This window comes from Bradyrhizobium sp. IC3195 (assembly GCF_020193585.1).
Lineage (GTDB): Bacteria > Pseudomonadota > Alphaproteobacteria > Rhizobiales > Xanthobacteraceae > Bradyrhizobium > Bradyrhizobium yuanmingense.
Genome location: NZ_JADYVG010000002.1, coordinates 561510 through 671925, shown reverse-complemented (window position 1 = coordinate 671925; position 110416 = coordinate 561510). Strand labels below are relative to the sequence as shown.

Below are 110416 nucleotides of genomic sequence, written 5' to 3'. Positions count from 1 at the left end.
CTCGCGCACCACGCGCTTGACGTCGGGCGGCGCTTCCGGCGGCTGCTCGGGCTCCTTCATGCGCATGAATTCCGGCACCGGTGCGCGGCTGTCGGCAAAGCCGCAGGCACCGAGCGCAAGCGCGCCAATGAGCAGCGCCGCATGAGCAATGATCCGCAACATCCGTGAAAGGTCCCCTGCGGGCCGACAGATAGGCACGAATGCGATCGGACGAAGTCCAGGCCGATCAAGATTTGCTGAGGTCCCGGAACCCGGACATCGCTATTCCGCGATTGGGGGCTGGCTTGTACCCCAGAGGTGGGGGATTGCGGTAATGCGGATTCTGGTCATCACGCCGCCGTGCTGGCGCTGAGGGCCGCCTCAGCGCAGGCGCAGTGCCCGCCCAATGACCGCGTCGAGTCGATCGACGTTGCGGGGCTCATCATCGCTCGCGGGTGTTACGCGCGTGATTGCGAGCCAGTCATGATGGTGGTGTGCACGCGATGCGAACCTTCGTTCACATCGCGCCCGCTATTGCACGAAAGCGAGGCCGACGCGCTTGTCGCTGCGCCAAACTGTGCGACAATGCCGTACGAAATGGTCACAGGCGATCGAGAGCGTGACCGATTGCGGCAACATGACGGGAGTGTCGAGGTCGATCGCCGCGCCGCCCGCCGACATGTTTCGCACCGTGCAAGGAATGCCGCTGTTTTCGAACGTGATCTTTCCGCCCTTGAAAACACGGTGACGTTGCGATGTGCGCTTCTCAATCATCTGCATCAGTCCTGCCGATGAGTATGAAGTAGTGCATAGAAATTACGTTGAACTAAACTCAATACTGGCGCTACTTGCACGGCGTTTCAGACTTTGTTTACGACGTTGGAGCGGCGAGCCGCTCGTGCGAACCTGCCCAAAGAGCCTACCCAAAGAGCCTACCCAAGTGCCTTTCCTTTATGGCGTGACACGCCGATGGAGATATTGATGAAGACTTCGCTTTCGATTTTGTTCGCCGCAGCGCTCTCGCTGGCCTCGATACCCGCCCACGCCGTCAAGTGGGACCTCTCGACCATGACCTGCAAGCAGTTCCTCGAGAGCGGCGAGGACAACATCGGCGTCGTGCTGACCTGGATGGACGGCTGGTACAAGGGCGACGAGGACAACGCGATCATCGACACCGACATCTTCATCGAGAATGCCAAGAAGTTCGGCGCCTATTGCGGAAAGAATCCGACCGTCAGCGTCGTCACCGCGGCCGACGAGATCCTCGGCAAGTGACATTGCCGGCGCAATGACGGCAAGCGCGATCGCGCTTGCTGTCCCGACACGATTTCCATCGAGAGCCGCCTCGAGCCTTGCGCTTCGCGCGGCTCTCTTGTTTTCAGGGCGCGTTCACCCCGGCAGCATCGCGAACGCGCTCGACACCATCGCGGCCGGCTTGCCGTCGGCGGCCGAGAGCAGCGTGACGCGGCCAAAGCTCATGGTGCGCCCGAGCCGCACCACGCGCGCATCCGCCAGCACGTCGGACGCGGCGATCGCGCGCATGAAATGCGTGGTCTGATCGACCGTGGTCATGGGACGGTAGCCGCGATTGGCCGCGAGGATCGCGATCACCATCGCGGTATCGGCGAGCGCCATCAGGGCCTGGCCGCAGACCACGCCGCCGTTGCGGCACAGCCGCTCCGAAAACGGCATGCGCAGCAGCGCGCCGGGCTGCCAGTCCGGGTCGTCCGCGCGCGGCACATGCTCGATGCGCTCGACCGCGAGGTTGAGATCCTGGACCCAGGGCGCAAAGACCTCGCCGAGGATGCGACTGGCGTCGGCGGGGCCGAACTCGGCTTCTGGCTGCGTTTGCATTGCTGTCGCGCTCTCCTGTGTTGCCGGATGTTTCACCGCATTGTGCGCGCATCCGCGAGGCAAAGTCACCCGGTCTGGCGCCGGCCGCCTCGGCTTGAAAATGCCTGACTTGGCCCGATATGATGCCTGGCTTGGGTAGGGGTGGATGATGTTGCGTCGCTGTATCCTCGTCTTTGGCATGGGCCTGCTCGGTCTCGCGCTGAGCGGGTGCACCAAATGCGGTCCGATCTGGGACGATTGGCTGCAGGCGCCCAAATCATGCCGATCGGATCGGCACTAGCTGCCAACGGGTCGTGACCGGGCTGACGAGATGACACGGCGCGGGGCGATCCGCGCCTCATGGAAGACTTAAGGAGTGGATGATGAAGCTTTTCCGTTTGGCCGCGGTGCTGGCCGTGCTGGCGGGACCTGCCTACGCACAAATGCCCAACATCAATTTGATGCAGGATGCTCCGAGCAAGTCCCCGGAGGAGAAGGCCATCGAGGCCGAGCGCGAGAAGGCCTACAAGGAAACGCTGAAGAAGATTCCGGATTCCAAGCCGTCCAGCGATCCCTGGGGCGGCATGCGCGCCGAACAGCCGAAGCAGCCGGCGGCGCCGAAGGCGTCGGCCGCAACCAGTGCGCCGAAGAAGACCAAGAGCGGGACGGCCGCCAACTGACCCGTTCCGGGGACGCACAATGCTCCTCGGAAGGACTCCTCTTGATCCGGCCGGCGCCCTACATTGTCAGTGGCGTAGTGCGTCAAGGAAGGCAGGACATGGCCGATCGTCCGCGGGATCTCGCCGAGCGGATGGCGCGCCGGCGCAAGGCGGCCGGCAAGCCCGGCCAGTCCGCCGGCGACGGCTATCTGCGCGAGACCTTCACGCTGCCGCGCGCGGCGGCGCGGGAGCGGGCGCAGGCCTTCTTTGCCCGCTATCCCAAGGCCGGCTATATGAGCGAGGTCGAGACTTGGCGCGAATTGCCCGGCGGCGATATCGAGTTCACCATGCGTCGGCTGCCCAGCGCGGACTGACGCTGGCTATGGCGCGCTTTGGCGCATGAGGTCGAAACGGTTCAGGCCGTCTTTCGCCCGATCGCCTTCAGCTCCCGGTCGATGCGCAGCTGCACGCGCCGGATCGCCAGCAGGTCGATCCTGGTCTCGGTCTTGCCGGTCTTGATTCGGTCGCCAATGCGGAACTGCCACTGCCAGATACCGGGAATCGCCGTCTTGGCGATGGTGAACTCGACGCCCCTGTGATTCATGGTCGCCTCCCACGATTCACTCTTGTGCCTGCAAACATGTTGGTCGTCGCAATATTCCGCAGGCAAGAAAAATGTCGCCCGCGCCTCCGTGGTTCTCCGACCATGAACAAAGTTCCTGGAGCCCGGCCGGGGTGCATCCGGCGGTCCCGCATCGCGGTTCCAATCGAAGCGCCGGATCCGCTCGACGGCATGTGCCTTGCTTGCCGATCACGGGCAAGCAACCATGGGCGCCTCATGCTCGGCATTCCCCGCCGCTACTCGCATTTCGTCTTCGGCATCATCCAGTCCGGGCTGACCTCGCTGATCGCGGCGGGGATCGCCAGCTTTCCCGCCGGCAGCCCGATGCTCTTCGTGCGGCACTGGATGGTGTCCTGGCTGATAGCATGGGCCGCGATGCTGCCGGTCGTGCTGCTGGCGGCGCCCGCGATCCGCGCCTTCTCGCTGCGCCTGACGCAGGAGGAGCAGGAGCCCCGCGCCGGCCGGTAGCCGGGCGAGCTAGCCGGCTGGCTGACGAAAGCAGGCGCGCGAGGCCGCAGACTGGCCCCGTACCGGTCCCAATTTCGACATCCGTCCGCACCACTGCGGACACACCCGTCGGCAAGATTTATCCGTTCGGCGCAGCCATGGGGGAAACGTGGCGCGCCGGAAACGGGGTGGCATCATATGGATAACGTAGAGCGGTCATTCGCCGCCGCGACGGCGGCTGGCTTCGTCGTGCTGGTGATAGGTCTGGTTTTGCTGGCGGTGCTCTAGCAGGCGCTGCTGCAGACGGAACTGACGTGCTGGGCCGTCCTATCGAAGGCGCCGGCGCGCCTTGCCTCTCAAAAGTGGCAAAACAACCCCATGCACAGTACGGGTCCTGGCGATTTCATCGCTTCGCCAAGGGGTTGCTGGTAGTATTTAGCTACCTGGTGCATCCGCGGTCGCGGCGCCCCGACCGGCGATGCCGATCGGAGGTTCCGGGCAAGGAACAGAGCGGAGTGCCGCATCGCGGGCGGGCCTGGCCCGCTCCGGACGGCGGTCCTGGCAGTGCCTAATGAACCTTGATCTCGTTCAGCGGCAGACGGAGCTCGGCGGCGCGCTCTTCGCGGTCCTTCTTGCGGAACTCGTTTTCCTTGCGCTCGAACTTCACCATCTCCTCGTGGGCGGCGTCCAGCAGCGGCTTTCGCCTCAGCGTGTCGTGGTGCGTGTCGTTGTTCGTCATGACCAGAGATCCCCAAAAGTTGCGGTCCCATCCCCACAGAAGGCCCGAGACCGCGAAAGGTTCGGTGCCGTAGGATTACGGAAACATGACGGCGCCCCGGTCGCGCGTCGTTGATCCCGGTCATGTTCGCTTCGAGGAACCCGGCGCAGGCCCGGCTATTTCGGCGGCTGCAGCCCTGGCGATTTGACCCAATCGTTCAGATGATTGGCAACGTCGGCCTGGCGCGCCTTCTTGAGCAGCGCGTCCCGCTCCGGCCCGGGAGGTAGCTTGGACGCCTGCTCGCGGACCTGCTTCACCCATGCCGACAGCCGGTCCTGAAGGGTCAGTTGCTGCTTGAAACGTCGTCGCTTCAACATGGCGCGCTCTTTCCTTGCGAGGAGGCGGGAGCGCGAGGTCAGCGTTCTCATCACCGATAGTGGCCAGGGTCCGCGCGGTGATGATGCATTAGGATCCAGAAATGGATCCGCGTCTGTTCAGTTGTGCACGCAGTGCGGACGGCGTGACGATCCAGCATGGCCGGTTCGACCAGCTCCGTTGTCTCCTGGTCTAGTCAAAATCGGGCAAAAGAACATATTGCGAACCTAGAACAAATGGGGTACATTGCTTTTATCGCCGAGCTGCCTCGCAACCGTTTGTCCCTCACGCGAATCCTCGCCATAAGGAGCACGACCCAATGTCCGCAACTGCCCTGCGTATCGTCGAAGGATCCTCCATGGACAAGAGTAAAGCTCTGGCCGCCGCGCTCTCCCAGATCGAGCGGCAGTTCGGCAAGGGCTCGGTGATGAAGCTCGGCAAGAACGACCGCTCCATGGACATCGAGGCGGTGTCCTCCGGCTCGCTCGGGCTCGATATCGCGCTCGGCATCGGCGGCCTGCCCAAGGGGCGCATCGTCGAGATCTACGGGCCGGAATCGTCCGGCAAGACCACGCTGGCGCTGCATACGGTGGCGGAAGCGCAGAAGAAGGGTGGCATCTGCGCCTTCATCGATGCCGAGCACGCGCTCGATCCGGTCTATGCCCGCAAGCTCGGCGTCAACATCGACGAGCTCCTGATCTCGCAGCCCGACACCGGCGAGCAGGCGCTGGAGATCTGCGACACCCTGGTGCGCTCGGGCGCGGTCGATGTTCTCGTGGTCGATTCGGTGGCGGCGCTGGTGCCGAAGGCCGAGCTCGAGGGCGAGATGGGCGATGCGCTGCCGGGACTTCAAGCACGGTTGATGAGCCAGGCGCTGCGCAAGCTCACGGCCTCCATCAACAAATCCAACACGATGGTGATCTTCATCAACCAGATCCGCATGAAGATCGGTGTGATGTACGGCTCGCCGGAAACCACCACCGGCGGCAATGCGCTGAAATTCTACGCCTCCGTCCGCCTCGACATCCGCCGCATCGGCGCGATCAAGGAGCGCGACGAGGTGGTCGGCAACACCACGCGCGTCAAGGTGGTCAAGAACAAGCTGGCCCCGCCGTTCAAGCAGGTCGAGTTCGACATCATGTACGGCGAGGGCGTCTCCAAGATGGGCGAGATCCTCGATCTCGGCGTCAAGGCCGGCATCGTCGAGAAGTCCGGCGCCTGGTTCTCCTATGACAGCCAGCGCCTCGGCCAGGGCCGCGAGAACGCCAAGGCGTTTCTGAAGGGCAACCCCGACATCACCGCCAAGATCGAGACCGCGATCCGCCAGAATTCCGGCCTGATCGCCGAGCAGATTCTCGCCGGCACGCCGGAGCGCGACGCCGACGGCGAGGAGCCGGCGGACGAGTAAGACCTAACGCGAAAATTTTTCGCGAGGAGCGGGCACTGAGGACGTTGAGTTGCCGACGTCTTCGGTGCCCGTTTCGTGTTGCGTGAGGGCGCGTCGACGATGAAGCGTGTGATTCTGACTAGTTCGTCCGGCGTTGGTCTCACCTATGCCGGTCGTGCTGACATGGTCGTCCCGTTGATCTTTCGGTTCGTTTGGGGGCCGTTGCCTACGTCGCACCACCTCGAGGACTATCTTACGGGAGGCTATTACAGGGGCGATCCGGAGGTGCGGTGGTCCGATCTTGTTGGCCGGTTGCCTCAGACCGGTCTCGCACACAAGGAGACTGGCCTGGTTTGGTTTTGCGAGACCTATGGCGTCGAGTTCATCGAGCTGTGGTTCGACCCTGAGCCTAACAGTCAATTGCAACTGATCTGGATCCTGGACTATTTGCGGTCCCATCCATCGATCACCCATTGTCTGAGACTGCGACGGGTCAATTTCGATCTGCGCGAAGCGGACGGCCCGCAACTTCGCGATCGTACGGTGCGGGAATCGGAGATCGCAGAGTGCGACTTCGAGATAGCCAACATGGCCTGGGAGGCGTATCGGGCGCCGACGCCTGAACTTTGCTTCGGGTTGCTGACAAGGGATTTACCCAGGCTACCTTTCCTGAAGCCGGCTCTGGAAGCGCTGCTAGCTGAACTGCCGTCACCAATCACCGGATTGGGCGCGACGGAGTCGCGGCTTGTCGAGCTGATTGCAAGGGGGCACAACCGTACAAAAGAACTGTTTCAGCCGGGCGGGCTGCTCGAAACGCGCGTGTTCGACCAGTGGGAGCTGGGTCCGTTGCTCGAAGGGCTTGCGTCGGGCCCGATGCCGGCGGTCGCAGGTCTCGATCCGAAACTCGCGACGCTCGCCCCGCACGATGCGCGAGGTCGCAACGCCGCCTATCGTCGGAGCCGGTTGTCGCTGACTGAATTTGGCAAAGCGGTTCTGGAAGGCCGCGAAGATTTCCGTCGCCACAATCCGATTCGACGTTGGTGGGGCGGCACGCTTCTCACCAATGAACGGTTGTGGCGGTGGGATCGCGAAAGCCCGCTGTTGGTTCCGCCGTAGGTTGGATTCGTAGCGTGGATTAGCCGAAGGCATAATCCACCGCTGTTCGTATCTGTGGAGAGAGAAGAGGTGGGTTACGCCTCGCGGACTGCACTTTGCGCAGCCGCGAGGCTAACCCGCCCTACAAATCCTACTCCGCAGCTTCTGCGTAATCGCTCACCGGCGGGCAGGAGCACACGAGGTTGCGATCGCCGTAGACGTTGTCGACGCGGCCCACGGGGCACCAATATTTGTCGGTGCGCGAGACGCCGTCGGGGAAGCAACCCTCCGTGCGGGTGTAAGCGCGCTTCCAATCGTCATCGGCGATGTCGTGCACGGTGTGCGGAGCGTGGCGCAGGGGCGAGGCTGCGATCTCAAAGCGGCCGGCCTCGACCTCGGCGATCTCCTTGCGGATCGCGATCATGGCGTCGCAAAAGCGATCCAGCTCCGCCTTGGATTCCGATTCGGTCGGCTCGATCATCAGCGTGCCCGGTACCGGGAAGCTCATGGTCGGGGCGTGGAAGCCGTAATCGATCAGGCGCTTTGCGATGTCGTCGACGGTGACGCCACTCGTCGTCTTCAGCGGACGCGGATCAACGATGCACTCATGCGCGACGCGTCCCTTCTCGTTCTTGTAGAGCACCGGGAAATGCGGATCGAGGCGCGCTGCGATGTAATTGGCGTTGAGGATCGCGATCTCGGTGGCGCGCTTCAGGCCTTCACCGCCCATCATCAGGATGTAGATGTAGGAGATGGTAAGGATCGACGCCGAACCGAACGGCGCGGCCGAGACCGGACCGACCGGCGCGTCTGCCTTCGTCGCGGGGTGGCCGGGGAGGAACGGGGCGAGATGCGCCTTGACGCCGATCGGGCCCATGCCGGGGCCGCCGCCGCCATGCGGGATGCAGAAGGTCTTGTGCAGGTTGAGATGGCTGACGTCGGCGCCGTAATCGCCGGGCCTGGAAAGGCCGACCTGCGCATTGAGGTTGGCGCCGTCGAGATACACCTGGCCGCCATGGCCGTGCACGATGTCGCAGATCTCGCGGATGTGCTCCTCGAACACGCCGTGGGTCGAGGGATAGGTGATCATGACAGCTGCGAGGTCGTTCGCGTGCTTCTCCGCCTTGGCGCGGAGATCATTGACGTCGACGTCGCCGTTCTTCTCGCAAGACACCACCACCACGTCCATGCCGACCATCGCGGCCGAGGCCGGATTGGTGCCGTGGGCGGAGGAGGGGATCAGGCAGATCTTGCGATGGCCCTGTCCGCGCGCGGCATGATAGCCGCGGATCGCGAGCAGCCCGGCATATTCGCCCTGCGCGCCCGAGTTCGGCTGCAGCGAGATCGCGTCATAGCCGGTGATGTCGCAGAGCCATTTCTCCAGGCGTGCGAACAGCGCGTGATAGCCTTGAGCTTGCTCGCGCGGGGCGAACGGATGCAGCGAGCCGAATTCCGGCCAGGTCAGCGGCATCATCTCGGTGGTCGCGTTCAGCTTCATGGTGCAGGATCCCAGCGGGATCATGGCGCGGTCGAGCGCGAGGTCGCGATCACTGAGCTTGCGCATGTAGCGCAGCATCTCGGTTTCCGAGCGATGCGCATGGAAGACGGGATGGGTCAGGAACGCGGTGCCGCGCTTCAAGTCGTCCGGCAGCGCCTCGCGCGTCTCGGCGTCGATCTCGGCATAGGCAAGCTTGCCGCCGAAGGCGCGCCAGACCGCTTCAATCGTCGCAGGCGTCGTGGTCTCGTCGAGCGCGATGCGAAGAGCCGTATCGCTGACGCCGAGATTGATCTTCTCGCTTGCTGCCCGCGCGACGATCTCGGCGCGCTTGCCGCCGGCATCGACGCTCAGCGTGTCGAAGAAGCTGTCCGATTGCGGCGCGAAGCCGAGCTTGCGCAGGCCGGTCGCGAGCACGGCGGTGCGGCGGTGGACGTTGCGCGCGATCTGCGTGAGGCCCTCGGGGCCGTGATAGACCGCGTACATCGAGGCGATCACGGCGAGCAGCACCTGCGCGGTGCAGATGTTGGATGTCGCCTTCTCGCGGCGGATGTGCTGCTCGCGGGTCTGCAGCGCGAGGCGATAGGCCGGCGCACCGCGGGAATCGACGGACAGGCCGACGATGCGGCCGGGCAGCGAACGCTTCAGCGCATCGCGCACCGCCATATAGGCCGCGTGCGGTCCGCCATAGCCCATCGGCACGCCGAAGCGCTGGGCCGAGCCGATCGCGATGTCGGCGCCCAGTTCGCCGGGCGAGGCGAGCAGCGTCAGCGCGAGGAGGTCGGCGGCTAGAATCGCGAGTGCGCCCTTGGCCTTCAGCGCGGCGATCGCGGGCCTGAGGTCGCGCAACGCGCCCGAAGAACCGGGGTATTGCAGCAGCGCACCGAGCACGTCCGATTTGTCGAGATCGGTGAGGGGATCGCCGACGACCAGAGTCCACCCCAGCGGCTCGGCGCGGGTGCGCATCACGGCCAGCGTCTGCGGATGCACGTCCTTGTCGACGAAGAAGGCCCTTGCCTTGACCTGCGAGTGGCGCTCGGCCAGCGCCATGGCTTCGGCGGCGGCGGTGGCTTCATCGAGCAGCGAGGCGTTGGCGACGTCGAGCCCGGTGAGGTCGCAGATCATGGTCTGGAAGTTGAGCAGCGCTTCCAGCCGGCCCTGGCTGATCTCGGGCTGATAGGGCGTGTAGGCCGTGTACCAGGCCGGGTTCTCCAGGATGTTGCGCTGGATCACCGCGGGCAGGACCGTGCCGGAATAGCCTTGGCCGATCAGCGAGGTGAAGACCTGGTTCTGACGCGCAAGCTCGGTCATGTGCGCGATCGCCTCGGTCTCGCTCAAGGGCTTGCCGAGGTCGAGCGGGCCGGCCTGCCGGATCGAGGCCGGCAGCGTTTCCGCGATCAGCGCATCGACGCTCTTGGCACCGACTGTCTCGAGCATGGCGGTGACATCGCGCGCCGATGGGCCGATGTGGCGGCGGACGAAGGAGGTGGCGGTGTCGCCGTTGGACTTGCGGTGCGCGGTCATCATTGGGTCCTCGCTTCAGATTTCGCTGTCAGTGTCATGCCCCGCGAAGGCGGGGCATCCAGTACTCTCCAGCAGCGCGGATTGAACCGAGGGGCCGCGGCGTACTGGATCACCCGCCTTCGCGGGTGATGACACTGAGCATGAGGTTAGACTTCGCTTCATCTCACGCCGTATGCGCCTTGTAGGCGGCTTCATCCATGAGGCCGCCGAGCTCGCTTCTGTCGGCCATCTTGATCTTGAAGAACCAGGCCTTGCCTTGCGCGTCCGAGTTCACCAGCGCCGGCTCGGCCGCGAGCTCGGCATTGGTCTCGAGCACTTCGCCGGTAACGGGCGCGTAGACGTCCGAGGCAGCCTTGACGGATTCGACGACGGCGGCGGCTTCGGCCTTCTTCAGCGCGCGGCCGACCTTGGGCAGCTCGACGAACACGACGTCGCCGAGCTGCTGCTGGGCGTAATCGGTGATGCCGACGGTCGCGACATCGCCGTCGATCGCCAGCCATTCGTGATCAGAGGTGTACAGCGTCGTGGTCATTTCGAATCCTCAGCGTTTGTAGGTGTTTTTCACGAAGGGCATGGCGGCGACCTGCAAGGGCAGTCGCTGGCCGCGCACCTCGGCGAAGAGCTTTGTGCCAAGCGCGCTCAGATTCGTGGGCACGTAGCCCATCGCAACCGGCGCATTCAGGCTCGGGCCGAAACCGCCCGAGGTGACTTGTCCGACCGGTGCGCCGCCCGCGTCATTCGCAAACAGCAGCGCGCCCTCGCGCACCGGCGCGCGGCCTTCGGCGCGCAAGCCGACGCGGCGGCGGGATGCGCCGCCATCGAAATGGGCGAGGATCTTCGCAGCGCCGGGAAAGCCGCCGGTGCGCGCACCGCCGCTGCGGCGGCTTTTCTGCACCGACCATTCCAGCGCGGCCTCGACCGGCGTGGTCGTGGTGTCGATGTCGTGGCCGTACAGGCAGAGCCCGGCTTCCAGCCGCAGGCTGTCGCGGGCCCCGAGGCCAATCGGCAGCACGTCGGGATTTTCCAGCAGCACCTTTGCGAGGCGTTCGGCATCGCCTGCTGGAACCGAGATCTCGAAGCCGTCCTCGCCGGTGTAGCCGGAGCGCGAGACGAAGCACTTGATGCCGGCAACCTCGTGCGGGCCGGCGTCCATGAACTTCATGCCTGATACCTCTGCACAGAATTTCGCCAGCGCCGCTTCCGCCTTCGGGCCCTGCAACGCGATCAGCGCGCGGTCGGCAAGCTGCTCGATCACGCAGGCGTCGGACAGGTTGGCGCGCAGATGCGCCTCGTCCTCGGCCTTGCAGGCGGCGTTGACGACCAGGAACAGGTGATCGCCGAAATTGGCGACCATCAGGTCGTCGAGAATGCCGCCGTCGTCATTGGTGAACTGGGCGTAGCGCTGCCGCCCTGCGGCGATCGCCACGATGTCCTGCGGCACCAGCCGCTCCAGCGCGCGGGCGGCGTCCTCCACATTGCCGGATTTCGGCCGGAGCGCGAGCTGGCCCATGTGGGAGACGTCGAACAGGCCCGCTTTGGTGCGGGTATGGAGGTGCTCTTTCAAGACGCCCGCGGGGTACTGCACGGGCATGTCATAGCCCGCGAACGGCACCATCTTGCCCCCTAGGGACACATGGAGGTCGTAGAGGGGGGTGCGTTTCAGGGAGTCTTGGTCGTGCGCTAGCATCTTGAGGGCCCTCGGCGGTTCCCCGGGGAGGATTCCCCGATGGACACCAGTCGAAGCCCCATCTGTCGCTGTGCCTGAGAGTATTATCCCGTCGGCGGACGCTGTCCGGGCCTAGACCCGTCGGCGCCTCTTTCCAGATGCTGTCAAAGCCACGCGGTCCTTTTGCCTGAGAGTTTCCGGGGCGGTTGCTCCTTCGGCGCCGGCTACCAGGTGCCGGTCTCTCCCGACGTGGCCGTACGATACAGATGGGTAGAGACCACAGGGGAGCCAAGCCTGTCAACGCGTCCGCGCGCCCTATCCAACGGGATTGCAAGGGGATTGAGCGCCTGCGGCAACCCTCTGATCTCTCTGCACAGTTTCTGGACAGCGAAGCTGGCCTTGTCTAAAAGCGCTTTGGCCCGCAGATATCAGCCTCAACGGTCCGGTTTGGACCGCGAAAAGCGGGCCCAAGCATACCGATTGGATGAACATGAGCGGCGTCAACGAGATCAGGTCGACCTTTCTGAACTTCTTTGCCGAGAACGGCCACGAGATCGTGCCGTCCTCGCCACTCGTGCCGCGCAACGACCCGACGTTGATGTTCACCAATGCCGGCATGGTGCAGTTCAAGAACGTCTTCACCGGCGTCGAGAAGCGGCCCTATCAGCGCGCCACCACCTCGCAGAAATGCGTGCGCGCCGGCGGCAAGCACAACGACCTCGACAATGTCGGCTACACCGCGCGCCATCTCACCTTCTTCGAGATGCTCGGCAATTTCTCGTTCGGCGATTACTTCAAGGAGCGCGCGATCGAGCTCGCCTGGAAGCTGATCACGAGCGAGTTCGGGCTGAAGAAGGACAAGCTGCTCGTCACCGTCTACCACACCGACGACGAGGCGGCCGGCCTGTGGAAGAAGATCGCCGGCTTCTCCGACGACCGCATCATCCGCATCCCGACCTCGGACAATTTCTGGGCGATGGGCGACACCGGGCCGTGCGGCCCGTGCTCGGAGATCTTCATCGACCGCGGCGAGCACATCTGGGGCGGTCCTCCGGGATCGCCGGAAGAGGACGGCGACCGCTTCCTCGAATTCTGGAATCTCGTGTTCATGCAATACGAGCAGGTGACGAAGGAGGAGCGCGTTAATCTGCCGCGTCCCTCGATCGACACCGGCATGGGCCTGGAGCGCATGGCCTGCATCCTCCAGGGCGTCGAGAGCGTGTTCGAGACCGACCTGTTCAAGAACCTGATCGACGCGACCTCGTCCGCGCTCGGCAGCGGACCGAACGAGCAGAACGTCGGCTCGTTCCGCGTCATCGCTGATCACTTGCGCTCGTCCGCCTTCCTGGTCTCGGACGGCGTGCTGCCCTCGAACGAGGGCCGCGGCTATGTGCTGCGCCGGATCATGCGCCGGGCGATGCGCCATGCGCAGCTCTTGGGTGCCAATGAGCCGCTGATGCACCGGCTGGTCTGGGCGCTGGTGCGCGAGATGGGCCAGGCCTATCCGGAATTGATGCGCGCGGAAAAGCTGATCGAGGAAACGCTGCGGCTGGAAGAGACCCGCTTCCGCAAGACTCTCTCGCGCGGCTTGGCCATCCTCGACGAGAAGAGCGCGTCCTTAAAGAAGGGCGACATGTTCGACGGCGACGTCGCCTTCACGCTCTACGACACCTACGGCTTCCCGCTCGACCTGACGCAGGACGCGCTGAAGTCGCGCGGCATCGGCGTCGACCAGGCGGCGTTCACCGACGCGATGGAGCGCCAGAAGGCCAAGGCGCGCGAGTCCTGGAAGGGCTCGGGTGAGGCGGCCTCCGAGGCGATCTGGTTCCCGCTGCGCGAGAAGCTCGGCGCCACCGAATTCCTGGGTTACGAGACCGAGAGCGCCGAGGGCGTGGTCTCGGCGCTGGTCAAGGACGGCGCCGAGGTGACGAGCCTCAAGGCCGGCGAGACCGGCGCGATCGTGCTGAACCAGACGCCGTTCTATGCGGAGTCCGGCGGCCAGGTCGGCGACACCGGCGTGCTCTCGGGCGAGGGCGGCATCAAGGTCCGCGTCACTGATACGCAGAAGAAGCTCGGCGATCTCTTCGTCCATATCGGCACGGTCGAGAGTGGCGAAGTGAAGCTCGGCACGGCGCTGCAGCTCGAGGTCGATCATTCCAGGCGCTCGACCATCCGCGCCCATCACTCCGCGACCCACATCATCCACGAGGCGCTGCGCCAGGTGCTCGGCGATCACATCGCCCAGCGCGGCTCGATGGTGGCGCCGGACCGGCTGCGCTTCGACTTCGTGCATCCGAAGCCGATCACGGCTGAGGAGCTCGCCCGGGTCGAGGACATCGCCAACGACGTGGTGTTGGAGAACGACGAGGTCACCACGCGCGTCATGGGCGTCGACGAGGCCCGCGAGGCCGGCGCGCGCGCGCTGTTCGGCGAGAAGTATGGCGACGAGGTCCGCGTCGTCTCGATGGGCAGGACCGCGCGCGAGCGCGGCGCCAACGCGCTCGGCTGGTCGGTCGAGCTCTGCGGCGGCACCCATGTGAAGCGCACCGGCGATATCGGCCTGATCACGGTCACGAGCGAGAGCGCGGTCGCCTCCGGCGTGCGCCGGATCGAGGCGCTGACGGGCAACTACGCGCGAAAACATGCCAACGACACCATGGCGCTGGCGAAGATCGCGGCGAACGAGCTGCGCACCTCGCTCGACGACGTGCCGGCGCGCATCTCGGCGCTGATGGAGGAGCGCAAGAAGCTCGAGCGCGAACTCTCCGATGCCCGCAAGAAGCTGGCGATGGGCGGCGGCGCCGCAGCCGGCAACAACGGCGCAGCGTCGGGCGTGCGCGAGGCCGGCGGCGTCAAGCTGATGGCGCGTGCGGTCGAAGGCATCGAGATGAAGGATCTCAAGAGCCTCGCCGACGACGGCAAGAAGCAGATCGGCTCGGGCGTCGTCGCCATCGTCGGCGTCACCGGGGACGGCAAGGCCGGAATTGTGGTCGGCGTCACGCAGGACCTCACCGCGCGCTTCAACGCGGTCAATCTGGTCCGCATCGCCTCCGAGGCGCTCGGCGGCAAGGGCGGCGGCGGCCGGCCCGACATGGCCCAGGCCGGCGGGCCCGATGGCGCCAAGGCCTCCGAGGCCCTGAGCGCGATCGAAAAAGCGATGGCGGGCGCTTAGCTCAATGTCTACCGGACTGGCGAGCGCTCAGCCCTCTTCAGGAACACGTAGTCGGCGGAGTAGGGCGCGCTCCTGAACTCGCCGGCCTTGTCGCAGGCACCGTCGAGCTTGCCGCCATGGGTGTTGATGCGCTGGACCGTGGTCACGGGCGTGAGTGTGCCGCTGCCGCGATGCGAGGTGACGTTCAGTTTCAGCCAGGGAATGTCGGCTGCGGTCGCGCCCGGCGCATTGCCGGCGGCTTTACCCGTCACCGCGCTGCCGTCGGCGAGCTCGCAGTTCGGCCCGGCATAGTGTGATCGGCATGGTCGCATCTCCGCGCGAGGGCCACAGAATTGAAAAAGGGCCGCGCTTTGGCGCGGCCCTTGATCATGTCTGGCCCAGTCGGGCGAAATTGCGGACAGCTTACGCCGCCAGCTCTTTCGTGAGGTTCTCGGCGACCTTGTCGAGGAAGCCGGTGGTCGAGAGCCAGCGCTGGTCGGCGCCGACCAGCAGCGCAAGGTCCTTGGTCATATAGCCGGCCTCGACGGTGTCGACGCAGACCTTCTCCAGCGTGGCCGCGAACTTGGCGAGCTCGGGGTTGTTGTCGAGCTTGGCGCGGTGCGACAGGCCTCTCGTCCAGGCGAAGATCGAGGCGATCGAGTTGGTCGAGGTCTCCTTGCCCTTCTGGTGCTCGCGGTAATGGCGGGTCACCGTGCCGTGGGCAGCTTCCGCCTCGACGGTCTTGCCGTCGGGGGTGAGCAGCACCGAGGTCATCAGGCCGAGCGAGCCGTAGCCCTGCGCGACCGTGTCGGACTGCACGTCGCCGTCGTAGTTCTTACAGGCCCAGACATAGCCGCCTGACCATTTCAGCGCCGAGGCCACCATGTCGTCGATCAGGCGGTGCTCGTAAGTCAGGCCCTTGGCGTCGAACTCCTTCTTGAATTCGCGGTCGAAGATGTCCTGGAAGATGTCCTTGAAGCGCCCGTCATAGACCTTGAGGATCGTGTTCTTGGTCGACAGGTACACCGGGTAATTGCGCAGCAGGCCGTAATTGAAGGAAGCGCGGGCGAAGTCGATGATGGAATCGTCGAGATTGTACATCTCCATCGCGACGCCGGCGCCGGGCGCCTTGAACACTTCCTTCTCGATCACGGTGCCGTCCTCGCCGACGAACTTCAGCGAGAGGGTGCCCTTGCCGGGGAACTTGATGTCGGTGGCGCGGTACTGGTCGCCATAGGCGTGGCGGCCGATGATGATCGGCTTGGTCCAGCCGGGAACCAGGCGCGGCACGTTCTTGCAGATGATCGGCTCGCGGAAGATCACGCCGCCGAGGATGTTGCGGATGGTGCCGTTCGGCGACTTCCACATCTGCTTGAGATTGAACTCCTTCACCCGGGCTTCATCCGGGGTGATGGTGGCGCATTTGACGCCGACGCCGACCTTCTTGATCGCCTCGGCGGCGTCGATCGTCACCTGATCGTTGGTGTGGTCGCGGTATTCCATGCCCAGGTCGAAATAGAGCAGCTCGACATCGAGGAACGGGGTGATCAGCTTGTCCTTGATGTACTGCCAGATGATCCGGGTCATCTCGTCGCCATCGAGCTCGACGACGGGATTGGATACCTTGATTTTTGCCATGATCGGGGAAGCCTCTTGGGAACGGCGCTTTCGGCGCGCCACGGGAATATCCGCCGCCTCTTAGCACCTGATAGCAGCGGGCGAAAGCCAAGGGATTATGCACTTTTAGCTCATCCAGCTTGCGCAGGCGAGGAGCGGCCGGCCGGGCCTCGGCCCGGCCTTCGGGCCCGTTTCGGGCGAGATTCAAAAGTCGAATCCAAGTCGTTATTTCCCTTGAGAATTTTGTCAGGACAGGCAAACGACAGACCGCGAGGCGGCCCGGTCGTGGGGGCCGCTTGAATCAATTCCTAAGGCGGCCTTGCCAAGGCCTTGAGACGAAGAGTGGAAGCGAAAGCAGATGTCGGGGACTGACAAGAGCAAAGCGGGCCTTTCCCTCGACGGTCCCATCGTGATCCTGGTCGAGCCGCAGCTCGGCGAGAATATCGGCATGGCCGCGCGCGCCATGGGCAACTTCGCCCTCGACCGGATGCGCATCGTCAATCCCCGGGACGGCTGGCCCAACATCGCGGCCCAGCGCGCCGCGGCCGGTGCGGACCATATCCTGGAGAAGGCGCAGCTGTTCGACACGGTCGAGCAGGCGGTCGCCGACCTCGACCTCCTGTTCGCCACCACCGCACGTCCCCACGACCAGGCCAAGCCGGTGGTCGGGCCGGAGGCCGCAGCGGCCGAGATCGCAGGTCACGTCGCGACCGGCGGCAGGGCCGGCATCCTGTTCGGCCGCGAGCGCTGGGGTCTGACCAACGAGGAGGTCGGGCTCTCCAACCGCATCATCACCTTCCCGGTCAATCCGGGCTTTGCCTCGCTCAACCTCGCCCAGGCCGTGCTGCTGGTCGGCTATGAGTGGTTCAAGCGTGCGACGTCGGGCGCGTTGCCGCACGCCATGCCTGAAAGATCCGAGCGCGCCTCGCAGCACCAGATGCAGGCCTTCTTCGACAATCTCGTGCGCGAGCTCGACAAGGTCGAGTTCCTGCGCCCGGCCGAGAAGCGCGACACCATGCTGGTGAACCTGCGCAACATCTTCACCCGGATGGAGCCGACCAAGCAGGACATGCACACGCTGCACGGCGTGATCATGGCGATCGCCGAGGGGCGCAAGGGTCCGGCCAAGGGCGGCGTGCTCGACGGCGAGCAAGCCACGCGCCTGCGCGCGCTGCTGGCCGAGCACGGGCAGGGCGGCGGTGTGCCCGACAGCGGCTCGACCGTGCGGGGCCTTGCCCGCCTGCTCCGCCGCAACCCGACCGACGCCGAACGCCTGCTCTGGCAGGCGCTGACGCGTGATCGCCGCTTCGCAGGTGGGTTCAAACGCCAGACCCCGGTGGGGCGCCACATCCCGGACTTCGTCTCCTTCCCGCACCGGATCGCGATCGAGCTGGTGAACCCGGGCGAGGGGGAGGCGATTGCGGCCGATCGCGCGGGACGGCGGACTTGGCTCGAGGCGCGCGACTATCGGGTGCTCGACATCCGGGCCGTGGATGTGGAGCGCGATCTCGAGGCGGAGCTGGTGCGGCTTGCCGGGATGTTGGGACAGTAGAATCTCAGCGGGCTGGGGCGTCATCGAAGCGGACGGATGCGGCGACGATGGCGGCAAGCAGCGCGGCGATCAGGATGATGGCCAGTGCGGCTGTCCACCCATAGGCCTCAACGGCACTTCCGACCGCGACAGGTCCGGCCACCTGGCCGAGATTGCTGCCCTGCATCACCAGTCCGGTGACCACAGGAATGAGTGCGGCGGATGGCGCGAGCAAGGGGATCGATGAGATCAGGACGGCCGGCATCAGGCCACCGACCGCAGCGAACAGGATGCACAGCAGAAGCGTGGGCGTATCGCCGAAGATCTGCAGGAAGATGCCAGGAGCTGAAAAGCCCATGGCCAGACAGGCCGCGAAGATCAGCACTGAACGCCGGGCACCGCGCGCGAGCAGGTAGCCGGCAGCGACATTCCCGGTGATGTTGCTTGCGGTGGCGAGAGCACTGAGCATGCCGGCAGTGCCATGGGGGATGTTCATCCGCTCCATCAGCAGCACCGGGAGGAAGCTGAACAGCGCGAAGAACATCAGGCTGTAGAGGACAAAACATCCGGCCAGCAGAAGCGGGCCTTTGCTTGCCGCCACGTACACGGCATCGGACATCGTCCGTCGCCACGATGCCGGGGTGCGCTTCGGAGCGGCCGGAATACTCATCCACGCGGCCACGATGGCGATCGCTGCAGGACCGGCGCTGCCCCACCACAGTGCGCGCCAGTCGCTGAAGAACGTTCCGACGAGCATCGCGAGCGCAATGCCGGCCGGCATGAAGCAGCTCCACAGGGCAAGCGGAACGTCCTGTTGCCCGGACGGGACTGCTCTGTTCAGGATCGCCGGACCCGCAACAATGATCAGAAGAAATCCTGAGCCTTCTACGATGCGCGATGCGAGAAGCACCGCATAGTCGGTTGCGAGCGCGCCGATGATGGCGCCAAGGATGAGCAGCCCGAGGCCGAGAATGAGACTTCGCCGATCTCCGGCGCGGGCGACGAGGGAGCCGGCAGGGATACCGCCCAACAGGCCGAGAACAGCGATGATCCCGGTCAGCCAGCCGGCAGCGGCGAGGTCAAGGCCCAGATCCTTTTGCAGCATGGGCGTGGCGATCGCAGCCTTCCCCACCTGGATCGCGGCGAGGGCGCCGGAGCCCACGACGATGCTCACCACATGCCAATGCCGATCTCGCAAGGACGAGGCAGGTGCTGCCGCCGCCATCAGGCCGCCTCCGTGAGCCGCCCAGCGGCCAGGGCGCGAGCGATCTCGGCGACATGGCGTCCCTGAAAGCGTGCCCCGGCCAGTTCGTTGGCGCTTGGACGACGATCCCCGCCGCTGCCGTCGTCGGCGAGGGTCGATGCGCCGTAGGGCGAGCATCCGGTGACCTCGTCCATGCGCATCTGTCCCTTGAATGTGTAGGGCAGCCCGACCACGACCATGCCGAGATGCAGCAACACGGTGTGCACGGACAGAATGGTGCTTTCCTGGCCGCCATGCTGGCTGCCCGTCGATGTGAAGACGCTGCCGACTTTGCCCACGAGCTTGTTCTCGAACCACAGGCCGCCGCACTGGTCGAGGAAGTTCTTCATCTGCGCGGCCATGTTCCCGAAACGCGTCGGGGTGCCAAGGATGATCGCGTCGTAGTCCGGCAATTCGGCCACGGCGGCGGTGTCGGCGCGTTGATCGAGCTTGTATCCGGCCCTCTGCGCGACGTGGTCGGGAACAATTTCCGGCACGCGCTTGATGGCGACTTCGGCTTCGGCCTCCCGTGCACCCCGGGCCATCTCTTCAGCCATCGTCTCGATGTGACCGTAAGACGAGTAGTACAGCACCAGGACCTTCGTCATTTTGCTTCCTCGCTCTCTCAGGTGAGTAGCAGCCAAAATAGGTCTGTGCTTGATCAGCGGTAGCGCGATAAGATCGATGAGTTTGATCGATTGGATAGATCATGCTGGATCTGCTGACTCTTGATCAGTTGCGAACATTCGCGACGGTGGCGGAATGCGGGAGCTTCCGCTCGGCCGCGGCTCGGCTGTCCCGTGTTCAGTCCGCCATCAGCCATGCCATTGCCAATCTGGAGGCCGAACTCGGTGTTGCGCTGTTCGATCGCACGGGTCATCGGCCAGTCCTGACGCCTGAGGGACAGTCACTGCTCGCGAACGCACGTGACATTCTTCTCAGAGTGGATGCGATGCGGGCGAGAGCCCGGGGCCTTGGCGAGGGAGTCGAGCTCGAGCTTTCCTTGACAATCGACACGTTGTTTCCGATCGGCATGGTCGGCGCAGCATTGACGAAGATGCGCGCTGCCTATCCCTCGGTTTCAATCAGGCTTGCGGTCGAGCCGCTGGGTGGACCGATCGCCTCGCTGATCGACAAGCGCAGTTCGCTTGCGATCGTGGTCGGCGAGGATTTTCGCGATCCGCGGATCGCACTCGAGGCGATCTCGTCGGTCGAGCAGGTTGCCGTCGTTTCCGTCGATCACCCATTGGCGAGGCGGCAATCGCGCAACAGGATCAGCCTTCAGGATCTGGCCGATCATCTGCAGATCGTTCTGTCCGATCCGACGCCGCTGACGGAAGGGCGCATGTTCGGTGTGCTTTCGCCCCAGACCTGCCGGGTCACCAATCAGGACACCAAGCATGCGATGATTCTCGCCGGTCTCGGCTGGGGCCGCCTGCCGTTCTGGCTGGTGGAGCGCGATCTGAGGGAAAGGCGCCTCGTGCGCCTTGCCACCACCGCCCTCGGACGGCGCAGCCAGGTTGCCGCAGAAGCCTATCTCGCGCACCGGCTGGACCAGCCGCTCGGACCAGCCGCGCTGGCTTTTCGCGAGGCCTTGTTGCAGATCGCCGAGGCGTAGGCGGACACGGCTCGAGGCGCGTCGCGTGCTCGACATTAGGGCAGTGGATGTGGAGCGGTGATCTGGAGGCGGAACTGGTGCGGCTTCAGGGGATGATGGCCAAGTCGGCCTGAGCATCGGGCCGCACGGACCCGTCGCCTGCAAGTGCACAACCAAGGGCTGTGCATAGACAAGATTGGTTGCTATGAAGTCTCTGGAAATTGAGTGGGGACTGCATGTTTGGAAGGATCGGCCGCGCAGGAGTTCGTGCGGCAGCAAGCTTCGGTGTAGTGGCGCTGACGGCCTTGCTCGAAATATCAGGCGCTCGCGCGGAAATGCCGTTGGCTTCCAAGTGTAACGCGGTCGGCAATTTCAGCCTCGATGACAGGATCGCAGGCTGCACCGCCATCATTCAGGCGGCGGGGACGGGCATGCAGCAAGGTGTGGTCATGGCGCGCTTCCGCCGCGCCATGTTCTACCGCCAGAAGGGCGAGATCGACCTTGCGATAGCGGACTACAACGAGATCATTGAGCGCGATCCGGGCAATCTGAACTCCCGCATCGCGAGGGCTTCTGCGCTGATCCAAAAGCGAGAGCCCGAGGCTGCGCTGCTTGATTATGCCAAGGTGATCGAGCTCGATCCGAAGAATACCTACGCCTATATCGGACGTGCTCACGTCTATTCGGCGAGACGCGACTTCGTCCGTGCCATCGCCGATTATGATCAGGCCCTTCTGATTCATCCGGACAATGTCATAGCGCATGTCGAACGAGGCCTCTCTTACGTCCGGAATGGGGATCCCGATCGGGCCATGGCTGACTGCGATCGTGCGGTCGAGATCAGCCCACAAAACGGTGGAGGCCAATTGTGCCGCGGTCGAGTTTACTTCGCAAAGGGTAAGAGAGAGCTCGCGTTGGCCGCACTGGATCAAACCATCCAGATCAAACCCAGAAGCGAGAATTTTTACTACTTCCGAGCCGAATCCTTTTCTCAACTGGGTGAACTCGACCGCGCGATCGCCGACTATGACCGGATCATCGAGCTAAACCCACAGAGCCGGTCTGCCTATGGTTGCCGGGGCGTCGCCTATTTTCAAAAGGGTGATTACGATCGCGCCATTGCCGATTACAATCAGGTGATCCAGCTGGCACATAAGGGTCAAGGAAACACCGGCGATCGGCAGAGTCAGCTTCAAGGTCAGGATGCAGATCCCATTTCTGCGTCCGTCGCAGGTGAATCGATTGCGCTCGCGTCCACGGATGGCCCCGTGCTCCGCGCTCGGGGTGGGGCCTACCACGCGAAAGGGGAGCTTGACCGCGCTATCGCAGACTTCGATGACGCGATACGCCTCAACCCCAAGGATAAGGATGCATTCGGGCTCCGCGCCAACGCGTACAAGGCCAAGGGGGACTTCGGCCGCTCGCTCGAGGACTACGATCAACTCGTGCAGCTCGATCCCAAGGATGCGCGCGCCTACTTTCATCGTGCGAGGCTCTATTGGCAGACCGCTTCCTTCGCCCAATCGTTGACCGATCTGGATCAGGCGATCGAGCTCGATCCGAAAGGTGCCTATCCAGTCATCTGGCGCGAAATTGTTGCAAGGCGCAGCGACCAACCGAGCCGGCTGAGCGAGGCTGCAAAGCGGCTCGACGCGACGAAATGGCCCGCGCCGGTCGTCAACCTCTTCCTGGGTACGACGACGCCGGAGCAAGTGCGCAGCGCAGCGGACGATGCCGACCCGGCGAAGAAGAAGGGGCAGGTCTGCGAGGCGAATTTCTATATTGCCGAGCGAGCCCTGCAGAGCGGCTCCAGGGAAGAGGCGTTAAAACTGTTCGAGCAGGCGGCTGCCGATTGCCCGAGGACCTTTATCGAGAAGTCGGCCGCCGACGTCGAGCTTGCCGCGCTGCGAGCGAGCCGCTGATCGAGCGGACGGGTCCGTAGGCGGGCAAATCAAAGCTTACAGTTGAGACGGAATGGTGGGCACGGCGCGTCGCGCCTTTGCCCACCCTACGAAGTCATCGTAGCCCGGATGGAGCGCAGCGCAATCCGGGACAGTGTCCCCGTTACGAAGCAAGAACCGTCACACGGTCTCCAACTGCTCCGCCGCCCGCTTCTTCTTCGTCTTCGCCTGGCCGAGCAGGGGGCCCGCCGTAAGCGCTGCCGTATCGGCCACGCCCGGATCGCGCGAGATCATGGCGGCGACGATGGCGCCGTCGATGATGAGGCCGAGCTGGTGCGCCAGCACTGCAGGCTCGGCCGAGCCGAGCTCGCCGGCGAGCTTCTCGATGTGGCCGAGCACGATCTTCTTGTGCTTCAGCGCGATGTTGCGGAATTGCTTGGCATCCTTGTCGTGCTCGCCGACGGCGTTGATGAAGGGGCAGCCGTAGAAGCGCTCTTCGGCGAACCAGCTCTTCAGCGCGGGGAAGATGCGCGTGAGTTTCGCCTGCGCATCGCCGCCGCCTTGCTCCATGGCGCCGATGAACCATTCGCGCCATTGCTTGCCTTCGCTCTCCAGCACCGCGTTGACGAGGCTGGTCTTGGAGCCGAACAATTTGTAGAGCGTGGTCTTGGCGGTGCCGGCCTCTTCGATGATCGCATCGATGCCGGTGGCGTTGATGCCGTTCTTGCAGAACAGATGCGTTGCGGCGCTGAGCAGGCGCCCGCGTGCGGATTCGTCGTCGCCGGCAGCGGCGTGGGGCGGATTCTTCTTCGATGACGGCTTTGCCATGAGCGACAACTTAATCGCAGCCGCCTCGCATCAGCAAGCCGCATCTGTTCGGCGCCGAAAAGATTCGCATCCGCGCGCGCGTCTGCTCCGCCTTTGAGCAGGAGTGGGCTGACCAATCTGCAGGCAGCGACGCTTAAGCGGCTCCAAAGCCTCGCCTTTTGTTTTTCGCGAGATCTGGCACGCTCCATGCAAGGAAACAGACCGTTCGGTATCCTGCCGATTTCCACTTCTGCCAGGGAGAAGATTGATGACTGCCGTCGTTCAGAAGACAGTGCTGACGGGGTGCCTCGCGCCCATCGACAAGAACGGGCTCGAGCAACTGATTGCCAACGGCAAGGCAAATCCGAAGGTCATCAAGACCTTGAAGTGCAAGACGGTCGCGGAGGGCAAATTCCGCCACGCCAACTATATCCGCAACCTGCCGCCCTACATCGTCGACGAGCCGCCGGGGCTTTTGGGTGACGACACCGCGCCCAATCCGTCGGAAGCCTCGCTCGCCGCGCTCGGCTCGTGCCTTGCGGTCGGCCTGCATGCCAACGCCGTGCACCGCGGCTGGATCGTCAACAAGCTCGAGCTCGAGCTCGAAGGCGATCTCAACATCACCGCGGTCTGGGGCACCGGTGACACCTCCGACAAGCCGGTCGGCTTCACCGATGTCCGCGTCAAGGTGGACATGGAATGCGAGGGCATCTCGCCGGACGAGATCAACGCGCTGGTCGCCCATGTGAAGAAATGGTCGCCGGTCGCCAACACCTTCACGCGGCCGGTCAATCTCGAGGTCGGCATCTAGCAGACGGCAATCAGGACAGGGTGCGGGAGACGATCATGGGTTCACTGGCTTTATCGCGGGCCGACGTTCTGGATCAGCCCGCACCGTCCATTGCGGACGAGGTGGCGCGGATCGCGCGCCAAGAGCTCGCGCCGCTGGCCGCCGGCATCGACGACGGTTCGGTCTATCCAGCCGAGGTGCTGCGCAAGTTCGGCGCGGTCGGAGCGTGGGGCAGCCATGTGCCGCACGAAGGCCCCGCCGATCTGCGCTGCGCGATCCAGGCGATGGCGGCGATCGGCGAGGTCTGCGGTGCCACGGCCTTCATGGCGTGGTGCCAGAACACGCTGGTCTGGTACGCGGCGAACTCCACCAATGTGAAGCTCGCAAAGCGCTTCGGAGATGCCTTCTCGACCGGCCGCGTGCTTGGCGGCACCGGGCTCTCCAATCCCATGAAGAGCTTCTTCGGCATCGAGAAGCTCAAGCTAAAGGGCCGCAAGGTCGAGGGCGGCTACATCGTGCGCGGTGCGTTGCCCTGGGTCTCCAATCTCGGCCCCGATCATTTCTTCGGCACCATCTTCGAGCGCGAGGACGAGCCGGGCATCGCAAGTGGCGAGCCCGGCACGGTCATGTTCCTCGCCGACTGCTCGGACCCTGCGATCACGCTGACGCCCTGCAAGCCGTTCCTCGCGATGGACGGCACCGGCACCTATGGCGTGCAGTTCCGCGACGCTTTCGTGCCCGATGAGCTGATCCTGGCCGATCCCGCCGCGCCCTTCGTCAAGAAGATCCGCGCCGGCTTCATCCTGCTGCAGGCTGGCATGGCGTTAGGCGTGATCAAGGATTGCATCAACATCATGGACGAGGTCGACAATCCCCTCGGCCACATCAACCGCTATCTGCCGCAGCAGCCGGTGCATTTCCGCGAGCTCGCCGCCGAGCTCGAGGCCGAGACCATGGCGCTGGCGCGCGATCCCTACAACGAGGAGGAAACCTACTGGCGCAAGGTGATCGCGCTGCGGCTTCGCGCCGGCGAAGCCAGTGTCGCGGCGGCGCATGCGGCGATGCTGCATTGTGGCGCGCGCGGCTATCTCAAGAGCCACCGCGCGCAGCGGCGCCTGCGCGAGGCCTATTTCGTCGCGATCGTCACGCCGGCCACCAAGCAGCTGCGCAAGATGCTGGCCGAGTCCTGAGCTCTACGAGTCCACCCGAAGACCCCCAACCTCAACGGAGAGGCTGCCATGACTGACGTTCTGATCACTGCCGTCGAACTCGCCGATCTCTTGAAGACCGAGCCGTGTGTCGTCATCGACACCCGCAATCCCGACGCCTACGCCGCCGGCCATCTGCCGGGCGCCGTCAACGTGCATGAGATCTTCACGTTCCTCGCGACCTCCACGCCCGAGGGCATGGCCGAGCTCAAGACCAAGTTCGCCGATGCGTTCGGCGGCGCCGGTCTTTCCGGCAAGGAGACGGCGGTGATCTACGAACAGTCGATGAACTCCGGCTTCGGCCAGTCCTGCCGCGGCTATTACCTGCTCACCATGCTCGGCTATCCCAAGGTGAAGGTGCTGCATGGCGGCTTCGACGCCTGGTCGTCCGCGGGCTTCCCGGTGACCAAGGATGTGCCCGCGCCTGAGAAGGCCTCGTTCTCGATCGTGCCTGAAGCGGGCGAGATCCTGATCGACGCCAAGACCATGCTCGCCGCCGTCGGCAAGCCGGGCATCGCGATCCTCGACGTCCGCGACGTCGACGAGTGGATCGGCGACAGCTCGTCCCCGTACGGCAAGGATTTCTGCCCGCGCAAGGGCCGCATTCCCGGCGCCGTATGGTTGGAATGGTATCGGATGATGAAGCCGACCGCCGAAGGCCCGCGCTTCAAATCGAAGGATGAGATTCTGGCCGAATGCGCCACCGTCGGCATCTCGCAGACCACGCCGGTCTACCTTCAAGGGGGCGCGCGCTTCGAACACGTTCCTGGCGCTGAAGAACGCCGGCGTGAAGGACGTGCGGATGTATTTCGGCTCCTGGAACGAATGGTCGCGCGATCCCTCGCTGCCGATCGAGCAGGGCCTGCCGATCGCATCGGACGTCACCACCAAGGCAGCCTGAGCGCGCGCCTCGTCCTTCGAGACGACCGCTTCGCGGTCTCCTCAGGATGAGGCTAAGCGGCACCGGTGTCTGTTGATATTGTTGCCGCGCCCTCCGACCTCATCCTGAGGAGCCCGCCTAAAGCGGGCGTCTCGAAGGATGGGCCCCTTGCGGACGAGGCGCGATTCCCAGCGCCTTGATCCGTGAGGCCAGCGTGGTCGGCTTGAGGTCGAGCATCTCGGCGGCGCCGCCGGGGCCGAAGACTTTTCCGGCGCAGGCCTCAAGCGCGGCGAGAATGTTGGCGCGCTCGTGGTCGCGCATTTCCGACGACGTCATGATTGCGGGGCGCGCGTCGGGCCTCTGGCGGGTGGCGCCGCTGGGCGCTTGTTCACCTGAAGGATCGGGCAGATCGATGCGCAGGCGGCCGTTCTGCGACAGAATCGCAGCGCGCTCGATCACGTTCTGGAGTTCGCGGACATTGCCGGGCCAGTTGTAGCGGGTCAGCCGCCGCGCATCGCCCTCCGACAGACGGAGGTTCGATTTCAGCGCCTTGCTCTCGCGCGTCAGGAAATGCTGGGCCAGCAGGGGAATGTCCTCGCGGCGTTCGCGCAAGGGGACGGTCTCAATCGGAAACACGTTGAGACGGAAGTAGAGATCCTCGCGAAAGCGGCCGCGCTGGACCTCCTGCTTGAGATCGCGATTGGTCGCGGCGATGACGCGAACGTCGACGGCGCGGGTGCGCGCCTCGCCGACGCGCTCGAAATGGCCTTCCTGCAAGACGCGCAGCAGCTTGCCTTGCAGCTCGAGCGGGATCTCGCCGACCTCGTCGAGGAATAGCGTGCCGCCGTCGGCGAGCTCGAAGCGGCCGATGCGGTCGCGCGTTGCGCCGGTGAAGGCGCCGCGGACATGGCCGAAGAACTCGCTCTCGAACAATTCGCGCGGGATTGCGGCGCAGTTGACACGGATCAGCGGCCGGTCGCTGCGGGTGGAATCCTCGTGGATGGCGCGCGCGATCAGCTCCTTGCCGGTGCCGGATTCCCCGGTGATCATTACCGCCGCGGTGGTCGGCGCCACCAGCTTGACCTGGCGCAGCGTCTTCTGGATCGCCTCGCTGCCCCCGATGATGCCGCGCGGATTGGTCTCGATGCGGATTTCCTCCTGGAGATAGGCGTTCTCCAGCTCGAGCCGCTCGCGCAGACGGTCGACCTCGGCAAGCGCCGCGTGCAGCTTCTCGGCGGCCTCGCGGCGCTGGCTGACGTCGCGAAACACCACGACGGCGCCGACCACGACGCCGCGATCGCGGATCGGCGTCGATGTGTATTCGACCCAGGCGGGCGAGCCGTCCTTGCGCCAAAACACCTCGCCGTCGACCTGGTGCACGGCGCCGTCGCGGAACGCCGCATAGATCGGGCAATCGTGGTTGTGATAGTGCCGGCCATCGTGGTGGGTGTGGTGGACGATCGGGTGGATCTCCTTGCCGACCAGCTCCTCGGCGGTCCAGCCCAGCATGCGCTCGGCCGCGGGATTGACGAAGGTGGTCTTGCCTTCGGCGTTGACGCCATAGATGCCTTCGCCGGCGGCGCGCAGGATCAACTGGTTCTCGCGCTCGATGTCCTGGAACACGCGCTCGACCCGCTGCCAAGTCGAGATGCCGCCGCGCATATGGTCCTCGGCGGCGGCATCGACATTGCGCCGGCGGCGGGCTTCGAGATCGGTCAGCGTCAGCAGCAGCAGCGTGCGGCCGTCATGCGGCAGCAGGCAGCCGGCATATTCGAGCTTGAGATCTTGCCCGGTCGCATGGCGTGGATTGAGCGCCGTGGTCCAGTAGGCGCCCTTGTGCAGCACGGCCTGGGTGAAGACGGTGAGGGCGGCAAGCTCGCCGGCGTGGAGCGTGCTGGCCCTGGTCTGCCGCAGCAAAGCGCGGTCGTAGCCGAGCAGGGCACAGGCGGCGGGATTGGCATCGACGATCTGGTCGCCAAAGGGATCGACCAGCAGCATCGCCTCGACCGAGGATTCGAAGGCCGCGATGCGCGGGTCGATGACGGGGGCCACCTCGTCGTGGGCGGGCATTGGCGTCGTTGCCATTGCGAAATCTCGTAATTGAACTACGAAATCTCGTTTATCACGAGTTTTCGTAGCGGCCAAGCGCGGGTGAAAATGCTGCGTCATCAAGGCAATGTCCGCTTCTTCGTCGGTGGCATGCTCCTTGCGTAATTCCTTCTCGCATTGACGCGCAGGAGGGCCGATGTCCACGTTCGACAATCCGTTTGATCCCGATCGCAAGCTTCGAGCCGGCTGTGTTTGCGGCCAGCATCGTTCCGCAGCTGAGCATGAGCAGGCGACGGCGCTGCATTGCGAGCCGGTCGCAAGCGAAGAGCAGCGCTACGAGGGCGTGGTCGCCTCCGCATTGATGCGGGCGATGTTTCCGCAGGACGTGGCGCGGCGCGCGTTCCTAAAGTCGGTCGGCGCCTCGACGGCGCTCGCCGCGCTGTCGCAATTCTTCCCGATCAAGACGGCGACCGAGGTGTTCGCGCAAGCCGGCGCGCCCGAGAAGAAGGACCTTAAGGTCGGCTTCATCCCGATCACCTGCGCCACGCCGATCATCATGGCAGCGCCAATGGGCTTCTATGCCAAGCACGGCCTCAACGTCGAAGTGGTGAAGACCGCCGGCTGGGCCGTGATCCGCGACAAGACCATCAACAAGGAATACGACGCTGCGCACATGCTGGCACCGATGCCGATCGCGATCTCGCTCGGCCTCGGCGCCAACGCGATTCCCTTCACCGTCCCGGCCATCGAGAACATCAACGGGCAGGGCATCGTGCTGGCGAGCAAGCACAAGGACAAGCGCGATCCGAAGGACTGGAAGGGGCTGAAATTCGCCATCCCCTTCGACTATTCCATGCACAATTACCTCTTGCGCTATTACCTCGCCGAGCACGGTCTCGATCCCGATACCGACGTGCAGCTGCGCTCGGTGCCGCCGCCGGAGATGGTCGCGAACCTGCGTGCCGACAACATCGACGGCTTCCTCGCGCCCGACAACATCTGCCAGCGCGCAATCTATGACGGCGTCGGCTTCATGCATCTCCTCTCCAAGGAGATCTGGGACGGCCATCCCTGCTGCAGCTTTGCCGCCAGCCGCGAGTTCATCACCACCGCGCCGAACAGCTTCGCGGCGCTGACGCGGGCGATCGTCGATGCCACCGCCTATGCTTCCAAGGCCGAGAACCGGAAGCAGATTGCCGAAGCCATCGCGCCGGCGAACTACATCAACGCGCCTGTCACCGTGCTGGAGCAGGTCCTGACCGGCACCTACGCCGACGGCCTCGGCGGGGTGAAGACCGATCCCAAGCGCGTCGATTTCGATCCGTTCCCCTGGCAGTCCTTTGCGGTTTGGATGCTGACGCAGATGAAGCGCTGGGGCCAGATCAAGGGCGACGTCGACTACAAGGCGGTGGCCGAGCAGGTGTATCTGGCAACCGATACCAAGAAGCTGATGAGCGAGATGGGCCTCACGCCGCCGGCGAGTGCCTACAAGTCGTTCGCGGTGATGGGCAAGAATTTCGATCCGGCCAAGCCGGAGGACTATCTGGCGAGCTTCAAGATCAGGAAGGCGTCGTGATGGCCCGCGCTCTATCTTCACCTCGCCCAGCTTGCGGGGAGAGGTCGGGGGTACAGGTCCCTCGACAATCTCACGTGTCGAGGGAGGCCCCTCACCCCGACCCTCTCAGCGCGAGCGAAGCTCGTCGCGCCCCCGTAAGAACGGGGAGAGGGAGATGACCGCCTCCCTCCGCCTCCGCGCCGGCCTCGTCTCCATCGTGCTGCTCGCCGCCTTCCTCGGCATCTGGCATCTCGCCACACGCTCGACCGGCACGACGGCGACGATGAGCCCGGAATACGCCAAGCTGATGGGCCTCACGGCGACGCAGGGCAAATCGGCGATGCCCGGGCCGCTCGATGTCGGCGCAAAGCTCTGGGAGCATCTGAAGCGGCCGTTCTACGACAACGGGCCGAACGACAAGGGGCTCGGCATCCAGCTCGGCTATTCCATTGCGCGCGTCGGCACCGGCTATCTGCTGGCCGTGCTGGTGGCGATCCCGCTCGGCTTTCTGATCGGCATGTCGCCGCTGCTGAGCAAGGCGCTCGATCCGTTCATCCAGGTCTTGAAGCCGATCTCGCCGCTCGCCTGGATGCCGCTCGCGCTCTACACCATCAAGGATTCCTCGGTCTCCGCGATCTTCGTCATCTTCATCTGCTCGATCTGGCCGATGCTGCTCAACACGGTGTTCGGCGTCGCGAGCGTGCGCAAGGAATGGATCAACGTCGCGCGGACGCTCGAGGTCGGCACCGTCAGGCGGGCCTTCACCGTGATCCTGCCGGCAGCGGCCCCGACCATCCTGACGGGCATGCGCATCTCGATCGGCATCGCCTGGCTCGTGATCGTCGCCGCCGAGATGCTCGTCGGCGGCACCGGCATCGGCTACTTCGTCTGGAACGAGTGGAATAATTTGTCGATCACCAACGTCATCATCGCGATCCTCCTGATCGGGATCGTCGGCATGCTGCTCGACCAGATCCTCGCGCGCTTCACGCGCATGGTCACGTTTCCGGAGTAGGGGCGATGACCGACAAGTTCATCTCGATCGAAGGCATCGCCAAGCGCTATCCCGGCGCGGGCGGCGCGACGACCACCATCTTCGAGAACCTCTGGCTCTCGATGGCGCGGGGTGAGTTCGCTTGCGTGATCGGCCATTCCGGCTGCGGCAAGACCACGGTGCTCAACATCCTCGCCGGGCTCGATGCGCCGAGCGAGGGCGCTGTCATCGTCGACGGTCAGGCGATCTCGGGCACCAGCCTCGACCGCGCCGTGATCTTCCAGAGCCATGCGCTGCTGCCCTGGCGCACGGTGCTCGGCAACGTCGCCTATGCCGTCAGCTCGAAATGGCGCAGCTGGGACCGCGCCAAGGTCAAGGCGCATGCGCAGAAGTTCATCGATCTGGTCGGCCTCTCCGGCGCCGAGCACAAGCGTCCCTCGGAGCTGTCGGGCGGCATGAAGCAGCGCGTTGGCATCGCACGGGCGCTGTCGATCACGCCGAAGATGATGCTGATGGACGAGCCGTTCTCGGCGCTGGACGCGCTGACGCGCGGCACGCTGCAGGACGAGGTGCGGCGGATTTGCCTGGAGACCGGGCAGACCGCGTTCATGATCACCCACGACGTCGACGAGGCGATCTATCTCGCCGACAAGATCTTCCTGATGACCAACGGTCCCGGCGCGGTGCTGGCGGAGGTGGTCGAGAACCCGCTGCCGCGGGACCGCGGCCGCACCGACCTGCACCGCCATCCGCTGTACTACGCGCTGCGCAACCACATCATCGATTTCTTGGTGACGCGCAGCAAGACTTTTACCACTGAAAAGCCGGATCACGATCCGCGCAACGTGCCGACGGTGCAGATCGGCAAGCCCGGGCTCTCGATCGCATCAAGCGGCGAAGAGCCGCGACAGACCAGGATGCCGGGGACAAACCCCGGATTGAGCGCCTAGCAAGGAGACCCTAATGAAACGCGAAGACCTCACCGAAAAACTGCTCGACATCAAGCGCGAGAAGGGCTGGAGCTGGAAGCACATCTGCGAAAAGATCGGCGGCTATTCCGAGGTGCTGATCGTCGGTGCGATCATGGGCCAGATGAAGCTGACGAAGCCGCAGGCTGCCAATGCCGGCGAGCTGTTCGGCCTGTCGAAGGCGGAAGTTGCCATGCTCAACGAGGTGCCGATGCGCGGCACCGGCACGCCGATGCCGCCGACCGACCCGCTGATCTACCGCTTCTACGAGATGGTGATGGTGAACGGTCCGGCCTGGAAGGCGCTGATCGAGGAGGAGTTCGGCGACGGCATCATGTCGGCGATCGACTTCGACATGGGCATCGAGCGCGTCGCCAACCCCAAGGGCGACCGCGTCAAGATCACCATGAGCGGCAAGTTCCTGCCGTATAAATATTACGGCGCCAGCGGCAACGTGCCGGAGTACGGCTTCAAGGAGGAGTGACCGCGGCGAAGGCGGCGCGCAGCTCGCCGACCGGCGCCATCTCGCGGATGTAGGTGAAGGACCCCTTGTCCTTCATCTCGCGCGCGCAGTTCAGGAACGCTGCGAGCGCGTAGCGCGACATGGCTCCGCCGACGCTGATGCGCTTGACGCCAGCGGCGGACAATTGCTCGACGGTTAGCGTCGGGTCGGCAAAGCCCATCACGTGGTTGAAGGGCTTGCCCAGCGAGGACACCACCGTCCTGATCGTGGCGAGATCGTACAGGCCCGGCGCATAGAGGACGTCGGCGCCAGCGGCCTCGAAGGCCTGCAGGCGGCGGATCGTATCGTCGATGTCCTTGCGGCCGTGCAGGAAGTTCTCGGCCCGCGCTGTCAGCGTGAACGGAATGGGCAGCGCGCGTGCCACCTCCACCGCGGCCTGGACGCGCTCGACGGCGTGGGAGAAGTCGTAGATCGGGCGATCGCGATCGCCGCTGAAATCCTCGATCGAGCCGCCCACCGCGCCAGTGTCTGCGGCACGCCGAATAGCTTCGGCGGCGCGTCTCGGCTCATGTGCGCCGCAATTCTCGAGGTCGACGCTGACGGGCAGGTCGGTCGCTTCCACGATCGTGCGTGCGTTGGCGAGGATGACGTCGAGGCTGACGCCGCTGCTGCCGAGCATGTTGGCGACCCCGAGGCTCGTAGTGGCCAGGGCTTCGAAGCCCATCGCCGCGAGCAGCTTCGCGGTGCCGGCATCCCATGGATTGGGAATGATGAAGGCACCGGGCCGCTCGTGCAACGCGCGAAACGCTCTCGCCTTGTCCAACTGGCTCGTCATGGCTCGTCTCCATTGTCTGTCCCAACGAGCTTTAGGCGCACTTTCGTCATCCGCCAAATTTGTTATTCTGTCAGATATCATCAGCTTTTTGCATGAGGTCGCGATGGACAGTGACGCCCTTAACACCTTCCTGGCGGTTCATCGCAGAGGCGGGATTTCGCATGCCGCGAAATTCCTGCACCGCTCGCAGCCGGCGATTTCGCGCCGTATCGCTCTATTGGAGCAGGAGCTCGGCGTTCCCCTGTTCGAGCGGGTGGCAGGCCGCACCCGGCTGAGCGATGCCGGGCGCGTGCTGATCCCCTATGCCGAGCGCGCAGTGGCCGCGGCGCAGGATGCCGAACAGGCGATCCGCGCACTGACCAAGCAGAATGCAGGGCCGGTTTCGCTGGCCGTGACCGGGACGCTCGCTGACAGCCGCCTCTCGACCATCATGAAGCGGTTTACCAAGGAGCATCCCGCCGTCGTGCTGAGCTTGCGGACGGCGACCAGCGCGGAGGTCAGCGATCTCATCCGGCGCGGCGAGGCCACAATTGGCCTGCGCTACAACGCCGACCGCTCCGGCGACCTCGCCTGCGAGCAGATCCTGCGCGAATCGTTGCAAGTGGTCTGTGCGCCCGACCATCCTCGCGCCGGACAGCGTGTGAAACGCCTCGCCGAACTTGGTGGCGAGCGCTGGATCGCATTCCCCGAGATTCGCGGGCGCCGCGAGATTGCCGCGGCTCACGTGTTCGCGCTGTTTCTGACGCGGGGACTTGGCGAGGTGGAATGGACGGCCGTGGACAGCCTCACTGCGCAGAAGCGGCTGGTGGAATCGGGCTTCGGTCTTGCACTGCTGGCAAAAAGCCACGTGGCTGAGGAGCTGCGTGCGGGCTCGATCGCGACGGTCGCCGTGGGCGACCTTGATGCGCACCAGGATATCGTCCTCGTCACGCGTCGTGGCGGGTTTTTGAGCGCTGCCGCAGAGCGCCTGCTCGAAACCATCCGCCGCAACTATGCCGGGCCGAATGTCTCGACCACGCGGGAAGGCAGAAGAAGAACGCCGGCGCGCAAGGCTATTGCGCGCCAGCGGGTCGGTTGACTCGATTATTTCCCCGCCTTCACCTCGGCGGCGGCAACTGCGAGCAACTCGCTCATCTTGGCGCGAATCGCCTGCTCGGTGACGGTGACGTTCTTGGCGGCGAAATCGGCCGTCAGCTTGCGCACGACGTCGGCATCGCCGGCCTCCTCGAAATCGGCCGCGACGACCTCCTTGGCATAGGCGATGGCGGCATCACCCGTGATTCCGAGCTTCTCGGCTGCCCACAGGCCGAGCAGCCGGTTGCGGCGGGCCTCCGCCTTGAACTTCTGCTCCTCGTCGAGGGCGTACTTCTTCTCAAAGCCTTCCTGGCGTTTGTCGAACTCGCTCATGCCTGTTCCCAAATCCTCGCTGAATGGAGCGGGAGCCTTCCGTTGCGGCGACCCGGCTGCATGCCTACATAGATAGCACGAATCGGCAAAACAACGGGCCGTTAAGCCGCAGGCAAGACGGTATAAGTTGGTGCCGGACGGCCGGATCGATTGTGCTCGGACAGCCAATCGGATAGGTTGCCTAAGGCTTGGTTCCCGTTCTGTTTCCAACGGGTTATAGATGGGTTCCTGGCCGTTCACGGCAGCTCCGCTGTGGGTCGTAATCCTAGTCAACCGGAGCACACCAAATTCATGGATTTCAACAAAACACGGTACATCCCCATGAGCCGTCGGCGTCGCATTTATGAAGGCAAGGCAAAGGTTCTTTACGAAGGCCCCGAGCCCGGTACCCTGATCCAGCACTTCAAGGACGACGCCACCGCGTTCAATGCGAAAAAGCATCAGGTGATCGAGGGCAAGGGCGTCCTCAACAACCGGATCTCGGAGTACCTGTTTCAGCACCTCAACGACATCGGGGTGCCGACCCATTTCATCCGCCGCCTCAACATGCGCGAGCAGTTGATTCGCGAGGTCGAGATCGTGCCGCTCGAGGTGGTGGTGCGGAACGTCGCCGCCGGCTCGCTGTCGCAGCGCCTCGGCATCGAGGAGGGCACGCAGCTGCCGCGCTCGATCATCGAGTTCTATTACAAGAACGACCAGCTCAACGACCCCATGGTGTCGGAAGAGCACATCACAGCCTTCGGCTGGGCGACGCCGCAGGAGATCGACGACATCATGGCACTCGCCATCCGCGTCAACGACTTCCTCACCGGCCTCTTCCTCGGCATCGGCATCCGCCTCGTCGACTTCAAGATGGAGTGCGGGCGCCTGTTCGAGAATGAGATGATGCGCATCATCGTCGCCGACGAGATCTCGCCGGACAGCTGCCGGCTGTGGGACATCAAGTCGAACGAGAAGCTCGACAAGGATCGTTTCCGCAGGGATCTCGGTGGTCTGCTCGAAGCCTACACCGAAGTTGCAAAGCGTCTCGGCATCCTCATGGAGAACGAGCGTCCCCAGGGCACCGGCCCGGTGCTGGTGAAGAGCTGAAGAGGACTTTTGACGTGAAGGCACGTGTCACCGTTACCCTGAAGACGGGCATCCTCGATCCGCAGGGCAAGGCCATCGAAGGCGCGTTGAAGTCGCTCGGCGTCGACGGCGTCGCCAGCGTCCGCCAGGGCAAGGTGTTCGACATCGAGCTCGCCGGCGCCGACAAGGCCAAGGCGGAGGCGGCGCTGAAGGAGGCCGCCGACAAGCTCTTGGCGAACACCGTGATCGAGAATTATGCGATCGAGATGAAAGCCTGAGCGGAGTGGCGGATATCGGCAAAGAGCTGATTTTCGAGCTGCTGAAGCAGGTCGAGCAAACGCTCGGTGATGTCGAATACAAGATCGACGAAATCAGGTCTGAGCTGAGCGCCTGTCGAGAAGAGCAGCTTCTCATGCTGCACGACCTTCAGGTGGCGCAGAGCACGTGGTCTGGCAGACGAGGCATGTAACCAGTCTGAGCGTCTGGACTCACAGCCATCCCGCCCGCCGAAAGCGCCAGTACAGCGACCCGCATGCCGCCAGCATCACGCCGAGCAGCATGAAATAGCCGTACTCCCATTCCAGCTCCGGCATGTGCTTGAAGTTCATGCCGTAGATGCCGGCGAGCGCGGTCGGGACCGCGATGATGGCGAGCCAGGATGCGAGCTTCTTGGACACCGCCGTCTCCTGGGCCTGGCCGACCAAAAGGCTCGCCTCGAAGGCGAAGGCCAGCACCTCGCGCATGGAATCGATGCGCTCCTGGATGTTGCGGACGTGGTCGGTGACGTCGCGGAACAGCGGCTGCATGGCCTGCCGCACCATCGACAGGTCGTCATGCTCCAGCCGGCGGCAGACCTCCACCAGCGGGCCGATCGCGGTCCTCAGCCGCAACAGGTCGCGGCGCAGCATGTAGAGCCGCTCGATCTGCGCCTTGCTGATCTGCTTGGAGAGCACGTCATCCTCGATGCTCTCGATCTCGTCGTGGATGCTCTCCAGCACGGGCGAGTAATTGTCGACGATGAAATCGAGGATGGCATAGAGGATGTAGTCCTCGCCGCGCGCGAGCGCCCGCGGGCAGCTCTCGCAGCGTTCGCGCACCGGCGTGTAGGAGGTCGAAGCGCCGTGGCGCACCGAGACCAGATAGCCTTCGCCCACGAAGATGTGGGTCTCGCCAAAGGCAATGCGCCCCTCGATCAATTGCGCGGTGCGCGCGACGATGAACAGGGCCTCGCCATATTGCTCGATCTTCGGCCGTTGATGGGCGTGGTTGGCGTCCTCGATCGCGAGGTCGTGCAGGTCGAACTGCTTCTGCACCGCGCCGAGCAGCGCCATGTCGGGCTCGTGCAGCCCGATCCACACGACATGGCCGGGCTTGGCTCGCCAGCTCGAGGCCTCGCTGATGGCGATATTGGCGACCCGGCGGCCGTCGACATAAGCGCCGGCGGCGACGACGCCCTCGGCGGATACTGGTTCGGCGAGAGATGCGGGCAGCGACGGGACGTTCATGGCTTCAATCCCGGGCAAATCGAGCGGCCAAAGGCGCGTGGCTATGGCCTGTGTACAAGGGCGCTCCGCAACGCTAGCACTGGTAAAATCTCCGTCAAATGGTTATGTCTGTTCACGAATTGGCCCGTTGGCCAGCCTCGATTCCCAGTCGCGTCGGAACCTCTGCCATGAAAGCCGCCATCCTCGTCTTTCCCGGAATCAACCGCGAGCGCGACATGGCGCGCGCGTTGAGGCTGATCTCCGGCAGCGAGCCCGCGATGGTCTGGCACGCCGAGACCGCGCTGCCTGCGGGCACCGATCTCGTCGTCGTGCCCGGCGGCTTCTCCTACGGCGATTACCTGCGCTGCGGCGCGATTGCGGCGCGTGCACCGGTGATGGATGCGGTGCGCGACTATGCGGCCAAGGGCGGCCTCGTGCTCGGCGTCTGCAACGGCTTTCAGATCCTGTGCGAGTCCGGTCTCTTGCCGGGCGTGTTGATGCGCAACGCGCGGCTGAAATTCATCTGCCGCGACGTGCATCTGCGCGTCGAGCGTTCCGACACGCCGTTCACGCGCGGTTACAATGCCGGCCAGGTGATCCGCGTGCCGGTCGCCCATGGCGAGGGCAATTACGAGGCGGACGAAGAGACCATCAAGCGGCTCGAAGGCGAGGGGCGGGTGCTCTATCGCTACTGCTCCGCCGACGGCGTGGTCGACGAGGCCGCCAACATCAACGGCGCGGCGCATTCGATCGCCGGCATCGTCAACGACCGGGGCAACGTGCTCGGCATGATGCCGCATCCGGAAAACCACGTCGAAGACATCATGGGCTGCACCGATGGTCGCGGCTTGTTCGCCGGTCTCGCCCAGCATCTGGAAAAAGCTGCGTGATCTCGTTCGTGACGAGGCGTGCTCTCGCCGCGTTCGCGGCGCTAGTGTTCGCCAACGTCGCATCCGCGCAGGATTATCCCAAGCGTCCCATCACCATGATCGTGCCGTTCGCGGCCGGCGGCACCTCGGACGTGATCGCGCGCGCGGTGGCCGAGCAGATGGGCATCGCGCTCGGCCAGACCATCGTGATCGAGAATGTTGCGGGGGCCGGCGGCTCGACCGCGCTGGCGCGGGCCTCCCGCGCCGAGCCGGATGGTTATACGATTGCGATCGGCAATGCCGGCACCAATGCCGCGACCTACAAGATCTATCCAAAACTGCCGTTCACGCCTGATTCCTTCGTGCCGATCGCGATGGTGGCGAAGACGTTCGGCATCATCGCGCTGCGCAAGGACTTTCCGGCGAAGGACCTGAAAGAGTTCATCGCCTATGCCAAGGCCAATCCGGGCAAGATCAATCTCGGCCATGCCGGCGTCGGCTCCTCGAACTATCTGATCTGCAAAAGCTTCGTCACAGCAGCCGGGATCGACGCGACGCTGATCGGCTATCGCGGCGCCGCGCCCGCGCTGACCGACGCGGTCGGCGGCCAGATCGACGGCGTCTGCGATGCGGCCGCCTCGGTTTCCCAATCGATCAACGACAAGCTGGTGAAGGGCCTCGTGGTCGGCTCGACCGTGCGGCTCTCCACGCTGCCGGATCTGCCGACCTCGGCGGAAGCGGGCCTGCCCGAGTTCGAGGCACAAGGCTGGAACGGCCTGTTCGCGCCCAAGGGCACGCCGCCGGCCGTGATCGCCAAGCTGAATGCCGCGGCGCGCACGGCCGTCGAGACTGAAGCGGTGAAGAAGCGCTTCGCCGACCTGTCGACCGTCGCGCCCGATGCCGACGAGCACGCGCCCGACGTGCTGCAAAAGCTCGTGACGCGCGACGTCGAAAAGTACCGCAAGATGCTGGCGGACGACGCCAACAAGTAGCCCGGCCAAGTTGTCTGCTGGCGGCCGGCGTATGGCCGCCCGGAAGCTTACTGGAGCACGGGAATGCGGGCGATGACCTTGATCTCGAAGTCGAAGCCGGCAAGCCAGTTCACGCCGACGGCCGTCCAGTTCGGATAGGGAGGATCGCCGATCTCCTCGGCGCGAACGGCCATCACCGTCTCGATCTGGCTCGCCGGATCGGTGTGGAACGTGGTGACATCGACGACATCGTCCAGCGTGCATCCACCAGCGCCGAGCACGGCACGCAAATTGGCGAACGCGCGCCGGACCTGGTCCTCGAATACCGGTTCGGGCGAGCCGTCCTCGCGGCTGCCGACCTGCCCCGACACGAACAGCAGGTCACCGGAGCGGATCGCTGCGGAGTAGCGATGCGCTTGATAGAGCGCGTGGCGGTTGGCGGGGAAGATTGCCTCTCGCTGGGGCATGGCAGGGCCTTTCGGTTAATGGGCGTGAGCGGATCGTGGGTGTTCCATGGCTGGCGCGTCACGGCAATTTCAGATACGTTTCGTATGTGAGATATCGCTCACATACGAGGCGTATGTCAAGGGGGCAGGGCATGGCAAAGGGGAAGCGCGCCGCGGCCATGGCGGAAAACCGGGCCAGGCTCATCCGCGCCGCACGTGCGGCATTTGCCACGCAGGGCTATGCAGACGCGTCGATGGACGAACTCACTGCGGCCGTCGGTCTGACGCGGGGCGCGCTGTATCACAACTTCGAAGACAAGAAGGGGCTGCTCTGGGCCGTCGTCGAGCAGATCGACGGTGAAATGGCGGAGCGGCTCCGCATCGTTCGGGAGCGAGCGCCCAGCCCGTGGCTGGGCCTGCTCGCCGAGGGAAGCGCCTATATCGAAATGGCGCTCGAACCTGAGATCCAGCGCATCATGCTCCTGGATGGACCTGCCGTGCTCGGCGATCCCTCCAAATGGCCCGGCGAGAACGCCTGTCTCGATATCACCATGCGAACGATCCGTGCGCTGATCGAGGAGGGAATCGTGAAGCCGGTCGATGTCGAAGCGGCGGGGCGGTTGCTGAACGGGGCTGCGCTCAGCGCCGCCTTGTGGGTCGCGGCCGCCGACGATCCCAAGAGCGTGCTGAGCAAGGCTGTTGATGCATTTCGAGTGCTGGCGAGTGGATTGCTACGCGAGGCGCGTGAACCTGCATAGGTTTTGCGGCGACTGACCCCTCGTCACCATTAAGGCGCGCGTCCGGGTTCGCTGATTCTTGCCGGTTGACGCAACTCAAAGTTGTTTCATCGGTTCGATTGCATTATCAGGAGGCCGGCTGTCGTTGTGCTTTCCGGATGTCACATGCCCGTTGCTTTGGTCGTTCTGCTGCTCGATATCACGCTGATCTATCACGCCTCGCGAACCGGACGGTTGCGGCCCTGGGCCTTCATCATCCTGCTGGTGCCGATGATGGGCGCGATCGCCTATATCGCGGTCGAGCTAATTCCTGAATGGTTTTCCAGCCCCGGTGCCCGGCAGGCGCGCCAGCGTGTCGCCAATCGCCTCGATCCCGAGAAGCGCTATCGCGAGCTGTCCGACCAACTCGCCGGCACCGACACCATCGCCAACCGTGCGGCGCTGGCGGAAGAGTGCGCGAATATCGGCCGGTTCGGCGAAGCTGAAGCGCATTATGATCACATCCTGAAGCTGCCGATGGGCCACGATCCCGCCTATGCGCTGCGCAGGGCGCAGGCGCAATTTGCCGCCAGCCGCCCGGCCGATGCGCTGGCGACGCTGGACGATCTGCAGAAGCAATGGCCCGATTTCGATTCCGCCGACGCGCATCTGCTCTATGCCCACGCGCTCGCCGAGGTCGGACGTGTCGACGAGGCGCTGGAGGAATATCACGCGCTCGCCGGCTACTTCCCCGGCGCCGAGGCGCGGGTGCGCTACGGCATGCTGCTGCAAACGGTCGGCCGCACCGCAGAGGCGCGCATGGTCTTCAACGAGCTCCTGATCCAGATGCGCCGCGCGCCGAAATATCTGCGCAAGGCGCAGGCCGATTGGCTGTCGATCGCGGAGAAGCAGTTGTCGGCATAAGGAGTCCGGCCCGCGTGAGTTGTTTTGATGCCTTGGGCGATTCCTTTTGATTGTTCGGCCCACATTTGAGAGAACGTTCCTGCCCGCTGACGTCGCCGAGCGGCGTCGTCATTCGCAGCAACGCCAGGAAGCAGCAACATGGTGAGTGACACAAGCGTCCGGGCTGGTCAGTGCCATTGCGGAGCGGTGCGTTTCGAGGCGACGCTGAGTGACGGTTTCAATTCGATCCGCCGCTGCACCTGCTCTTACTGCCGGATGCGCGGTGCGGTTGTCGTCATGGCGGAGATGGGCGGCATCAAGTTCCTGAAGGGCGAGGATGCGCTGACGAGCTACCGCTTCCACACAGGATCAGCGCAGCATTTTTTCTGTTCCCGCTGCGGAATCTACACGCATCATCAGCGTCGATCGGACCAGAATCTGTATGCTGTCAACGTGGCTTGCCTTGACGGGGTAAGTCCATTCGATTTTCCTGAGGTGCCCGTCATGGACGGCGTCAATCACACCAACGACACCGGCAAACCGACGCGCCGTGCAGGTACCCTCCGCTTTATTTCGGCGGATTGACCATCGCCATCGGCCACCGCCACTTCAACCGCTCCGCCGGCACCGTCATCGCGGCAACTCCCGCCATCACCAGCAGTAGCCCCAGCGCGAGGTTCGACGGCACGCTCTCGCCGAGCAGCAGCACGGACAGCCCGACACCGATGGGGATGCGCAAGTAGCCTTGCGCGTTGGTCGCCAGCGTGCCGAGCCGGCCGAGACAGACGTAGAACAGCATCAGGCCCAATGCGCTGGAGACGATGCCCATGACGATCGTGGCGATGATCGCGGTCGGCGTCGGGTGCAGCGTCCAGGGCTGGTCGATGAGCAGCGCGGGCGGCAGCAGCACGAGGCCGCCGAACAGCAGCGAGCCGGTTGCCACGACCATCGGATCGTACTCGGAGAGCCGCAAGCCAAAGATCGTCGCGCAGGCAAAGGAGATGGTGGCGAGCAGGATCGCGATCTCCGCCACGATCTCGCTGCCAAGGCCATGCAGAGCATCGAGCCCGACGATGGCCGCAGTGCCGGCGAGTCCCAAAATCGCACCCGCGAGCTTGAGCAGCGTCGCCGGCTCGTGCCGCGTGATCAGCGAGGTGATCAGGAAGGCGAAGATCGGCGTGGTCGAGGCCAGCACCACCGTGTTCGACGCCGGCACGTATTGCTGCGACCAGGTGATGACGAGGAACGGAAAGGTCGAGTTGATCAGCTGCTGGGTCGCGAACAGCTTCCAGGCCTTCAGATCGGTCGGCAGCTTGACGCCGCGCATCCACAGGATCGCGAACAGGAAGACGAAGGCGATCAGCGAGCGCGCCGAGATGAAGGTGATGGGCGGAATGGTGGGAAGCGCGAGCTTCGTCAGCGGATAGGTCGAGCTCCAGCAGCACGCGAGCGCGAGCAATAGCGCATAGTCGCGCCAGCTGCGCGCACCGGTGGCGATGGATGGCAATTGCGGTGATGCGGCCGCCGCCGGGCGATCCGCCTTAGATGTGCTCTGCGGCACCTTTTTCCTGCTCCCCGGCGCCAGCAGCGCTTGGCGGGAAGTCTGGGCGAGGGCGCGCGAAAAGGGAAGCCGCCGAGCTATGCGTTTGGCTGAGGGAGCGCCTTCCGCTTCATCCGCTTGATCGTGCCGGAAAAGGTGAGCAGCACGCGCGTGCCGGACGTCATCTTGCCGCGCAGAAAGATCAGCGAGCCGCCGGCGCGGGTGACCTCGCCGGTGCATTCGATCAGCTCGCCCTCGCGTGCCGCGTCGAGGAATTCGCAGGCGAAGTTGGTCGTCACCGCCCGGCTGTCCAGGACATGGGTGGCGATCGCAAAGAGGGAATAGTCGGCGAAGGCCATGTAGCAGCCGCCATGGACGTTCCCGGAGCCGTTGAGGTGCTTCTGCTCGACCCGGAAGGCGCTGCGGACGCTGCCGTCCGCCTCGATCCGGTGCCAGAACGGGCCGACATGGGACTCAAAACTGTCACGAAGCCAGGTCCGCCAGCCCACAAATTCGCCCTCGGTGGCGACGTGGAGGTCGGGACGGCGGGGCGGGGGCGCTTTGGTCAATTCGTGCAAGGAAATAGGCCTTCAATTGCGGGTCTTTAGACCTTAAATCCGATCCGACCGCGCCGTGCAATTCCCGTTCCCGCCGGCCCTGCCGGCGCAAAACGTGGGACAGCGGGAAAATGCGCCATAAAGGGCTTTTCGAAGCCGTCCGATGTTCCTAAGAACGGCCAAACCGCCGCCGAAAGCCTCGAATCCATGAAGAACGAACCCAAGATCACCCCGGAACTGGTTGCCGCCCACGGGCTCAAGCCCGACGAGTATGAGCGCATCCTGAAGCTGATTGGGCGGGAGCCGACCTTCACGGAGCTCGGCATCTTCTCGGCGATGTGGAACGAGCATTGCTCCTACAAATCCTCGCGCATCCATCTGCGCGGCCTGCCAACCAAGGCGCCCTGGGTGATCCAGGGCCCCGGCGAGAATGCCGGCGTGATCGACATCGGCGACGGCCAGGCTGTGGTCTTCAAGATGGAGAGCCACAACCACCCGAGCTATATCGAGCCGTATCAGGGCGCGACCACCGGCGTCGGCGGCATTTTGCGCGACGTCTTCACCATGGGCGCGCGCCCGATCGCCTGCCTCAATGCGCTGAGCTTCGGCGCGCCCGAGCATCCGAAGACGCGGCATCTCGTCTCCGGCGTGGTGGCGGGCGTCGGCGGCTACGGCAATTCCTTCGGCGTGCCGACGGTGGGCGGCCAGGTGCGCTTCCACACCCGCTACGACGGCAACATCCTCGTCAATGCCATGGCGGTGGGCCTCGCCGATGCCGACAAGATCTTCTATGCGGCAGCCTCCGGCGTGAACATGCCGATCGTCTATTTGGGCTCCAAGACCGGCCGCGACGGCATCCACGGCGCCTCGATGGCCTCGGCCGAGTTCGACGACAAGTCCGAGGAGAAGCGCCCGACCGTGCAGGTCGGCGATCCCTTCGCCGAGAAGCTGCTGTTAGAGGCCTGCCTCGAGATCATGGAGAAGGGCTGCGTCATCGCGATCCAGGACATGGGCGCAGCGGGCCTGACCTGCTCGGCGGTGGAGATGGGCGCCAAGGGCGACCTCGGCGTCGACCTCGACCTCGATGCGGTGCCGACCCGCGAGGCCGGCATGAGCGCCTACGAGATGATGCTCTCGGAGAGCCAGGAGCGCATGCTCATGGTGCTCAAGCCCGAGAAGGAGAAGGAAGCCGAGGCGATCTTCACGAAGTGGGGGCTCGATTTTGCGATTGTCGGCTACACCACGCCGAGCAAGCGCTTCGTGGTCAAGCATGGCGGCGACGTCATGGCCGATTTGCCGATCAAGGAGCTCGGCGACGAGGCGCCGGTCTATGATCGCCCGCACGTTCCGTCCACAGCGCTGCCGGTCGTGCATGCCCGCGACGTGCCGGCGCCGATGGGCCTTGGAGCTGCGCTGGAGAAGCTGATCGGCACGCCGGACATGTGCTCCAAGCGCTGGGTGTGGGAGCAGTACGATCACGTCATTCTCGGCAACACCATGCAGCGTCCCGGCGGCGATGCCGCCGTCGTGCGCGTGCAGGACGGGCCGAAGGGCCTCGCGCTCACTGTCGACGTCACGCCGCGCTATTGCGAGGCCGATCCTTATCAAGGCGGGATGCAGGCGGTCGCGGAAGCCTGGCGTAACATCACCGCGGTCGGCGGCAAGCCGCTCGCGATCACCGACAATCTCAACTTCGGCAACCCTGAAAGGCCCGAGATCATGGGCCAGTTCGTCGGCTGCCTCAAGGGCATCTCGGAAGCCTGCCGCACGCTGGACTTCCCGGTCGTGTCCGGCAACGTCTCGCTCTACAACGAGACCAACGGCCGCGCGATCCTGCCGACGCCCTCGATCGGCGGTGTCGGCCTGCTCGACGATTTCACCAAGTCGGCGTCCCTCGCCTTCAAGGCAGAGGGCGAGGCGATCCTCCTGATCGGCGAGACCCATGGCTGGCTCGGCCAATCCGTCTATTTGCGCGACGTTTGCGGCCGCGAGGAGGGTGCGCCGCCGCCGGTCGATCTTGCGGCCGAGAAGCGCAACGGCGATTGCGTGCGCGGCATGATCCATGCGGGCACCGCGACCGCCGTGCATGATTTGTCGGACGGCGGCCTCCTGATCGCGCTGGCCGAGATGGCGATGGCGGGCGGCATCGGCGCCAAGCTGCTGGCGGCGCCGACCGCGCTGGTGCCGCAGGCCTATTGGTTCGGCGAGGACCAGGCGCGCTATCTCGTCACCGTGCCGGAAACCGAAGCCGGCCGCGTGCTCGCCAAGATGCGCGGCTGCGAGGTGCCCTGCGTGCGGATCGGCACCACCGGCGGCGATGCCATCGCGATCGCGGGCGAGACGCCGGTTACGATCGACAGCTTGCGCAAGTCGTTCGAGCGCTGGCTGCCGGAATATATGAGCGGCAAGGCGGCGTAAGGCGCTGCCACAAATCAGATCTGTAGCCCGGATGGAGCGTAAGCGTAATCCGGGACCGCTATCACTTGTGGCGAGGTCCCGGATTGCGCTGCGCTCCATCCGGGCTACGGACCGAGGGACCGCGCCTCACAACACGCGTGACGCGCCCGGGATCTGCCGCAACGCGCGCGTCAGCGCCCAGCTCGCTGCGACAGTCAGGACGAACCCGACCGTGGCCTTGACGATCGCCGGCAGGTCATAGTCGAACAGCCAGTATTGCAGCCACAGCGCGATCGGATAGTGCACAAGGAACATGCCGAACGCGTCGCCCTGCATTGGATCGAGCAGCCTGGCTGAGCCTGATTGCTTGAATCTCTGGAAAAGGGCCAGGATCAGAAACATGATGGCCACGCTGAAGACGGTGAAGCAGATGGCATAAAGCGCTTCATACCAATCCGGCAACGGCGACGGGTTGCCCAGTATTTCGCGCTTGATGAAGATCAGCCCCCACAACAGGCAATACGGAACGATCGCCAGGACCATCCAGTCCCAGCTGACCTTTGCCATGCGGCCGTCGACAGAGAGCAGCCCACGATCCATTTGCGCAACGCCGATGCCGGCGCCGAAAAAGAAATAGGTCGCGTACAGCATCACGCGCCCGTGCTGGACCGAGAACGGCCCGAACTCGAACCAGCTGCTGTGTCCGTAGTGAACCAGCCCGGGAATGTAGAACGCGGCGGTGACAGCCAGCATGACCGCGAAGAACACGGCGGGCCGGCGGCGACCGTGTAGCGAGAGGCGATTGATCGGATCGAGCAGGTTGGGTGACAGCCGGTACAAAAGACAGGCCACCAGGTCGAAGGCAAACAAGACCCAAAGGAACCAAATCGGTCCGCTCGGCCACGGGCCCTTCGTGACCATATTCCACCAGAATTCCGCAAAACCGATCTCGGGATGGTGCCGCAGGGAGATCGCGTAATAGGCGAGCGGAATGACTGTAAAGGCGCAGATCGCGAAGGGTAGGCCAAGCCGAAGCAGGCGATCTGCCAAATAGCTCCGCACTCCCTTCCGAGCGATGCCAGACCAGGCGAACAGTCCCGACAGGAAGAAGAACATCGCCATGAAGAAGCTGTCGGTGGCGAGCACGATCATGTCGAAGCCGAAGAAATAACTCGGATCGGTATGACCGAAATAGGTATAGGGGATCACCGCGTGATGCAGCAGCACCACCAGAGTGAGGAAGGTGCGGGCGCGATCGATCGCCAGATTGCGCACCTTGCTCGTGGGCGCGGCATGCACCTCCGCGCCGATCGTCGCTGAATGTGACATCGTCATCGTGGCCGCCCCGATCCTGACCTCGGCTGGACTGTGCCGCCGGGAACTCGATTCAGCAAGGGCCGTTTGTTTCGGAGGTCGCCCCCGACTACCTCTAGGAACCAGTTCCTCGCAGCAATGTTAGCGTTCGCCGAAAACAGCGTAGGCCGTGAGACGCGGCAGTTCGGAGCTGGCGATGTCGATCCTGAAATGGGCCCTGATCTTCCTCCTTGTCTCGATCGTGGCCGGCGTGCTCGGCTTCACCGGCGTCTCGGCCGCCTCCGCCGATATCGCGCGCTTCCTGTTCTACGTCTTCGTCGTGATCTTCCTGGTGCTGCTGATATTGGGACTCACGATCTTCAGGACGTAGCTGATTCAGCCCTCTCCGCCGTCATGGCCAGGCTTGACCCGGCCATCCACGCCTTACCGCGTACAGAACGTGGATGCCCGGGCCTTCGCCTCGCCGGAGCGGCTTCGACCGCGCAGGCGGGACAAGCCCGGGCATGACGGTCGTGGGTTGCGGCGCTTATCCCACTTCCTCGATCTTCACCTTGTCCGGATAGAACGCGAGATGGCCTGAAATCTCCGTCATCGCGGGGAAGGGTGTCTCGTAGGTCCAGATCGCGTTGTCCAGCGTCTTGCCGTCGGCCTTGACGCTGTAATAGTTCGCGTCCCCCTTGTAGGGGCAATGGGTGACGCGGTCGGTACGCTCCAACAGGGCCATGTTGGCGTCCTCCCGCGGTACATATTGCACTGCCGGATATCTGGCCTCCTTCAAGGTCAGCGCCTTGCTGGTCTCGGCGATCACGATGTCGCCCGCCGTGACGCGGACGCGCCGGGGATTTGGGGTGATGGTGATCGGGTGGTCGGGCCCTGGAAGCTTCATGATTTCACGCCTTTTCGATCAATCTGCCGCGCGCGGCACTTTGTCGTGCCTTTGTCCTGATGGGATCAGGGATATAGTGCCGGAAGGCGTGACGTAGAAGGCCGTTCACGCTAAGTTTGACCTTGCCGGCGAGGGGACCCCCGGCAGCGATTCGATGATGAGGCTGCTTTGCAGCCGAGATAAGGAGCAAGACCCGAATGCCCATGGACGCCCACGATATCGAGGCGATGATCAAGGCAGCGATCCCCGATGCCGAGGTGACCATCCGTGACCTCGCCGGCGACGGCGACCACTATGCCGCGACCGTGATCTCGGAATCCTTCCGTGGCAAATCGCGCGTCCAGCAGCACCAGATCGTCTACCAGTCCCTGCGTGGCCAGATGGGCGGCGTGCTGCACGCGCTGGCGCTGCAAACCGGCGTGCCAGGTACTTGACGAAGCTGCACCTGACCTGACCAGCGCCACGAGGGGACGATGATGGCTGCGGACAATCCGCACGGCGCGATGTTCCGCGTCATTGTGCCGAACCAGCACAGCCGCGTCACTTTCGTCGAGCTGTTCTTCGACCTTGTCTTCGTCTTCGCCGTCACGCAGATATCGCACACGCTGCTGCACCATTTCACGCCGCTCGGCGCCGTGCACGTCGCGGTGCTGTTTCTCGCGGTGTGGTGGCTGTGGGTTTTCACCGCCTGGGTTACCAACTGGCTCAATCCCGAGCTGACCCCGGTCCGGCTCCTGCTCTTTGCGATGATGTTGGGCGGCCTCGTGCTGTCGACCACGATCCCGACCGCCTTCGAGGGCCGTGGCCTGTGGTTCGCGATTGCCTATGCGGCCATGCAGGTGGGGCGTACCGCGTTCTGGCTGCTCGCAACGCCGCTGCATCGAACAGCGGTGCGGCATAACGCAATCCGCATCCTGACCTGGCTGTCGATCTCCGCGGCGTTGTGGATCGCGGGCGGCCTGGCCGAGGGCGAGAGGCGGCTATGGCTGTGGATCGCGGCGGTTACCTGGGAATACATCTCGCCGGCCGCGCGGTTCTGGGTGCCGAAGCTGGGCTTTTCTTCCGTTGAGGCCTGGGCGGTCGAAGGCGGCCATATGGCCGAGCGTTGCGGTCTATTCGTCATCATCGCGCTCGGCGAGGCCATTATCGTCAACGGCGCGACCTTCGCTGAACTGGAGTGGACCGCGAGCAACATTCTCGCCTTCGTCTCAGCGCTGGTCGGCGCCATCGCGATGTGGTGGATCTATTTCCACAAGGGCGCGGAGGCCGGCTTGGAGCGGATCTCGAAGTCAAGCGAGTCCGGCCGCCTGGCGCGGCTCGCCTACACCTATCTGCATATGCCGATCATCGCCGGCATCATCCTGACCGCGGTCTCGGACGAACTGGTACTGAAGCATCCGTCCGGCCATTCCGACGTCCGCACGGTTCTGAGCACGATCGGCGGCCCCCTGGTGTTTCTGATCGGCACCATCCTGTTCAAGCACGCGGTCCGCGGCTTCCTCCAGCTTTCGCACGGCATCGGCATCATCGCGCTATTGGTGCTGTGGTGGTTTGCGTCGGATTTGTCGCCGCTGTGGCTCTCGATCGCGACGAGCGCCATTTTGATCGTGGTGGCGGTGTGGGAGTCGGTGTCGCTGGGGTCGGCGCCCGAAGAAGCCGAGGAGCATTGAAGCCCGGCCTTACTCCGCGACCTCCAGCGCGTGCACCGAGAACATCTTCGCCGCATCCGTCCAGCTCTCGCGGACCCGCCAGCCCGCGCCCTGGGCCAGCGCGGCAAAACGCGCGATGCTGTATTTGTAGCTGTTCTCTGTGTGGATGCTCTCGCCCGGGCGGAACGAGAAGCTGGTGCCCAGCAGGCGCACGGTCTGGCTCTTCCTGCTGATCAGGTGCATCTCGATGCGGTGCCGCTCGCGGTTGTAGATCGCGCGATGGGTGAAGGCGGACAGGTCGAAATTGCCGCCGAGCTCGCGGTTGATGCGCACCAGCACATTGAGGTTGAAGCGCGCGGTGACGCCGGCCGCATCGTTATAGGCGTCGAAGAGGATCCGCTCGTCCTTCTCGAGATCGGCGCCGATGATCATCTGCGCGCCCTTGCCGAGGATCTTGCGCGCGCTTTTCAGGAAGGCCTGCGCTTCCTGCGGCTCGAAATTGCCGATGGTGGAGCCGGGGAAGAAGCCGACCTTCGGCATGGATGCAACCTGCTTGGGCAGCTCGAACGGCGTCGTGAAATCGGCCGCCACCGGATAGATGCCGAGCGCTGGGAAATCCCGCTTCAGGCCGCTCGCCTGTGCCTTCAGGAAGTCGCCGGAGATGTCGACGGGGACATAGGCTGCGAATTTGCAATGATCGAGCAGCAGGCGCACCTTCGTGGTCGCGCCGGCGCCGAACTCGACCAGCGCGGCGTGCTCCGGGATGATGCTTGCGATCTCGCTTCCGCGCTCCTTCAGGATCGATAGCTCGCTGCGCGTCGGATAATATTCCGGCAGCTTGGTGATCGCCTCGAACAGCTCCGATCCGGTCGCGTCGTAGAAATATTTCGGCGACAGTTTTTTCGGCTGCTGCGAGAGGTCCTCGATGGCCTCGCGGGCAAAGGCGGTGGTCTGCTCGTCGGGAAGATGGGCCTCGGCCAAAGCGCTGGCGTGCACATTCATGATACTCTCCTGAACGCGCTGTCCGGCGCGCATCTGTCGTCGGAATACTTAGTCGTAATCGGCAAGCCGCAGCCCGGTGAACTGCCAGCGGTGGTGCGGATAGAAGAAGTTGCGATAGGTGGTACGGCTGTGGCCTTGCGGAGTTGCAAGCGAGGAGCCGCGCAGCACCAGCTGGTTGACCATGAACTTGCCGTTGTACTCGCCGAGCGCGCCCTCGACGGCGCGATAGCCGGGGTAGGGCGCGTACGAGCTGCGGGTCCATTGCCAGACGAGGCCGAAGGCGTCGTTGAGCTGGCCAGCGCGGGCCGCGACCTCCCATTCCATCTCGGTCGGCAGGTGTTTTCCGGACCAGCGCGCGAACGCGTCCGCTTCGTAATAGCTGATGTGGCAGACCGGCGCGTCCGGATCGACCGGCTTGAGGCCGGCCAGCGTCATCACCTGCCATGCGCCGTCGACCTCGCGCCAATAGCCGGGGGCTTGCCAATCTTCCTTGCTGGCCGCGGCAAAGCCGTCCATCAGCCACAGGGTTGCGGTCCGGTAGCCGCCGTCCTGCATGAAGGCGAGCCACTCGGCATTGGTGACCAGATTGCGGGCGATCCTGACCGGGCCGACCAGGGCGCGGTGCGCCGGCTTCTCGTTGTCGAAATGAAAGCCGTCGTCGACATGGCCGACGGTGTGGATGCCTTCGTTCAGCGTCAGCCAGTCATCGCCGCCGCGCGTTGCGGCCGGGAAGCGCCAGGCCGGGTCATACGCCGGATAGATCGGGTTCTGCGCAAAGGCATGCAGGATGTCGGTGAACATCAGCTCCTGATGCTGCTGCTCGTGATTGAGCCCGACCTCGACCAGCGGCGCGATTGCGCGGAGCTTGTCCGCGCCGGCCTCGCGGAAGAATTTGCCGACGGCCGTATCGACGTATTTGCGATAGGCGCCGACCTCGTCGGCGCTGGGGCGGGTGATGTCGCCGCGATGATTGCGAGCATGTCGCGGGCCGGCGCTGACGTAGTAGGAATTGAACAGGAACGCGAAATCGGGGTGGAAGGGCCGGTAGCCCGCAGCATGCTCGCCGAGCAGGAATTGCTCCCAGAACCAGGTCGTATGGGCCCGGTGCCATTTGGTCGGGCTGGCATCCGGCATGGACTGGATCTGCTGGTCCTCGGGCGACAGCGGTGCGGCCCGGCGTTCGGTCTCATTGCGGACAGTCGAGAACGCCGCTTCCAGCCGCTGGGCGAGGTCGTCCTCGCGGGAGGACGGTGACGAACGCAGGGAGGCCGTGGCTGAGGCTTGTTTCGTCACGTTTTTCTCCAGACAGGACAAGAGAACGTTGTTCGCACGACCCGGTTCCATGAACAGGGTTCGTCCTAGATAGGGGCTCCGTTACGGTATGAAAGTCCTCTGCGGCGATGATATTGATGTCATCAGCCTATGGACCCGGCTGGGGTCAATCCGGCCGCGGGGACCCGTCGCCGCCATTTTACTTTGGATGCACAACGGTTTGGGCTACATATATGGGCAGGTATCGGGTTAAATCGGCTGAGCCGGCCCGAAGCAATTGGTGAGGGCTCTGCCCCAGAAGGACACGGATATGAGCATCGCGGAATTCATCGACAATGAAGTGAAGTCGAACGACGTGGTTCTGTTCATGAAGGGGACGCCGCAATTTCCGCAGTGCGGTTTCTCCGGCCAGGTGGTCCAGATCCTCGACCATATCGGTGTCGGCTATAAGGGCCTCAACGTTCTCGAATCCGCCGAGCTGCGCAACGGCATCAAGGAATATTCGAACTGGCCGACCATTCCGCAGCTCTATGTGAAGGGCGAGTTCATCGGCGGCTGCGACATCGTCCGCGAGATGTTCCAGGCCGGCGAATTGCAGCAGCTCTTCTCCGAGAAGGGCGTCGTCGTCGCGGCCTGACACGTGACCGTGCTGACGCGCCGGATTGGCGGCGCGGAGCTCGAGGTCATCGTCGCCGATATCACCACACTCGGCGTTGACGCCATCGTCAACGCCGCGAACACGTCGCTCCTTGGCGGGGGCGGCGTGGATGGCGCGATCCATGACGCCGCTGGTCCCGAGCTTCTCGCCGAATGTCAGACGCTCGGGGGATGCCCGACCGGCGATGCCAAGATCACGAAGGGCTATCGTCTGCCCGCCCGATACGTGATCCATGCCGTCGGTCCGGTCTGGCACGGCGGCACTCGCGGCGAGGCGGCGGCACTTCGTTCCTGTTACCGCCGTGCGCTGGAGCTCTCCCAGGCCAATGGGCTGACTTCGCTGGCGTTCTCCGCGATCTCGACCGGCGTATATCGTTTTCCTGCCGACCAGGCGGCAAAGATCGCGGTCCATGCCGCCATCGAAGCCCTGCCTGCTGCGCCGCTGGTTGCGCACGTCATATTTTGTTGTTTCTCGGAGGCAAGCGCCGCCCTCCATTCGGATGTCTTGGCGCGGTACGGCAGCCCTTGTGCCTGATGACGCGGTCGGTACACTCCGAGGCGCCATGTTCCGGGGAGGGGATATGATTTCACAATTTGGACTGCGTGCGCTCGCCTGCGGCGCGTTGGTGTCGCTTGCCGCGATCTCGCCGGCGCGCGCGGAGGGCACTTACGAGATTCCGGCCGGCGCACGTTTCAACCAGGAGAAGCTCGGCAGGATCACCGAGTTCTTCAAGAACGAGGTTGCGACGGGCAAGATCGCCGGTGCAAACGTGCTGATCCAGCAGCATGGCAAGCCGGTCTATCACGAAGTCTTCGGCGTTCAGGACGTGGTCAGCAAGGCTCCGATCACGGACAAGACCATCTTCCGCCTGTCGTCGCTAACCAAGGTGATCACCTCCGTTGTGGCGATGCAACTGATCCAAGACGGAAAGATCAAGCTCGACGATCCCGTTTCGAAATACATTCCCTCCTTTGCAAATGTGAAGGTCGGTGAGGAGAAGAAGGTCGAGGACGGCACCAAGACGCTCGAGCTGGTACCACTGGCCCGGCCCATTACCATTCTCGATCTGATGCGCCATACCTCCGGGATAACCTACGGTTTCTACGGCGATAGTCTGGTTCGCAAGGCCTATCGCGACGCTAGCATCTACGCGGGCGAATTCGATCTCGCCGAGTTCGCCGAGCGGATCGCCAAGCTGCCGCTGCACAATCAACCCGGCGCACTCTGGCAGTACGGCCATTCCACTGACATTCTGGCGCGGATCATGGAAATCGTGTCCGGAAAGACATTGTTCGAACTCGAGAAGGAAAAGCTGCTCGATCCGCTCGGTATGACCGATACAGGCTTCTTCGTCACCGAACCGGAGAGACTGAAACGACTCGCCCAGCCGCTGCCGAACGACAGCAATTTCCGGGTCGGCCGCGAGTACAGGACTGAGGTTCGCCAGAAGTGGGAATCCGCCAGCGGCGGCATGGTTTCGACTATGGCGGACTTTTCCCGCTTTGCGCAGATGCTGGTCAATGGAGGAACGTTCGAGGGCAAGACCTATCTCAGCCCGCAGACGTTTGAGCTAATGGCATCGGACCATGCAGGCAAGGACTCCGGCGTTGAGCGGGACTACTTCTATTTTCCCGGTGACGGTTTTGGCATGGGACTTGGGTTTGCCGTGCGCACCGATCCCGGTAATGCCAAACCTCCGCCGCCCGGCGATCTCGGGGAATTGAAATGGGACGGCGCCAGCGGTTGCTATTTGGTGGTTGATCGCAAGCAGGACATGTTCTTCCTGGTGCTGCAGCAGACCCCGAGCGAGCGCCAGCGCGTGCAGCGGACATTGAAGCAGCTGGTTTATGAAGCCATGGAGAAGTGACATGAACGGGCGCCGCGCGCTGTTCGCGGCGCTCGTTCTTTTGTTCGGCGTCGTAAGTGCGCGGGCGGGCTCGGAGGGCCGCGCGCACAGATTCACGCCCGAAGGCCTGGCAAAAGTCTCCGACTACATCAGGAACGAGATCGCGACCGGCAAATTTCCGGGGGCGATTCTGCTGCTCCAGCAACACGGCAAGCCGGTCTACTGCGAGAATTTCGGCGTCCGCGACGTCGCGACCCAACTTTCGATGAGCGCGGACACGATCTTCCGCCTCTATTCGATGACCAAGCCGATCACCTCGGTCCTGGCGATGATGCTGGTCGAGGAGGGTAAGCTTGCGCTCAGCGATCCCGTCTCGAAATACATTCCGGCTTTTGCCGGCATGAAGGTCGGCGTCGAGAAGAAGGCCGAGGACGACAAGGTCTCGCTGGAGCTGGAGCCGCTCAACCGTCCGGTGACGATCGAGGATTTGATGCGGCATACCGCCGGGATTCCTTATGGCTATTATGGCGGGGACCTGGTGAACAAGCTCTATGCCGACGCCGGACTGTTCGACAGGAATTCGACCAATGCCGAATTCGTCGCGAAGATCACCGCGCTGCCGCTCGCCGAACAGCCCGGCACGATCTGGGACTACGGCCATTCCACCGATGTGCTCGGACGCATCATCGAGCTGATCTCGGGGACATCGCTGCTCGAGTTCGCGAAGACGCGGCTGCTCGATCCACTCGGGATGAAGGACACGGCGTTCTACGTCGCCGATCCCGCCCAGTGGCCGCGTATCGCCGAGCCGATGCCGCAGGATCGGGCGATCAGCCCGATCACGCAGGTTCGCGATATCAGGAAACCGCTGCGATGGGAGTCGGGCGGCGGCGGCCTCGTCGGCACGGTCGGCGATTATGCCCGCTTCTCGCAAATGCTGCTCAACGGCGGCACGCTTGAAGGTCGACGTTATCTGAAGCGGGAAACCATCGCCTTGATGGCGAGGGATCATATCGGTCCCGAAACCCGCGTCGAGCGCGACAAGCACTACTATCCCGGTGAGACCAGCGGCTACGGCCTCGGCTTCGCCGTGCGTATCGCGGTGCCGCCGGGCACGAAGTGGCCGCTTGGCGAATATCGCTGGGACGGCGTTGGCGGCACCTTCTTCTTCATCGATCCCGAAGACGACCTGTTCGGAATCTTCATGGTGCAGACCCCCTCGCAGCGCGGCCGGATCCAGCTCGAGCTGAAGACGCTGATCTATCAGGCGATGGGGCGGTGAGACCTCTCCCCCTTTGCGTAGCCGGATGGAGCGAAGCGCAATCCGGGACGTCCTCACCGCGTGGATAGATCCCGGATTTCGCTGCGCTCCATCCGGGCTACGGGGCTGAGCTTTACGCCCCGCGCACGATCTCGCGCACGTACCCGATCGTCTCCTCGATCTGGCTCGCATTGACGTCCAGATGGGTGCAGGCGCGGATGCGGCCGTCCATCATCGCGAGCGTCACGCCGCGCTGACGGAGGGCCGAGACCATCTTGTCGCCGGGAATGCCGGCGCCGTCGGGCTTGAAGAACACGAGATTGGTCTCGGGCTCCTGCACCTCCATGCCCGAGATCTGCGACAGGCCGCGGGCGAGCGCGCGCGCATTGGCGTGGTCGTCGGCCAGGCGCTCGACGTGGTGGTCGAGAGCATAGATGCACGCTGCGGCGCAGATGCCGGCCTGCCGCATCGAGCCGCCGAGCCGCTGCTTCCACTGCCAGACCGCGTCGATGAAGGCGCGCGAGCCTGCGAGCACGCCGCCGATCGGTGCGCCCAGGCCCTTGGAGAAGTCGATCCAGGCCGAGTCCCAGCCCGCGGTCATGTCGCGTGGCGAGATGCCGCTCGCGACCGTGGCGTTGAGCAGGCGCGCGCCGTCCATATGGGTGACGAGGTCGTGCTGCCTGGCGATCGCGACGATCTCGTCGAGCACCGCCTTCTTCCAGATCGTGCCGCCGCCGATATTGGCGGTCTGCTCGACGCTGACGACGGTCTGCGGCGGCTGGTACCGCGTGCGCGGATGCAGCGCCTTGCGAAGAGTCTCCGGCGTGAACTGGCCATCGGGGCCCTTGAGCTGGGTGACCTGGAAACCGCCGATTGCGGCATGCGCGCCGCCTTCGCGCGCGATGATATGCGCGGTCTCATGGGCGAGGATTTCGTCGCCGGGGCGGCAATGCACCAGCGTCGCGGTGACGTTGCACATCGTGCCCGAGGGCATGTAGACCGCAGCTTCCTTGCCGAGCAGATCGGCCACGCGCTCGCACAGCGCGTTCACGGTCGGATCGTCGCCGACCTGTTCGTCGCCGACTTCCGCCCGCGCCATCGCCTCCCGCATCCCTGCCGTCGGCTTGGTCTGCGTGTCCGAGAGCAGATTGATGCGCACCGGCGGCGCCTTGGGATCGACGGGGGGAGGGGTGTAGAGCATCAACTTGCTCCTCGAATGGAATGGCACTCTCTCGCGGGTCAGCGAGCTTTGGGTGGACGCCGGGCGGCGTGACGAAACCGCATAATAACGATTTCTGTCGCGGTCACACGATAATCGATCAGATAGGGATAAGGGTTGACCGGCAAGCGACGGACGTATGCACGCGTAGTTGTTCGCCCTGCGTAGGGGTAGTTCTCTAGCAATGCTATGAGAGCGACAATGCGGTCGCGCACATGGCCTGCGCCTTGGGGTGAGCGCACCTCGATGTAAGTTAGAACTTGGTCGATTTGGGCGAGCGCCCGCTTCGTATAACGGACCTTCACAGCCCGTGCTTGGCCCACATTGCGCGGACCTCGTCGGCGCTGGCCAACTCACCGCGCGCGATTTCTGCTTCGGCCTCGGCGAGATCCGCCTCTTCCGCCGCCGTCAGCTGGATCGGTGGCTGATCGATCCCGGCAAGCTCGAGCAGGGCCCGCGCCAGATCGTCCTGCTCTGAATCAGGCAGGCTGGAAACCTTGCTGAAGGCCTCTTCCAGAAGACGAGTCATGCTCAACTCCGCGATGTGGCGACCATAGCACAGATGGCCTGCGACATGGGAATGGCCCGTTCAAACAAAAAAGGCCCCGGAGAACCGGGGCCTTTGAACGTCGATATGCCCAATAATCAGCGCGAATAGAACTCGACGACCAGATGCGGCTCCATCTGCACCGGGAACGGCACGTCGGAGAGGCCGGGGATGCGGGCGTACTTCGCGGTCATCTTGCCGTGGTCGACTTCGAGATAGTCGGGGACCTCGCGCTCGGGAAGCTGGCTGGCTTCGAGCACGTGGGCGAGCTGCTTGGAGGCTTCCTTGACCTCGACCACGTCGCCGACCTTGAGCTGATAGCTCGAAATGTTGACCTTGCGGCCGTTCACCTTGATGTGGCCGTGGTTGATGAACTGGCGTGCGGCGAAGATCGTGGAGACGAACTTGGCGCGGTACACGACCGCGTCGAGACGACGCTCCAGCAGGCCGATCAGGTTCTCGCCGGTGTCACCCTTGAGGCGGCTGGCCTCGACATAGATGCCGTGGAACTGACGCTCGGAGATGTTGGCGTAATAGCCCTTCAGCTTCTGCTTGGCGCGCAGCTGCACGCCGAAGTCGGAGAGCTTGCCCTTGCGGCGCTGGCCATGCTGGCCGGGGCCGTATTCGCGGCGGTTGACGGGACTCTTCGGGCGGCCCCAGATGTTCTGGCCCATACGGCGATCGATCTTGTACTTCGCCTCACTGCGCTTAGTCATCGCGTCCTCTTCAGGTCATGGTTTGAGGAAACGCGCCCTCCTGTGTGACGGGATGATCCCGGCACCGACAGGTCCGATCCCCAAAGCTTAAGGGAGAGGACCACGGGTCGCGAAACGCTTCGCGGGCCGAAATCGGCCCGCGAGCAGGCGGCTTTTAGGGGAGTTTGGGGTTGGCTGTCAATTCTTTAGCCTGTCATTCCGGGACCTGCGACGACGGTATTCTTATGTCCTGACCGCCCGGACCGGCTTTGACCCCGCCGCCCGCAATTCGGCAGCAATTTCAGTGTTCAGGACCTGTTCCAGCCGGGTCAGGACCCGCGCGATCGGGGCGGCGTCGGTGACGCGGTGGTCCCAGCGGATCACGACATGGATGGTCTGATCTGGCTCGACCAGCCCATAGCTCAGGACAAAGGGGCCCGGCGTGATCGGGTGGAGCTCGCCGCCGCCGTAGGCGGCGACCGAGCTTACCGCAAAGCTGCCGAACCAGTTACCGCGCTGACGGCCGAAATTCAGACCGATGGCCAAGGACAGGCGCCGCAATGGCAAAGGCAGGCGGGTCGCCCGCATGATCTTGCGGTACATCGGAACATCCTCGATCGGGGCCGTCTTGCCGCGTCGGATTTCCGCATCGACTTCTGCCAACGAAAGAGCCTCGGGACCCGCGATTCGCTGCAGCAGCACGCATTCCTCGCCATCCTCGACCCGCGCGATCGCGACCGTCGCCACGCTCTTTGGAAGCTCATACAGAGCCGGCCAGGGCCATTTGACGTAAAGGGTGCGCAGGATCGGCTCGTCCTTTGCAACCAGGGCGAAAGCCTTGACGAACATCGCGGCCCAGCCGGCGGGCGCGGCCGCGTCCGCGCGGGCCTCCAGCAGGGGGCAGATATTGAGCGAACGGGCCAATGAAACGAAAGGTACGCCCTTCGAGGCGTGCATGAGGTCGCAGATCACACGACGACGCAGCGAAATGGTCTTGGGCGTCCCGCGCATAGGCCTCCGGTTCCAAATCAAAAGATCAAAATATGTGCAACGAGCGGGGCCCGCCTGCTCGCTCTAGCACGAACCAACCCGCTTGGGGCCGGTCGGTTCGCCGCACCGGGCAGCGCCAAAGATGGACCCCCTTTAGACCAAAAAATCATCCATTTTCAATGATTTATATCTCGATCAGGCGCTCTTGGTCGCGTCGGTCGGTCATGCGTCGATCGGCCCGATCAGCGCCTGACCCCCTCGTAGGCCGCCATGATGCCGCGCTGGAACAGCGACCAGTCGAAGCCCAGCGCAATCGCGCGGTAGCCGCGGTCGATCAGCGCATTGGCCTGATCGGCGGTGCGCGCCACCCCGCCGATCGGCACCCCGCACTTGAGGATGCCCGCCTCGGCGCGCGCGATCAGGTCCAGCAATTGCGGATCATCCATCTGGCCGCGCTTGTTGATGGAGGTGGCGAGATCGCCGGGACCGATGACCGCGACATCGATACCGGGCGTTGCCATGATCTCGTCGATGCGATTGACCGCGTCGACGTGCTCGATCGTGATCATGCAGATCATCTCGTCGTCGGCAGAGGCCATGTAATCAGGCATCGACTGGCCCCAGCGGAACGGCGCGTGGAAGGGACCCCAGAGCCGATCGCCGCGCGGCGGGTAGCGCACGCTGCGCACCGCTTTCTCGGCATCCGCGCGGCTCGTGATCATCGGGAAGTTGATGCCGAAGGCACCGATGTCCATCGGCGCTTTCGCCAGCCACGGCTCGTTGGCGGCGATCCGCACCAGAGGCGTGCACGGCGTGCCCGTGGTCGCGGCGATCATCGCGTGGGCTTCGGTCAATCCGATCGGGCCGTGCTCGAGATCGACGATGATCCAATCGAGCGAGCGCGCCATGATCTGCACCATCTGCACGCTCGGGATGGTCGCGATCGCACCGAAGGCGGGGCGACCCTCGCGCCAGAGCTGACGGAGGCGGTTCAGCGGCTTTGCGGGGACCGACATGGAAAAACCTGCGGGACGATGGCGACGGCAAAGCCTAGCAGCGCGCCGCCAGTGCGCAAGCTCAGGCCACCGCGCGTCCGCCGAAGAACGGCGTCAGCGTGGCGCTGAGACCATGCACGCGGTTCGATGTAAAAAACATCTCGGCACCGGACTGCGCGATGCCGCCGGTCGGCGGGCCGAGCAGGTCGGAGACGCGGCGGGCGATCGCGGGCGCCGGATCGATCCAGTCGACCGGCCAGGGCGCGAGCTTCTTCATCCGGTCGAGCAGAAGCGGAAAATGCGTGCAGGCGAGCACCACGGTGTCGGTGCGCGCGCTCGCATCCGAGGCGTCGCCGACGAAGCAGGGAGCGAGCTCGGCGAGGATGGCTTCGTCGCTGATCGGGCTACCGCCGAGCGCGGCTTCGGCCAGCGAAGCGAGCTCGGGCGAGCCGACCAGCGTCACCTCGCATCCTTGTGCGAAATCGCGGATCAGCGCCTTGGTGTACTCGCGCTTCACCGTGCCCTTGGTGCCGAGCACCGAAACGCGGCGGGTCCTGGACTGCGCACAGGCCGGCTTGATCGCCGGCACCGTGCCGACGAAGGCTACGGAATAGGCGGCGCGCAAGTGAGACAGGACCAGGGTGGACGCCGTGTTGCAGGCGATGACGACGAGGTCTGGACTATGCCGGCCGATCAGCTCCCCCATCAGCGGCACGACGCGGGCGATGATCTCGTCCTCGCTGTGGTGGCCATAGGGGAAGAAGGCGTCGTCGGCGACGTAGACGTAATGCGCGTCGGGCCGCGCCGCCACGACCTCGCGGAGCACCGTGAGCCCGCCAAGGCCGGAATCGAACACCAGGATCGTCGGAGAATTGGTCACGTCGCCACCCTAGCCCGGCATGGTTACCATTCGGTTTTTAGGGCGATTTTGCGGCGATCCCGCAAAGACCGGGGGGCGTCTCGTGTCACGGACGCGCTGCGTCGTCATCCCCGGCGTCAGATCGGCCGCGCGGCGCTCACGCGATCCTGTTGGTGGTGGTCCCGCGCTCGGTTGCCAGCTGCTTCTGCAGGCGATCGATGTTCTGCAACAGGCGCTGGCTGGTCAGCACCAGGAAGTAATAGCCGAATTGCGGATCCTGGAAGTAGATCTCGAGCAGCCGGTCATAGGTGATGGTCAGCACCTGGCCGTCCTCGATGCATTCGACCGTCCCCGTGCGCCGGTTGTCCGGCGTGAGGAAGCCGAGCTCGCCCATCAGCGCCCCGGGCCCGATCTCGACGTTGATCTCCTTGACCAGGAACTTGCCGGTGACGGTGAGGAACATTTCGTTGGCTGGGTCACGCATCTTGAAGAGGATGTCGCCGTGCCGGTATCTGCGCTCGGTCATGAATGGCTTGAGCCATTCGATCGACATGTCCCCTTCGGCCGCATGGCGCGCCTTCTTGACCAGCTTCAGCATCTGCCGCAGGCGCAGCGCGTTGATCGGAAGCATCAGGAGATAGAGCAGGAACGTCGCGACGTTGGCGGAGAGCGCGCCGAAGAGAGCGAAGAACGCGCAGCCGATCATGTTGGCGACGCGCAGCGGCACCATTGTCCGCATCAAGAGGGTGGCGACGAAGAAGACCGCCCCGACCACGGCGAACAGATTGGCGAGCGTGATGTTGTGGACGAAGATCTCCAGGAGCCGGTTGAAGATCGCCTCGTAGGTGACGCTGTCGGGATCGAGCCCCATCTGGACCAGGATTTTCGCGATCCTGAGGTTGTCCGTGGCCGCTTCGAGGATGCGGTCGAGGATCGACGAAACGTCTGCGCTGCCGGACGGCATGGTACTAACCCCACGTAAGGCATTCAGTCCTGGTCGGCACCCGTATAGCCGAAATCGAATGACGACCGCTTGAATGACGCTTCGGCCATCGTGCCGCAAGGGGCAAATTTTAGCCTGATCGGGCGTTTCGGCAATTGCCCGTTGGTTGCGCGTCCGGCCGCGCAGGCCCGTGATTCGGGCCAGCCGTGCGGGCTTGAGCGTCGCTGACGGGCCCGAAGCGACCTTCGTTTACGGCTTGGCGGCGGGTTGCACGACCCGCTGCTCGACGAGGCCGAGCCGCCCCGGCAGAGAGCCGGCGCGCAGCAGCATGGCGACGCTGTTGGCCTCTTCCAGGGTGAAATTGCCGGAAATCTGGCCGGAGCCGCCGGTGATGGGCTCGCGGATCACGGGCGCGGAGATCACCTTGTCGTCGAGCACGATGGCAAAAGGCTTTCCGACATTCTCTGCCGTGATATGGGCGAAGCGCCGCGTGCCGCGGCCGTTGAAGCGGAACGATGCGATCGGCTCCTTGCTGTCGCCGGTCAATCCCGGGCCGGCATAGCTGATCTCGCCGCCCTCGAGGGCGCTGTCCTTGGCGACGAGATAAGGAAGCTTGTCCTTGAAGCCGAGCAGGACTTCCGTGCCCGCCGGCGGTGTGCCCGATTGCGCCTGCTCTGCGGACATCGAGAGGTCGATCAGGCGGAAGCCGACCTTGACCTTCCTGGCGAAGATCGCGGTGATTTGCTCGGGCTCCATCAATCCGGGCAGGAAGATGCGGATACGGTCCATTCCCTCGGGCTGGACGCTGGCGAGCTTGACGCCGGCGTCCTTGAGGCGCTGCTCGATCATGGCGATGGAATCTTCGACGAGATCGCGCAGCCGCGCGGCGGATGCGGCATCGGTCGGCGCGAGCCTGAGCAGCCCGTCGCCGGCGTCGGTGACGTTGAGCGCGTGTGTCGGCAACCCCTCCGCCGCCGCGACGAGCTTGCGCGTGAGCTGTTCGCGGCCTTTGCCGTCAGCGATCTTCACGTCGACGCCGCCGTCGCGGATCGCAAGTCCGGAGAACGCGATGCGGCCCTCGCGCAGGATCTTGTAGACGTCGTCGCGCAAATCCGTGACGACCGCCTCCCGCAAGGCATCGGTGTCGACCCTGTAGACGATCCGCGATCCGCCCAGCTTCTCCATCTTGTCGGCGATGAAGGCGGCGACCTTGACCCGCACCTTGTCGAGCTGGCTGTCGGCAAGCGAGGCACCGGGCAGGGCGATCGCGGATACCATTGTGAACGCAGCGACCAGCCGTGCGATCCGGTTCCGCAGGGGCGTCGTCATGATGACCTCGAGTCTTGCGGCAGGGCGCTGGCGAGTGAATTCAGTGGCAGTTCTTGGTCCCTCGATCAGGCGCAGAGGTTCAAGTGGCGCAGCCGGTAGGCAATGGACGAACGGCAAATCATCCATCATTCTGGTCCGGCTCGGCCGAACACGGCCGAGACCTCGCCGAACCAAACTGTCAAAAGATACGGCGGCGGGGACATGCATCTGAGGGAGGACGGAATTCATGGCGGGCATCCACGCGCTCGATCGGTTGATCGGCAACGACTATCCGGAACTGTTGACGGACGAGGAGGTCCGGGCGTTCGAGCAGGTCCCCTACGCCGACCGCGTCGCGGCCGAGAGTACCTATGACGCCATCAGGCTTGGTGCCGAGCGCAATCCCGACGGGGCGGCGATCCAGTTCCTGCAAAATGCCGATCCCGCCGACGCGCCGCTGGTCGTCACGCACCGCGATTTCATCGCGCGCGTCACCCAGGCCGCCAACATGTTTCACGCGCTCGGCGCCGAGAAGGGCGACGTCATCAGCTTCATGCTGCCCTTGGTGCCGGATGCGTTCGTCACTCTGTTCGGCGCCGAGGCCGCCGGCATCGCCAATCCCGTCAATCCGCTGCTCGAGCCGCACCAGCTCGCCGAAATCCTGGAAGCTGCGAACACCAAGATCCTGGTGGCGCTCGGGCCGATGCCGGGCACCGACATCTGGCAGAAGGTCGAGCAAATCCGCCCGCATCTGAAGCATCTGAAAGCCATCGTGCAGGTGTTCGGCGGCGGCGATCCGGCCAATGGCATCTTCGCCTTCAGCGACCTGATCAAGCAGCAGCCGTCGGATCGGCTGGTCAGCGGGCGCAAGATTCGCGGCAGCGACATCGCAGCCTATTTCCACACCGGCGGCACCACGGGTACGCCCAAGCTGGTGCGGCATACCCATGCCAACCAGGTCTATCAGGCATGGGCTCTCAATCTGTTGCTGAAGGGGAAACCCGGCGCCAATCTGCTGTTCGGCATGCCGCTGTTTCACGTCGGCGGATCTCTGACGCAGGTGCTGACGACTTTGTCGGGCGGGGGTTCGCTGGTCGTGCTGTCGCCGAGCGGCTGGCGCAACCCGAATGCGGTGAAGAACATCTGGCAGCTCGTCGCGCGCTTCAAGCCTGAAGCTCTGTCGAGCGTGCCGACCGTGCTCGCAGCGACGCTCGCGGTGCCGCCTGGGAATGCGGATATCTCGAGCCTGAAATATGCGGCCGGCGGCGGCTCGGCGATTCCGGTCGCGGTCGGCTCGGCGATTCAGGAGACGCTGAAGCTGCCGGTGGTCGAGGTCTACGGCATGACCGAGACCTCGAGCGTGCACACGCTCGCTTATCCGGGCCGGCCGATCCGGCTCGGCTCGGTTGGCCTTCCCATGCCCTATGCGCGCGTGCGCATCGTGCAGCTCGACGCCGACGGCCGCCTGATCCGCGACTGCAAGCCGGACGAGATTGGTGTCGTCATCATGGCCGGGCCCGGCGTGTTCGGCGGCTATCTCAGCGACGAGCACAACAAGGGTGCCTTCATCGACGGGGTCTGGGTCAATTCCGGCGATCTCGGGCGGCTCGATGCCGACGGCTATCTGTGGATCACCGGCCGCGCCAAGGATCTCGTGATCCGCGGCGGCCACAACATCGATCCGGCGCCGATCGAGGAGATCATGTTCCGCCATCCCGCCGTCGGCTTCGCCGCGGTGGTTGGCCAGCCCGACGCCTATGCCGGCGAATTGCCGGTAGGCTACGTGCAGTTGAAGCCCGGCGCAAAGGTTGAGCCGGGCGAGCTGGAAGCCTGGGTGCGCGAGCGCACCCCGGAGCGCGCCGCCGTTCCTGTGCAGGTCATCCCGATCGATCCAATGCCGGTGACGGGCGTCGGCAAGGTGTTCAAGCCGCAGCTGCGCTGGGACGCGGCCGCGCGCGTGTTCACCAAGGTGCTGGCGCCGCTGGTCGAGCGCGGCATCGATTGCAAGGTGAAGGTCGGCCCGCACGGCAGCCACGGCTCGATCGCGACCGTGACGCTGACGGGCCTGCCGGCTGGGCAGCGCGAAGCGGTGGAGGGGGAGGTGCACGCACTGCTCGCACCCTTCGTGATGCGCCACGAGGTGGTGCAGGCGTAGGTCCGCGCCTGCGGGGCGAGGGCTGACTGCATTAGCTATAAGCCGCGATCGAGGAGTTTATGTGATGGGCCTCACATAGAAAAATTTGGCTTTCATCGACGCTCCGAATAGTCTCAGGGAATTGCATCCGAGGGGGCTGCAGTGATTCCGTTTCGGCTATTTGGTTTATTGATTTTTGCGACCTTACTGGCCTGCGGATCGGCACACGCCGATCGGCGGGTCGCGCTCGTCATCGGCAATTCCGCCTACAAGAGCGCGCCCAAGCTCACCAATCCCGCGAACGATGCCACGCTGATTGGCGGCATGTTCAAGAAGGCGGGCTTCGATTCCGTCGACGTCAGGCTGGATCTCAGTGCGAGCGAGATGAGGCGCATGTTGCGCGAGTTCGCCGGCAGGTCACGCGATGCGGACATGGCGGTGATCTACTATGCCGGCCACGGCATCGAGCTCGACGGCAACAATTATCTCATTCCGACCGACGCGACGCTGGAGACGGATGGCGACGTTCTCGACGAAACCATTCCTGTCGAGCGCGCATTGTTCGCGGTCGAGCCGGCCAAGCAGCTGCGCCTGATCATCCTCGATGCCTGCCGCGATAACCCCTTTGCGAAGACGATGAAGCGCACGCTGGCCTCGCGGGCGATCGGACGCGGCCTCGCTAAGGTCGAGCCAACCAGCCCGAACACGATGATTGCCTTCGCCGCGAAGGCCGGCTCGACTGCATCCGACGGCGATTCTCGCAACAGTCCGTTTGCTGCCGCGCTGGTCGAGCACCTGCCGAAGCCGGGCCTCGATCTGCGCAAGGCGTTCGGCTTCGTGCGCGACGACGTGCTCAAGACCACCGGCTACAAGCAAGAGCCCTATGTCTATGGCTCGCTCGGCGGCGACGACGTGCCGCTCGTAATGAAGCCGGCCGCAACCGGTCCGCAGGCAAACCCTCAGGACGCGGTTCGCAGGGACTACGAGCTCGCGCTCCAGCTTGCGACGCGCGATGCCTGGGAAGCCTTTTTGGCGACCTATCCGGACGGCTTTTATGCCAGCCTCGCCAAGGGACAGTTGAACAAGATCGGTGCCGAAGAGACGCGTCTGGCTGCCGAGCAAAAGGCCAAGGCGGCCGAGCAGGAAAAGGCAAGGCTGATCGCCGAGCGCGCCCAGAAAGCCGAGCAGGAGAAGGCGGCTGCTGCTGCGAAGGCCGCTGAAGAGGCGCGAATCGCTGCCGAGAAGCAAAAGCAGATTGAACAGGCCAGGGCGGAAGCGGCCGAGCAGCAGCGCAAAGCTGCCGAGGCGGCGGCCGCGAAAGCGCTGGCCGAGAAACAGGCGGCAGAGAGGGCCAAGGCCGAGCTGGCGGCCAAGCAGGCCGCCGAGAAAGCGGAGCAGGCCGCCAAGCCGGCCGCCGATCGGCAGATGCCCGAAGTCGAGAACCAGAAAGTGGCTGCGCTCTCGCCCGGACCCACATCCACATTATCGGCGGCCGAGCTTTCCAAATCGGTACAAAGCGAACTGCGCCGCGTCGGTTGCCTGACCTCGTCTGCGGAAAGCGAGTGGAGCTCGGCCGCGCAGCGCTCGCTGACGCTGTTCAACAAATATTCCGGCACCAAGTTCGACGTGAAGCTGGCCAGCGTCGACGCACTCGATGCTTTGAAGGCCAAGCCGGGACGGGTTTGTCCGCTGGTGTGCAATTTCGGATTCAAGGCCGACGGCGACCAATGCGTGAAGATCACCTGCCGGGCCGGTTATCGTGTCAACGACGATAACGAATGCGAAAAGGTGCAGGAGAAGAAGCCGGTTGCGACGCGCGAGAATTCCAGACCGCGAGACGATGAGCGGAAGGCAAGCGAGTCCGCGCCGTCAAAACCGCAGGCGACCGGTCAGGTCTTTTGCAACAGTGCAGGGTGCCGGCCGGTCCGGCAGGGTTGTCGGCTCGAGACGTGGGGCAATAGGACTGCCGGCCAAACGGCCGGCGGCGGCACCAGCATGGTCGAAGTCTGCAACTGAGCTGGTGATTGCCCGCCTGCTACCCCGCAGGCATTCGTGTTTCCACCAGCCGCGCCCAGAACGAGGCGCCGTGACCCAGAATGTTGTCGTTGAAGACGTAAGCCGGGTGGTGACACTCGTTGCCGTCGCCCATGCCGACCAGCACCATCGCGCCGGGGCGTGCTTCCAGCATGAACGAAAAGTCCTCGGCGCCCATCATCGGGACGAACTTGTCGTTGACGCGCTCAGTGCCGACGATGTCGCGCGCGACGTCGGCGGCGAGTGCGGCCTCGCGGGCATGGTTCATCGTCACCGGATACATCCGCGTGTATTTCGTTTCGGCCGAGCCACCATAGGCGCGGGCGATGCTGTCGGCGACTTCGCCGATGCGGCGTTCGACGAGATCGCGCACTTCGGGGTCGAGCGTGCGCACGGTGCCGGCGAGCTCGGCGACCTCCGGGATGATGTTGAAGGCGGTGCCGGAGTGGAATTGTGTGATCGAGATCACCGCCGATTTCAGCGGATCGACGTTGCGCGCCACGATCGATTGCAGCGCGTTCACGATTTGCGAGCCGATCAGCACGCTGTCGACAGATTTGTGCGGACCGGCGCCGGCGTGGCCACCCTTGCCGCGGACCGTGATCTGGATGTTGTCGGAGGAGGCGAGCATCGCACCCGGCGTGGTGGCGAAATGGCCCTCGGGCAGGTTCGGCATGTTGTGCATGCCGTAGACCTCCTGGATGTTCCAGCGCGTCATCAGTCCGTCCTCGACCATCGCCTTGCCGCCGCCACCGCCTTCCTCGGCGGGCTGGAAGATCATCACGGCCGTGCCGTCGAAATTGCGCGTCTCGGCGAGATATTTGGCCGCGCCCAGCAGCATCGCGGTGTGGCCGTCATGGCCGCAGGCGTGCATCTTGCCGGGGACCTTCGAGGCATAAGACACGCCCGACGTCTCCATGATCGGCAGCGCGTCCATGTCGGCGCGCAGGCCGATCGTCTTGCCGGAGGCCGACTTGCGGCCGCGGATCACGCCGACCACGCCGGTGCGGCCGATGCCCGTCACCACCTCGTCGCAGCCGAATTCGCGCAAGCGATCGGCGACGATGCCGGCGGTGCGGTGGACTTCGTAGAGCAGCTCGGGGTTCTCGTGGAAGTCATGGCGCCAGGCGGCCATTTCGTCGGAGAGGGCGGCGACGCGGTTGACGATGGGCATGAGGGAATCCGCTTTCTGGTTGTCGTTTGCAGGGTGGGTTAGCCCCGTGGATGCGCAAGCGCATCCACTTGGCGTAACCCACCACGGTTTCCGTGGGAGCGAAAGAGGTGGGTTACGCCCAGCGGACTGCGCTTCGCGCAGGCCGCAAGGCTAACCCACCCTACGATCCTACGCTTCCCCGAACACGCGCCTGAAGATCGTGTCGACGTGCTTGAGGTGATAGCCGAGGTCGAACTGCTCCTCGATCTCGGCGTCGGTGAGATATGTCTTCACCTCACTGTCCTTCTTCAGCAGCTGAAGGAAGTCGCCTTCGCCGCGCCAGACCGGCATGGCGTTGCGCTGCACGAGCTTGTAGGCGTCCTCGCGGCTGGCGCCCTTCTGCGTCAGCGCCAGCAGCACGCGCTGCGAATGCACGAGGCCGCCGAGGCGGTCGAGGTTCTTTTGCATGTTGGCGGGATAGACCAGCAGCTTGTCGATCAGGCCGGCGAGGCGCACCAGCGCGAAGTCGAGCGTCACGGTGGCGTCCGGGCCCATCATGCGTTCGGCCGAGGAGTGCGAGATGTCGCGCTCGTGCCAGAGCACGACGTTCTCCAGTGCCGGCGTCACATAGGCGCGCACCATGCGGGAGAGGCCGGTGAGGTTCTCCGACAGCACCGGGTTGCGCTTGTGCGGCATGGCGGAGGAGCCCTTTTGTCCCTCCGAGAAGAACTCTTCGGCCTCGAGCACCTCGGTGCGCTGCATGTGGCGGATCTCCACGGCGATGCGCTCGATCGAGGAGGCGATCACGCCGAGGGTCGAGAAATACATCGCGTGACGGTCGCGCGGGATCACCTGGGTCGAGATCGGCTCCGGCACGAGTCCCATGGCCTTGGCGACATGCTCTTCGACGCGCGGATCGATCTGCGCGAAGGTGCCGACGGCGCCGGAGATCGCGCAGGTCGCGACCTCCTTGCGCGCCGCGATCAGACGGTCCTTGGCACGGGTGAATTCGGCATAGGCATAAGCGAGCTTGAGGCCGAAGGTCACGGGCTCGGCATGGATGCCGTGGCTGCGGCCGATAGTCGGCGTCATCTTGTGCTCGAAGGCGCGCTTCTTCAGCGCGGCCAGCACCTTGTCGAGGTCGGCGAGCAGCAGGTCGGCGGCGCGGGTGAGCTGGACGTTGAGGCAGGTATCGAGCACGTCGGAGGAGGTCATGCCCTGGTGCACGAAGCGCGCCTCGGGGCCGACGATCTCGGCAAGGTGGGTGAGGAACGCGATGACGTCGTGCTTGGTCTCGCGCTCGATCTCGTCGATGCGGCCGACGTCGAAGATGGCGTCCTTGGCCTTGGCCCAGACCGTCCGGGCGGCCTCCTTGGGGATGGTCCCGAGCTCGGCGAGGGCGTCCGCCGCATGCGCCTCGATCTCGAACCAGATCTTGAACCGGGTCTGCGGCTCCCAGATCGAGGCCATTTCCGGGCGGGTGTAGCGGGGGATCATGGGGCGGCTCCAGGAAGGTGGGCGGGCGGTCCCGAGAACGGCGGCGCCGGCCAAAATGCTTTTTACGCCGTGATGTAACAGAGCAGGCAGGGCGAAACAAACGGTCTGGGCCCCGGAAGAAGGGCATCGCCGACCTTTCCACCAGACCGGCCGGCCGGGATGGCGGCGCCTGGCCGCAGATATTAGCTGTCAATCACGGATCATTGACTGACAGATATTGAAATCTGTCAGCGGGACGTGTATATCCGTTCTCGGACGCCCCGATTGGGCGTCCCGCGACAAGCCCCGGGGAGCCCGACATCCGAGCCACGCTCGGATCGGAGGGCGGATTGAAGAGCGGGGACCGCGGACGAATGGAGACTTAGACAATGACGACCGAAATCCTCAATTTCACTGGCGTGATTGGGCATTGGCTCAATTTGCTGGTGGCGCGCCAGATCGCGGCGCAGGCTGCAAAACTGCCGCATTAAGGCATAGGCTTTCCGAAACGACCGGCCAGGGCGCTTCGGAAGCAGCCCTACTGCCGGAGTAAACTGAGCCCTGAATGGGAACATGGTGCTGGCATGAATGAAGCCGTTGTCTTGACGCCGGAGCGGATCCTCGAAGTCACCGAGGACGTGCTCAGGCGTTACGGACTTGCCAAGGCCACCGTGGTCGACGTTGCCCGTGCGCTCGATGTGAGCCACGGCAGCGTCTACCGTCATTTCCCCAGCAAGGCCTCGCTGCGCGAGGCCGTTGCCAAGCGCTGGCTGGACCGCATCGACGCCCCGCTGCTGGCGATCGCCAGGGAACAGGGGGCGGCGCCCGACAGGCTCGACCGCTGGCTGCGCACGCTGTTCGCGGCCAAGCGTTCGCGTGTGCTCGACGATCCTGAAATGTTCGAGACTTATCTGACTCTGGCGCGTGAGGCCTGCGCGGCCGTCAAGTGCCACAAGGACACCATGATCGACCAGATCGCCGCGATCCTGACCGACGGCGTGCAGCAGGGCGAGTTCGCCGTAGGCGACGTCAAGGCGACCGCGCGCGCGATCTTCGATGCGACCGTCCGCTTCCACCATCCGGCCCATGCCGAGGAATGGAAGGACGCCGATCTCCCCGCGCGCGTCGATGCGACGCTGGCGCTGCTGCTGCGCGGGTTGAAGGCGGCCTGAGGCCGCAAGGACTGAGCCGCGTGCCGCCGATCAGCCTCTTGCCTTGTGAAGGAGGGCGCCGTCGCGCAGCGACGGCGAGTGCCTTCGCGCGTTGAGCGCCGGGTCGGACGACGGCACCACCGGCGGACTATCCGGATAGGCGTTGACTGCGATTTCGACGGCGTCCTTCGACCGCTTTCGAAGCCGGTAGAATGTCAGCTCCTGATCGAACATCGGGCAGCGAAAGTGGACGACGGCCGTGTCGGGCAGGCGGCAAAGTTCGTCGATGAGCTCGCCTACCGTGATGATTGGGGGATGGTCGACTGCTTTGTGGTGACCCTTACTCATGACCCTTTACTCCTTCTCTGCCGTACCAACCGGCGCCGGATCGGAACCGTTCCTATTTCGCCAGCAGATTGAGGAGCGTCGAGGGATCGGGTAGTGCGGCAGCTTTGCTGCTAGATCCTCGTCAGCCCGCAGGTCGCGGCGAGCCGCACCAGCTGCGCATCAGTGCGCGCGCCGGTCTTCGACTTGATCAGGTAGTGATAGTTCTGCACGGTCTTGACGCTGAGATTGAGATGCGCCGCGATCTCTTCGGTGGTGGCGCCGCCGGCGAACTGGCGCAAGATCTCGATCTCGCGCTCGCCCAGCTGGTCCAGCACCGAGCCGGTCGGGGACAGGCTGTCCTCCGCCAGCACATGCGCGATGTCATCGCTCATGGCGCGCTCGCCGCGGGCGACGCTGCGGATGGCGTTCACGACCGCGGACGGCTCGCTGCTTTTGGTGACGAAGCCGGAGGCGCCAGCGCCGAAGGCCGACTTCACCAGCACGGCCTCATTGTGCATGGTGAAGACGAGAATGCGCGCACGCGGGCTGCGGGCGCGGATGTTGCGGATCGCCTCCAGCCCGCTCGCGCCGGGCATCGAAATGTCGAGCACCACCACGTCGGGGTCATGCGCCTTGAACGCGCCGTAGGCGTCGGCGGCGTTGTCGGCTTCCGCCACGACATGCAAATCGCCCTGGCTCTCCAGCACGCGCCGATAGCCTTGCCGCACGATCGGATGGTCGTCGACCAGCAGCACGGAGATGCCTGTTGCCGCCACCTCGTTCATCCCGGCCTCATGCAGCGAGCGGAATGGTGGCGGCGATGCTGAGGCCGCGGTTCGCGGGCAGGATCGACAGCGATCCGCCGGCGGCCGTGACGCGCTCGCGGATTCCGGTGAGGCCGAAGCCGGCCGATTGCGCGACGCGCTCCGCATCGCCGCCGCCGTCGTCCTCGACGCGGATCAGCAGCGCATCGTCCTCGCCGGCGCGCCGCTCGACGCGGAGCGAGATCTCGCGCGCTGCACTGTGGCGCAGCGCGTTGGTCAGGCATTCCTGTGCGACCCGATAGGCGGTGGTGGCGGCCGGGCCGCTGATGTCGGTGAGGTCGCCCCTGAGATCGAGCTGGATCGCCGGCCGCGCGGCGCTGTGCGAGCGCCAGCTGTCGACGAGATTGACCAGGCTCGCCTCGAGCCCGAGCTCCTCCGGCAGCGGATTGCGCAGCCGGTTCAGCGCGTCGCGCAGCGAGGCCATCAGATGGTGCGTCGCCTGCGAGATCATGCGCGCGTCCTGCGCGATCCCATCATCCTTGTGCTGCTTCGTACTCGCCGTCTCGATCGTGTTGGCGAAGGCGAGAATGGCGGACAGATTCTGCCCGAACTCGTCGTGCAGCTCGCGGGCGAGCGCGCGGCGCTCGTCGTCGCGGATCTCGATCAGGCGGCGCGTCAGCGCGGCGCGCTGCTCGGTCGCTTCCTCCAGCCGGCCGCCGAGCTCGCCGACGGCGCTGCCGATCATCGCCAGCTCCATCGAGCGGAAGCGCGGCAGCCTGGTGCGATATTGGCCGCGCGCCATGCGCTGAAGCGCGGTGACGATCGCGCGCGCCGGCGCCAGCGCGTGCGCGATGGCGAGCGAAGCAAGCAGGGCGATCGCCGCCGCCATCAGCAGCGCGACGTCGATGACGTTGAGGACGTAGTCCCAGGCGAGCGCGATCGCGGCGGCCGCATGGGGCGTCGCAACGACGGCGCCGGCGGCTGCGGCGCGGGGACTGACGGGCCGCACCACCTCGGCGTGGCTGCCGAGGAAGCTCGGCACGATGGCGGCGAACCAGCGCGGCGGCGTCTTGCCCAGCCCCTCGCTCTGGCCGCAGAGCGGCTTCTCGAAGGCCGCGGCCGGCTGGAACTCGACGCAGACGCCGGGCGAGATCAGCTTCATCGTCTCCAGCGTGCGCCAGTCCGGAACCGGCAGGAGATGCTCGCGCGCCCTGCTGCTGCGCAACAACAGCTCGCGCCAATACAGCGCCTGAAGCGCCTGCGCGACCCGCTGCGCCGACGCCGCCGTCGCCCGATCGACGCTGCGATAGGCATCGAACGTGGCCCATACGGTCGCGGCTCCCAGGCACAGCGCTACGATTAGAAGCAGGCGGGCTACAAGCTGAAGCACGAGGCGCATGCGATCACCCCCGACGTTTGCTAAGGTCAGCCTAACAACGCCGCCGTGCCTTGCCAATCGCAGAACGCTAGGGATTGCAGCTCGGGCAAATTTCCCAAGCCGGATTGGGCATGGGTCTTTGGACCTGAAACGGCGGCTTTGATCTAATCGGTGAGGACACGTTGCAGGCCGGCGCCTGCAAGCCAGGAGCGGTGCAGCATGAGTTCGATGACGATTGGACCAATCGCAAGCCAGGCTGCCGATCCATCCGAGCGCAGCGCGCTGCTGTTCTGGATGATCTTCACCGGGCTGTCGATCTTCGCTGTCGTGCTGCTGTGGCGCTTCGGCCTGATTCACCTGATGCTGACCTCGGACCGCACCTACATTTCAGCGGTGATCGCGGCGCTCTACGTCCTTACCTGCGGCCACTGCTTCCTGCGGACCCGGGCCATCGCGCGGGAAGGGGCGGCGACGCGGCGCTGCCGCGCGGTGCTGTCGGCAGCGGGCGGCAGCAAGGCGCTCGATGCGAGCGCCGTGGCGCTGCCGCGCGGTCTGGTGCGCGACCACATCGAAAGCCTGGTGACCAAGGCCGCGGCGCAGGACTACCGGCCGGTCGACCAGACGCTGCTGCTACGTAATCTCGCCGATCGCTTGCGCGGCTCCAACGGGTTCGGCGCCTTCGTCTCCGATACGCTGATGAAGCTCGGTCTGCTCGGCACCATCATCGGCTTCATCATCATGCTGGCGCCGATCGCGGGGCTGGACGCCGCCGACAAGGTCGCGATGCGCTCCTCGATGGGCTTGATGAGCGACGGCATGGCGATCGCGATGTACACGACGCTGGCCGGCCTTGTCGGCTCGATCCTGATCCGCATCCAGTACTACATGCTCGACGCCGCGACCCAGCGGGTGTTCTCGGACGCGGTGGTGCTGACCGAGACCTATGTGACGCCGGTGCTGGAGCGCAAGGGTTCGGGAACGCCGTCATGATGGATGATTTCGGTCTCTATCCGCGCGAGGAGCCGTTCGACCCGCTGGGCGTGATGCTGTTCAAGGCGCTCCAGGTGATCGCCTTCCTGTTCTTCCTGGCGCTGCTGGCGGTCTCCCCCGACGCCAAGGACGGCAAGATCGATTCCAAGGCGGAGTTCATGATCACGCTGGACTGGCCGGACAACCACCCCGACGATCTCGACCTGTTCGTGCAGGATCCCGCCGGCAACATCGCCTGGTATCGCCACCGCGAGGCCGGCTTCCTCACGCTCGACCGCGACGACCGCGGCGGGGCCAACAATTTCATCATCGTCAACGGCAAGAAGATCGCCTCGCCGATCCGCGAGGAGATCGTCACCGTGCGTGGCATCCTCGCCGGCGAGTACGTCGTGAACGTCTCGCATTTCGTCGCCACCACGGGCGAGCCTGTGACGGCCGGTGTGAAGGTGCAGAAGCTCAATCCGACCGCGCAGGTGATCTTCGACAACAAGTTCACGCTCGACCACACCGGCGACGAGAAGACCGCGGTCCGATTCCGGATCGATGCGGAAGGCAAGGTCGTCGATGTCGATCAGCGGCCGAAATCGCTGTTGGAGACGTTCCGCAGCAGCTGGCGCAACGGCGGCGATCTCGATGCCAGGACCGGTGTGAGCAGGAACGCTACGAGGGTACGCCGTGAGTAACCTGCAAACGGTCATCCTGACGCTATCGGTCGCGTATGCCGTCATCGGCGCGCTGCTGCTGGTCGTTCTGGTCTATGCGCGGCTGCACTGGTCGCTGAAGGCGGTCGCCGTGGTCGTGACCAGCACCTTCTACATCGTCAGCTTCACCGAAATGCGCGGCCTGCTCGGTTGGGCCAGCACGGAGCGGCTGCCGACCACCTTCAAGCTGCTGAAGGCCCGCATCGTCGAGCCGCATTCGCTTGAGGGCGATCCCGGCTCGATCTATCTCTGGGTCGAGGCGCTGGACGAGGACAATCGCCCGAGCGGCATCCCGCGCGCTTTTCGTGTGCCCTACAATGACCGGCTGGCCGACAAGACCCACGCCGCCGAGAACGAGATCGCGGCCGGACATCCGCAAGGAGGGCGCGCGGCGGATTTCGGCGGCGGCGACGGCAGCCTGATCGACCTGGTTCGAGAATATGTGACGCCGAAGACCATCCTGGAGACCAGCGGCGGCGATTCCTCGACCGGCGAGTTCACTGCGCCGCCGGCCGGTGCCCAGGACGCGGTGTTCACGCCGATTCCGCCGCCCCGGATGCCGCCGAAGGACGAGCAATAGGCCCACCACCATCATCGTAGAGCAGTGCTGGCAAACGGCCCAGTGCTGGCGCATCCTGTTGACCTCCCTCAATTTGGCCTCATCGGCCTCGAATAAGAATTTGAGGGGTGGAGGGTGCGTGCTTCTCGCTGTCTTCTCGGATATCCATGGCAACAGGCAGGCGTTCGAGGCCTGCCTGAAGATCGCGCATGCGAAGGGCGCAGAGGGCTTCGTCCTGCTCGGCGACTTCGTCGGCTATGGCGCCGATCCGGAATGGGTGGTGGACACCGCGATGGAGCTGGTCGCGCAGGGCGCCGTCGCGGTGCGCGGCAATCATGACCAGGCGATCAATTCCACGGCCGAGACGATGAACGCCGAGGCGCAGATCGCGATCGAATGGACCCGCGGCCGCCTCGACACGGCGCAGCGGCGGTTTCTGGCCGAATTGCCGATGCAGGTGGAGGACGATGGCCGCCTGTTCGTGCATGCGGAAGCCTCGCATCCCCAGCGCTGGCACTATGTCCGCTCGACCGTGGACGCCGCCAAGAGCCTGATTGCGACACGGGCCCACGTCACCTTTTGCGGCCACATCCACAGGCCGGCGCTCTATTCGATGTCGGTGACGGCGAAGATGACGAGCTTCGTGCCGAAGACCGACGTCCCCGTGCAGCTCCTGCGCGGACGGCAATGGCTCGCCGTGCTCGGCTCGGTCGGCCAGCCCCGCGACGGCGATCCGTCGGCGGCCTTCGTGCTGTTCGACACCGAGTCGTGCCAGATCACCTATTGCCGCGCGCCCTATGACGTCGAGACCGCAGCGAGCAGGATCCGCGACAACGGTCTGCCGCCTTGGCTTGCCGACCGCTTGTTGCAGGGGCGCTGACGGATGCCCAAACCCCTGGTCAAGTCAGGCGCGGAGATCGACGGTTTTACGATCGGCGAATGCGTTCATGCCGGCGGCATGGCGACGCTGTGGACCGTCACCCATCCCGGCATCGACGTGCCCTTGCTGATGAAGATCCCGCGGGTGTCGGAGGGCGAGGACGCCGCCGCGATCGTTTCCTTCGAGATGGAGATGATGATCCTGCCGCGGCTGGCGGGGCCGCACGTGCCGGCCTGCTTCGGCACCGGTGATTTCGCCCGCCAGGCCTATGTCGTGATCGAGCGCATTCCAGGTGCCACGCTGTACAAGCGGCTCCCCGACCTGCCGCTGCCCTATGACGAGGCGCGGCAGCTCGTCGCCAGAATCGCCACGGCGCTTGCGGATCTGCACCGGCAGAACGTGATCCACCACGACATCAAGCCGAGCAGCATCATGTTCCGCGAGAGCGGCGAAGCGGTGCTGATCGACTACGGCCTGTCGCATCACAACCACCTGCCGGACCTGTTGCAGGAGGAATTCCGCCTGCCTTACGGCACCGCGCCCTATATGGCACCCGAGCGGCTGCTCGGGCTGCGCGACGATCCGCGCAGCGATGTGTTTTCGCTCGGCGTGCTGCTCTATTTCTTCACCACCGGCGAGCGGCCGTTCGGCGAGGGCGAGACGCTGCGGGCGATGCGGCGCCGGCTGTGGCGCGATCCGCATCCGCCGCGGAAGCTTCGTGCGGATTATCCGCCCTGGCTTCAGGAGGTGGTGTTGCGCTGTCTGGAGATCGAGCCGGTGTGGCGCTATCCGACCGCGGCCCAGCTTGCCTTCGATCTCGCTTATCCGGACCAGGTCAAGCTCACCGCGCGCTCGGAGCGGGTGAAGCGCGATTCCCTCGGCATCGCCTGGCGCCGGCGCTTCAACCAGGGTGTCATGGCGCCGCGCGCGAAATCGGATGTCGCAGCCCAGATCGCATCGAGCCCGATCCTCGCCGTTGCGCTCGACACGGCGGAGGGCGCTCCGGAGCTGAACGAGGCGCTGCGCGTGACCACCGAGCGCATCCTCGCCACCTTGCCCTCGGCGCGGCTTGCCTGCGTCAACGTGCTCAAGCTGAACCGGATTGCGATCGATCGGACGTTGGACGAGCAGGGCTCCAACAAGCATATCGATCGTCTGGTCGCGCTCAGGCATTGGGCAACGCCGCTCAAGCTGGACGAGAGCCGGCTGTCGGCTCATGTGCTGGAGGCGGTCGATCCCGCCGCCGCGATCCTGGAGTTTGCCAAGGCCAACCAGGTCGACCACGTCATCATCGGCGCGCGACAGAGCTCGTTCCGGCGCATGCTGCTCGGCAGCGTGTCGGCCAAGGTGGCCTCGGAGGCGAGCTGCACCGTCACCGTGGTGCGGCCGCCGCGATTGGCGGGGGACGGCGGCGGGCCGGAGGCCGGCGAAGGTTAGGCCGGCCGGGGCGATTTGCGGGCCGGATCAGGCCGCGTGGACGGCAAATGCGCGCTTGCGGCGGATCGGCCAGGCGAATTGCGGTCCCGGCTCGCCGTGATCGGCGCTGCCGCCGAAATACTGGATGATCTCGCGGCAGGGCTCGCAATTGAACAGGTTACGCGACGCGGACGCCTTGGTCATTTCCTTCAGGCAGTTCGGGCAATGCGGTTTCATGGGCGGTCCGGAAAAGAGGTCTTAGTGTCGGCGCGGCGAGCCAAGCGAACGGTCGAGGTCCGAATTGTCGAGCCCGGCATCGTCGTCCAGCGTGCCATCGGCGCGCTCGAGGCGGCCGAAGAAATAATCGAGGCTCGGATGCGGGCGCCGTGGAATCCGGCACCGGCGCTTCGGCTGACGCCTCACGAGTGCGATCTGCATGGACGTCAGCCCCTGGTGCGGTCGCGACGGATGTTGCGGGCCGGACGTGCCGGGGCCTCGACCGGTCCGGCCGAGGGACCGAACACCACAAACGCACTGAAACCAATCCACAACGCCACGCCAGTCCAAACCAGGGTCGTCGTCATGATGTGCTCCCGCGAAAACAGGCAGGAATCACTTGCAATGATTTGCGCGAATCAGTGAAGTCCGGATGAGTACGGACCAAGGCTACAATTTTAAGCTTTGCGCCTTGCAGAACCCGTGGAAGCCGCAGTTCTTCCCGCGTGCGACCGACGTACTTTGCCGGTGCGCGCATGATCGAGGATATCCCGGATGCGCCTTGCGTCTCGAACACAGCGAAACCCATAGCGCCCGGTGTAGTCGGTATCGGGCGAACGGGTCGAGCGCCCTGACGCAAAGTTCAGGTGGCCGACGCCGCCGCCGATGTCGAGGATTTCGAACACTTCATCCATGGCGTCGAACGAAGTAGCGGTCACGCTGCGTCTGCTCCAGGCCGTGCGCACGATCAGCGCGCGGCGGTCGGTGATCACATAAAGCGTCTGCAGGTCTTGAAGCAGCATCACGAACGGAGCTGCAATCATCCCAACTCCAATCATTGCCAGAGGTTGGGTCGCTTGGTCGATCCAATCGTTGCTGACGGCGATGACGGTCAGCAACAACCAGGGAAATCCGATCCACCAGAGAAATCGCCACATTGTCGCGTTGGCGGTGGCGTCGGGCTGCCCCTGCCAGACCACTTGCTCTCCATCATGAAGGGACTCGGCGAGAAGACGAAGCAGGCCGGCAGTAAACGGAGTGGCGCGGAGTTTATCCATTCCACTTGGTCGTAGCGGCCGCGGCTCCGGTTCGGATAGCGATGGTCTCAGATCGCCTCGCCGCGTGCCCCAAGTGCCGCGTTGCGGATCGCGGCGATGTTGGTCTTGTAGGCCTCCTGCGTGCCGCCTTTGAACACCGAGGTGCCCGCGACGAAAGCGTTGGCGCCGGCCGCGGCGAGCGCACCCGCGACATCGGGGCCGACGCCGCCGTCGACCTCGATGTCGATCGGGCGGCCCGCAACCATCGCGCGGATGTCCCGGATCTTGCCGATCGCGGAGGGGATGAAGGCCTGGCCGCCGAAGCCGGGATTGACCGACATCACCAGCACGAGGTCGACGAGGTCGAGAACGTATTCGAGCGCGCTGATCGGCGTCGCCGGATTGAGCGAGACGCCGGCCTTCTTGCCGAGCGCGCGGATCGCCTGGAGCGAGCGGTGCAAATGGGGACCTGCCTCCGCGTGCACGGTGACGTGGTCGCAGCCGGCCTTCGCGAAGGCCTCGAGATAGGGATCGCAGGGCGAGATCATCAGATGCGCGTCGAAGATCTTCTTGGTGTGCGGGCGCATCGCCCTGATGACGTCAGGACCGTAGGAGATGTTCGGAACGAAGTGCCCGTCCATCACGTCGAGATGGATCCAGTCGGCGCCGGCGGCGTCGACGCTGCGCACCTCCTCGCCGAGCTTCGAGAAATCCGAGGCCAGGATCGAGGGCGCGATGGCCAGGGGGCGGGGGGCGAAAGCTTGGGTCATGGCGCGTTTTCCCGGGGGCGGACGGACGACGAATGGCCTCGCCTAACATGGGCTCTTGTGGCGGGCAATGCAGGAGGGGCGCGCTTCCTGTGGGCGGAAATTTCTGCCGCCGGCGGCATGAATTGCCGATGTTCCCGCGGCCTGCACGACCCGACGGATGCGGAATTCGTTGAGCTTTTCGCGATGGCACGGCGCTTGCTGAGTTCAGCCGCAGAACATTGGTCGCGGCATGCCGCATCCTGTTGGAGTTGTGCAATGTTGTTCGCCCTTGGTGCGGTATCGAGCGCGCTCGACGCGATCCAGTCGCTGACAAACGCGAAATCGTCGTCGGCGGCGCACAAGATCGGCTCCTCGCAGAGTGCGCCGACCAATCCGTTCGCAATCGACAGCGGCAGCAGCACGACCGGCGCGACCTCGTCGGTCAATGCAGGTAAATATCCGCAGATCTCGGCGGAGACGATGAATGCGCTGTTCGCGGCGCAGGGCCAGTCGGCCAACGGCACATCCTCGACGTCGAAGGGCCGGGAGGCTGCGCTGAAGGATCTGTTCTCGCAGATCGACGTGGATGGCGACGGCAAAATCACCAAGTCCGAGTTCGAGGACGCGCTCGGCGCGGGCGGCACCAATCTGGCCCAGGCCGACGACGTGTTTTCGAAGATGGACGCGAATGCGGATGGCAGCGTCAATCTCGGCGAGATGACGAAGGCGCTGAGAGGCGGTCACGGCCGTGATCACGCGGAAGGCGCGGGCGATGGCTCGGATTCCTCGTCGCAATCCAGCCGCGGCTCGACGTCGACCACGACGACCAATGCCGACGGCTCGACCACCACCATCGTCACCTATGCCGACGGCTTCAAGATGTCGACCACGGTGCCGGGCGCCGCCGGCTCGTCGAATGCGAAAAGTGGCGGCAATTCGCCTTATGATTGGTTCGGGCAGATGATGCAGCGCCAGGCGCAGGCCACTGCGGGATCAGCAGCTTCATCGATGTCGATCAGCGTGTGAGCGCGTCCCGAAGTTACCCGGCAAGTTCGTGCGTGATGTCACGACAGGCATAGCGGTCGCGGATCTCGCGATTGAAGAACGTTCCTTTTGCGCGCGCATCCCTGAACGCAGCAGCGATCTCGGGCGGAACATCCTCATAGACATAGAGGCGCCCGCTGACGAACGTCACCTTCAGTTCGCGTCTCTCTGGCGCATAGCGAAAAAAGCGGATCACGGAAGAGGGCATGGCCGCACACCTTGTCCGCCGGGTAACGCTTGGGTGACGGTTTCGTTTCTAGCCGAACCGGTCCTTCCAAGCCGCCTGCGCGCCCGGAAACGGTAGGGCCGTCGCGCTGTAGACGCCGCGGGCGATCGCGCGGGCGACCACGTTGGCGGCGATCGTGCCGAGCTCGGTGAGGCCAACCAGCGGCTCGATCGGCGTTTCGCAGGTGGCGGCGGCGAACAGCACGTCGCCGTCGGTCGGCGCATGCACCGGATAGATCGCGCGGGCGAAGCCGGTATGCGCGATCATCGCCAGCCGCTTGGCCTGGGGCTTGGTCAGCGCCGCGTTGGTCACGACGGCGCCGATGGTGGTGTTCTCGCGCGCGCTCGCGGCAGGACCGCCCTTGATGCGCATGCGGAGCATGTCCTCGGTGAACTTGTCCGGCAGGCTGCGTCCACCGAATTCGCCGTCCACTTCGAACGGCGCCGCCCAGAACCACGGGCCATTGCCGACGGTGACGCTGCCCACGGCGTTGACGGCGACGATCGCCGCGACCTTGATTCCGCTCGGCGTCACGGCCGATGCCGAGCCAAGCCCGCCCTTGAACGTCGCGGTGGTGGCGCCGAAGCCGGCGCCGGCGCTGCCAAGCGCGAAATCCGCGCTGGTTGCGGCAGTCGCCGCGGCATAGCCGAGGTCGCGATACGGCGAGAAGCGTCCCCAGGCCTTGTCGCCGCCATTGAGCAGGTCGAACAGGATCGCCCCCGGCACGATCGGGATCAGCGCTTCGCGAACCCGGTGGCCGCGGCCCTGCTCGGCGAGCCGGGCCTGCACGCCGCCGCCGGTGTCGAGGCCGAAGGCCGAGCCGCCCGACAGCGCGATGGCGTCGACGCGCTCGACCGTGTTGGCGAGATCGAGCAGTGCATCCTCGCGCGTGCCGGGGCCGCCGCCGCGCACGTCGATCGCGGCGATCGCAGGAGAATCGAAGATGATCGCGGTCGCGCCGGAACCGACTTTCGGATCTTCGGCGTGGCCGACCCGGACGCCGGCGATATCGGTGAGAAGGTTCTTCAAGGCGGCCTCGTGTTTGAGAATTCAGGATCTGCGATAGCGCAGCAATGCCGCAGGCTCAACCGGCGAGCGCGGTCCTCAGCATCTTGGCGAGCTCGGACTTGCGGTAGGGCTTGGCCAGCAGCAGCACGCCGGAATCGAGCCGGCCGTGATGGACGATGGCGTTCTCGGTGTAGCCCGAGGTGAACAGCGTCTTCAGGTCGGGGCGGCGCTTGTGGGCTTCGTCGGCCAGCTGGCGGCCATTCATGTTGCCGGGCATGATGATGTCGGTGAACAGCAGGTCGATGGTCTCGTCGCTGTCGATGATATTGAGCGCCTCGGCGCCGTTGGCGGCCTCGAGCGCGGTATAGCCGAGGCTCTTGACCTGCGTCACGACATACTGCCGCACCAAGGCATCGTCCTCGACGATCAGGATCTTCTCGTTACCGCCGGTGATTGGCGCATTCTGGAGCGATTCGAACTCGGTCTCCTGCACACCGGTCGAGCGCGGCAGGTAGATCTTCACGCTCGTGCCGTGGCCTTCCTCACTGTAGATCTTGATGTGCCCGCCCGATTGCTTGACGAAGCCGAACACCATGCTGAGGCCGAGGCCAGTGCCCTTGCCAACCTCCTTGGTCGTGAAGAAGGGATCGAACACCCGGTCGATCAGCTCGGCAGGAATTCCGGTGCCGGTGTCGCTGACCGCGATCATCACGTAATTGCCGGCAACGACGTCGGGGTTCATGCTGGCATAGCCGTCGTCGAGGAAGATGTTGCGGGTCTCCAGCACCAGGGTGCCGCCCTCGGGCATGGCGTCGCGCGCGTTCAGCGCGAGATTGAGGATCGCGGTGGAGAGCTGGCCCGGGTCGACCAGTGTCGGCCAGGCATCCTCGGTGAGCTGCGGCATGATGGTGATCTGCTCGCCGAGCGTCGGATGCAAGAGCTTGGCGGCTTCGAGCGCCAGTGCGTTGACGTCGATCTCGCGCGGCTGCAGCGGCTGCTTGCGGGCGAAGGCGAGCAGGTGCTTGGTCAGCTGCGCGCCGCGCTCGGCGGCGTCGTCGATCAGCTTGGTGATCGCGGCAAGATCGGGCCGGTCGGCGACCGCGTCGCTGAGAATGCCGATCGTGCCCGTGATCACGGTCAGCACGTTGTTGAAGTCGTGGGCGACGCCGCCGGTCAATTGGCCGATCGAGTCCATTTTCTGGACCTGCCGGAGCTGGGCTTCGGCGGCCTGCTTGTCGGTGAGGTCGCGGCCGATGAAGAAGTGGCGTTTCACCGGCTCGGACCAGGTGCCCATCCAGTTCAGCGTGACCTCGTGACCGTCGTAATGGTAGTAGCGCGCCTCGAAGCTGCGCTTGACCGCGCCGCGACGGGCCGCCCGCATCTCGCTCCGCGTCTTCTCGAGATCGTCGGGATGGATGAACTCGATCGCGCTGTGCCCGACCATGTCCTCGGGGCTGTAGCCGAGAATGTTCTGCACGCTCGGGCTGACCTGGACGAAATTGCCGTAGCCGTCGGTGACCAGGATCAGGTCCTGCGATGTCTCGAAAATCCGCTGGCGTTCCTCGGTCTCGCGGCGCAGCTTCTCTCTAGCCTGCTTTTCTTCCGTGATGTCGTGGGCGATCTTGGAAGCGCCGATGATCTCTCCATCGTCGGTCCGCAGCGGCGAGACGTTCAGGACGACGTCGAGCGGGCGGCCGTCTTTGCGGATTCGGACCGTCTCGTGCTGGGCGATCGATTCATTGCTGGCGATCTGGTTGAGGGTGCTTCTGATCTCGCCCTTGCGATCCGGCGGCACGATGATGTCGATCGGCTTGCCGACGGCCTCGGCGGCGGAGTAGCCGAATAGGTTTTCGGCGGCCTTGTTCCAGCTGGTGATGATGCCGTCGAGCGACTTGGTGATGATCGCGTCATTGGAGGATTCGACCACGGCGCCGTACAGCGCGAGGCGCTTGCCGAAATAGTCGCGTTGCGAGGCCGATTGCTGGCGCAGCTTTCCGACGAGGCCCACTGTATGCGCCTGGAGGCGGACATTCTCGATCAGAAGCACCGCGAGCACGAAGGTCGCCGCGGCGAGGCCGTAGAGCCGGCCGGCATAGAATCCGAGATCGAAGCGCGCGACGTTGACGATCGCCGACAGAGCGATGTCGAACAGCCAGGCGCACATGACCACCATCAGCCAGATGTCGATCACCGTATGCGGCCTGCGGAACCAGAGCGAGACCAGCGCGGCAAAGCTCAGCGACCACACGAAGGACACGACGCCGATCATGGTCGCCGTGTAGCGGCCCTCGCTCAACAGGACCGGCAACAGATCGTGCTGCGCGGTGACGATCCAGGCGAAGACCGCCATCGCGGCGACGACGCCGAGCCCGCAGGCATAAATCGCGGTGCTTACCGCGCCGCGGATCCGGGGCCCACCGTCTTTCTCCTTCAGCCAGGCATATGCCATCACGCAGAGCGGAAAGCCGGCGTGCCAGATCATGTAGAGCCACACCGTGGTCTGTCGGCCCGCGCCCAGGAGTCCGGTCGGGGTGAACAGCCCTGGGAAGGTGAGGGCATGAACCAGCGCCGCCGCGGCGGTGAAGAGATAGCCGCTGGCGAGCCACAGCAGCGCGCGGGTGCGCAGGATCGCAAATTGCGACAGCAGCAGCACTGCCGTGACGATGTCGCTCACGGCCAGCGCGGATTGATAGCTGGCGACGAAGGCTGGCACCGGCAGGAGCGGGGTACCGGCAAAGGGCACGGCTGCGGCGAACAGGAGCGAGGACACACCGACAATCGTCAATGCTGCAGTGCGGTCGGCCGACGTGGCCGGCAGGGTCGACAGAAATGTGCTTCGGTCGATCGGCGCAGGCACGTCCATTTCGCGCGAGTCGATGGGCTTGAGCATCTCCGCTAGTCTCATTCGCCGGCAGTCCGTTCATCGTAGCGGGTTCTGGGCGCAGGTGGTCACGGAACCGGTTTACGACTCAACCGAGGGTTACAGCTTACCTAATTTCGGTGAGAGCACGGAACAGGGATTGGTAAGGGGCACTTTACTGGGCGGTGTCATAATGCCCTGCCGCTGCGGCCGGTTCCAGGCTTGAAACAGGCGATTTTGATTTCGAGATCGGGAGTTTGCCCATGCCCCGCGTTCTCATCATCGACGACCAGAAGGACGTCCGCGCGATGGTGGCGATCGTGCTTCGGGTCAACCATTTCGAGGTCGTGGAGGCCGAAACCGGCGCGGCGGGGCTGAAGGCCTTTGCGGAAAGCCGCTTTGACGCAGCGATTGTGGACATCTTCCTCGGTGATACCAGCGGCGTCGACGTCATCACCGCCTTGCGCGAACGCGCGCCGGCGCTGCCGGTGATTGCGGTATCCGGGATGACGGCACTCGATTTCATGGACCAATCGCCCCACCTCGCCAACGTGGTCGGCCTGCAAAAGCCGTTTCGGCCGAACGATCTGCTGCAGGCCCTACGGAAGGCCCAGGCCGCGGCCGGCGGCGAGATTTCGGCCGCGGTCTGACCGGCAAAAGAACGCCCCGGCAAGCCGGGGCGTGGTCGCGATGGCGGGAGCTTTCGGGGGATCGCTGATCGGGATCCCCGAAGAGCATTCTCGATCAAGAGCCCTTGGCGCCGAGCTCGGCGTAATTGCCCTTGGCGTCCCACTTGTAGACGACATAGTCGATCTGCTTGAGGTCGCCCTTGGCGTCAATTTCGATCGGGCCGAGCACCGTGTCCCACTTGCCGGCCTTGATGGTCTCCATGACCTTCTTGGCGTCGGTGGTGCCGGCCTTCTTGACCGCCTGCGTCCAGACCTGCAGCGCAGCGTAGGTATAGAGCGTATAGCCTTCCGGATCGATGCCCTTGGCCTTGAACGCCTCGACGATCTTCTTCGCGGTCGGCTTGTTGCGCGGGTCGGGACCGAAGGTGAACAGCGTGCCTTCGCCGGCGGGACCGGTGATGGAGGCGTACTCCTTGTCGGCGAGCGCGTCGCCCGACATCAGCACCGTCTTCATTCCCTGATCGCGCATCTGGCGGAGGATGAGGCCGGCTTCCTGATGGTAACCGCCGACATAGACGAGTTCGACATTGTCCTTCTTCAGGCGCGAGACGATCGCGTTGAAGTCCTTGTCGCCCTTGTTGTAGGATTCGTACATCTTCTCGGTGATGCCGGCCTTGTTGAGCGCCTTCTTGGTCTCGTCGGCAAGACCCTTGCCGTAAGTGGTCTTGTCGTTGAGGATCGCGATGTTCTTGCCCTTGTAGTTCTTGGCGATGTACTGCGCGGCGATCAGGCCCTGCTGGTCGTCGCGGCCGCAGACTCGCGCCACGTTCCACAGCTTGCGCTCGGTGAAGAGCGGGTTGGTCGAAGCCGGGGTGATTTGCAGGACGTTGCCGTCCGCATAGGCTTCAGAGGCCGGGATCGAAGACGACGAGCAGAAATGGCCGGCGACGAACGGGATCTTGGCGCCGGCGATCTTTTCCGCGATCGAGCGGGCCTGTTTCGGATCGCAGGCGTCGTCCTCGGCGTTGAGCGCGAGCTTCTTGCCGTTGACGCCACCGGCGGCGTTGATGTCGGCGACGGCCATCTCGGCGCCGTTCTTCATCTGGCGGCCGAAGGCGGACTCGCCGCCGGTCATCGGGCCTGCGACTGCGACGGTGACATCCTGCGCGAATGCCGCGCTCGATAGCGCGAGCGATGCGCCGAATGCCAGACCGATGAGCTTCAGTGATTTCATGAGATACCTCGCGGGTGGTCGCCTGTGGAAGTTGCCGGGCATGCCCGGTTCAAACCGGCGCCATTCTTGAATGAATTCGAGGAGAAGTCACCGGCAAAATACGGGCATACGCCAAGATATCTAGCCGCATTCTCGCGCAGGGCGGGGCCGGTCAGTGCCGGCCGCCTTCCAGATAAGCGGCGCGGATTTCGGGGCGCTGCAGCAATTCGGCGCCGCTGCCGGCCAGCGTGATCAGGCCGTTGACCATGACATAGCCGCGATGGGCCAGCTTGAGGGCGTGGTTGGCGTTCTGCTCGACGATCAGCACGGTCAGGCCGTCCTGCCGGTTCAGCGTGCGGATGGCGTCGAAAATCTGCCGCGCGATCAGCGGGGCGAGCCCCAGCGAGGGTTCATCGAGCAGGAGCAGGCGAGGGCGGCTCATCAAGGCGCGGCCGATCGCCAGCATCTGCTGCTCGCCGCCGGACAGGGTTCCGCCGCGCTGGGCGAAACGTTCCTTCAGGCGGGGAAACAGGGCGAACACGCGCTCGAGCGTGCTCTCCCGTTCCGCCGGCGTGCTCTCGGTGACGTCGGCCCCCATCTGGAGGTTCTCGGCGACGCTCATGCGCGGGAAGATGCGACGGCCTTCGGGCGACTGCGCGATGCGCAAATGGGCGATCTCGTGGGTCGGGACGGCCGTGATGTCCTTGCCCTCGTACAGGATCTGCCCGGCGCGGGCGCGCGGCTTGCCGAAGATCGTCATCATCAGCGTCGACTTGCCGGCGCCGTTGGCGCCGATCAGCGCCACGATCTCGCCGGAATTGATGTCGACGTCGACGCCCTTCAAGGCCTCGATCTTGCCGTAGGCCGCGCGCAGGCCCCGGATCGCGAGCAGGGGGGATGCCGCCGTCACGATCCGCTCTCCATGACGGCCACGGCCTCTTCCTCGTCGGTGCCGAGATAGGCGGCGATCACCTTGGGATCGTCGCGCACCTCGCGCGGCGTGCCCTGTGCGATCTTCACGCCGTGATCCATCACCACGATGTGGTCGGAGATCTCCATCACCACCGACATGTCATGCTCGATCAGCAGGATCGACGTTCCCAGGTCGTTGCGGATCGAAAGCAGGAGCTCGTTCAACGCGGCGCTCTCTCGCGCGTTGAGGCCGGCAGCCGGTTCGTCGAGGCACAGCAGTGCGGGCTCGGTGCACATCGCGCGCGCGATCTCGAGGCGGCGCTGATCGCCATAGGCGAGATTGCCGGCGGCGTCGTCGGCGCGGTCCAGCAGGTTGACCCGCTTCAGCCAGTCGGAGGCGAGATCAATCGCGCGCTTTTCTGCGTCGCGATAGGCGGGCGCGCCGACAAGGCCGAGCAAGGTGAAGCCCGAGGCGCGCATCAGCATGTTGTGCTGCGCCACCATCAGGTTTTCGAGCACGGTCATCCCGGGAAACAGGCGGATGTTCTGGAACGTGCGCGCGACCTTGGCCTGCTTGGCGATACGGAAGTCGTTGAGCCGCTGGAGCGCGATTTCCTTTCCGTCATCGTGGGTGAGGCGGATGGCGCCGCCGGTCGGCTTGTAGAAGCCGGTGATGCAGTTGAACACCGTGGTCTTGCCGGCGCCGTTCGGCCCGATCAGCGCGGTGATCTTCTTCCGCTCGGCGGCGAACGAGAGATCCTGCACGGCGACGATGCCGCCGAAGCGCATGGTCAGCCGGTCGACGCTGAGGATCTTGTCGCCGCTCATCCGTGTCCTTCCTTGACGAGGTCGGAGGAGATGGCCTGCGCCTTCTTCAGATAAACGGTCGGCGCGCGATGGCCGACCAGGCCGCGTGGCCGCCAGATCATGATCAGCACCATGGCCCAGCCGAACACCAGCATACGATAGGTCTCGAGGCCGCGGAACAGCTCGAAGCCGCCGATCATCGCCAGCGCGGCGAGCGCGACGCCCAGCTGCGAGCCCATGCCGCCGAGCACGACGATGGCGAGCACCAGCGCCGATTCCTGGAAGGTAAAGGATTCCGGGCTGATGAAGCCCTGGCGGGTGGCGAAGAACGCACCGGCGAAGCCGCCGAACATGGCGCCGGTCGCAAATGCCGTGAGCTTGGTCGTCGTGGTGTTGATGCCGAGCGCGCGGCAGGCGACCTCGTCCTCGCGCAAGGCTTCCCAGGCACGCCCGATCGGCAGCCGGCGCAGGCGGATCGTCGCCCAATTGGTGAGCAGCGCCAGCGCCAGGATCAGATAGAACAGGAAGACGATACGGTGGGTCGCCGAGTATTCGATGCCGAGCTTGTTGGCCAGCCCATCGTCAGTGTTGCTCAGCGGAATGCCGAACAGGGTCGGACGCGGAATACCGGACACGCCGTTCGGTCCCCCGGTCAGATCCTGCCAGTTGATCAGGACGAGGCGGATGATCTCGCCGAAGGCGAGCGTCACGATGGCGAGGTAGTCGCCGCGCAGGCGCAGCACGGGGAAGCCGAGCAGCACGCCCCAGAACGCGGCGAGGATGCCGGCGAGCGGCAGGCAAATCCAGAACGACCAGCCGAAATTGGTGGCGAGCAGCGCGTAGGAATAGGCGCCGACGGCATAGAACGCGACGTAGCCGAGATCGAGCAGGCCGGCGAGCCCGACCACGACGTTGAGGCCCCAGCCGAGCATCACATAAGTGAGCACGAGAATGGCGAGGTCGAGGATGTAGCGCTGGTTATAGAAGATCACGGGCACCAGCAGCGTGAAGATCAGCAGCGCGGGCGCAAGATAGCGGCCGACCAGCGACATGCCCTTCTGCACCGCTGGCGGCACCAGCTTCTCCGTGCCGGCCGGGCCGATCCATTGTCTGAGCAGCTCGATCACGATCGAGCCGCCGAACACGGCGGCGACGAGGTAAGCGAGCTCGCCGAAACGCGTCCAGTAGGTGAGCTGGCCGTCGGAGCCCGCCTCGGTGCGGACGCCCACCATCAGCGAGAACAGCACCAGGGCGATCACTGCGTTGATGAAGGCGGTCTTGAGGAGAGCTGGGATGCCCGTTGCAGGTTTGGTCGTGTGGGTGGAGGGAGCTGTCACGCGCGTCAGACTTTTTCGACTTCGGGACGGCCGAGCAGGCCGGTCGGCATGAAGATCAGCACGACGATCAGGATCGAGAACGCCGCAACGTCCTTGTACTCGACCGAGAAATAGGCCGACCAGAACGTCTCGATCAGGCCGATCGCAAGGCCGCCGAGCATGGCGCCGGGCAGCGAGCCGATGCCGCCGAGCACCGCGGCGGTGAAGGCCTTGATCCCGGCGACGAAGCCCATGAAGAAGTCGACCAGGCCGTAATAGAGCAGGTACATCAGACCCGCAACGGCGGCGAGCGCCGCGCCGATCACGAAGGTCATGGAGATGGTGCGGTCGACGTTGACGCCGAGCAGCGCTGCCATGGTCTGATCCTGCTCGCAGGCGCGCATGTCGCGCCCGAGCCGGGTGTTCGACACCAGCCAGGTGAAGATCGCCAGCAGCACGATGGTGGTGATGACGACGATGATCTGGATGTTGGAAAGCTGGATGACGAAGCCGTCCGCGCTTTCATGCAGCGTATAGCCGCCGGTGATGACCGGCGGGATCGGCTTGACCCGGGCGCCTTGCGCCACTTGCGAATAATTCGTCAGCACGAAAGACATGCCGATGGCCGACAGCATCGGGGCGAGGCGGAAGGAATGGCGCAGCGGCCGGTAGGCGATGCGCTCGATGGTCCAGCCATAGAGCGCGGTGATCGCCATCGAGACCAGCAGCACCACGAGCAGGATCAGGGGAATGGCCGTGAGGCCGAGCGAGATCAGGATCAGGAAGGTGATGAGGGCGATGAAGCCTCCGATCATGAAGACGTCGCCATGGGCGAAGTTGATCATGCCGACGATGCCGTAGACCATCGTGTAGCCGATCGCGATCAGGCCGTAGATCGAGCCGAGCACGAGACCGTTGATGAGCTGCTGGGCGAAATAATCCATAAGCTGCCGTACCCAAACTTGACGCGGCTCAAAGGGAGCTCTTGCAGAGAGTTCTTGGGCCCCGGCAGCCCTTGAGCATTTGGGTTTTGTAACAGGAGGGAACTGGCGGCTGCAACTGGCCCGGTCTCCACCTTAAGGCTTGTACAGAGATCATTTCGGCGCCGGGTTCCCTGGGTCCTACGAGGAACCCGGTTCCCGAGGCAACCAAAGTGGATGCCGGCCGTTGTCTCCCCTCTGACGTCCAACAAGGGAGTTTCCCCGAATGACGAAGCAGCAGAACCAGAATCCGGGTCAGCAGAATCAGAATCCCGGCCAGCGCAATCCGCAGCAGGGTGGTGGCCAGAAACCCGGACAGCAGCAGCAGGACCCGCGCCAGGGCGATCGCCCGGGCCAGCAGCAGGGCGGCCAGCGCGACCAGGAATAGCGAGTTTGGGAGCCCAGGAGTGAGGAGAGGCCCCGCCGGAAGGCGGGGCCTTTTTTCTTGGGGCAATCGTTTGCCCGTCATTCCGGGATGGTGCGTCAGCAGCAGGCCCGGAATCTCGAGATTCTCAGATGCGCAATTGCGCACCATAGTTCGGCTCCTGCGAGCCGCCCCGGAATGACGAAAGCGGGCGGGCAGTTAAGGTAAACAAAGAGTTTAAATTGCCGCCACAGTCTGATGCGAGTTAGCTCCGGCATGGCCGCCGCCTTCGATCGAAGGCTCGGCAAACCAGGCGGGAAGCGGCATGTTCAGGAATTGGCGGATCGGCTCGGTCAACGGCGCGCTGCTGGCGGCCTATTTCATTCCCGTCTGGAGCCTCATAGCCTTCAGCATCATTGTCGCGCCCGTGCGCGGCCTCTACGAGCGGCCGAGCGTCGCGGTGGCGCTGTACCTGAGCGACCATCTGCAGATGGCGGGCATGGACACGGTGCGTGCCGCCTGGCTGCTGGCGCTCGGAAGGCTGACCGTGGTGGCGTTCTTTGCGATCTACCTCGTGCTGCTCTGCATTCCCCGCACCCGTAAGGGCGGCGGCAGTGACGAGGCGCTCGGGATTGCGCTGGCGATCGGCAGCCTGATCTCCTTTGCCAGCATGGTGATGGCCTCGAAGGTCGGCGAGATGGCCGCGCTTCGGCTCCACGCCACCGAGCTCCTGATGCTGCTCGGTGCCGCCGTCGTGCTCGTGATCGAGAAGCCGGAGGCAGCGTCGAAGGCGGCCGAGGTCGCCGCACCGCCGAATCTTCAGCCTCTAGGTCTTGAGCAGGCCGAGCTCCTGCACAATCGCTGAGGCTTCCTTGACGGCGTGGTTCGCCGCCGGCACGCCGCAATAGATCGCCTGCTGCAGCAGGATCTCCTTGATGTCGTCGGGCGTGAAGCCGCCCTCGGCCAGCGCCGCACGCACGTGCAGGCGGAATTCGTCCCATTGCCCGAGCGCGACCATGGTGCCGATCACCAGCACGCGCCGCGTGCGCTCGTCGAAATGCGGCCGCGTCCAGATCTCGCCCCAGGCGTAGCGGGTGATCAGGTCCTGGAAGTCGGTGTTGAAGGCATTGCGGTTCGCGATCGACTTGTCGACCCAGGCATTGCCCAGCACCTTGCGGCGCACATTCATGCCGGCATCGCGGCGCTTCTGGTCGTCCATTCTGTTCCTCCTCTTTCGTCATTGCGAGCGCAGCGAAGCAATCCAGAAATGTGTCCGCGGAGACGGACTGGATTGCTTCGTCGCTACGCTCCTCGCAATGACGGTTGTTGCTAGCGCTGCGTCAGGAACCCCACCACCGCATCCGTGAACGCATGCGGCTGCTCGACGTTCGAAATGTGCGCGGCGTCGATGATCGTCATGCTGGCGCCGGGAATGCTGGAGCGGATCAATTCGGCCGCCGAGATCGGCGTCGCCACGTCGTGGCGGCCGGCGATCACGAGCGTCGGACTCTTGATTTTCGGCAGCAGCGCGCGCTGGTCGAGCGTCGACAGCGCCTCGCAGCAGGCGAGATAGCCCTCGACAGGCGAGGCGAGCAGCATCGACTTCATCTTCGCGGTGATCGCAGGCTCGCGCTCGCGGAAATCCTGGGTGAGCCAGCCCGCGATCACGGCATCGGCGACGGCGGCGATGCCGCCCTCCTTTACCGCCTTGATGCGGTTGTGCCAGTTAGTTGGATCGGGATAGTAGCAGGACGTGTTGGCGAGGATCAGCTTGCCGAACCTTTCGGGCGCATTGGCGCCGAGCCATTGCCCGACCATGCCGCCCATCGACAGGCCGCACCAATGCACCTTCTCGATGTTGAGGTCGTCGAGGATCGCGAGCACGTCGCGGCCGAACCGCTCCATCGTGTAGGGGCCAGGCGGGACGTTCGACTTGCCGTGGCCGCGGCGATCGTAGCGGATGACACGGAACACCTGCGTCAGCGCCTTCATCTGCGGCTCCCACATCTGCAGCGTGCAGCCGAGCGAGTTCGACAGCATCAAGGTCGGCCCGCCGTCGCGGCCCTCGACGGAGACGTTGAGCAGGCATCCGTCGGCATCGATCATGGGCATGCGGCGTCTCCGTTCTTAATCTTGATCGAGGTTGTCGAGCAGCCGGTCGATCAGCGCCTGTGACGCCCCTTGATAGGCCATCGGCTCGAACAATGCCGCAATTTTTTCCGGCGAAAGGTGCGCGATGACTTGCGAATCGGCCGACAGCACCTCGCGCAGATGCTTCTTCTCGGCGACGGCACGCTTGCTCGCGGCCTCGACGAGATGATGCGCGTTGCTCTTGCCGATGGCTTCGGCGAGCGCGAAGGTGACGGCCTCGGCCATGATCAAGCCATGCGTCGCATCGAGATTGCGGAGCATGCGCGCTGCATCGACCTCGAGACCCTCGGCGATGTCGACGACGGCAGCCAGCGCGCCTGATGTGACCAGCATCAATTGCGGCAGCGTCGGCCATTCCGCGTGCCAGGGGCCGGCACTGCGTTCGTGGTCCTGCACCTGGGCGGCGAAGATCGTCGCGGCGAGCTGCGGGGCCATGGTGGCAGAGCCCAGCGCGCTTGCGGCGGCGACCGGGTTGCGCTTGTGCGGCATGGTCGAGGAGCCGCCGCGGCCTTCGCCGGCGGGCTCGAACGCTTCGGCGACGTCGGTCTGCATCAGCAGCGAGACGTCGCGCGCGATCTTGCCGCAGCTGCCGGCGAGAATGGCGAAGCAGGATGCGGCCTCGGCGATGCGGTCGCGATGGGTATGCCAGGGCGCCTCGGGCAGCGGCAGGTCGAGCTCCTGCGCCAGCCGTTCGGCCACCGCGAGCCCCTTGTCGCCGAGCGCAGCGAGCGTGCCGGCAGCGCCACCGAATTGCAGCGCGAGGCCCTCGCGGGAGAGCCGCCGCAGGCGGCAGCGGGCGCGGGCAAGGCTCGAGGCGTATTCGGCGGCCTTCAGCCCGAACGGCATCGGCAGCGCATGCTGGAGCCAGGTCCGCGCCACCATCGGGGTGTTGCGATGGCTGCGCGCCAGCGCGGCAAAGCCCTTGATGGCACGGCTGAGGTCGGCATCCAGCGCCGCGATGCCGGCGCGAAGCATCAGCATGGTCGCGGTGTCGATGACGTCCTGGCTGGTCGCGCCCCAATGCACGTAGCGCGCGGCCTCCGCGTCATTCTTGCCAACATTGGCGGTCAGCATCTTGACCAGGGGAATCGCGAGATTGCCCGACCGCGTCGCGGCCTCGGCCAGTGCGGCCATGTCGAAGCCATCGGCCTTGCACGCCGCCTCGATTGGTCCGATGGCGGATGCGGGAATCACCGCACTGGCCGCCTCGGCCCGTGCCAAGGCTGCCTCGAAATCGAGCATGTTCTGCAAGGTCGACCGATCGTCGCAGACCACGCGCATGGCGGCGCTCGACAGCATCGGTGCGAGCAGGGGGGAGATGGATGTGCTCATGTTGCGCGCGACCTAATCATCATGGCCCGGCCGTGCCAATCCCCCACCGCCCGCACACGTCATTTTGCAGTTGCGAATATGCATTGCACGTGACCGGGCCCCGGCCTTTTCTTTGCCGCGCCGCTGCGTTACTTGATCAGCACTATAGTTACGCGATCCGGGAGGCACCCTCATGGCCATGACGATGAACGGCGAAGTCCAGCTTGCAGCGCCGCGCGAGGCCGTGTGGGCCAAGCTCAACGATCCCGAGGTGCTGAAGGCCTGCATCCCCGGCTGCGAGGAGCTGGAGAAGACCGACGACGGCGGCTTCCGCGCGACGGCGAAGATGAAGGTCGGGCCGGTGTCGGCGCGCTTCAAGGGCAAGGTCACGCTGTCCGATCTCGACCCGCCGAACGGCTACAAGATCTCCGGTGAGGGCGAGGGCGGGGTGGCCGGATTCGCCAAGGGCGGCGCGACCGTCAAGCTCGCCGAGAAGGACGGCGGCACGCTGCTCTCCTACGACGTCGAGGCGCAGATCGGCGGCAAGTTGGCGCAGCTCGGCCAGCGCCTCATCAACGGCGCCGCCAAGAAGCTTGCCGATGAGTTTTTCGCGAACTTCGCCAAGGCCGTACAGGGCTGAAGGTCCAATACCTTTAGGGTAGCGCCTTCGGCATGGCGCCTTGCGCCCGGGGCGATGTTGCCCCGGGGCATAATGGCCCATATGATGGGTTGGAATAATTATAAGAACCGCTTCGACGGGACCCGTCGGGGTGCTGACAGAGAGTGCTTATGGCAAAAATCTCCCTCATCGTGAACGGCAATCCAGTCACCGCCAATGTCGATCCCCGCACGCTCCTGGTGCAATTCCTGCGCGAGAATCTGCGGCTGACCGGCACCCATGTCGGCTGCGACACCTCGCAGTGCGGCGCCTGCGTCGTGCATCTCGACGGCAAGGCCGTGAAGTCCTGCACCACGCTTGCGGTGATGGCCGATGGCCACGAGGTCAAGACGATCGAGGGGCTGGCTGCGGACGGCGCGCCGCTGCATCCGATGCAGGAGGCCTTCCGCGAGCACCATGGCCTGCAGTGCGGCTTCTGCACGCCCGGCATGATCATGACTGCGATCGACATCGTGCACCGCAAGGGCCACGAGCTCGACGACCACACCATTCGCGAGGAGCTCGAAGGCAATCTCTGCCGCTGCACGGGCTACCAGAACATCGTCGCCTCGATCTCCGCCGGCGCGAAGGCGATGGCCAAATCCGACCTCGCGTAACGCGCCTCCCGCGATCAGGACATACAGATGTACGAATTCAAATATCATCGCCCTGGGACCGTTCGCCAGGCGGCCAACCTCCTGGTGAAGAACGAGGACGCCAAGGTGATCGCCGGCGGCCACACGCTGATTCCCGTCATGAAGCAGCGCCTCGCCAGTCCCCCGCATCTGGTCGACCTCTCCCACATCGAGGGGCTCAACACGATCGAGATGAAGGGTCGCTCGCTGGTGATCGGCGCCACCGCCAAGCATGCCGAGGTCGCGACCTCCGCCATCGTCGGTGAAGCCATTCCGGCGCTGGCGAATCTCGCCGGCGGCATTGGCGATCCCGCCGTGCGTCACAAGGGCACGATCGGCGGCTCGCTCGCCAACAACGATCCGACTGCCGATTATCCGGCCGCGGTGCTCGCGCTCGGGGCCACCATCGTCACCAACAAGCGCCGCCTCAAGGCGGAAGAGTTCTTCCAGGGCCTGTTCACGACCGCGCTCGAAGCGGATGAGATCATCACCAAGGTGATGTTCCCGCTGCCGAAAAAGGCCGCTTACGTCAAGTTCCGCAACCAGGCCTCGCGCTATGCGCTTGTCGGGGTATTCGTGGCGCGGCGTCCTTCGGACGTGCGCGTTGCGGTCACCGGTGCGGGCTCCGAAGGCGTGTTCCGCGTCACCGCATTCGAGGAAGCCTTGAAGAAGCGCTTCGCCTCGAAGGCGCTGGAGGGCATCGCGGTACCGGCAGAAGGCCTCAACAGCGACATCCATGGCAGCGCCGAATACCGCGCGCATCTCATCGGCGTGCTGACGCGGCGCGCCGTCGATGCCGCCAATGCCAAGGAATGAGCTGACCTCATTCCTCGGTCCAGACCTGTCCCCGGTGAGGGCGTAGCGAGACTGGCTTTTCCATGACTTCAGCGGCCACTTCTTCCGGTGCTTTGCCGGCATCGGTCGATGCGATGCTCGAACTCCTGACGTCGCGCGGCTATCTCGCTGAGCGCTCGCTGGCGACGGTGACGTATCTGTCGCTGCGTATGGGCCGACCGCTGTTCCTGGAAGGTGAGGCCGGCGTCGGCAAGACCGAGATCGCTAAGGTGCTCTCGGCGGCGCTGGGGCGGAAGCTGATCCGCCTGCAGTGCTATGAAGGCCTCGACGTTTCCTCCGCGGTGTATGAGTGGAACAGCGCGTCGCAGATGATCGCGATCCGGATGGCGGAAGCCGCGGGCGACACTGATCGCGATCAGCTTTCGAGCGATATCTTCGCCGACCGCTACATGATCAAGCGGCCGCTGCTCCAGGCGCTGGAGCCTGATGTCGCCGGTCCGCCGGTGCTGCTGATCGACGAGCTCGACCGTGCCGACGAGGCGTTCGAAGCCTACCTGCTCGAGATCCTCAGTGACTTCCAGGTGACCATCCCCGAATTCGGCACCGTGAAGGCGCCGCACCCGCCGATCGTCATCATCACCTCCAACCGCACCCGCGAGATACACGACGCGCTGAAACGGCGCTGCCTCTATCACTGGGTCGATTATCCGGCCGCCGAGCGCGAGCTTGCGATCGTCAAGACGCGCGTGCCCGGCATCTCCGCCAAGCTGTCGCAGCAGGTCGTCCGCTTCGTGCAGGCGCTGCGCAACCAGGACTTCTACAAGTCGCCGGGCGTTGCCGAGACCATCGACTGGGCCACGGCGCTGTCGGAGCTCGATGCCCGCTCGCTGACCCCGCAAGTGGTCGGCGACACGCTGGGCGCGCTGCTCAAGTACCAGGACGACATCACCCGGATGCAGGGCGACACGCTGCAGAAGGTGCTGAAGGACGCGACGAGCGAGAATTGATCTTCACGTCATTCCGGGGCGCGCGTTAGCGCGAACCCGGAATCCATCGGGCCGCAGAGTTGGTGGATGAATGGATTTCGGGCTCGATGCTGCGCATCGCCCCGGAATGACGACCGAGGGTGCTGAACCAATGGCCATCAACCACCTTGCCCCCGAAAAGACCGAGCAGTTCGCCGACAACATCGTCGGCTTCGCCCGCGCGCTGCGTGCGGCCGGCCTGCCGGTCGGGCCGGGCGCTGTCATCGATGCCATGAGCGCGCTGCAAGTGATCGACATCGGTAGCCGATCCGACGTCTTCACCACGCTGGAGGCGATCTTCGTCAAGCGCCATGAGCATGCGCTGATCTTCAAGCAGGCTTTCAACCTGTTCTTCCGCGCCTCGGAAGAATGGAAGCACATGCTGGATTCGGTGCCGCTGCCGGACGAGGCCAAGAAGAAGCCCCAGGCCGGCGCCCGCCGCGTCCAGGAGGCGATGGCGCAGCCTCGCATGACCGAGACGCCGCAGCACCAGGAGCAGGATCTGCGCCTGTCGGTCTCCGACAAGGAGATCCTGCAGAAGAAGGATTTTGCGCAGATGAGCGCGGCGGAGATCGCCGAGGCGCTCCGTGCCATCGAGCGGATGAGGTTGCCGCAGGCCGAGCTCTTGACGCGCCGGCGCCGGCCCGATGCGCGCGGCCTGCGCCTCGACCTCCGCCGCACGCTGCGCGCCTCCTTGCGCACCGGCGGCGACATCATCGACATCCATCGCCTCGGGCGCATCGAGAAGCCGGCGCCGATCGTGGCGCTGCTCGACATCTCGGGCTCGATGAGCGAATACACCCGTCTGTTCCTGCACTTCCTGCATGCGATCACGGATGCTCGAAAGCGCGTTTCGGTGTTCCTGTTCGGCACCCGCTTGACGAATGTCACCCGTGCGCTGCGCCAGCGCGATCCCGACGAGGCGCTGGCGAGCTGCTCGGCCTCGGTCGAGGATTGGGCCGGCGGCACCCGGATCTCGGCCTCGCTGCACAACTTCAACAAATTGTGGGCGCGGCGGGTGCTGAGCCAGGGCGCCATCGTGCTCCTGATCTCCGACGGGCTGGAGCGGGAGGCCGATTCCAAGCTCGCCTTCGAGATGGACCGGCTGCACCGGTCCTGCCGGCGGCTGATCTGGCTGAACCCGCTGCTGCGGTTTGGCGGCTTCGAGGCCAAGGCGCAGGGCATCAAAATGATGCTCCCCCACGTTGACGAATTCCGCCCGGTACATAATTTGAGTTCGATCCAGGAGCTGATCACGACGCTCTCCCAGCCGCTGCCGCCGCATCACCGCAGCCTGATCCGCTCCGCAGCTTGAGAGGCCAGCCATGCTCGATCGCGACGAGGACATCCTGAAGGCGGCGGAGGACTGGCAGAAGGCCGGCCGTGGCGTCGCACTGGCGACGGTGGTGGAAACCTGGGGCTCGGCGCCGCGCCCGGCGGGCTCGAGCCTCGTTATCAACGACGAAGGCACGTTCTTGGGGTCCGTCTCCGGCGGCTGCGTCGAGGGCGCGGTGGTTACGGAGGCCATGGATGTGATCCAGAGCGGCAAGCCGAAGATGCTGGAGTTCGGCGTCGCCGACGAGACCGCCTGGAACGTTGGGCTGTCCTGCGGCGGCACCATCCGCGTCTTCGTCGAGAAGGTCGGTTAGCCGTGAAGCTCGACATCCTGCACGAACTCAATGCCGAACGCGCCGCGCGCCGGCCGGTCATCCTGGTGACGGACACCGAGAGCGGCGAGCAGCGGCTGGTGAAGGCGAAGGATTTCGCCAAGGATCCGCTGCGCGCCGAGCTCGAGAAGCAGCTTCGCATAGGCAAGAGCGCCAATGTCGAGGCCGGCGGCAAGAAGCTGTTTCTCAACGTCTACGCCCCGACGGCAAAGCTCGTCATCATCGGCGCGGTCCATATCAGCCAGGCGCTCGCGCCGCTGGCGCGCTCGCTCGGCTATGACGTCACCGTGGTCGATCCGCGCACGGCCTTTGCGAGCCCCGAGCGCTTTCCCGACATTCCGTTGATCGCCGAATGGCCTGATACTGCGCTGCCGCCGCTCAATGTCGATGCCTACACCGCGTTCGTGGCGGTGACGCACGATCCCAAGATCGACGACCCCGCGCTGCTGCACGCCTTCGAGCGCAACTGCTTCTATATCGGCGCGCTCGGCTCGCGAAAGACGCATGCCAAGCGTGGCGACCGGTTGCGGGCGCAAGGCGCCAAGGAAAGCGACATCGCGCGCATCCACGCGCCCATTGGGCTAGCGATCGGCGCGGTCTCGCCGTCCGAGATCGCGGTGGCGATCATGGCCGAGATCACGGCCGTGCTTCGGCTGCCTCCCAAGGAAAAAGAAGAAGCGGCATGAAGTTCGGCCCGGCGAGCCCCAGGGATGCGATTGGCGGGGTGACCGTCCACACCCTGCGCCAGGGATCGCTGGTGCTGAAGAAGGGCACGACGATCGGACCTGCCGAGGTCGAGGCGCTGGAGCGCGCCGGCATCAAGGACATCGTCGTGGTGCGCATGGAGGCGGGCGACGTCTCCGAGGACGTTGCCGCCGCCAGCATCGCGCTCGCCATCGGCGGCGAGGGCATCCATGTCGAGCGCGCTTTCACCGGCCGTGCCAATCTGTTCGCCGCGCGAGCGGGCGTGCTGGTGATCGATCGCGCCGCGGTCGACCGCATCAACAACATCGACGAAGCCATCACCTTTGCCACGCTCGCCGCCTACAAGCCGGTGGTCGAGGGCGAGATGGTCGGAACCGTCAAGATCATCCCGTTCGGCGTCGAGGCGAGTTTGCGCGATGCCGCGGTGAAGGCGGCGGGCAAGGACGTGCTGAAGGTCGCGCCTTACGTGATCAAGCGCGTCGGCGTGGTCTCGACGCTGCTGCCGGGCCTGTCCACCAAGGTGATCGACAAGACGCTGCGCGTCACTGCCGAACGGCTGGCGCCAGCCGGCGCCAGCATCATCGCCGAGCGCCGGGTCCCGCACGAGGAGCAGGCGCTGTCGGCCGCGATCAAGGAATTGCTCGGCCTCGGCGCCGAGCTCGTGATCGTGTTCGGTGCATCCGCGATCGCTGACCGCCGCGACGTGATTCCGGCGGCCGTCACCGGAATCGGCGGCGAGATCGAGCATTTCGGCATGCCGGTCGACCCCGGAAATCTCCTGCTGATCGCCCGCGCCGGCGAGGTGCCGGTGCTGGGCGCGCCGGGCTGCGCGCGCTCGCCGGTCGAGAACGGTTTTGACTGGGTCTTGATGCGGCTTCTCGCCGGCATCAAGGTGACCCGCTCCGAGCTGATGAGCATGGGCGTCGGCGGCCTCTTGATGGAGATCGTGACGCGGCCGCAGCCGCGCGCCAAGCCGGAGACCGAGGGCAACAGCCAGGTCGCGGCCATCGTGCTCGCGGCGGGCCGCTCGACCCGGATGGGCGGGCCGAACAAGCTGCTCGCCGAGCTCGACGGCAAGAAGCTGGTGCGCCTCGCGACCGAGCAGGCGCTGGCCTCTAGGGCATCCGAGGTGATCGTCGTCACCGGCCATCAGGCCGAGCTCGTCGAGCAGGCGCTGCAAGGCCTGAAGGTGACATTCGTCCGCAATCCGGACTTCGCCGGCGGCATCGCCAGTTCGGTGAAGGCCGGCATCGCCGCCGTTCCCGAGACCTGCGATGGCACCGTCGTGTGTCTCGGTGACATGCCGCTGATCGACGCCGGCCTGATCGACAGGCTGATCGACAGTTTCGCGCCCGACCGCGGCAATCTCATCGTCGTTCCCGTCAGCGAGGGCCGCCGCGGCAACCCCGTGCTGTGGTCGCGCCGGTTCTTCAAGGAGCTGATGACGCTCGACGGCGACGTCGGCGCGCGGCATCTGATCGCCAAGCACACCGAGGCGGTCGCCGAAGTGCCCGTGGACGGCGAGAGCGCCTTCGTCGACATCGACACGCCGCAGGCGCTGGAGGCGGCACGGCGGGGCTGAAGGTGCGTAGGGCGGATTAGCCGAAGGCGTAATCCGCCGCTGTGTTTCTCCGCGGAAACAAAAGAGGCGGATTACGCTTCGCTAATCCGCCCTACGGGACTACGGCATCCTGCAAGCCTGCCGATTTCAACCCCCCGTTCACCATCTGGAAACGACCGCCGCTTAGAGTTGCCGCCACCTGCCTTGGGGGGAGGGGTTTTTCCATGGCTTCGAACGTCGTCGCGCGCCGTTGCGCGATGTTTTTCCTTGCGCTGTCCGTTTTTGCATCCGGCGCGCGCCATATGACAGAAGCCCAGGCCGCCGGCGCTTTCGCGGTCGGCAAGTGCGGCGCTTATGGCCAGGCCTATGATTATGGCCACGAGCACGAGGCCCGCGCCGCCGCGCAGAAGCAGTGCAAGGGCGATTGCACCACCATGACAATGAAGCGCGCCTGCGCTGCGATGTCGGTCGATATGACCAATCCCTGCGGCGCCTACGGCTATGCCGTCAAGCCGAATATTTCCGCCTCGCTCAACGCCGCTACGCGCGAATGCTACAAATACGGCGGCAAGGAATGCGTGATCCGCGCCTGGGCCTGTGACGCCAAGGGGTGATTTTCTCTTGCTGTCGTGATCGGGCGTTGCGTAGCATCGCCTCGGGAATGACAGTGGAAGGCATACATGCAGTTCGACACCAAGATCGCGGTCGTGATCCGTACCGATCTTCAAGCCTGGCAGAAGCTGAACGTAGCCTCCTTCCTCACCAGCGGCATCGCCGCGGCCTTTCCGGAATGCATCGGCGAAGCCTATGAGGACGCCTCGGGCACGAAGTATCATGCACTGATCGGCCAACCGATCCTGATCTATGGCGCCGACGGTCCGGCGCTGTCGCGCGCGCTGGACCGCGCGCTCACCCGCAACGTCAAGGCGGCGGTCTATACCGAGGAAATGTTCAAGACGACGCATGATGCCGCCAACCGCGAGGCGGTGAGGGCGGTTGCGCGCACCGATCTCAATCTCGTCGGCATTGCGATGCGCGCCGAGCGGAAGGTGATCGACAAGATCGTCGATGGTCTCAAGTTCCATAGCTGACAGATCGAGAGCATCGCGCGGCGTCATCGGGGTGTCATGATGGACCCGCCCTTGCGCAAACATTGTGCTTTTTGACTCTCGTCAAGGGTGCGCCGGGCGGCGTCGCTATTCTGCTTCACAAAGCACAAGGAGCAGACCGATGCCGACCATGAAAGCCGCAATCGTCAAGCAATTCGGCAAGCCGCTGGTGATCGAGGACGTGCCGGTGCCGCAGCCCGGTCCGGGCGAGGTTCTGGTCAAGGTCAAGGCCTGCGGCGTCTGTCACACCGATCTGCATGCCGCCTCCGGCGACTGGCCGGTGAAGCCGGTGCCGCCCTTCATCCCCGGCCATGAAGCCGCCGGCATCGTCGCCGCGCTCGGGCCCGGCGTGAAGAATCTGAAAGTCGGCGATGCCGTCGGCGTCGCCTGGCTGCACGACGCCTGCATGTCGTGCGAATATTGCGAGACCGGCTGGGAGACGCTGTGCGAGCACCAGCACAACACCGGCTACAGCGTCAACGGCGGCTTTGCCGAATATGTCATCGCTTCGGCCGCGTTCGCCGCCAAGCTGCCGGCGACGATCGATTTCGCGGCCATCGCGCCGATCCTCTGCGCTGGGGTCACCACCTACAAGGGATTGAAGGAAACCGAGGCCAAGCCCGGCGAGTGGGTCGTGATCTCCGGAATCGGCGGGCTCGGCCATGTCGCGATCCAATACGCCAAGGCGATGGGGCTGAAGGTCGCCGCGGTTGATATCGCCGAGGACAAGTTGGAGCTGGCGCGTGAAACCGGTGCCGATCTCGCGGTCAACGCGCTGGCGGATGGTGCAGTGGAGAAGGTGCTGACGGCGAGTGGGGGAGGCGCGCATGGCGTGCTGGTGACGGCGGTGTCGACTGCTGCATTCGCTCAGGCGTTCAAGATGGTGCGTCGCAAGGGCACCGTCAGCCTCGTCGGCCTGCCGCCGGGCGAATTCCCGACACCGATCTTCGACGTCGTGCTCAAGCGCATCACCGTGCGCGGCTCCATCGTCGGCACGAGGCGTGACCTCGACGAAGCCATCGCGTTCGCCGCCGACGGCAAGGTCAAGGCCGAGGTGACCAAGGTGCCGCTCGCAGCGATCAACGACGTCTTCGACCGGATGAAGGCCGGCAAGATCGACGGCCGCATGGTGCTGGATTTTGGCTAAAGCGTTTTCGAGCGAAGTGGACACCGGTTCGCGTAAAGAAAACGCGTCAAAACAAGAATCTGGCGCTTTACCCCGGCGGCATGCCGTCGAACTTCACCAGGCCAGGGTCGAGAGGATCCCACTCATGGCCGCGCGCGGCGAAGGTCACCGCCTGCGGCCTGTAGCGGGCGGGCTCGTCGAGGCTTGCCGCGCGGATCGTGAACACGTCAGGCTGCGCCGCGAAGGTCATGTAGACGGCTACGCCGCATTGTGTGCAGAAGCCGCGGGTCTTCACCTTGCCGTTGTCGGCGACCATGTCCCAGTGCCTGGCATCGCCCGTCAGCGTGACGCCGGCGCGCGCGAAGGTCGCGTACGAGCCATGGCCGCTGCCGCTTTCCCGCTGGCAGTCGCGGCATTGGCAGTGATTGCTGAAGAGGGGCTCCCCTTCGATCGAATAGCGGATCGCGCCGCAGGCGCAGCCGCCGGTATAGGGCTTCTCCATCGCAATATCTCCCACTCAACCTTCGCCGCTGATCTCGTCGAGCTTGCGAACGACCTTCTTCCAGCCGCCGCTCATCACCGTGTAGGCCGACTCGTTCCTGGGCAGGACGAAGCCCGCATGCACGAGGCGGATCCGCGTGCCGGCTTCGACCGGGGTGAGGGACCAGGTCACGACGGTGTCGAGCGGGGCGCCATAGCCGGTGTTGCGCTCGTCGCCGCCTTTCCAGGCGTAGACGAGGCGGCGATGCGCCACGACCTCGAGAACCCGGCAATGGATCACGCCGTCCCAGTTGCCCCCCGGGGTGGTCTGGAAGGTGAAGGCCTTGCCTTCGACGGCTTCGAAGCCGGTCGGCTGCATCAGCCAGCGCCCGATCAGCTGTCCGCTGGTCAGCGCCTTCCAGATCGTCTGGGCTGTGTGAGGGAAGACCTCGTCGATGACGATGTCTCTTGTGTCGGCTTTCAACGCGGCAGCACTCACGGGTCGATCTCCTTCAAGAGGTCACGCAGGTTCCGGAAACGCTCGCGCCAGAAGACGCCGTAATGGTCCATCCAGGTGACCAGCGGCTCGAGTCCCTGCGGCGCGGCGCGGTAATAGACGTTGCGGCCCTCGGCGCGCTCGGCGACGAGGCCCGCTTGCTTCAACGATTTCAGGTGTTGCGAGACGGCTCCTTGCGTGACGCCGCTGCCGCGCGTCAGCTCGGCGACGCTGATCTCTTTGCTCTCGAACACACGCTCGAACACGGCGCGGCGGGTCGGATCGGCAAGGGCGCGCATCACGGTGGTGACGGGGTTTGGGGTGGCTTCGATCATGCCATCAAATTAGCGGATACTAATGCATTAGTCAACACTAATTCGTCTGGACAGTCGCCGCCCCCGCGCGCTCTTGACTATGACTGACCAGTCAGTCATATATATCGAATGACGAAGAAGCCGACCAAAGCCGCCTTGCCCTCCGCCGCTCCCACCGGAGCGAACGACCCTGGGACTGCTGGCCCCGATGCAGCGCCTGCCTCGAACCGCGCCTCGCGTGCGGCGGAGCGGCGTGCGGCGATCGTGGAGGCGGCGATGGAGGAGTTCATCGCGCGCGGCTTCGCCGCCACCAGGCTCGACGACATCGCCAAGCGCGCCGGCGTCGCCAAGGGCACGATCTACCTGCACTTCAAAGACAAGGAATCGATGTTCGAGGAGCTGGTGCGCATCGTCATCGTTCCCGTGGTCGCACGGCTGACCACGCTGCCGCCGCCGGCAGGGTCGGTGCGCGACCTCATCGAGACGTTCGCCGGCAACTTCCTGAAGGAGGTGATTGGCACGAGGCGGGGCGATCTGGTGCGTCTGATCGTGGCGGAGGGGCCGCGCTTTCCGTCCGTCGCCGACTTCTACTACCGCGAGGTGGTCTCGCGCGGGATCACTGCCATGCGCGCGCTGATCGAGCTCGGCATCGCCCGCGGCGAGATCCGGCAGAAGGACCTCGCGCGCTATCCACAGATCCTGGTCGCGCCCGCGATGATCGCCGTGATCTGGCAGAGCCTGTTTGCGCGGCATGCGCCGCTCGACGCGCAGGAGATGCTGCGCGTTCATCTCGATTTGATTTTTGGCGAACGGAGGACGACATGAGGTCGTCGCAAGTAATTTCTTTCTTGGCATTGGTCCTTGTGCTCGCAACCGGGCTTGCGGGGTGCAAGGAGAAGCGCGATCCCGGCTTCCAGGGCTGGGTCGAGGCCGACATGATCTTCGTCAGTCCGGACGAAGCCGGGCGCGTCACCAAGCTCAACGTCCGCGAAGGCGACGAGGTCAAGGTCGGCGATCACCTCTATTCCGTCGATGACGATCTCCAGCTTGCCGACCTCAACCAGCAGAAGGCGACGCTTGCGAATGCGCAGCAGACCTATGACCGTGCGGCCTCGCTGAACAAGACCGGTTCGGGCACGCAGGCCAATCTCGATTCCGCCGTGTCCGCCTTGCGCGTCGCGGAGGCGCGGGTGGCGACCTCGGAGACGCGGATGGCGCGGCGCAAGGGCTTTGCGCCGGTCGCCGGCACCATCCAGCAGATCTATTTCCGCGAAGGCGAGATGGTGGCGGCGCAGCGGCCGGTGCTCTCGATCATGCCGCCCGGCAACATGAAGCTGCGCTTCTTCGTGCCGGAGACCGAGCTGCCGAAGCTCGCGATCGGCGACACGGTGCGTGTCTCCTGTGACAATTGCGCCGCCGACCTCACCGCGAAGATCTACTTCATCGCGACCTCGGCCGAATACACGCCGCCCGTTATCTACAGCCTCGAAGAGCGCAACAAGCTGGTCTATCTGATCCAGGCGCGACCCTCGCGGCCCGATGCCTTGCGCGTCGGACAGCCGATCGACATCCACCTCAATCCCAAAACTCCTGAGACCAAGACACCGGTGGCGGACAAGCGATGAGCAACGGCAACGGCATCGCAATCGACGTCAAGGGCCTGACCAAGTCATTCGGCGGCCGCGAGGTCGTGCACGATCTGTCGATGCAGGTGAAGCGCGGCTCGATCTACGGCTTCCTCGGTCCCAACGGCTCGGGCAAGACCACCACCATCCGCATCCTCTGCGGCTTGCTGACGCCCGACAGCGGCGAGGGCACCTGCCTCGGCTACGACATCCGCCGCGATGCCGAGAAGATCAAGCGCCAGGTCGGCTACATGACCCAGCGCTTCAGCCTGTACCAGGACCTCTCGGTGCGCGAGAACCTCGAATTCGTGGCGCGGCTCTATGGCCTCGCTGACGCGCGCGGCGCCGCGCGCGACATGATCAAGCGGCTCGGGCTCTCGGGGCGGGAGGAGCAGCTCGCCGGCGAGCTCTCGGGCGGCTGGAAGCAGCGGCTGGCGCTCGGGGCCTGCACGCTGCCCAATCCACAATTGTTGCTGCTGGACGAGCCGACCGCCGGCGTCGATCCCAAGGCGCGGCGCGATTTCTGGAACGAGATCCATGCGCTGGCCGCCGAGGGCCTCACGGTGCTGGTCTCGACCCATTACATGGACGAGGCCGAGCGCTGCCACGAGATCGCCTACATCGCCTACGGCTATCTGCTGGCGCACGGCACGGTGGAGGAGGTCATCGCGAAATCCGCGCTGACGACCTATACCGTCACGGGCGACGACCTGAACGAGCTTGGCGCCGCGCTCACGGGCAAGCCCGGCATCGACATGGTGGCGCCGTTCGGCACCTCGCTGCATGTTTCCGGCCGCGACGTCCCGGCGCTCGAAGCCAGCATCGCGCCCTGGCGCGAGAGAGGCGGCCTGCACTGGCAGAAGTCCAAGCCCTCGCTCGAAGACGTGTTCATCGAGCTGATGGGACGCTCCAAGGACAATTTCCAATGAGCGCGGTAGAACATCCCAAACCACGGCGCGAAATCCGCGAGCGTTTCGGTTTCCTGCGGCGCTCCTACGCGATGCTGGTCAAGGAGTTCATCCAGCTGAGGCGCGACCGCGTCTCGTTCGCGATGATCGTGATGCTGCCGGTGATGCAGCTGATGCTGTTCGGCTATGCCATCAACACCACGCCGCGTCATCTGCCGAGCGCGGTGCTGCTCCAGGAGGATTCCGATCTCGCCCGCTCGGTGCTGAAGGCGCTGGAGAACACCAAATATTTCCGCTTCCTCTACGAGGTTCACGACGTCGACGATTTCGACAACCTCCTGAAGTCCGGCAAGGTGCTGTTCGGGGTCGAGATCCCGCGCGGCTTCGAGCGGGCGGTGCGGCGCGGCGACAGGCCGGCGCTGCTGGTCGCGGCCGACGCCACCGATCCGGTCGCCGCAAGCGCTGCGCTCGGCTCGCTCGGCATGATCGTGCAGACCGCGCTCGCGCACGATCTCTATATCGGCGAGCCCCCGGAGATGCCGTTCGAGATCCGCGCCCACGCCCGCTACAATCCGGCCGCGAATTCCAGCCTCAATATCGTGCCAGGCCTCGTCGGCACCATCCTCACCATGACCATGCTGATCTTCACCGCGCTCTCGGTCACGCGCGAGGTCGAACGCGGCACCATGGAGAGCCTGTTGTCGATGCCGATCAAGCCGATCGAGGTGATGTTCGGCAAGATCGTGCCCTACGTGCTGGTCGGCTTCGTCCAGGCCTTCCTGATCATCAGCATCGGTGTCGGCCTGTTCGGCGTGCCCGTGCTCGGCAATCTCGTCCTGCTGGCGCTGCTGTCGACGCTGTTCATCACCACCAATCTGGCGGTCGGCTACACCATCTCGACGCTGGTTCAGAACCAGCTCCAGGCCATGCAGATGTCGATGATGTTCTTCCTGCCGAGCATTCTGCTCTCCGGCTTCATGTTCCCGTTCGCAGGCATGCCGGCCTGGGCGCAATATCTCGGCGAATGCCTGCCGCTGACCCATTATTTGCGGATCGTCCGCGCCATCATGCTGAAGGGCGCGACCATGGAGAATTTGCGCTTCGATACGCTGGCGCTGGCGGCCCTGATGCTGCTCGCCATGATCGTCGCGGTGACGCGCTTCCGCCGCACGCTGGATTGAGGCACAATACCCCGGAATCGAGGGGCGGGATGGCCAAGTTTGCGAGCAGGAAAGCGCGGCAGCATGCCGTCTTGTCGGAGGACTTCGAGCGCGAGCTGACGCGGGAGGTGCTGCGCACCGAGCTGTTGCGGGTCCGGGCGCTGATCGCGACCGGCTGCGTCATGACGCTGTTCCTCACCGCGATCTATCTGATCGACCCCGCCGTGGTGAACCGGGTCTGGCGCGGCACCGAAGGGCTCGCCGAAGTCTACGGCCTGCTCGTCGGGTTCATTTTGTTCGAGGTCTGGGTCCACACCCAGATCAGGAAGAACCTCCGCCTCGACCGCGACGTGCCGGTGGCCAGGCGCTATATCGGCACGCTGATCGAGACGTCGCTGCCAACCGTGATCCTCATCCTGCAGATCCGGTCCATGGGCGCGACCCAGGCCCTCGGCTTCGCCGTGCCGCTGATGTATTTCATTTTCGTCATCCTCTCGACGCTGCGGCTCGATTTCTGGCTCTCGACCTTCACCGGCTTCGTCGCTGCTGCCGAGCTGTTCGTGGTCGCACGGGTCTACGATCCCTCGAGCAGCGTCGGCGAGCCCCAGCTCTATTTTCACGCGGTGCGCAGCGCCATCATCCTGATCTGCGGTGTGCTCGCCGGCGCCGTCGGCGCGCAATTGCGCCGGCAGTTCGCCGCGAGCATCGCGGCCGCCACCGCGCGTGACCGGGTCACCAATCTGTTCGGCCAGCATGTCTCGCCGCAGGTGGTGGAGCGGCTGATGACGGCGGGAACGGGCGCTAGCGGCGACGTCCGCCGCGTCGCGGTGATGTTCGTCGATTTCCGCGGCTTCACGGCCGGTGCGCAGTCGCGCAGTCCGCAGGAGGTGGTCGACCGGCTCGACGGCGCCTTCGCCGTCCTGGTCGACATTCTCGACCGCCAGGGCGGCATCGTGAACAAGTTTCTCGGTGACGGTTTCCTCGCGCTGTTCGGCGCGCCGCTGGAAGCATCCGACGCCGCGCACCGCGCGGTCGCCGCCGGCCGCGAGATGCTCCGGGCAATGGACCGCATCAACGCAGAGAGCAGCTGGCCGCTGCGGATCGGCATTGGCATCCATTTCGGCGAGGTCGTCGCCGGCAATATCGGCTCGCCCCGGCGCAAGGAATACACGGTC

General features: G+C 64.8%; 119 protein-coding genes, 1 pseudogene and 1 riboswitch (2 of these 121 only partly in view). Of the genes and pseudogenes, 62 read left to right on the top strand and 58 right to left on the bottom strand.

Annotated elements, in window-relative coordinates; genetic code table 11:
- Window positions 1-162 carry the 5' end (the start) of a hypothetical protein gene (locus I6F09_RS07000; RefSeq protein WP_036027875.1) on the bottom strand. It extends 240 nt beyond the left edge of the window, so 162 of the gene's 402 nt are visible here — the first part of the coding sequence; the start codon lies at window positions 160-162; its stop codon lies beyond the left edge, outside the window.
- Window positions 163-510: 348 nt separating this feature from the next.
- Entirely contained in the window at window positions 511-753 is a 243-nt protein-coding gene (locus tag I6F09_RS06995) for a PilZ domain-containing protein (protein WP_036013011.1), read from the bottom strand.
- A gap of 207 nt (window positions 754-960) precedes the next feature.
- Between I6F09_RS06995 and I6F09_RS06990 the strand changes: the two genes are divergently transcribed.
- Entirely contained in the window at window positions 961-1254 is a 294-nt protein-coding gene (locus I6F09_RS06990; protein ID WP_225157039.1) for an HdeA family protein, read from the top strand.
- Between the two features lie 114 nt (window positions 1255-1368).
- Here I6F09_RS06990 and I6F09_RS06985 read toward each other — a convergent pair whose 3' ends face one another.
- The gene (locus tag I6F09_RS06985) at window positions 1369-1833 is read right to left on the bottom strand and encodes a PaaI family thioesterase (RefSeq protein WP_225187734.1); all 465 of its coding nucleotides are present in this window, start codon (window positions 1831-1833) and stop codon (window positions 1369-1371) included.
- Window positions 1834-2195: 362 nt separating this feature from the next.
- Between I6F09_RS06985 and I6F09_RS06980 the strand changes: the two genes are divergently transcribed.
- Window positions 2196-2492: a hypothetical protein gene (locus I6F09_RS06980; RefSeq protein ID WP_109145724.1), complete on the top strand. Its 297-nt coding sequence runs from the start codon at window positions 2196-2198 to the stop codon at window positions 2490-2492.
- Between the two features lie 98 nt (window positions 2493-2590).
- Complete coding sequence (locus tag I6F09_RS06975; protein ID WP_036013009.1) at window positions 2591-2845, top strand: hypothetical protein; 255 nt, start codon at window positions 2591-2593, stop codon at window positions 2843-2845.
- A gap of 41 nt (window positions 2846-2886) precedes the next feature.
- On the opposite strand, the gene I6F09_RS06970 is transcribed toward I6F09_RS06975, so the two are convergent.
- Complete coding sequence (locus I6F09_RS06970) at window positions 2887-3075, bottom strand: hypothetical protein (RefSeq protein ID WP_109143203.1); 189 nt, start codon at window positions 3073-3075, stop codon at window positions 2887-2889.
- A gap of 234 nt (window positions 3076-3309) precedes the next feature.
- Here I6F09_RS06970 and I6F09_RS06965 point away from each other — a divergent pair, with 234 nt between their 5' ends.
- Window positions 3310-3561: a DUF2798 domain-containing protein gene (locus I6F09_RS06965; protein WP_109143204.1), complete on the top strand. Its 252-nt coding sequence runs from the start codon at window positions 3310-3312 to the stop codon at window positions 3559-3561.
- 547 nt (window positions 3562-4108) lie between these two features.
- On the opposite strand, the gene I6F09_RS06960 is transcribed toward I6F09_RS06965, so the two are convergent.
- Complete coding sequence (locus I6F09_RS06960) at window positions 4109-4279, bottom strand: hypothetical protein (RefSeq protein ID WP_109143205.1); 171 nt, start codon at window positions 4277-4279, stop codon at window positions 4109-4111.
- A gap of 155 nt (window positions 4280-4434) precedes the next feature.
- Entirely contained in the window at window positions 4435-4635 is a 201-nt protein-coding gene (locus tag I6F09_RS06955) for a hypothetical protein (RefSeq protein ID WP_109145725.1), read from the bottom strand.
- A 317-nt stretch (window positions 4636-4952) separates the two neighbouring features.
- On the opposite strand from I6F09_RS06955, the gene recA reads away from it, so the two are divergent.
- The gene (gene recA / locus I6F09_RS06950) at window positions 4953-6041 is read left to right on the top strand and encodes a recombinase RecA (protein ID WP_027577058.1); all 1089 of its coding nucleotides are present in this window, start codon (window positions 4953-4955) and stop codon (window positions 6039-6041) included.
- A 99-nt stretch (window positions 6042-6140) separates the two neighbouring features.
- Window positions 6141-7136 (top strand): hypothetical protein, encoded by a 996-nt coding sequence (locus I6F09_RS06945; RefSeq protein ID WP_225187733.1) that lies wholly within the window; start codon window positions 6141-6143, stop codon window positions 7134-7136.
- Between the two features lie 130 nt (window positions 7137-7266).
- On the opposite strand, the gene gcvP is transcribed toward I6F09_RS06945, so the two are convergent.
- From gcvP to gcvT, 3 genes are all read right to left on the bottom strand, one after another.
- Window positions 7267-10134, bottom strand: coding sequence for an aminomethyl-transferring glycine dehydrogenase (gene gcvP / locus I6F09_RS06940; RefSeq protein ID WP_225187767.1), 2868 nt, complete (start codon window positions 10132-10134; stop codon window positions 7267-7269).
- Between the two features lie 163 nt (window positions 10135-10297).
- A complete protein-coding gene (gene gcvH / locus I6F09_RS06935) occupies window positions 10298-10666 on the bottom strand; it encodes a glycine cleavage system protein GcvH (RefSeq protein WP_225139749.1) in 369 nt (122 codons plus the stop codon).
- 9 nt (window positions 10667-10675) lie between these two features.
- Entirely contained in the window at window positions 10676-11821 is a 1146-nt protein-coding gene (gcvT, locus tag I6F09_RS06930; protein WP_225187732.1) for a glycine cleavage system aminomethyltransferase GcvT, read from the bottom strand.
- Between the two features lie 145 nt (window positions 11822-11966).
- Window positions 11967-12057: riboswitch (glycine riboswitch) on the bottom strand.
- 233 nt (window positions 12058-12290) lie between these two features.
- Here gcvT and alaS point away from each other — a divergent pair.
- Window positions 12291-14972, top strand: a complete 2682-nt coding sequence (alaS, locus tag I6F09_RS06925; protein ID WP_225187731.1) for an alanine--tRNA ligase — start codon at window positions 12291-12293, stop codon at window positions 14970-14972.
- An 8-nt stretch (window positions 14973-14980) separates the two neighbouring features.
- On the opposite strand, the gene I6F09_RS37520 is transcribed toward alaS, so the two are convergent.
- Window positions 14981-15469 (bottom strand): DUF3455 domain-containing protein, encoded by a 489-nt coding sequence (locus tag I6F09_RS37520; RefSeq protein WP_276573855.1) that lies wholly within the window; start codon window positions 15467-15469, stop codon window positions 14981-14983.
- Complete coding sequence (locus I6F09_RS06915; protein WP_225114235.1) at window positions 15375-16589, bottom strand: NADP-dependent isocitrate dehydrogenase; 1215 nt, start codon at window positions 16587-16589, stop codon at window positions 15375-15377. Before I6F09_RS06915 ends, I6F09_RS37520 begins: the two co-directional genes overlap by 95 nt.
- Before the next feature lie 337 nt (window positions 16590-16926).
- Between I6F09_RS06915 and I6F09_RS06910 the strand changes: the two genes are divergently transcribed.
- Window positions 16927-18120 carry a TrmJ/YjtD family RNA methyltransferase gene (locus tag I6F09_RS06910; protein WP_225187730.1) on the top strand — a complete coding sequence of 398 codons (1194 nt, stop codon included), beginning with the start codon at window positions 16927-16929 and terminating at the stop codon, window positions 18118-18120.
- Window positions 18121-18124: 4 nt separating this feature from the next.
- On the opposite strand, the gene I6F09_RS06905 is transcribed toward I6F09_RS06910, so the two are convergent.
- Both I6F09_RS06905 and wrbA read right to left on the bottom strand, forming a co-directional pair.
- Window positions 18125-19324 (bottom strand): MFS transporter, encoded by a 1200-nt coding sequence (locus tag I6F09_RS06905; RefSeq protein ID WP_225187729.1) that lies wholly within the window; start codon window positions 19322-19324, stop codon window positions 18125-18127.
- Window positions 19324-19950, bottom strand: coding sequence for an NAD(P)H:quinone oxidoreductase (gene wrbA, locus I6F09_RS06900; RefSeq protein ID WP_225187728.1), 627 nt, complete (start codon window positions 19948-19950; stop codon window positions 19324-19326). The genes I6F09_RS06905 and wrbA overlap by 1 nt, the downstream gene beginning before the upstream one ends.
- 101 nt (window positions 19951-20051) lie before the next feature.
- Between wrbA and I6F09_RS06895 the strand changes: the two genes are divergently transcribed.
- The gene (locus I6F09_RS06895) at window positions 20052-20960 is read left to right on the top strand and encodes a LysR family transcriptional regulator (protein ID WP_225187727.1); all 909 of its coding nucleotides are present in this window, start codon (window positions 20052-20054) and stop codon (window positions 20958-20960) included.
- A 215-nt stretch (window positions 20961-21175) separates the two neighbouring features.
- A complete protein-coding gene (locus I6F09_RS06890; protein ID WP_225187726.1) occupies window positions 21176-22861 on the top strand; it encodes a tetratricopeptide repeat protein in 1686 nt (561 codons plus the stop codon).
- A 159-nt stretch (window positions 22862-23020) separates the two neighbouring features.
- Here the strand turns inward: I6F09_RS06890 and I6F09_RS06885 are convergent, their stop codons facing one another.
- Entirely contained in the window at window positions 23021-23668 is a 648-nt protein-coding gene (locus I6F09_RS06885; protein WP_225187725.1) for a TetR/AcrR family transcriptional regulator, read from the bottom strand.
- A gap of 247 nt (window positions 23669-23915) precedes the next feature.
- On the opposite strand from I6F09_RS06885, the gene I6F09_RS06880 reads away from it, so the two are divergent.
- From I6F09_RS06880 to I6F09_RS06870, 3 genes and pseudogenes are all read left to right on the top strand, one after another.
- A complete protein-coding gene (locus tag I6F09_RS06880; protein WP_027576569.1) occupies window positions 23916-24458 on the top strand; it encodes an OsmC family protein in 543 nt (180 codons plus the stop codon).
- Window positions 24459-24493: 35 nt separating this feature from the next.
- Entirely contained in the window at window positions 24494-25627 is a 1134-nt protein-coding gene (locus tag I6F09_RS06875) for an acyl-CoA dehydrogenase family protein (protein WP_225187724.1), read from the top strand.
- A 48-nt stretch (window positions 25628-25675) separates the two neighbouring features.
- A pseudogene (locus I6F09_RS06870) lies at window positions 25676-26546 on the top strand (sulfurtransferase).
- Between the two features lie 117 nt (window positions 26547-26663).
- Here the strand turns inward: I6F09_RS06870 and I6F09_RS06865 are convergent.
- Complete coding sequence (locus I6F09_RS06865; RefSeq protein ID WP_225187723.1) at window positions 26664-28610, bottom strand: sigma 54-interacting transcriptional regulator; 1947 nt, start codon at window positions 28608-28610, stop codon at window positions 26664-26666.
- 160 nt (window positions 28611-28770) lie between these two features.
- Between I6F09_RS06865 and I6F09_RS06860 the strand changes: the two genes are divergently transcribed.
- The 4 genes from I6F09_RS06860 (at window position 28771) to cynS (ending at window position 32575) form a co-directional block, all read left to right on the top strand.
- The gene (locus tag I6F09_RS06860; protein WP_225187722.1) at window positions 28771-30150 is read left to right on the top strand and encodes a CmpA/NrtA family ABC transporter substrate-binding protein; all 1380 of its coding nucleotides are present in this window, start codon (window positions 28771-28773) and stop codon (window positions 30148-30150) included.
- A gap of 154 nt (window positions 30151-30304) precedes the next feature.
- Window positions 30305-31144, top strand: coding sequence for a nitrate ABC transporter permease (ntrB, locus tag I6F09_RS06855; RefSeq protein ID WP_036012956.1), 840 nt, complete (start codon window positions 30305-30307; stop codon window positions 31142-31144).
- Between the two features lie 5 nt (window positions 31145-31149).
- Window positions 31150-32073, top strand: a complete 924-nt coding sequence (locus tag I6F09_RS06850; RefSeq protein WP_225187721.1) for an ABC transporter ATP-binding protein — start codon at window positions 31150-31152, stop codon at window positions 32071-32073.
- A gap of 13 nt (window positions 32074-32086) precedes the next feature.
- Window positions 32087-32575: a cyanase gene (gene cynS, locus I6F09_RS06845; RefSeq protein WP_025037304.1), complete on the top strand. Its 489-nt coding sequence runs from the start codon at window positions 32087-32089 to the stop codon at window positions 32573-32575.
- Here cynS and I6F09_RS06840 read toward each other — a convergent pair.
- Window positions 32562-33389, bottom strand: a complete 828-nt coding sequence (locus I6F09_RS06840) for an isocitrate lyase/phosphoenolpyruvate mutase family protein (RefSeq protein ID WP_036027851.1) — start codon at window positions 33387-33389, stop codon at window positions 32562-32564. The two genes, cynS and I6F09_RS06840, sit on opposite strands and share 14 nt — an antisense overlap.
- On the opposite strand from I6F09_RS06840, the gene I6F09_RS06835 reads away from it, so the two are divergent.
- Window positions 33370-34467, top strand: a complete 1098-nt coding sequence (locus I6F09_RS06835; protein ID WP_225187720.1) for a LysR family transcriptional regulator — start codon at window positions 33370-33372, stop codon at window positions 34465-34467. The genes I6F09_RS06840 and I6F09_RS06835 overlap by 20 nt on opposite strands.
- A gap of 5 nt (window positions 34468-34472) precedes the next feature.
- On the opposite strand, the gene I6F09_RS06830 is transcribed toward I6F09_RS06835, so the two are convergent.
- On the bottom strand, window positions 34473-34796 hold the full coding sequence (locus tag I6F09_RS06830) for a DUF1476 domain-containing protein (RefSeq protein ID WP_036027850.1): 324 nt from the start codon (window positions 34794-34796) through the stop codon (window positions 34473-34475).
- 321 nt (window positions 34797-35117) lie between these two features.
- Here I6F09_RS06830 and purC point away from each other — a divergent pair, with 321 nt between their 5' ends.
- The 3 genes from purC to I6F09_RS06815 are packed head-to-tail and all read left to right on the top strand — an operon-like array spanning window position 35118 to window position 36333.
- Window positions 35118-35885 carry a phosphoribosylaminoimidazolesuccinocarboxamide synthase gene (gene purC / locus I6F09_RS06825; protein WP_172782948.1) on the top strand — a complete coding sequence of 256 codons (768 nt, stop codon included), beginning with the start codon at window positions 35118-35120 and terminating at the stop codon, window positions 35883-35885.
- Window positions 35886-35899: 14 nt separating this feature from the next.
- Entirely contained in the window at window positions 35900-36142 is a 243-nt protein-coding gene (purS, locus tag I6F09_RS06820; RefSeq protein WP_036012950.1) for a phosphoribosylformylglycinamidine synthase subunit PurS, read from the top strand.
- Between the two features lie 5 nt (window positions 36143-36147).
- Entirely contained in the window at window positions 36148-36333 is a 186-nt protein-coding gene (locus I6F09_RS06815) for a hypothetical protein (protein WP_036012948.1), read from the top strand.
- 19 nt (window positions 36334-36352) lie between these two features.
- On the opposite strand, the gene I6F09_RS06810 is transcribed toward I6F09_RS06815, so the two are convergent.
- On the bottom strand, window positions 36353-37369 hold the full coding sequence (locus tag I6F09_RS06810) for a magnesium and cobalt transport protein CorA (protein ID WP_225187719.1): 1017 nt from the start codon (window positions 37367-37369) through the stop codon (window positions 36353-36355).
- 167 nt (window positions 37370-37536) lie between these two features.
- Between I6F09_RS06810 and purQ the strand changes: the two genes are divergently transcribed.
- Together purQ and I6F09_RS06800 are read left to right on the top strand one after the other, a co-directional pair.
- On the top strand, window positions 37537-38238 hold the full coding sequence (purQ, locus tag I6F09_RS06805) for a phosphoribosylformylglycinamidine synthase subunit PurQ (protein ID WP_036012944.1): 702 nt from the start codon (window positions 37537-37539) through the stop codon (window positions 38236-38238).
- Window positions 38235-39209 carry a tripartite tricarboxylate transporter substrate binding protein BugD gene (locus I6F09_RS06800; protein ID WP_225187718.1) on the top strand — a complete coding sequence of 325 codons (975 nt, stop codon included), beginning with the start codon at window positions 38235-38237 and terminating at the stop codon, window positions 39207-39209. Before purQ ends, I6F09_RS06800 begins: the two co-directional genes overlap by 4 nt.
- Window positions 39210-39256: 47 nt before the next feature.
- Here I6F09_RS06800 and I6F09_RS06795 read toward each other — a convergent pair whose 3' ends face one another.
- Window positions 39257-39655, bottom strand: a complete 399-nt coding sequence (locus I6F09_RS06795; protein WP_225187717.1) for a RidA family protein — start codon at window positions 39653-39655, stop codon at window positions 39257-39259.
- A gap of 131 nt (window positions 39656-39786) precedes the next feature.
- On the opposite strand from I6F09_RS06795, the gene I6F09_RS06790 reads away from it, so the two are divergent.
- The 3 genes from I6F09_RS06790 (at window position 39787) to I6F09_RS06780 (ending at window position 41838) form a co-directional block, all read left to right on the top strand.
- On the top strand, window positions 39787-40392 hold the full coding sequence (locus I6F09_RS06790; RefSeq protein ID WP_225187716.1) for a TetR/AcrR family transcriptional regulator: 606 nt from the start codon (window positions 39787-39789) through the stop codon (window positions 40390-40392).
- A gap of 144 nt (window positions 40393-40536) precedes the next feature.
- Window positions 40537-41274, top strand: coding sequence for a tetratricopeptide repeat protein (locus tag I6F09_RS06785; protein ID WP_225187715.1), 738 nt, complete (start codon window positions 40537-40539; stop codon window positions 41272-41274).
- Between the two features lie 138 nt (window positions 41275-41412).
- On the top strand, window positions 41413-41838 hold the full coding sequence (locus I6F09_RS06780) for a GFA family protein (protein WP_225187714.1): 426 nt from the start codon (window positions 41413-41415) through the stop codon (window positions 41836-41838).
- Here the strand turns inward: I6F09_RS06780 and I6F09_RS06775 are convergent.
- Together I6F09_RS06775 and I6F09_RS06770 are read right to left on the bottom strand one after the other, a co-directional pair.
- The gene (locus tag I6F09_RS06775; protein ID WP_225187713.1) at window positions 41822-42814 is read right to left on the bottom strand and encodes a DMT family transporter; all 993 of its coding nucleotides are present in this window, start codon (window positions 42812-42814) and stop codon (window positions 41822-41824) included. The genes I6F09_RS06780 and I6F09_RS06775 overlap by 17 nt on opposite strands.
- A 77-nt stretch (window positions 42815-42891) precedes the next feature.
- Window positions 42892-43371 (bottom strand): PaaI family thioesterase, encoded by a 480-nt coding sequence (locus I6F09_RS06770; protein WP_225187712.1) that lies wholly within the window; start codon window positions 43369-43371, stop codon window positions 42892-42894.
- A 186-nt stretch (window positions 43372-43557) separates the two neighbouring features.
- Here I6F09_RS06770 and purL point away from each other — a divergent pair, with 186 nt between their 5' ends.
- The gene (gene purL / locus I6F09_RS06765; RefSeq protein ID WP_225187711.1) at window positions 43558-45768 is read left to right on the top strand and encodes a phosphoribosylformylglycinamidine synthase subunit PurL; all 2211 of its coding nucleotides are present in this window, start codon (window positions 43558-43560) and stop codon (window positions 45766-45768) included.
- Between the two features lie 126 nt (window positions 45769-45894).
- Here the strand turns inward: purL and I6F09_RS06760 are convergent, their stop codons facing one another.
- Window positions 45895-47082, bottom strand: coding sequence for an acyltransferase (locus I6F09_RS06760; RefSeq protein ID WP_225139770.1), 1188 nt, complete (start codon window positions 47080-47082; stop codon window positions 45895-45897).
- 175 nt (window positions 47083-47257) lie between these two features.
- On the opposite strand from I6F09_RS06760, the gene I6F09_RS06755 reads away from it, so the two are divergent.
- Window positions 47258-47431 carry a DUF1328 domain-containing protein gene (locus I6F09_RS06755; RefSeq protein WP_225187710.1) on the top strand — a complete coding sequence of 58 codons (174 nt, stop codon included), beginning with the start codon at window positions 47258-47260 and terminating at the stop codon, window positions 47429-47431.
- A gap of 156 nt (window positions 47432-47587) precedes the next feature.
- On the opposite strand, the gene I6F09_RS06750 is transcribed toward I6F09_RS06755, so the two are convergent.
- Window positions 47588-47947, bottom strand: coding sequence for a DUF427 domain-containing protein (locus I6F09_RS06750; RefSeq protein ID WP_036043505.1), 360 nt, complete (start codon window positions 47945-47947; stop codon window positions 47588-47590).
- A gap of 197 nt (window positions 47948-48144) precedes the next feature.
- Here I6F09_RS06750 and I6F09_RS06745 point away from each other — a divergent pair, with 197 nt between their 5' ends.
- Together I6F09_RS06745 and I6F09_RS06740 are read left to right on the top strand one after the other, a co-directional pair.
- Window positions 48145-48381, top strand: a complete 237-nt coding sequence (locus tag I6F09_RS06745; RefSeq protein ID WP_011088461.1) for a BolA family transcriptional regulator — start codon at window positions 48145-48147, stop codon at window positions 48379-48381.
- 42 nt (window positions 48382-48423) lie between these two features.
- The gene (locus I6F09_RS06740; RefSeq protein ID WP_225147607.1) at window positions 48424-49617 is read left to right on the top strand and encodes a low temperature requirement protein A; all 1194 of its coding nucleotides are present in this window, start codon (window positions 48424-48426) and stop codon (window positions 49615-49617) included.
- 9 nt (window positions 49618-49626) lie between these two features.
- Here the strand turns inward: I6F09_RS06740 and egtD are convergent, their stop codons facing one another.
- Together egtD and egtB are read right to left on the bottom strand one after the other, a co-directional pair.
- Window positions 49627-50598: an L-histidine N(alpha)-methyltransferase gene (egtD, locus tag I6F09_RS06735; protein ID WP_225187709.1), complete on the bottom strand. Its 972-nt coding sequence runs from the start codon at window positions 50596-50598 to the stop codon at window positions 49627-49629.
- Window positions 50599-50646: 48 nt separating this feature from the next.
- Window positions 50647-51942, bottom strand: a complete 1296-nt coding sequence (gene egtB, locus I6F09_RS06730) for an ergothioneine biosynthesis protein EgtB (RefSeq protein WP_225185520.1) — start codon at window positions 51940-51942, stop codon at window positions 50647-50649.
- A gap of 238 nt (window positions 51943-52180) precedes the next feature.
- Between egtB and grxD the strand changes: the two genes are divergently transcribed.
- Genes grxD through I6F09_RS06710 form a run of 4 tightly spaced genes read left to right on the top strand, consistent with a single transcriptional unit; the run spans window position 52181 to window position 55656 of the window.
- Window positions 52181-52507, top strand: coding sequence for a Grx4 family monothiol glutaredoxin (gene grxD, locus I6F09_RS06725; protein ID WP_018647423.1), 327 nt, complete (start codon window positions 52181-52183; stop codon window positions 52505-52507).
- A 3-nt stretch (window positions 52508-52510) separates the two neighbouring features.
- Entirely contained in the window at window positions 52511-53062 is a 552-nt protein-coding gene (locus I6F09_RS06720) for an O-acetyl-ADP-ribose deacetylase (protein WP_109143232.1), read from the top strand.
- Between the two features lie 46 nt (window positions 53063-53108).
- On the top strand, window positions 53109-54395 hold the full coding sequence (locus tag I6F09_RS06715; RefSeq protein ID WP_225147606.1) for a serine hydrolase domain-containing protein: 1287 nt from the start codon (window positions 53109-53111) through the stop codon (window positions 54393-54395).
- 1 nt (window position 54396) lies between these two features.
- A complete protein-coding gene (locus tag I6F09_RS06710) occupies window positions 54397-55656 on the top strand; it encodes a serine hydrolase domain-containing protein (protein WP_225187708.1) in 1260 nt (419 codons plus the stop codon).
- Between the two features lie 112 nt (window positions 55657-55768).
- Here the strand turns inward: I6F09_RS06710 and I6F09_RS06705 are convergent, their stop codons facing one another.
- The 9 genes from I6F09_RS06705 to I6F09_RS06665 form a co-directional block, all read right to left on the bottom strand.
- A complete protein-coding gene (locus tag I6F09_RS06705; RefSeq protein ID WP_036027826.1) occupies window positions 55769-56836 on the bottom strand; it encodes a threonine aldolase family protein in 1068 nt (355 codons plus the stop codon).
- A 38-nt stretch (window positions 56837-56874) separates the two neighbouring features.
- A complete protein-coding gene (locus I6F09_RS06700) occupies window positions 56875-57096 on the bottom strand; it encodes a type II toxin-antitoxin system RelE/ParE family toxin (RefSeq protein WP_346730112.1) in 222 nt (73 codons plus the stop codon).
- 59 nt (window positions 57097-57155) lie between these two features.
- On the bottom strand, window positions 57156-57383 hold the full coding sequence (locus tag I6F09_RS06695; protein WP_057029490.1) for a hypothetical protein: 228 nt from the start codon (window positions 57381-57383) through the stop codon (window positions 57156-57158).
- A 116-nt stretch (window positions 57384-57499) separates the two neighbouring features.
- Window positions 57500-58117, bottom strand: a complete 618-nt coding sequence (gene rpsD / locus I6F09_RS06690; protein WP_036012915.1) for a 30S ribosomal protein S4 — start codon at window positions 58115-58117, stop codon at window positions 57500-57502.
- A 222-nt stretch (window positions 58118-58339) separates the two neighbouring features.
- Entirely contained in the window at window positions 58340-59107 is a 768-nt protein-coding gene (locus I6F09_RS06685) for an acyltransferase (RefSeq protein ID WP_225187707.1), read from the bottom strand.
- 221 nt (window positions 59108-59328) lie between these two features.
- The gene (locus tag I6F09_RS06680; RefSeq protein WP_225187706.1) at window positions 59329-60102 is read right to left on the bottom strand and encodes an aldolase/citrate lyase family protein; all 774 of its coding nucleotides are present in this window, start codon (window positions 60100-60102) and stop codon (window positions 59329-59331) included.
- 61 nt (window positions 60103-60163) lie between these two features.
- The gene (gene murI, locus I6F09_RS06675; protein ID WP_225187705.1) at window positions 60164-60961 is read right to left on the bottom strand and encodes a glutamate racemase; all 798 of its coding nucleotides are present in this window, start codon (window positions 60959-60961) and stop codon (window positions 60164-60166) included.
- 136 nt (window positions 60962-61097) lie between these two features.
- Window positions 61098-61904 carry a cyclic nucleotide-binding domain-containing protein gene (locus tag I6F09_RS06670; protein WP_192893158.1) on the bottom strand — a complete coding sequence of 269 codons (807 nt, stop codon included), beginning with the start codon at window positions 61902-61904 and terminating at the stop codon, window positions 61098-61100.
- Between the two features lie 228 nt (window positions 61905-62132).
- Window positions 62133-63212, bottom strand: coding sequence for a hypothetical protein (locus tag I6F09_RS06665; RefSeq protein ID WP_057029492.1), 1080 nt, complete (start codon window positions 63210-63212; stop codon window positions 62133-62135).
- Window positions 63213-63438: 226 nt separating this feature from the next.
- On the opposite strand from I6F09_RS06665, the gene I6F09_RS06660 reads away from it, so the two are divergent.
- On the top strand, window positions 63439-65346 hold the full coding sequence (locus tag I6F09_RS06660) for an acyl-CoA synthetase (protein WP_225187704.1): 1908 nt from the start codon (window positions 63439-63441) through the stop codon (window positions 65344-65346).
- Between the two features lie 168 nt (window positions 65347-65514).
- The gene (locus tag I6F09_RS06655; RefSeq protein WP_225131932.1) at window positions 65515-67341 is read left to right on the top strand and encodes a caspase family protein; all 1827 of its coding nucleotides are present in this window, start codon (window positions 65515-65517) and stop codon (window positions 67339-67341) included.
- A gap of 19 nt (window positions 67342-67360) precedes the next feature.
- Here I6F09_RS06655 and I6F09_RS06650 read toward each other — a convergent pair whose 3' ends face one another.
- Entirely contained in the window at window positions 67361-68533 is a 1173-nt protein-coding gene (locus I6F09_RS06650; RefSeq protein WP_036012899.1) for a M20 aminoacylase family protein, read from the bottom strand.
- 168 nt (window positions 68534-68701) lie between these two features.
- Entirely contained in the window at window positions 68702-70009 is a 1308-nt protein-coding gene (gene purB, locus I6F09_RS06645; protein ID WP_225187703.1) for an adenylosuccinate lyase, read from the bottom strand.
- Between the two features lie 563 nt (window positions 70010-70572).
- On the opposite strand from purB, the gene I6F09_RS06640 reads away from it, so the two are divergent.
- Window positions 70573-71160, top strand: a complete 588-nt coding sequence (locus I6F09_RS06640; RefSeq protein WP_225187702.1) for a TetR family transcriptional regulator — start codon at window positions 70573-70575, stop codon at window positions 71158-71160.
- 30 nt (window positions 71161-71190) lie between these two features.
- On the opposite strand, the gene I6F09_RS06635 is transcribed toward I6F09_RS06640, so the two are convergent.
- The 3 genes from I6F09_RS06635 to I6F09_RS06625 all read right to left on the bottom strand — a co-directional run bounded on the left by I6F09_RS06635 (window position 71191) and on the right by I6F09_RS06625 (window position 73629).
- On the bottom strand, window positions 71191-71487 hold the full coding sequence (locus I6F09_RS06635) for a hypothetical protein (protein WP_109143242.1): 297 nt from the start codon (window positions 71485-71487) through the stop codon (window positions 71191-71193).
- Between the two features lie 110 nt (window positions 71488-71597).
- Complete coding sequence (locus tag I6F09_RS06630) at window positions 71598-72251, bottom strand: response regulator transcription factor (RefSeq protein WP_036012892.1); 654 nt, start codon at window positions 72249-72251, stop codon at window positions 71598-71600.
- Between the two features lie 7 nt (window positions 72252-72258).
- Window positions 72259-73629 (bottom strand): histidine kinase, encoded by a 1371-nt coding sequence (locus tag I6F09_RS06625; protein WP_225185526.1) that lies wholly within the window; start codon window positions 73627-73629, stop codon window positions 72259-72261.
- A 198-nt stretch (window positions 73630-73827) separates the two neighbouring features.
- Between I6F09_RS06625 and I6F09_RS06620 the strand changes: the two genes are divergently transcribed.
- The 5 genes from I6F09_RS06620 to I6F09_RS06600 all read left to right on the top strand — a co-directional run bounded on the left by I6F09_RS06620 (window position 73828) and on the right by I6F09_RS06600 (window position 78175).
- Complete coding sequence (locus tag I6F09_RS06620; RefSeq protein WP_057029496.1) at window positions 73828-74598, top strand: MotA/TolQ/ExbB proton channel family protein; 771 nt, start codon at window positions 73828-73830, stop codon at window positions 74596-74598.
- Window positions 74595-75281 (top strand): hypothetical protein, encoded by a 687-nt coding sequence (locus I6F09_RS06615; RefSeq protein ID WP_036012886.1) that lies wholly within the window; start codon window positions 74595-74597, stop codon window positions 75279-75281. The genes I6F09_RS06620 and I6F09_RS06615 overlap by 4 nt, the downstream gene beginning before the upstream one ends.
- Window positions 75274-75879: a hypothetical protein gene (locus tag I6F09_RS06610; RefSeq protein ID WP_036027815.1), complete on the top strand. Its 606-nt coding sequence runs from the start codon at window positions 75274-75276 to the stop codon at window positions 75877-75879. Before I6F09_RS06615 ends, I6F09_RS06610 begins: the two co-directional genes overlap by 8 nt.
- Window positions 75880-75997: 118 nt before the next feature.
- Window positions 75998-76738, top strand: a complete 741-nt coding sequence (locus tag I6F09_RS06605; protein WP_057029497.1) for a metallophosphoesterase family protein — start codon at window positions 75998-76000, stop codon at window positions 76736-76738.
- 3 nt (window positions 76739-76741) lie between these two features.
- Complete coding sequence (locus I6F09_RS06600; RefSeq protein ID WP_225187701.1) at window positions 76742-78175, top strand: bifunctional serine/threonine-protein kinase/universal stress protein; 1434 nt, start codon at window positions 76742-76744, stop codon at window positions 78173-78175.
- A gap of 27 nt (window positions 78176-78202) precedes the next feature.
- On the opposite strand, the gene I6F09_RS06595 is transcribed toward I6F09_RS06600, so the two are convergent.
- The 5 genes from I6F09_RS06595 to rpe form a co-directional block, all read right to left on the bottom strand.
- Entirely contained in the window at window positions 78203-78391 is a 189-nt protein-coding gene (locus I6F09_RS06595; RefSeq protein ID WP_109143246.1) for a hypothetical protein, read from the bottom strand.
- Between the two features lie 21 nt (window positions 78392-78412).
- A complete protein-coding gene (locus I6F09_RS06590) occupies window positions 78413-78592 on the bottom strand; it encodes a hypothetical protein (protein ID WP_036012879.1) in 180 nt (59 codons plus the stop codon).
- Window positions 78593-78597: 5 nt separating this feature from the next.
- The gene (locus I6F09_RS06585) at window positions 78598-78738 is read right to left on the bottom strand and encodes a hypothetical protein (protein ID WP_167361692.1); all 141 of its coding nucleotides are present in this window, start codon (window positions 78736-78738) and stop codon (window positions 78598-78600) included.
- Window positions 78739-78828: 90 nt separating this feature from the next.
- Window positions 78829-79428, bottom strand: coding sequence for a hypothetical protein (locus tag I6F09_RS06580; RefSeq protein WP_225187700.1), 600 nt, complete (start codon window positions 79426-79428; stop codon window positions 78829-78831).
- 47 nt (window positions 79429-79475) lie between these two features.
- Window positions 79476-80177, bottom strand: a complete 702-nt coding sequence (rpe, locus tag I6F09_RS06575; RefSeq protein ID WP_109143248.1) for a ribulose-phosphate 3-epimerase — start codon at window positions 80175-80177, stop codon at window positions 79476-79478.
- A gap of 255 nt (window positions 80178-80432) precedes the next feature.
- Here rpe and I6F09_RS06570 point away from each other — a divergent pair, with 255 nt between their 5' ends.
- Window positions 80433-81182 (top strand): EF-hand domain-containing protein, encoded by a 750-nt coding sequence (locus I6F09_RS06570; RefSeq protein ID WP_225187699.1) that lies wholly within the window; start codon window positions 80433-80435, stop codon window positions 81180-81182.
- A gap of 13 nt (window positions 81183-81195) precedes the next feature.
- On the opposite strand, the gene I6F09_RS06565 is transcribed toward I6F09_RS06570, so the two are convergent.
- Genes I6F09_RS06565 through I6F09_RS06555 form a run of 3 tightly spaced genes read right to left on the bottom strand, consistent with a single transcriptional unit; the run spans window position 81196 to window position 85324 of the window.
- Window positions 81196-81408 (bottom strand): KTSC domain-containing protein, encoded by a 213-nt coding sequence (locus I6F09_RS06565; RefSeq protein WP_036027804.1) that lies wholly within the window; start codon window positions 81406-81408, stop codon window positions 81196-81198.
- A gap of 48 nt (window positions 81409-81456) precedes the next feature.
- A complete protein-coding gene (locus I6F09_RS06560) occupies window positions 81457-82455 on the bottom strand; it encodes a P1 family peptidase (RefSeq protein WP_225187698.1) in 999 nt (332 codons plus the stop codon).
- Window positions 82456-82510: 55 nt separating this feature from the next.
- The gene (locus I6F09_RS06555) at window positions 82511-85324 is read right to left on the bottom strand and encodes a PAS domain S-box protein (RefSeq protein ID WP_036043571.1); all 2814 of its coding nucleotides are present in this window, start codon (window positions 85322-85324) and stop codon (window positions 82511-82513) included.
- A gap of 233 nt (window positions 85325-85557) precedes the next feature.
- Here I6F09_RS06555 and I6F09_RS06550 point away from each other — a divergent pair, with 233 nt between their 5' ends.
- On the top strand, window positions 85558-85944 hold the full coding sequence (locus I6F09_RS06550; RefSeq protein WP_128264566.1) for a response regulator: 387 nt from the start codon (window positions 85558-85560) through the stop codon (window positions 85942-85944).
- Between the two features lie 94 nt (window positions 85945-86038).
- Here the strand turns inward: I6F09_RS06550 and I6F09_RS06545 are convergent, their stop codons facing one another.
- From I6F09_RS06545 to I6F09_RS06525, 5 genes are all read right to left on the bottom strand, one after another.
- Entirely contained in the window at window positions 86039-87157 is a 1119-nt protein-coding gene (locus I6F09_RS06545; RefSeq protein ID WP_036012868.1) for a branched-chain amino acid ABC transporter substrate-binding protein, read from the bottom strand.
- A 151-nt stretch (window positions 87158-87308) separates the two neighbouring features.
- The gene (locus I6F09_RS06540) at window positions 87309-88046 is read right to left on the bottom strand and encodes an ABC transporter ATP-binding protein (protein WP_025037253.1); all 738 of its coding nucleotides are present in this window, start codon (window positions 88044-88046) and stop codon (window positions 87309-87311) included.
- Complete coding sequence (locus I6F09_RS06535; RefSeq protein ID WP_036043573.1) at window positions 88043-88876, bottom strand: ATP-binding cassette domain-containing protein; 834 nt, start codon at window positions 88874-88876, stop codon at window positions 88043-88045. Before I6F09_RS06535 ends, I6F09_RS06540 begins: the two co-directional genes overlap by 4 nt.
- Entirely contained in the window at window positions 88873-90192 is a 1320-nt protein-coding gene (gene livM, locus I6F09_RS06530; RefSeq protein ID WP_036012866.1) for a high-affinity branched-chain amino acid ABC transporter permease LivM, read from the bottom strand. Before livM ends, I6F09_RS06535 begins: the two co-directional genes overlap by 4 nt.
- Before the next feature lie 5 nt (window positions 90193-90197).
- Window positions 90198-91115 carry a branched-chain amino acid ABC transporter permease gene (locus I6F09_RS06525; RefSeq protein WP_057029507.1) on the bottom strand — a complete coding sequence of 306 codons (918 nt, stop codon included), beginning with the start codon at window positions 91113-91115 and terminating at the stop codon, window positions 90198-90200.
- A gap of 262 nt (window positions 91116-91377) precedes the next feature.
- Between I6F09_RS06525 and I6F09_RS06520 the strand changes: the two genes are divergently transcribed.
- Together I6F09_RS06520 and I6F09_RS06515 are read left to right on the top strand one after the other, a co-directional pair.
- Entirely contained in the window at window positions 91378-91539 is a 162-nt protein-coding gene (locus tag I6F09_RS06520) for a hypothetical protein (protein WP_192893160.1), read from the top strand.
- 301 nt (window positions 91540-91840) lie between these two features.
- The gene (locus I6F09_RS06515) at window positions 91841-92380 is read left to right on the top strand and encodes a hypothetical protein (RefSeq protein WP_036012858.1); all 540 of its coding nucleotides are present in this window, start codon (window positions 91841-91843) and stop codon (window positions 92378-92380) included.
- On the opposite strand, the gene I6F09_RS06510 is transcribed toward I6F09_RS06515, so the two are convergent.
- From I6F09_RS06510 to I6F09_RS06500, 3 genes are all read right to left on the bottom strand, one after another.
- Entirely contained in the window at window positions 92342-92734 is a 393-nt protein-coding gene (locus I6F09_RS06510) for a carboxymuconolactone decarboxylase family protein (protein ID WP_024340834.1), read from the bottom strand. The two genes, I6F09_RS06515 and I6F09_RS06510, sit on opposite strands and share 39 nt — an antisense overlap.
- Window positions 92735-92844: 110 nt before the next feature.
- Window positions 92845-93627: a 3-oxoadipate enol-lactonase gene (gene pcaD, locus I6F09_RS06505; protein WP_225124767.1), complete on the bottom strand. Its 783-nt coding sequence runs from the start codon at window positions 93625-93627 to the stop codon at window positions 92845-92847.
- A gap of 15 nt (window positions 93628-93642) precedes the next feature.
- Window positions 93643-94998 carry a 3-carboxy-cis,cis-muconate cycloisomerase gene (locus I6F09_RS06500; RefSeq protein ID WP_225157076.1) on the bottom strand — a complete coding sequence of 452 codons (1356 nt, stop codon included), beginning with the start codon at window positions 94996-94998 and terminating at the stop codon, window positions 93643-93645.
- Between the two features lie 172 nt (window positions 94999-95170).
- Between I6F09_RS06500 and I6F09_RS06495 the strand changes: the two genes are divergently transcribed.
- From I6F09_RS06495 to adhP, 11 genes are all read left to right on the top strand, one after another.
- Window positions 95171-95617 carry a carbon monoxide dehydrogenase subunit G gene (locus I6F09_RS06495; protein ID WP_036043583.1) on the top strand — a complete coding sequence of 149 codons (447 nt, stop codon included), beginning with the start codon at window positions 95171-95173 and terminating at the stop codon, window positions 95615-95617.
- A gap of 149 nt (window positions 95618-95766) precedes the next feature.
- A complete protein-coding gene (locus I6F09_RS06490; RefSeq protein ID WP_014494194.1) occupies window positions 95767-96252 on the top strand; it encodes a (2Fe-2S)-binding protein in 486 nt (161 codons plus the stop codon).
- A gap of 27 nt (window positions 96253-96279) precedes the next feature.
- Window positions 96280-97086, top strand: a complete 807-nt coding sequence (locus tag I6F09_RS06485) for a xanthine dehydrogenase family protein subunit M (protein ID WP_057029511.1) — start codon at window positions 96280-96282, stop codon at window positions 97084-97086.
- A 62-nt stretch (window positions 97087-97148) separates the two neighbouring features.
- Window positions 97149-98072 carry a MoxR family ATPase gene (locus I6F09_RS06480; RefSeq protein WP_036027789.1) on the top strand — a complete coding sequence of 308 codons (924 nt, stop codon included), beginning with the start codon at window positions 97149-97151 and terminating at the stop codon, window positions 98070-98072.
- Window positions 98073-98202: 130 nt separating this feature from the next.
- Window positions 98203-99405, top strand: a complete 1203-nt coding sequence (locus I6F09_RS06475) for a VWA domain-containing protein (protein ID WP_057029512.1) — start codon at window positions 98203-98205, stop codon at window positions 99403-99405.
- Window positions 99406-99415: 10 nt separating this feature from the next.
- Window positions 99416-99739: an XdhC family protein gene (locus tag I6F09_RS06470; RefSeq protein WP_025037240.1), complete on the top strand. Its 324-nt coding sequence runs from the start codon at window positions 99416-99418 to the stop codon at window positions 99737-99739.
- Between the two features lie 2 nt (window positions 99740-99741).
- Complete coding sequence (locus tag I6F09_RS06465) at window positions 99742-100443, top strand: XdhC family protein (protein WP_057029513.1); 702 nt, start codon at window positions 99742-99744, stop codon at window positions 100441-100443.
- Window positions 100440-102044 carry a molybdopterin-binding/glycosyltransferase family 2 protein gene (locus I6F09_RS06460; protein ID WP_225187697.1) on the top strand — a complete coding sequence of 535 codons (1605 nt, stop codon included), beginning with the start codon at window positions 100440-100442 and terminating at the stop codon, window positions 102042-102044. Before I6F09_RS06465 ends, I6F09_RS06460 begins: the two co-directional genes overlap by 4 nt.
- A gap of 203 nt (window positions 102045-102247) precedes the next feature.
- Window positions 102248-102637, top strand: coding sequence for a DUF4189 domain-containing protein (locus I6F09_RS06455; protein WP_036043591.1), 390 nt, complete (start codon window positions 102248-102250; stop codon window positions 102635-102637).
- Between the two features lie 66 nt (window positions 102638-102703).
- Window positions 102704-103114, top strand: a complete 411-nt coding sequence (locus tag I6F09_RS06450; RefSeq protein WP_225187696.1) for a DUF2000 family protein — start codon at window positions 102704-102706, stop codon at window positions 103112-103114.
- A 139-nt stretch (window positions 103115-103253) separates the two neighbouring features.
- A complete protein-coding gene (adhP, locus tag I6F09_RS06445; protein ID WP_225187695.1) occupies window positions 103254-104279 on the top strand; it encodes an alcohol dehydrogenase AdhP in 1026 nt (341 codons plus the stop codon).
- Between the two features lie 67 nt (window positions 104280-104346).
- Here adhP and I6F09_RS06440 read toward each other — a convergent pair whose 3' ends face one another.
- Genes I6F09_RS06440 through I6F09_RS06430 form a run of 3 tightly spaced genes read right to left on the bottom strand, consistent with a single transcriptional unit; the run spans window position 104347 to window position 105569 of the window.
- Window positions 104347-104760, bottom strand: coding sequence for a GFA family protein (locus I6F09_RS06440; protein WP_036012827.1), 414 nt, complete (start codon window positions 104758-104760; stop codon window positions 104347-104349).
- A 15-nt stretch (window positions 104761-104775) separates the two neighbouring features.
- A complete protein-coding gene (locus I6F09_RS06435; RefSeq protein WP_036012826.1) occupies window positions 104776-105237 on the bottom strand; it encodes an SRPBCC domain-containing protein in 462 nt (153 codons plus the stop codon).
- Window positions 105234-105569 (bottom strand): metalloregulator ArsR/SmtB family transcription factor, encoded by a 336-nt coding sequence (locus I6F09_RS06430; RefSeq protein WP_036012825.1) that lies wholly within the window; start codon window positions 105567-105569, stop codon window positions 105234-105236. Before I6F09_RS06430 ends, I6F09_RS06435 begins: the two co-directional genes overlap by 4 nt.
- A gap of 108 nt (window positions 105570-105677) precedes the next feature.
- Between I6F09_RS06430 and I6F09_RS06425 the strand changes: the two genes are divergently transcribed.
- The 5 genes in view from I6F09_RS06425 to I6F09_RS06405 are tightly spaced (at most 29 nt apart) and all read left to right on the top strand, a layout consistent with a single transcriptional unit that may run on beyond the window.
- The gene (locus I6F09_RS06425; protein ID WP_085969158.1) at window positions 105678-106373 is read left to right on the top strand and encodes a TetR/AcrR family transcriptional regulator; all 696 of its coding nucleotides are present in this window, start codon (window positions 105678-105680) and stop codon (window positions 106371-106373) included.
- Window positions 106370-107173 (top strand): efflux RND transporter periplasmic adaptor subunit, encoded by an 804-nt coding sequence (locus tag I6F09_RS06420; RefSeq protein WP_036027776.1) that lies wholly within the window; start codon window positions 106370-106372, stop codon window positions 107171-107173. The genes I6F09_RS06425 and I6F09_RS06420 overlap by 4 nt, the downstream gene beginning before the upstream one ends.
- On the top strand, window positions 107170-108102 hold the full coding sequence (locus tag I6F09_RS06415; protein ID WP_036027774.1) for an ABC transporter ATP-binding protein: 933 nt from the start codon (window positions 107170-107172) through the stop codon (window positions 108100-108102). Before I6F09_RS06420 ends, I6F09_RS06415 begins: the two co-directional genes overlap by 4 nt.
- Window positions 108099-109262, top strand: coding sequence for an ABC transporter permease (locus I6F09_RS06410; protein WP_225187694.1), 1164 nt, complete (start codon window positions 108099-108101; stop codon window positions 109260-109262). Before I6F09_RS06415 ends, I6F09_RS06410 begins: the two co-directional genes overlap by 4 nt.
- A 29-nt stretch (window positions 109263-109291) precedes the next feature.
- A protein-coding gene (locus tag I6F09_RS06405) for an adenylate/guanylate cyclase domain-containing protein (protein WP_225151257.1) crosses the window boundary here: on the top strand, window positions 109292-110416 show its 5' portion. 183 nt of this gene lie beyond the right edge of the window; only the first 1125 of its 1308 coding nucleotides appear in the window; it begins with the start codon at window positions 109292-109294; its stop codon lies beyond the right edge, outside the window.

Bases quoted from the DNA above. Each gene is read 5' to 3' on its own strand.
- I6F09_RS06995 (WP_036013011.1), bottom strand. From the start codon at position 753: ATGATTGAGAAGCGCACATCGCAACGTCACCGTGTTTTCAAGGGCGGA.
- I6F09_RS06990 (WP_225157039.1), top strand. From the start codon at position 961: ATGAAGACTTCGCTTTCGATTTTGTTCGCCGCAGCGCTCTCGCTGGCC.
- I6F09_RS06985 (WP_225187734.1), bottom strand. From the start codon at position 1,833: ATGCAAACGCAGCCAGAAGCCGAGTTCGGCCCCGCCGACGCCAGTCGC.
- I6F09_RS06980 (WP_109145724.1), top strand. From the start codon at position 2,196: ATGAAGCTTTTCCGTTTGGCCGCGGTGCTGGCCGTGCTGGCGGGACCT.
- I6F09_RS06975 (WP_036013009.1), top strand. From the start codon at position 2,591: ATGGCCGATCGTCCGCGGGATCTCGCCGAGCGGATGGCGCGCCGGCGC.
- I6F09_RS06970 (WP_109143203.1), bottom strand. From the start codon at position 3,075: ATGAATCACAGGGGCGTCGAGTTCACCATCGCCAAGACGGCGATTCCC.
- I6F09_RS06965 (WP_109143204.1), top strand. From the start codon at position 3,310: ATGCTCGGCATTCCCCGCCGCTACTCGCATTTCGTCTTCGGCATCATC.
- I6F09_RS06960 (WP_109143205.1), bottom strand. From the start codon at position 4,279: ATGACGAACAACGACACGCACCACGACACGCTGAGGCGAAAGCCGCTG.
- I6F09_RS06955 (WP_109145725.1), bottom strand. From the start codon at position 4,635: ATGTTGAAGCGACGACGTTTCAAGCAGCAACTGACCCTTCAGGACCGG.
- recA (WP_027577058.1), top strand. From the start codon at position 4,953: ATGTCCGCAACTGCCCTGCGTATCGTCGAAGGATCCTCCATGGACAAG.
- I6F09_RS06945 (WP_225187733.1), top strand. From the start codon at position 6,141: ATGAAGCGTGTGATTCTGACTAGTTCGTCCGGCGTTGGTCTCACCTAT.
- gcvP (WP_225187767.1), bottom strand. From the start codon at position 10,134: ATGACCGCGCACCGCAAGTCCAACGGCGACACCGCCACCTCCTTCGTC.
- gcvH (WP_225139749.1), bottom strand. From the start codon at position 10,666: ATGACCACGACGCTGTACACCTCTGATCACGAATGGCTGGCGATCGAC.
- gcvT (WP_225187732.1), bottom strand. From the start codon at position 11,821: ATGCTAGCGCACGACCAAGACTCCCTGAAACGCACCCCCCTCTACGAC.
- alaS (WP_225187731.1), top strand. From the start codon at position 12,291: ATGAGCGGCGTCAACGAGATCAGGTCGACCTTTCTGAACTTCTTTGCC.
- I6F09_RS06915 (WP_225114235.1), bottom strand. From the start codon at position 16,589: ATGGCAAAAATCAAGGTATCCAATCCCGTCGTCGAGCTCGATGGCGAC.
- I6F09_RS06910 (WP_225187730.1), top strand. From the start codon at position 16,927: ATGTCGGGGACTGACAAGAGCAAAGCGGGCCTTTCCCTCGACGGTCCC.
- I6F09_RS06905 (WP_225187729.1), bottom strand. From the start codon at position 19,324: ATGGCGGCGGCAGCACCTGCCTCGTCCTTGCGAGATCGGCATTGGCAT.
- wrbA (WP_225187728.1), bottom strand. From the start codon at position 19,950: ATGACGAAGGTCCTGGTGCTGTACTACTCGTCTTACGGTCACATCGAG.
- I6F09_RS06895 (WP_225187727.1), top strand. From the start codon at position 20,052: ATGCTGGATCTGCTGACTCTTGATCAGTTGCGAACATTCGCGACGGTG.
- I6F09_RS06890 (WP_225187726.1), top strand. From the start codon at position 21,176: ATGTTTGGAAGGATCGGCCGCGCAGGAGTTCGTGCGGCAGCAAGCTTC.
- I6F09_RS06885 (WP_225187725.1), bottom strand. From the start codon at position 23,668: ATGGCAAAGCCGTCATCGAAGAAGAATCCGCCCCACGCCGCTGCCGGC.
- I6F09_RS06880 (WP_027576569.1), top strand. From the start codon at position 23,916: ATGACTGCCGTCGTTCAGAAGACAGTGCTGACGGGGTGCCTCGCGCCC.
- I6F09_RS06875 (WP_225187724.1), top strand. From the start codon at position 24,494: ATGGGTTCACTGGCTTTATCGCGGGCCGACGTTCTGGATCAGCCCGCA.
- I6F09_RS06865 (WP_225187723.1), bottom strand. From the start codon at position 28,610: ATGGCAACGACGCCAATGCCCGCCCACGACGAGGTGGCCCCCGTCATC.
- I6F09_RS06860 (WP_225187722.1), top strand. From the start codon at position 28,771: ATGTCCACGTTCGACAATCCGTTTGATCCCGATCGCAAGCTTCGAGCC.
- ntrB (WP_036012956.1), top strand. From the start codon at position 30,305: ATGACCGCCTCCCTCCGCCTCCGCGCCGGCCTCGTCTCCATCGTGCTG.
- I6F09_RS06850 (WP_225187721.1), top strand. From the start codon at position 31,150: ATGACCGACAAGTTCATCTCGATCGAAGGCATCGCCAAGCGCTATCCC.
- cynS (WP_025037304.1), top strand. From the start codon at position 32,087: ATGAAACGCGAAGACCTCACCGAAAAACTGCTCGACATCAAGCGCGAG.
- I6F09_RS06840 (WP_036027851.1), bottom strand. From the start codon at position 33,389: ATGACGAGCCAGTTGGACAAGGCGAGAGCGTTTCGCGCGTTGCACGAG.
- I6F09_RS06830 (WP_036027850.1), bottom strand. From the start codon at position 34,796: ATGAGCGAGTTCGACAAACGCCAGGAAGGCTTTGAGAAGAAGTACGCC.
- purC (WP_172782948.1), top strand. From the start codon at position 35,118: ATGAGCCGTCGGCGTCGCATTTATGAAGGCAAGGCAAAGGTTCTTTAC.
- I6F09_RS06810 (WP_225187719.1), bottom strand. From the start codon at position 37,369: ATGAACGTCCCGTCGCTGCCCGCATCTCTCGCCGAACCAGTATCCGCC.
- purQ (WP_036012944.1), top strand. From the start codon at position 37,537: ATGAAAGCCGCCATCCTCGTCTTTCCCGGAATCAACCGCGAGCGCGAC.
- I6F09_RS06795 (WP_225187717.1), bottom strand. From the start codon at position 39,655: ATGCCCCAGCGAGAGGCAATCTTCCCCGCCAACCGCCACGCGCTCTAT.
- I6F09_RS06790 (WP_225187716.1), top strand. From the start codon at position 39,787: ATGGCAAAGGGGAAGCGCGCCGCGGCCATGGCGGAAAACCGGGCCAGG.
- I6F09_RS06785 (WP_225187715.1), top strand. From the start codon at position 40,537: ATGCCCGTTGCTTTGGTCGTTCTGCTGCTCGATATCACGCTGATCTAT.
- I6F09_RS06780 (WP_225187714.1), top strand. From the start codon at position 41,413: ATGGTGAGTGACACAAGCGTCCGGGCTGGTCAGTGCCATTGCGGAGCG.
- purL (WP_225187711.1), top strand. From the start codon at position 43,558: ATGAAGAACGAACCCAAGATCACCCCGGAACTGGTTGCCGCCCACGGG.
- I6F09_RS06760 (WP_225139770.1), bottom strand. From the start codon at position 47,082: ATGACGATGTCACATTCAGCGACGATCGGCGCGGAGGTGCATGCCGCG.
- I6F09_RS06755 (WP_225187710.1), top strand. From the start codon at position 47,258: ATGTCGATCCTGAAATGGGCCCTGATCTTCCTCCTTGTCTCGATCGTG.
- I6F09_RS06750 (WP_036043505.1), bottom strand. From the start codon at position 47,947: ATGAAGCTTCCAGGGCCCGACCACCCGATCACCATCACCCCAAATCCC.
- I6F09_RS06745 (WP_011088461.1), top strand. From the start codon at position 48,145: ATGCCCATGGACGCCCACGATATCGAGGCGATGATCAAGGCAGCGATC.
- I6F09_RS06740 (WP_225147607.1), top strand. From the start codon at position 48,424: ATGGCTGCGGACAATCCGCACGGCGCGATGTTCCGCGTCATTGTGCCG.
- egtD (WP_225187709.1), bottom strand. From the start codon at position 50,598: ATGAATGTGCACGCCAGCGCTTTGGCCGAGGCCCATCTTCCCGACGAG.
- egtB (WP_225185520.1), bottom strand. From the start codon at position 51,942: ATGGAACCGGGTCGTGCGAACAACGTTCTCTTGTCCTGTCTGGAGAAA.
- grxD (WP_018647423.1), top strand. From the start codon at position 52,181: ATGAGCATCGCGGAATTCATCGACAATGAAGTGAAGTCGAACGACGTG.
- I6F09_RS06715 (WP_225147606.1), top strand. From the start codon at position 53,109: ATGATTTCACAATTTGGACTGCGTGCGCTCGCCTGCGGCGCGTTGGTG.
- I6F09_RS06710 (WP_225187708.1), top strand. From the start codon at position 54,397: ATGAACGGGCGCCGCGCGCTGTTCGCGGCGCTCGTTCTTTTGTTCGGC.
- I6F09_RS06705 (WP_036027826.1), bottom strand. From the start codon at position 56,836: ATGCTCTACACCCCTCCCCCCGTCGATCCCAAGGCGCCGCCGGTGCGC.
- I6F09_RS06695 (WP_057029490.1), bottom strand. From the start codon at position 57,383: ATGACTCGTCTTCTGGAAGAGGCCTTCAGCAAGGTTTCCAGCCTGCCT.
- rpsD (WP_036012915.1), bottom strand. From the start codon at position 58,117: ATGACTAAGCGCAGTGAGGCGAAGTACAAGATCGATCGCCGTATGGGC.
- I6F09_RS06685 (WP_225187707.1), bottom strand. From the start codon at position 59,107: ATGCGCGGGACGCCCAAGACCATTTCGCTGCGTCGTCGTGTGATCTGC.
- I6F09_RS06680 (WP_225187706.1), bottom strand. From the start codon at position 60,102: ATGTCGGTCCCCGCAAAGCCGCTGAACCGCCTCCGTCAGCTCTGGCGC.
- I6F09_RS06670 (WP_192893158.1), bottom strand. From the start codon at position 61,904: ATGCCGTCCGGCAGCGCAGACGTTTCGTCGATCCTCGACCGCATCCTC.
- I6F09_RS06665 (WP_057029492.1), bottom strand. From the start codon at position 63,212: ATGACGACGCCCCTGCGGAACCGGATCGCACGGCTGGTCGCTGCGTTC.
- I6F09_RS06660 (WP_225187704.1), top strand. From the start codon at position 63,439: ATGGCGGGCATCCACGCGCTCGATCGGTTGATCGGCAACGACTATCCG.
- I6F09_RS06650 (WP_036012899.1), bottom strand. From the start codon at position 68,533: ATGCCCATCGTCAACCGCGTCGCCGCCCTCTCCGACGAAATGGCCGCC.
- purB (WP_225187703.1), bottom strand. From the start codon at position 70,009: ATGATCCCCCGCTACACCCGCCCGGAAATGGCCTCGATCTGGGAGCCG.
- I6F09_RS06640 (WP_225187702.1), top strand. From the start codon at position 70,573: ATGAATGAAGCCGTTGTCTTGACGCCGGAGCGGATCCTCGAAGTCACC.
- I6F09_RS06635 (WP_109143242.1), bottom strand. From the start codon at position 71,487: ATGAGTAAGGGTCACCACAAAGCAGTCGACCATCCCCCAATCATCACG.
- I6F09_RS06630 (WP_036012892.1), bottom strand. From the start codon at position 72,251: ATGAACGAGGTGGCGGCAACAGGCATCTCCGTGCTGCTGGTCGACGAC.
- I6F09_RS06625 (WP_225185526.1), bottom strand. From the start codon at position 73,629: ATGCGCCTCGTGCTTCAGCTTGTAGCCCGCCTGCTTCTAATCGTAGCG.
- I6F09_RS06620 (WP_057029496.1), top strand. From the start codon at position 73,828: ATGAGTTCGATGACGATTGGACCAATCGCAAGCCAGGCTGCCGATCCA.
- I6F09_RS06615 (WP_036012886.1), top strand. From the start codon at position 74,595: ATGATGGATGATTTCGGTCTCTATCCGCGCGAGGAGCCGTTCGACCCG.
- I6F09_RS06600 (WP_225187701.1), top strand. From the start codon at position 76,742: ATGCCCAAACCCCTGGTCAAGTCAGGCGCGGAGATCGACGGTTTTACG.
- I6F09_RS06595 (WP_109143246.1), bottom strand. From the start codon at position 78,391: ATGAAACCGCATTGCCCGAACTGCCTGAAGGAAATGACCAAGGCGTCC.
- I6F09_RS06590 (WP_036012879.1), bottom strand. From the start codon at position 78,592: ATGCAGATCGCACTCGTGAGGCGTCAGCCGAAGCGCCGGTGCCGGATT.
- I6F09_RS06585 (WP_167361692.1), bottom strand. From the start codon at position 78,738: ATGACGACGACCCTGGTTTGGACTGGCGTGGCGTTGTGGATTGGTTTC.
- I6F09_RS06580 (WP_225187700.1), bottom strand. From the start codon at position 79,428: ATGGATAAACTCCGCGCCACTCCGTTTACTGCCGGCCTGCTTCGTCTT.
- rpe (WP_109143248.1), bottom strand. From the start codon at position 80,177: ATGACCCAAGCTTTCGCCCCCCGCCCCCTGGCCATCGCGCCCTCGATC.
- I6F09_RS06570 (WP_225187699.1), top strand. From the start codon at position 80,433: ATGTTGTTCGCCCTTGGTGCGGTATCGAGCGCGCTCGACGCGATCCAG.
- I6F09_RS06565 (WP_036027804.1), bottom strand. From the start codon at position 81,408: ATGCCCTCTTCCGTGATCCGCTTTTTTCGCTATGCGCCAGAGAGACGC.
- I6F09_RS06555 (WP_036043571.1), bottom strand. From the start codon at position 85,324: ATGCTCAAGCCCATCGACTCGCGCGAAATGGACGTGCCTGCGCCGATC.
- I6F09_RS06550 (WP_128264566.1), top strand. From the start codon at position 85,558: ATGCCCCGCGTTCTCATCATCGACGACCAGAAGGACGTCCGCGCGATG.
- I6F09_RS06545 (WP_036012868.1), bottom strand. From the start codon at position 87,157: ATGAAATCACTGAAGCTCATCGGTCTGGCATTCGGCGCATCGCTCGCG.
- I6F09_RS06535 (WP_036043573.1), bottom strand. From the start codon at position 88,876: ATGAGCGGCGACAAGATCCTCAGCGTCGACCGGCTGACCATGCGCTTC.
- I6F09_RS06525 (WP_057029507.1), bottom strand. From the start codon at position 91,115: ATGGATTATTTCGCCCAGCAGCTCATCAACGGTCTCGTGCTCGGCTCG.
- I6F09_RS06520 (WP_192893160.1), top strand. From the start codon at position 91,378: ATGACGAAGCAGCAGAACCAGAATCCGGGTCAGCAGAATCAGAATCCC.
- I6F09_RS06515 (WP_036012858.1), top strand. From the start codon at position 91,841: ATGTTCAGGAATTGGCGGATCGGCTCGGTCAACGGCGCGCTGCTGGCG.
- I6F09_RS06510 (WP_024340834.1), bottom strand. From the start codon at position 92,734: ATGGACGACCAGAAGCGCCGCGATGCCGGCATGAATGTGCGCCGCAAG.
- pcaD (WP_225124767.1), bottom strand. From the start codon at position 93,627: ATGCCCATGATCGATGCCGACGGATGCCTGCTCAACGTCTCCGTCGAG.
- I6F09_RS06500 (WP_225157076.1), bottom strand. From the start codon at position 94,998: ATGAGCACATCCATCTCCCCCCTGCTCGCACCGATGCTGTCGAGCGCC.
- I6F09_RS06495 (WP_036043583.1), top strand. From the start codon at position 95,171: ATGGCCATGACGATGAACGGCGAAGTCCAGCTTGCAGCGCCGCGCGAG.
- I6F09_RS06490 (WP_014494194.1), top strand. From the start codon at position 95,767: ATGGCAAAAATCTCCCTCATCGTGAACGGCAATCCAGTCACCGCCAAT.
- I6F09_RS06485 (WP_057029511.1), top strand. From the start codon at position 96,280: ATGTACGAATTCAAATATCATCGCCCTGGGACCGTTCGCCAGGCGGCC.
- I6F09_RS06480 (WP_036027789.1), top strand. From the start codon at position 97,149: ATGACTTCAGCGGCCACTTCTTCCGGTGCTTTGCCGGCATCGGTCGAT.
- I6F09_RS06475 (WP_057029512.1), top strand. From the start codon at position 98,203: ATGGCCATCAACCACCTTGCCCCCGAAAAGACCGAGCAGTTCGCCGAC.
- I6F09_RS06470 (WP_025037240.1), top strand. From the start codon at position 99,416: ATGCTCGATCGCGACGAGGACATCCTGAAGGCGGCGGAGGACTGGCAG.
- I6F09_RS06460 (WP_225187697.1), top strand. From the start codon at position 100,440: ATGAAGTTCGGCCCGGCGAGCCCCAGGGATGCGATTGGCGGGGTGACC.
- I6F09_RS06455 (WP_036043591.1), top strand. From the start codon at position 102,248: ATGGCTTCGAACGTCGTCGCGCGCCGTTGCGCGATGTTTTTCCTTGCG.
- I6F09_RS06450 (WP_225187696.1), top strand. From the start codon at position 102,704: ATGCAGTTCGACACCAAGATCGCGGTCGTGATCCGTACCGATCTTCAA.
- adhP (WP_225187695.1), top strand. From the start codon at position 103,254: ATGCCGACCATGAAAGCCGCAATCGTCAAGCAATTCGGCAAGCCGCTG.
- I6F09_RS06440 (WP_036012827.1), bottom strand. From the start codon at position 104,760: ATGGAGAAGCCCTATACCGGCGGCTGCGCCTGCGGCGCGATCCGCTAT.
- I6F09_RS06430 (WP_036012825.1), bottom strand. From the start codon at position 105,569: ATGATCGAAGCCACCCCAAACCCCGTCACCACCGTGATGCGCGCCCTT.
- I6F09_RS06425 (WP_085969158.1), top strand. From the start codon at position 105,678: ATGACGAAGAAGCCGACCAAAGCCGCCTTGCCCTCCGCCGCTCCCACC.
- I6F09_RS06420 (WP_036027776.1), top strand. From the start codon at position 106,370: ATGAGGTCGTCGCAAGTAATTTCTTTCTTGGCATTGGTCCTTGTGCTC.
- I6F09_RS06415 (WP_036027774.1), top strand. From the start codon at position 107,170: ATGAGCAACGGCAACGGCATCGCAATCGACGTCAAGGGCCTGACCAAG.
- I6F09_RS06410 (WP_225187694.1), top strand. From the start codon at position 108,099: ATGAGCGCGGTAGAACATCCCAAACCACGGCGCGAAATCCGCGAGCGT.